We start from the raw sequence: 107,130 nt of genomic DNA, 5'->3' as shown, positions 1-107,130 counted from the left end.
GTCGAACGAGGCCTCGCTCACCCGCACCCGCCGTGTACCGAAAGCCAAGCTTTCACCTGGCTCCAGTGCTGCGGCATATAACCCAAATGGTTCTAAATGTCAAGCCGCATCGTCGTTTCAGGCTTGGTCCGAATCGACGATGCGGCAGAGTTCAGCCTCAGCGCGCCCGCTGCACATCGTCCTGGCTGACCGGCGTGATCTTCACCTCCACGCGGCGGTTCTTGGCGCGGCCTTCGGCGGTGGCGTTGTCGGCGACAGGATAGCTCTCGCCCATGCCCTGCGTCTGGATCCGCGCGGAGGAAACCCCGCGGCTGATCAGGTAGCGGGCGACCGCATCGGCGCGGCGCTTGGACAAGTCGAGGTTGTAGGCGTCCGAACCGGTCGAATCGGTGTGGCCGTACACGTCGATCAGGCTGTCCGGATACTGCACCATGCTCTGCGCCACACGGTCGAGCGCGGCCTGGAACGAGGGGCTGATCTCGGTCGAATCCACCGCGAAGGTCACGTCGGGCAGGTTGAGCAGGATGCCGTCGCCATTGTCGGTGACGTCGATGCCCGAGCCGGCGGTCGATTCGCGCAATTCGCGGATCTGCTTGTCCTTCTGGTAGCCGATCGCGCCGCCGGCGACGCCGCCGATGCCGGCGCCGAGGATGCGCGCGGTCTTGCCGCCGATCACGCTGCCCAGCAGATAGCCCAGGCCCGCGCCGCCGACGCCGCCGATCGCGGTGCGCGACACCTTGCGCTCGCCGGTGTTGGGATCGGTCACGCAGGCCGAAACGGAAACAAGCGCCAGCGCCGCAGCGGCGGAGGTGAACAGACGGGACTTCTTCATCTCAGGACCCTTCTTTTTTGGCGCCCTTTCATGGAAGCAGGGCGGTGTGTGCTGCTGTGCGCTCAACGGCGGTGAACGATAGCGCCGGAACGGATTGCCGCGCCTTCGGTTCCACATGGATGATCGCGCGCGCTTCGCTTCGTGATCTTTGTCTGCTAGCGCCGGATCATCGTGACCCCTTTCCCCTGGACCGACCTCTTCATCATCGCCGCACTGATCCTGGTGAACGGCCTTTTCTCCATGTCCGAACTGGCGATCGTGTCGGCCAAGCCGGCACGCCTGCGCGGCGCGGCCGACAAGGGCAGCAAGTCCGCCCGCACCGCGCTGGCGCTGGCCGAGGATCCGGGCCGGTTCCTCTCGACCGTGCAGATCGGCATCACCCTGATCGGCATCGTCGCCGGCGCCTATTCCGGCTCCAGTCTGGGCGGCCCTGTGGGAGAGCGGCTGGCCGCGCTGGGCGTGCCACCTCGCTATGCCCCGGAAGCGGGCTTCACCCTGGTGATCATGGCGACGACGTATGCCAGCGTCGTCATCGGCGAACTGGTGCCCAAGCAACTGGCGCTGCGCACCGCCGAGCCGGTTGCGCTGCTGATGGCGCTGCCGATGGCGTTGCTGGCGCGGATCATGGGGCCCTTCGTGTGGCTGCTCGATCGCTCTTCCGCGCTGATCCTGCGGCTGCTCTCGGTGCGCCGTGGCGGCGAGGACCAGCTCACCGCCGAGGAGCTGCACATGATCTTCGCCGAGGCGACTCGCTCCGGCGCGATCGAGGAGGGCGAGCGGGCGATGATGGCGGGCGTGCTGCGCCTGGCCGATCGCCCGATCCGCGAATTGATGACGCCCCGCCCGGAAGTGCACTGGATCGACGCTTCGGCCACCCAGGAACAGCTGCTGGCGCGCATCGCCGATACGCCGCACGCTCTGCTCCCGGTGGCCGAAGGTTCGCCCGACAACGTCGTGGGCGTGCTGCGGGTGCGCGAAGTGCTGGCCGCCATCGTCGAGGGGCGCGCCGCCGACATCACCGGCATGATGCGCCGGGCCGAGACGATCCCCGACCAGATCGACGCGATGGACGCATTGAAAGTCCTCCAGCGCGCCGAAGTGCCGATGGCAATGGTGCGCGACGAGTACGGGCACCTGGAAGGCCTCGTCACCCCCAGCGACGTGCTGGCGGCGATCGCCGGCGACTTCGTCAGCCACCAGGACGAAGGCGACCACCCGATGCTGGTCGAGCGCGAGGATGGCTCTCTGCTGATCTCGGGCGCGATGCCGGCCGACACGCTGGCGGACCGGCTGGGCATTGAACTGCCCGAAACCCGTGAGTTCGCGACCGCGGCGGGCTATGTGCTGGCGGTGCTCAAGCAGGTGCCGACGGAGGGCGAACACTTTTCCGAGCAGGGCTGGCGGTTCGAGGTGGTCGACATGGACGGCCTCAGGATCGACAAGCTGCTGGTCTCCAGCGAGCGCGTCGATGACGAGGGCGACGAGGTGACGGGGGATTGAGCGAGCCTGCGGGGGTTAGACACAGCTGAGCTATGTCATGCGAGCTTAGTTTCGTCGTCCCCGCGAAGGCGGTGATCCCGCGTCTTTCTACCTGATCCGCAAGGCCGCTCGACAAAGCGGGGCCCCCGCCTGCGCGGGGGCGACGGGGGATGAGGGCGTTGGTTCCGCAGGCAACATCTCCCACCCCCTATGCTCGTCATTCCCGCGAACGCGGGAATCCATCTCCGGTCCTTGCCGGAAACCCGAGCCGAGTGCGTCGCGTAAGCTCGATGCCTAACGCCATTGCGCACCCTCGTCCGAAATTCGAGCGCAGGAGATGGATTCCCGCCTTCGCGGGAATGACGAAGGAGAAGCGGAGAGGCCTACGCCCCGACCACCGCCTGCGCGCTCTGGCCGTCACCCTCGGGCGCGGAGAGGATCTGCTGGGTGACGCGGCCCTTGGCGACGGTGTGCGTCGCATTGTCGCCCACCGTCGAGCGGATCGATGGGTCGGACGTGCCGGCAAGGCCCAATGCGCTGGTCTCGACATCGCTGCGCGCGGAGGGGCCACCGAACAGTGCGTCGAGGGTCTGGCCCTGCAGTGTCTCGTCGGAAGGGCGGGGCACGCCCTGCTGCGGCGGCTTCAGCGCGAAATCGGGCGGGACCACCAGCGGCGACTGGCGCTGCACGGCGAACTCGTCCGGACGATCGCGGTTGAACAGGCCGGTGCTGCCGCAGCCCGAAAGCGCCAGGGCGCCGGTTGCCACGAGGATCAGTTTGGACACGGTCTTCATCAACGCAACTCTCCGGAGGCGGGCTCAACCTGCGCCACTTGTTCCGGCTTTTCGCGCGAAAGCAGGGAGCGGGCAAGGATTATCAGGACACCGATGCTGATCGCGGCATCGGCGAAATTGAAGATCAGGAACGGCCGGAAATCGCCGAAGTGCAAGTCGGCATAGTCGATCACGAAGCCATGATCCCAGCGATCGCGGATGTTGCCCAGCGCGCCGCCGAGCACCAGCGCCAGCGGCAGCACATCGGCCAGCAGGCGCTCGCGCAGCATCCACACGGCGACGAACAGGGCGATCGCTCCGGTCGCCGCGATCAGCAGGAAGCGCATCTCCACCGATCCGGCGGTCAGCAGGCCCAGCGAGATGCCGTAGTTCTCGGTCCAGCGGAAATCGAAGAAGGGCAGCACCTCCACCACGCGCACGTTGTAGAGGTTGAGGCCCTTGTCGACCCAGATCTTGATGGCCTGGTCGATGACGAAGACCGCCAGCGCCAGCACCACGCCGATCATCCGGTTGCGCCAGGCGTGCCTGTTCTCGATGCTCATGCGGCGGGTTCCAGCGTGCTCACGACATCGTCGCAGCGGGCGCAGAGGGCGCCATCGTCCTGCACTTCAGGCAGATGGCGCCAGCAACGGCCGCATTTGTTCATCTCGGTGGGCGCGACCGCCACTGCATCGCCCTGGCCGCGCGAGACTTTCGCGGTGATGAACAGTTCCGCGAGATCGGCGTCCGGCGCGGTTTCAGGCACGGTCACTTCGGCGGCGAGGCTGGAGCCGACGATCTTGTCACGCCGCAGCGGCTCGATCGCTTCGGTGACCTGCTGGCGCAGCGCGCGCAAGGTCGCCCAGCGGGCGAGGTCGGCTTGCGCTTCGGGCACCTCGGGCCATTCGAGCAAGTGGACGCTGTCGGCGCCGGGGTAGCGGCTCTGCCACACTTCCTCGGCGGTGAAGACCAGCACCGGCGCGGCGTAGCGGATCAGCGCCTGGAACAGCGTGTCGAGCACGGCACGATAGGCGCGGCGCTTCGGATCGCCGGGAGCGTCGCAGTAGAGGCTGTCCTTGCGGATATCGAAGAAGAACGCGGACAAGTCCTCGTTGCAGAAGTCGATCAGCGCGCGGACGTAAGTGTTGAAATCGAAGTCCGCGACCGCCTGCCTCAGCGTGGCGTCCAGCTGGCCCAGCAGCGTGAGCACGTACCGCTCAAGCTCGGGCATCTCCTCGACCGGCAGCGCCTCGGCGTCATCGTAGTCGGCCAGCGCGCCCAGCATGTAGCGGAAGGTGTTGCGCAGCTTGCGGTACTGGTCGGCAACGCCCTTCAGGATCTCGTCACCGATGCGGTGATCCTCGGTGTAGTCGACCGACAGCGCCCAGAGGCGAATGATGTCGGCGCCGTTGGTCTCCATGACCTTCAAGGGGCTGACCGTGTTGCCCAGCGACTTCGACATCTTGAGGCCCTTGGCGTCCATGGTGAAGCCATGGGTCAGGACCGCGTTGTACGGCGCACGGCCGCGAGTGGCGCAGCTTTCGAGCAGCGAGGACTGGAACCAGCCGCGATGTTGGTCCGAGCCTTCCAGGTAGAGGTCGGCCGGCCACGACAGCTCGGGCCAGCGGCCGCTTTCCAGCACGAAGGCGTGCGTGGAGCCGCTATCGAACCAGACGTCGAGGATGTCGGTCACGCGCTCGTAGTCGTCGGCCTGGTACTTGCTGCCGAGGTATTCCTGCGCGCGGGCATCGGACCAGGCGTCGACGCCGTCCTGCTTCACCGCGGCGACGATGCGGGCGTTGACTTCGGGGTCGACGAGGTACTGGCCGGACTTGGCGTGGACGAACAGCGTGATCGGCACGCCCCAGGCGCGCTGGCGGCTGAGCACCCAGTCGGGCCGCCCTTCCACCATCGCACCGATGCGGTTGCGGCCCTTTTCGGGGACGAAGCGGGTGTCGGCGATGGCCTGCAGCGCGGTTTGGCGCAGGGTGCGCTGCGGGGTCTCGACTTCGCTCGACCCGAACGGGGAAGAGGAACCCTCATTTTCAACTCCGTTCGTGTCGAGCGAAGTCGAGACACGCTGGCCTCCCACACGATCCATCGGCACGAACCACTGCGGCGTGCAGCGATAGATCACCTTGGCCTTCGAGCGCCACGAATGCGGGTACGAATGCTTGTAGTCCGCACTTGCCGCCAGCAGCCCGCCGGCCTCGCGCAAGTCGGAGCAGATCGGACCGTCGGGCGCGTTGAACTTGGGGTTGATGACCGAGCCCTGACCGCCGAGCCATGGCCAGTCGGCGCGGTACTTGCCGTCGGCCTCGACCACGAACTTGGGACCGATGCCGTGCGCCTTGCACAGCTCGAAGTCGTCCTCGCCATGGTCGGGCGACATGTGGACGAGGCCAGTGCCGCTGTCGGTGGTGACGAAGTCGCCGGGCAGCATCGGACGCAGTTCGGCGAAGAACCCGCCGAGGTGATGCATCGGGTGACGGGCAAGGGTGCCGGCGAGGTCGGAGCCTACAAAGGAGATAACTTTGCCGGTCTCGTCAGTGACCTGCCACCACTCGCCCGGGTATCGCTGCATGAACGCGGAGTAGAGTAAGGCGGCAACGACAAATTTCCGGTCACCTTGCTGCACCAGGAGGTACAGAACGTCAGGCCCATACGCGAGCGCCTGGTTCACCGGGATCGTCCACGGCGTCGTCGTCCAGATCACCGCATGCGCGCCGACCAGTTCGGGCACCGGGCTCTCGATGATCTCGAACGCAACGTCGATCTGGGTCGAGACGATGTCCTCGTACTCGACCTCGGCCTCGGCCAGCGCGGTCTTTTCGACCGGGGACCACATCACCGGCTTGGCGCCGCGATAGAGCTGGCCGCTCTCCGCGAACTTGAGCAGTTCGGCGACGATAGTGCCTTCGGCCTGCGGGTCCATCGTCAGGTAGGGATTGTCCCAATCGCCGTTGATGCCGAGGCGCTTGAGCTGCTCGCGCTGGACGTTCACCCACTCGGCGGCATAGGCGCGGCACTCGGCGCGGAACTCGATTGGATCGACCTGGTCCTTGTCCAGCTTCTTCTTGCGGTACTGCTCCTCGACCTTCCACTCGATGGGAAGGCCGTGGCAGTCCCAACCGGGCACGTAGGGCGCGTCCTTGCCCAGCAGCGTCTGGGTGCGCACCACCATGTCCTTGAGGATGTGGTTGAGCGCATGGCCGATGTGCATGTCGCCATTGGCATAGGGCGGGCCGTCGTGGAGGATGAACTTCTCGGCCCCGGCGCGGGCCTCGCGGGTCTTGGCGTAGAGGTCCTGTTCCTGCCAGCGCGCCAGGATCGCCGGCTCCTTCTGGGGGAGGCCGGCCTTCATCGGGAAGTCCGTCTTGGGCAGGAAGACGGTGGATCGGTAATCGCGCTCTTGGGTCATGACCTGCGGCCCTTAGCCGCGAGCGGGGCGCGGTGCAATTTATGGTTGGGGGGCTGCCCCTCCACCACTCGCTACGCGAGCGGTCCCCCTCCCCGAGACAAGCTCGGGGAGGATTGGCACCGTCGCTTTCAGATCCTCCTCGAGCTTGCTCGGGGAGGGGGACCGCCAGCCATCGGCTGGTGGTGGAGGGGCTTCTTACTTCGCCGCCGGCGCCGCCGCCGAGGCATTGGCCGGCAAGCCGCCCAGTTGGCTCACCAGCTTGGTGTAGGCGTCGAGATAGGCCAGCACGATGATCTGGCCGATCTGCGTGTTCTGGTAGCCGCCGCCACCCGCCGCGCCGAAGGTGCCGCCGAAGAACCCGCCGCCGGCGCCGCCGAAGCTGACGTCGCTCTTGCGGGCATAGCCCTCGGTCAGCGCTTCCTCGACCGTGGTGCGCGAATTGACGATCGAGAGGGTGACGTTCGCCTCTCCCTTCTTGACGTTGAGGCCGCCCGCGATCGCGCCCAGGCCACGGCCGAACATGCCGCCGAGACCGCCGAGCACCGCGCCCATGCCGCCGCCGCCCGAGTTGTTGTTGGTGGAAACGATGTCGGGCTGGAGGAAGTAATCTGCCGCCTTGACCTGGCCCTTGCCCAGGTTCGATCCGCCCTGCAACTCGCCATCGTCGGCCAGCGCGCGCTCCATCGAGCGGCTCTGCATCGAGCGCCCGCGGTTGACCAGGGTGAAGCAGCCGGACTTCTGCACGAAGATGCGCAGGATCGCCTCGGGGCTGCCCAGGCTGAGCTCGCGCCACCACTGGTTGTCCGGCTCGACGATGGCGACGGTGCCCAGGTTGCGCGAGCAGACGGGGATCGCCTGCGTGCCCTGCGCCTGCAGCTTGCGGCCAGACGACTGGTCCGCCAACGCGGCGTTGCTGGTGAATGCAATGGTCAGCGCAACCGCTGCACCGATGTACTTCATCATGATTTCGACCCTCCTGCTTTGCCGTCATTATGACGACAAACCGCGATGCCCTTCGCGGCCCCGCGCCTTACTTGCGCAACTTGCAGCTGCAAACAAGCTCTTCTGCACAGGGGTGTGAAAAGGGGCTTTCCAGGTCCTCCCCTGCAAGGGGAGGTGGCAGTCCGCAGGACTGACGGAGGGGTGTCACCGCCTGCGTAATGTGCGACCGAGAGGGCTACACCCCTCCACCACCCCCTGCGGCGGCGGTCCCCCTCCCCTTGCAGGGGAGGATCTGGGTCAAACCGGCATCACGGCCATGTTGTCGATCAGCCGTGCCTTGCCGATGCGCGCGGCGACCAGCAGGCGCATCGGCTTGGGGCCGCGCGCCATCAGCACCGACAGATCGGCCGCATCGCACAGCTCGGCATAGTCGACCGAGAGGAACCCGCTCGCCAGCAGAGTGCGCGCGAGGTGCGCCAGGGCATCGCCGACATCGACCCCGCTCTCGATCTCGACAATGGCGGCGCGCATGGCCTGGGGCAGGGCCACGGCAGCGGCACGCTGCTCGGGCGTGAGGTAGGCGTTGCGCGAGCTCATCGCCAGGCCATCGGCCTCGCGTACGGTGGACACGCCATGGATCGCGTCGGCGCGCGGCAACGTCAGGTCGAGGTCGCGCGCCATGCGGCGGATGACGGCGAGCTGCTGCCAGTCCTTCTCGCCGAACAGGGCCAGATCCGGCCGCACCTGGTTGAACAGCTTGGACACCACGGTGGCGACGCCATCGAAATGACCGGGCCGCGCAGCCCCGTCCAACCCTTCGCTCACGCCGGACACAGAGACGTTGGTGGCGAAGCGGGCAGGATACATGACCTCGACGCTCGGCGCCCAGACCAGGTCCACGCCCTCCGCCTCAAGAAGCGCGCAATCGCGTTCCAGCTGGCGAGGATAGGCGTCCAGATCCTCGTTCGCTCCGAACTGGAGCGGGTTCACGAATATCGAGACGACGACGCTTGCCGCCCGCCGTCTCGCCTCGCGCACCAGGGTGAGATGGCCCTCGTGCAGCGCGCCCATGGTGGGCACCAGGGCCACCGGGCCCTGGCTGCGCAAGGCGTCGACAGCGCTTCGCAGTGGATCAAGGGTGTGGATCAATTGCATTGCGGCGGCACGCTCCGATATGATGTCGGCAGGATCGGACTCAGGGTTGCGCGATGTGCCGCGCCAGCTGCGAGCCGGCAACGTTTTTAGATAGCCAGGGAAAAGACCGTGACAGCGCACCGCATCGTCTTCGCCAACGAGAAAGGCGGCACCGGCAAGTCCACCACCGCGGTCCACGTGGCCATCGCGCTCGCGTACCAGGGCGCACAGGTCGCGTGCATCGACCTCGACCATCGCCAGCGCACGCTGTTTCGCTACATGGAGAACCGCCTCGACACCGAGAAGCGGCGCGCCATCGCGCTGCCGGGCACGCGCTTCACCTACTACGACGGGCAGAGCGTCGAGGAGCTGGAGGAGATCGCGGCCGAGATCGGCGCCGGGCAGGACTTCCTGCTGTTCGACACGCCCGGCAAGGACGATCCGCTCGCCCGCCATGTCGCCACCACCGCCGACACGCTGGTGACGCCGCTGAACGACAGCTTCGTCGATTTCGACCTCATCGGCCAGGTCGAGGGCGAGACCTTCAAGGTGAAGAAGCTCTCCTTCTATGCGGAACTGATGTGGGAAGCGCGCAAGAAGCGCGCGCACTCGACCATCAACGAGGCGAAGCGCGATCTCGACTGGGTGGTGGTGCGCAACCGCACCCAGCAGCTCCAGGCGCGCAACATGAAGCGCCTCGACGGGGCACTGCAGGAGCTGTCCAAGCGCGTGGGCTTCCGCATCGCCGGTGGCCTGTCGGAGCGCGTGATCTTCCGCGAGCTGTTTCCCTCGGGCCTCACCTTGCTGGACAAGGGGCACCTGGGTGACCTTGGTACCAGCCACCTGGTCGCGCGGCAGGAACTGCGCGGCCTCGTCGCCGGGCTGAACCTGCCCGTACCCACCCGCCCGCCCGTTTCGGACGAGGCGGAACTGGCAGTCGCGGCGGAGTGAGCCTGCCCTTCGTCATCCCGCAGAGAGGTACCCGCGCGTGATCAAGCTCGTCATCCTGGTCGCGCTCGCGCTGGTCGCATGGAAGCTGGCGACGGGGCGCTGGCCCTGGCAGCCCAAGGCGGTGAGCGGCCCTTCGGTGCAGGATCGCGCCGGCCGCCAGCGCGCCAGCACGTTGCTGGGCGTGGCGCCGGGCGCCGGGCGGCAGGACATCATCGAGGCGCACCGCCGGCTCCTCGCGCAAGTCCACCCCGATCGGGGCGGCAGCAACGAGCTGGTGCACGAAGCCAATGCGGCGCGCGACACGCTGCTGGCCGCGCTGCCCCCGCACGCTACGGACTGATGCCGGCAGCCTGGACCGGTCCTGATCGAATGACATCGCTTCACAATCCCGTTCGTGTCGAGCGAAGTCGAGACACGAGAGCACTGCCCCAACGTGTCTCGACTTCTCTCGACACGAGCGGATCTGTCTATGTGGTTTCACGCAAACAGGACAGATCGTAGGTGGCCCACGCATTCGATCCCACGATCCTGCGCGAATACGACATCCGCGGCGTGTTCGGTACCACGCTGGGAGTCGAGGACGCGCAGGCGATCGGCCGCAGCTTCGGCACGCTGGTGGCGCGTGGCGGCCCAGGTCTCGGCAGCAAGGGTGCGCAAGCGTGGCCCAAGGTGGTGGTCGGCTACGACGGACGCCTGAGTTCGCCGATGCTGGAAAGCGCGCTGATCACCGGCCTCATCGCCAGCGGTGTCGATGTGGTCAGCGTCGGGCTCGGGCCGACGCCGATGCTGTACTACGCCGAAGCCTCAATGCAGGATGTGCAGGGCGGCATTCAGATAACTGGCAGCCACAATCCCGCCGATCACAATGGCTTCAAGATGGTACTTGGCGGGGCTCCGTTCTTCGGTGCGGATATCCAGACGCTCGGCGCGATGGCGGCCGAAGGCGACTGGGATGACGTTGTCGGGGAAGACGGGCGCGAAGCTGGCTGCGTCACCCGGGTCGATATCCTGGACGCCTATGTCACGCGCCTGCTGCAGGGCATCGACGGGTTGCCCGCCGACAGGCTTGCCGCCATGCGGATCGGCTGGGATGCGGGGAACGGCGCGGCCGGCCCCGCCCTCGAGCTGCTGACCAGCCGCATGCCAGGCGAGCATCACCTGCTCTTCACCCAAATCGACGGAACGTTTCCCAACCATCATCCTGACCCTACCGAAGAGTGCAACCTTGCAGACTTGCGGGCCCTGGTCGCGGCCAAGAACCTCGATTTCGGAGTCGCTTTCGATGGCGATGCCGACCGCCTGGGCGTGGTCGACGGGCAGGGGCGGGTGATCTGGGGGGACCAGCTGCTCGGCGTGTTTGCCGAGGACCTGCTCCGCGAGCTGCCCAACGCCACCGTGATCGCCGACATCAAGGCCAGCCGCGCGCTGTTCGACACCATCGCCGCGCATGGCGGCAAGCCGCTGATGTGGAAGACCGGGCACTCGCTGATCAAGGCCAAGATGCAGGAAACCGGCGCGCCGCTGGCCGGCGAGATGACCGGGCACGTGTTCTTCAAGCATGGATACTATGGCTTCGACGACGGGCTCTACGCCGCCGTGCGCCTGATCGCCGCCTCGCTACGGCTGGGCCGGACGGTGACCGAACTGCGCGGGGCGATGCCGGAAATGTTCAACACGCCCGAGCTGCGCTTCCGGGTGGACGAAAGCCGCAAGTTCGCCGCGGTCGAGGAAGTGCGGGAGCGGCTTGCCCGGACCGGCGCCGAGGTGGTCGACCTCGATGGCGTGCGGGTGACAACGTCCGACGGCTGGTGGTTGCTCCGGGCATCGAACACGCAGGACGTGCTGGTTGCCCGGGCCGAGAGCGGGACGGCAGAGGGGCTGGAGCGGCTGCTGGGACAGATCGACGAGCAGCTGGCTTTGTCGGGGCTGCGGCGGGGGTAGCGCCGTTGCGCTTCTCCCTCCACCAGCCCCAAGAAGAAAGGGGAGCCGCAAGGCCCCCCTCCCTCAATCGACGATGGGCTGAAGCTCAGCTCGTCTTGTCGCTCGTGCGCGAGGTGCTGCCGACGCCCGCCAAGGCGGTCGAGCCGACACCCTCGGTCGTGTTCGCGCCACCGGTGCTCGAGGTCGAGGACGAGCCGGTCGTCGACGAAGTGCCGGTCGACGAACTGCCGGTGCTGCCACCGAGGCTGAGGCTGGTCGACCCGGTGCCCTGGCTCGAGGTTCCGGTGCCGCCGCTCAGGCCAGAGCTACCCGACGTGCCCGAGCCAGGCCCGGTGCCGGCGCTGCTGCTGCCGGTGAACCCGGACCCGCTCGACCCGTAGCTGCTCGACCCATAGCTGCCGCCAAAACTACCGGCGCTCGAGCTGCGATCCTGGACGCGCAAGTTGTTCTGCACGTGCTTCACGCCGGAGATGTGCTCGACGCAATCCTCGGCCCGGCGCTTGGCGTCGCGGCTCTCGACGGTGCCGTCGAGCGTCAGCTCGCCGTCCTTGACGCTGACCGTGATGTGGCTGGCATCGATGTGGTGATCGTGCGTCAGGTGATCGTTGGCATCCTCGCGGATCCGCTCGTCGGAACGGGTGTAGTTCGAAGGTCCGCGTCCGCGATGGCTCTGCTGCTGGCCGTAGCTCCGGCCCTGCTGCTGATCCTGACGCTGATCCTGCTCCCGGCGGCGCGAGGCATCCTCGTCACCGAACCAGCTGGCGATCTCGTCACCCGCCTTGGCCAGGAAACCGCGGCTCTCGCCGTACTGGCGCCAGCTGCCGTAATCCTCGTGGCCGGAGCGGTTGCTGCTGCGGCTATGGCGATCGTCGTCGTCGCGGTTCAGCCAGGCGCCGACACCATAGCTGGGGCGATAGGATTCGCTCGACCGCGCACCGCCGGAGACGCCGCCGCCGCGGTTGTAGAAGTCACGCCCGCCGTAGTCCTCGCTGGTAAAGCTGCCGAAATCGTTGCCACCGCTGGCATCGTAGTTCCGGCCGGCATAGCCCCGCGTCGCCTGGTCCTGGCGTCCCTGCGAGCTCTGCCAACCGCGCCCGCCGCGATCGTGATCGGGGCCGTAGCCGCCGCGCGCCTGGTCGTAGTTGCGCGAAGCGTCGCGCTGATCGCGGCGCAAGTCATCGTCGTTCAGCTGGCCGCGATAGCTCGAGCCGCCACGGTAATCCTGCGAGGCGCCGCGGCTGAAATCCTGGCTGCGCCCATAGTTGCTGCTGCCGTAACCGCTGCTGCCATAGTCCTGGTCGCCGTAGCTGCCACCGAATTGGCTGCCCTGGCCCGAGAAGCGGTAGTCACGCGAGTTGTCGTCGCTGCCGCCGCGCTGGTTGCTGTCCTGCTGCCAGTCACCGCCTTGCTGGCGGAAGGTGTCGCCCTGCCACTGGCTGACCTGGCCGGATTGGCTCGAGTGGTTGGGCGAGCCGGACTCGCTGCGGTATCCGCCGCCTTGCTGCTCGCTGCGGCCATAGGGATTTTGACGATCGCGTTCGTTCATCGGATTTCTCCATTGCTTGGGTGCTCGGGAGCGGGACTGATGTGCTCGAAGGCGCACACGTTTCCCGATCCCTCCCAGTGAACCTAGAACGCGGCGCTCCGGCGCTTCGCTCCACCGCTGGGCGCACGATGTGCTCCGTCGAACGCAACATAAGTTGTTGTAACAGCGCGGTTACATCTCGCATGTGCAGCATGGTTGAGAGCGGCGCCTGTCGGGTGGCGCGAGGTGACAGGCGGCGGGTCGTTGCGCGGCATCGTGAGATGGATCTCTGCGTTCGGGGAATAGCGAGAGCATCCCAATCTTTTCGCGCCCTTGTTGCGATACGCCAGCATTGCTCGCGACGAGCACGCGGCGGCTGGCACCGACACCGACTGACCTCGCCTTGAAGCGGCCGCCAGGTGCCTCCTTGTTCACCCGCCTTGTCCCGGCGCCGGCTTGTCGCCACTTTGGTCCGATGCCCGCGACCGACCTGCCGCCCGAGATCGAAGCCTGGTTCGCCGGGCGAGGGTGGCGGGCGCGGCGGCATCAGGCGGAGATGCTGCAGGCCAGCGACGCCGGGCTGCACGCGCTGCTCGTCGCCGACACCGGCGCGGGCAAGACGCTCGCCGGGTTTCTGCCGACGCTGGCGGCGTTCTGCCCCTCGCGGCTGGACGGCGCGCCTGCGCCCGAGGGGCTGCACACGCTCTACGTCTCGCCGCTCAAGGCGCTCGCGCACGACGTGCAGCGCAACCTGCTCACGCCCGTGGAGGAGATGGGCCTGGGCCTGCGGATCGAGACTCGCAGCGGCGACACCCCGTCCGATCGCAAGGCGCGGCAGCGCGCACGTCCGCCTCATGTGCTGCTGACCACGCCCGAATCGTTGTCGCTGCTGCTGAGCTATCCCGAAGCGGCGACGCTGTTCGCTGGGCTCAAGCGCGTGGTGATCGACGAGATCCATGCCTTTGCGACCGGCAAGCGGGGGGATCTGCTCGCGCTGGCGCTGTCACGGCTGCAGGCGCTCGCGCCGCAGTTGCAGCGCGCCGGACTCTCGGCGACGGTCGCGGTGCCCGAGGAGTACCAGGGCTGGCTGGCGCCGTGGGGCGACATCGACAGCGTCGCGCTCGTCCAGGGCGAGAAGGGCGCCGACCCGCACGTCGCGATCCTGCTTCCCGAGGGGGAGCGCATCCCCTGGAGCGGGCACGCGGCAACCTGGGCGATCCCGCAGCTCTACGCCCAGATCAAGGCGCACCGCACCACGCTGATCTTTACCAACACGCGGTTCCTGGCCGAATACATCTTCGAGTGGCTGTGGGATGCCAACGACGACAACCTGCCGATCGGCATCCACCACGGCTCGCTGTCGAAAGAGGCGCGGCGCAAGGTGGAAGGCGCGATGGCGCGGGGCGAGCTGCGCGCCCTGGTCTGCACCGCCAGCCTCGATCTGGGGGTCGACTGGGGCGACATCGACCTGGTCGTCCAGATGGGCGCGCCCAAGGGCTCCTCGCGCCTGCTGCAGCGCATCGGGCGCGCGAATCACCGGCTCGATCAGCCCAGCAAGGCGCTGCTGGTTCCGGGCAACCGGTTCGAGTTCATCGAGGCGATGGCGGCGCAGGAGGCGGTCGAGCTCGGCATCCGCGATGGCGAGGATTTTCGCGCGGGCGGCCTCGACGTGCTCGCCCAGCACGTGATGGGCTGCGCCTGTGCCGGGCCGTTCCGCGAGGAGAACTTGCGCGCCGAAGTGCGCAGCTGCTTGGCCTATGCCTGGATCGACGAGGCGATCTTCACCCGTGTGCTCGATTTCGTCGCCACCGGCGGCTACGCGCTGCGCTCTTACGACCGGTTCAAGCGGATCGTGAAGGACCGTGACGGCACCTGGCGGCTGGCGCACCCCGAGCATGCCGCGCGGCACCGGCTCAATGCCGGGATCATCGTCGATTCCGAGATGCTGGAAGTGCGGTTCCGCAACGGCCGGTCGCTGGGCAAAGTGGAGGAAATGTTCGGCGCCAGCCTCAAGCCGGGGGACACCTTCCGCTTCGCCGGCATCGATCTCGAAGTCGAATCGATGAAGGATCTGGAGCTGGTGGTGCGCGCCGCCAGGAAGTCGGCGACGATCCCCAGCTATACCGGCCTGCGCCTGCCCATCACCGGGACGCTGTCGGAGCGCGTGCGCGAGATGCTGGCCGACCGGGCGGGCTGGGCGCGGTTTCCCGACGACGTGCGCGAGTGGCTGGAGGTGCAGGACTATCGCTCGCACCTGCCGGTCCCGGGGCGGCTGCTGGTGGAGAGCTTTCCGCATCGCGGGGTCGAGTACACGACGTACTACACGTTCGAGGGCTGGAACGCGAACCAGTCGCTGGGCATGTTGCTGACGCGGCGGATGGAGGATCGCGGTCTGGGCCCGCTCGGCTTCGTGGCCACGGACTACACGCTGGCGGTATGGGGCTTGCAGGCGGTGGAGGATCCGGTCGACCTCCTCTCGCCCGACATCCTGACGCACGAGTTCGTCGACTGGGTGCAGCAGTCGCACTTGCTGCGCCGCGCCTTTCGCGAGGTGGCGGTGATCTCCGGCCTCGTCGAGCGGCAGCAGCCGGGCAAGAAGAAGTCGGGCAGGCAGGTCACCTTCTCGACCGACCTGATCTACGACGTCCTGCGCAAGTACGAGCCCGACCACCTGCTGATCCAGGCCGCCTGGGCCGATGCCCGCGAGCGCATGACCGATGTCGGCCGGGTGGGCGACGTGCTCGACCGGGCAGCGACCCAGATCGACCATGTGCACCTCGATCGCATCAGCCCGCTGTCGGTCCCGGTGATCTCGATGATCGGGCGCGAGAACCTGCCGTCGGGCGCGGCGGACGACGACCTGCTGCTGGAGGCGGAGAGCCTGGCCTCGCTGGCTATGCGGACCGATCCGGTGGTCGAGGTCGAGGGGGATTAGGGTTCACGCGGAGGCGCGGAGACGCGGAGGAAGAAAGAAGAATAATTCGCGCAGAGGCGCAGAGAGGAGGAAGAAGGAGGGGGTTGGACGCCGCAGGCGCGATATGCCTGCCGACTTCTCAGTGCGGGTTAGAGGGCGGCTTCGCCGCGATTTTTCGGCCGCCAGCTTCCTCATGCTTTTTCGCGCCTCTGCGCCTCTGCGCGAAAAGTGGTTTCCCATCCTGATCTTCTCCGCGTCTTCGCGCCTCCGCGTGAAACTCCCTTCATCGCCTACAAAAGAAAAGGGGCGGATCGCTCCGCCCCTCCAGGACCCTCTCGGGTATGTACCCGTCAGCTTACTTGCTGAACTGGGAGAACTGCTCGTTGCCGACGAAGCCGAACTTGGTGATCTGCGAGGCCTTGATGATCTGCAGGACCTTGGCCGACAGATCGTAGCTGGCGCCGCCGTCCGGCTGGAACTGCAGCTCGGGCTCGACCTTGAAGGTGAGCGATTCGCGCAGGTTGTTCACCAGGATCGGACCGTCGATCTGGGTGCCGTTCCACAGGATCTTGTCGTCCGGCGTGATCACGACCTTGTTCTTGACCGGATCGACCGGCGGGGGCGTGCTCGTCGGCGGCGTGGCCACCGGCAGGTCGATGTCGATCGAGTGGGTGGCGACCGGGATGGTGATGATGAACATGATCAGCAGCACGAGCATGACGTCGATCAACGGCGTCGTGTTCATCTCCATCATCGGAGAGCCGTCGTCCTTGCCGCCTGACATTGCCATGGGGAAGTACTCCTAGTTTCTTGTTCTGAGCCGCGTCAGGCGTTCGGATCGACGGGGTTCGAGATGAAGCCCACCGTCGGATAGCCCGAGACCTGCACGTTGTAGATGGCACCGGCCACGCAGCGCCACGGAGCCTGCACGTCGCCGCGGATGTGGACCTGCGGGATCGCGTCGGGGTTGTTCTTCAGCGCCTCCGGGCCGCCCTCGCGCTTGACGATGTCATCGAGGCGCTTGAACGCACGGTCGCGGAGTTCTTCCGAAGTGACCGGGGTGACGTTGTTGAAGTACACGCGGCACTCGCCATTTCGCGAAGCGCCGGCGAAGCCCGGCTCGCCGGCCGCGCGACCGGCATCGTCGGTGGTCGAGACGGTGAGCAGCAGGTTCTCGACCTTGTCCTTGGATTCGGTCGATTCGATGATCGGAATGCGCAGCTTTTCGATCGTCTGGATCGCGACCGGAACCGCGATCAGGAAGATGATCAGGAGCACCAGCATCACGTCGACGAGCGGCGTGGTGTTGATGTCGGACATGGGTGTTTCTGCACCGCCTCCGCCCGTAGAAATCGCCATAGTGTTGTCCTAGTTCCTAGCCCTGGATCCGAGGGTCGACCTCGGGAACAGGTGCGAAGGGGCGCGCATGCCCGCCCTTCGCACCTGCAGCCGGTGTCTTACGACTTGACCGGAGTGGCGGCGGGCTTCGCCGGAGCGGCGACCGTCTTGGCCGGGGCAAGCGCAACGGCAGGCTTCACCGCACCACGCGAGGTGATGTTGGCGAGCACGTCGTTCGAGAAGCCGGTCAGCAGCTCGGCGATGCGCTTGTTGCGGGCCTGCAGGTAGTTGTAGGCGAGCACCGCGGGAACCGCGACGAGCAGGCCGAGCGCGGTCATGATCAGAGCTTCACCGACCGGGCCGGCGACCTTGTCGATCGAGGCCGAACCGGCGAGGCCGATGTTGATCAGCGCGCGGTAGATGCCGACCACGGTACCGAACAGACCGATGAACGGCGAGGTCGCACCCACGGTGGCGAGGAAGGGCAGACCCGAAGCGAGGCGGGCGTTGACCGAAGCTTCCGAGCGGGCGAGCGAGCTGTGCATCCAGTCGTGGGCTTCCAGCGCGTCGGTCATCTTGGCGTGCTGCTCTTCGGCCGAGAGGCCGTCGTCGACGATCTGGCGCCATGCGCTGTTCTTCTCGAGCTTGGTGGTGCCTTCGCGCAGCGTCGGCGCCTTCCAGAATGTCGAGCGGATGGTGTTGTACTGGCGCAGGATCTTGGCCTGTTCGAAGTACTTGGTGAACAGGATGTAGAACGAGCCGAAGGACATGATGCCCAGGATCACGACGGTCGCATAGGCGATGAAACCGCCCTGCTCGAGCGCTTCGGCGAAACCGAACTTGTTCTGCGGCGCGCCCTGGGCGCCGGCGGCGAGAAGGTCAACGATAAGCATGCGGTTTAGTCCTCTTGAAACAGAAACTTGCTAAGTGGATGTGCTTGGCAGGCGGCGCGTGCCGCCCGCGGATGTCACGAAAGCGGCTTACTCCGGGATGACCCAGCGAATGCGGTTCGAGTAGCTGCTCTGTACCGGCTGACCGTTCTGCAGTGCCGGCTTGAAGCGGGCGCGGCGCGTCACGTTCTTGCAGGTGGCGTCGTCAAGCTCGGGCGTGCCGCTGGAACTGGTGACGGTGCAGTCCACCACGCGGCCATCGGTGCCGACGGTGACGCGGAAGCCGGTGGTGCCCGTCTTTTCCTCACGCAAGGCGCGCTGCGGATAGTCGTCCGGGGTGGCCCAGGACGCGGGGTTGCCGCGCGGCTGGGCGGCAGAGGTCGGACCCGTTGGCGCCGGCGGCGCAGGCGGTGCCGGTGGAGCCACGATCGGCGGACCGGCCAGCACGACCGGCGGCGCCGGCGGCGGGGCGACCGTCACGGTCTGGATCTGCGGCGGCGTCGTCGCGACGTTGATCTTCACCGGAGGAGCGACCGGCGGCGGCGGAGCCTCCACCTTCTTCTCCGGAGGTGGTGGTGGCTCCTCCTCCTTCTTCGGTTCCTCTTCCTTGATGTCCACGGTCGTCACCTTCTGGACCGCCTTCTTGTACGCCTCATAGGCGAGACCGGTGACGAGCGCGTAACCAATGAAGATATGTATCAGCGCAACAATGACGATCGCGGTAACCTTGTTACCGCTCATCGATTGGTCAGCGTAAGCCATTCAGATACATCACTCCATCTAACAGGGCCCGGGCAAACCCGGGGGAGCCCACGAACGCCGCCCCTGTGGCGCCCGTGAAGAAACTATTATGTCCACCCTGACGACAAACGACCCGCTCTTCCAGAGCGCAATCGCTCCTGGAGCAAACCGCGGGGACGTTTTTTTGCTGTCATCCCCGATTTTGCGCAATTCTTAGCGGTGAAGGTCAACCCGTGCAACGCTCTTTCGGCCTGCCATCCGTTAACTTTCGATTCAGTAGCCACACGCAGGACTTCGCCTTATCCCGGTGTGATCGATCCCACCCGGTTTGGTGACGCGATGCGGCCGTGGCATGACAGGGGCCGGGAGAATCTTGGAGATTGCGCAGATGACCTTTCCCCGTCGGCCCCTGGCGGTGGCTCTACTGGCCCTCGCCGCCGGTGCGGTGCCGGTTGCATCGGTGACGGCACAAGTGCCAACCCTGGTGCCCGCGACCTCCGCGCCCACCGCGCTGACTTATGCGGACCTCGCCGCATTGGCCGATTCGGCGCCGCTGGTGGTGCGTGCCCGCCTGCGCAAGCTGGTGCGGGTCGAGGACGCGCGCATGCGCCCGGCCGCTCCGGGTACGGCACGCTTCTATATCCAGGCCGAGACGCGGGCGCTGATCACCGGCGGCAGTCCGATCGGGCAGGCCTTCGCCTACCTGGTAGACCTGCCGGTAACCGCGAAGGGCAAGCCGCTCGCGCGCAAGAAGGACGAGGTGATCCTGTTCGCCCGCACGGTGCCGAGCCGTCCCGGCGAGCTGCAGCTGGTGCGCCCCGGTGCGCAGATCGCCTGGAGCGAGGCGACGGAAGCGCGGCTGCGCACGATCATCACCGCCCTGCTGGCGCCCGACGCGCCGGCGCGGGTGACCGGCGTGCGTGAGATGATCCACGTGCCCGGAACTCTGGCCGGGGAGGGCGAGACCCAGATCTTCCTCAATACGGCCGACAACTCCGCCGCCAGCATCACCGTGCGTCGCCAGCCCGGCCGGCCGCCGCAATGGGGCGCCTCGTTCTCCGAACTGGTCGCCGAACTCGGCAGTCCGCCGGAGCGCGACACGCTGCAGTGGTATCGGCTCGCCTGCGCGCTCCCGGCCAGCCCGCCGCCCGAGGCGAACATGTCGGAAGGCGAAACCTCGCGCGCGATGGCCGAGGCCGACTATCGCTTCGTCCTCGATGCGCTCGGGCCGTGCCGCCGCGCGTCCTGACATCGTAGCGGCCGGCGGGGATTAGCCGCTGGCCATCGCGCGTCTGCTCGCTTAGGGCGCGCGTCCGAAAGGGAGCTCCATGGCTGAACCGCTGAACATCGCCCTCGCCGGGCTCGGCACCGTTGGTGCGGGCGTCGTGCGCCTGATCGAGACGAATGCCGAACTGATCGCCCGCCGCGCGCGTCGCCCGATCCGCATCAGCGCGGTGAGCGCGCGCGACCGCACCAAGGACCGCGGCGTCGACCTGTCGGGCTATCGCTGGCTCGACGATCCGGCGGACGTGGCCGGGCAATCCGACATCGACGTGGTCGTCGAGATGGTCGGCGGCTCGGACGGTCCGGCACTGGCATTGGCGAGGAAGGCGATCGCCGGGGGCAAGTCGTTCGTCACCGCCAACAAGGCGATGATCGCGCACCACGGCCTGGAACTGGCCGCAGCCGCAGAGGCCGCGGGCGTCGCGCTCAAGTTCGAAGCCGCGGTCGCGGGCGGGATTCCCGTCATCAAGGGGCTGAGCGAGGGCGCGGCTGCCAACGCGATCGAGCGGGTCTACGGCATCCTCAACGGCACCTGCAACTACATCCTCTCCACCATGGAGGACACCGGCCGCGACTTCGCCGACGTGCTCGCCGAAGCGCAGCGCCTGGGCTATGCCGAGGCCGACCCGACGTTCGATGTCGAGGGCATCGATGCGGCGCACAAGCTGGCGATCCTGGCCGGCATCGCCTTTGGCACCCGGCTGCGCTTCGATGCGGTGGAGACCACCGGCATCTCGGGCGTGATGGCTGCCGACATCGCCCAGGCCCGTGCGCTCGGCTACGTGATCCGCCTGATCGGCACGGCCGAGATCGATCGTCGCGGCGCTGCTCCCGGCCTGTTCCAGCGCGTGCGGCCGCACCTGATCCATTGCGACCATCCGCTCGCCAGCGTCGATGGCGCCACCAATGCCGTCGTCGCCGAGGGCAATTTCATGGGCCGGCTGCTGTTCCAGGGCGCCGGCGCGGGCGAGGGGCCGACGGCGAGCGCGGTCGTCGCCGACCTGATCGACATCGCCCGCGGCGAGAAGGGCGCGGCGTTCTCGATGCCCAGCCACGAGCTCGAATCACTGGAACCGGCGCAGTCGGGGCATCGCCTCGGGCGCTCGTACCTGCGCTTCATCGTGCCCGACCGGCCGGGCGTGCTCGCCGAGATCACCGCGGCGATGCGCGATGCCGGCGTCTCGATCGAAAGCTTCATCCAGAAGGGCCGCGGCGGCGAAGAGGGCGAGGTGATCGTCGCCCTGGTCACTCACGAGGGTCCGGAATCGGGCGTGAGCGAGGCACTGCGCATCCTCCAGGGCTCGGACAGCGTCGCCAAGCCGCCGCTGGTGATGCAGATCATCGGAGGGTAAACGCGCCAGGGTCGAGGGCCGGCGTCGTCCCGGGCTCGACCCGGGACCGGTTCCGCCATGTCCCAGGCTCTCGCATGCGCAGCGGGGCTCGTCGCGACCGCAACCGGTCCCGGGTCAAGCCCGGGACGACGCCAGGCTATGGCACCTTGATCTCGCCCTTGGCGATCCTGTCCGCGTCAGACCCGGCCGGCGCCTCGGGAATGCTCGACAAGTCGATCATGTAGGCCTTCGGGCCGGCGCAGGGCGGGATCAGGCACATTCCCCCCATCGTCGGCTTGCCCTTGAAGATGCCGTTGCCCGAGACGTCGGGAGGCGTCAGGCGGCCGTCGTCCGTGCCGGCCCTGCCGGTCGGATCCTCGGCGCTGCTCGACTGCGCGCGGAACTGCTCGTTGTCGCGCGCGCACACGATGATGTCGTCACCCTTGGGCGCCTCGCAGCGCGGGCGGACGGGCTTGGCATACTTGCCCACGCGCAGCATCAATCCGCGGGCCACTTCGCGGTCGGCCTCGGAAACATTCTGGGCGATCGCGGGCGATGTCGCCGCAAGTGCGAAGAACAACGCGAGGATGGGGGCGCTTCGTCTCGACAATCACAGTTCCTCTGTCTAAGCGCATCGTGCCTTTTAGCACGCCGTACCCGCTTAATCCGGAGTGAACATGCAGAACAAGTCGACGCCCGCAAGCAAAGTTCTCGATCGCGTTCTCGTTCTGGAGATGGTCCGCGTCACCGAAGCCGCCGCCATCGCCGCATCCGAGCTGATCGGCCGGGGCGACGAGAAGGCGGCGGACCATGCCGCCGTCGAGGCCATGCGCAAGGCGTTCGACGGGCTCTACATGGACGGCACCGTGGTCATCGGCGAGGGTGAGCGCGACGAAGCGCCGATGCTGTTCATCGGCGAGAAGGTCGGCGGCGCGCCGGGCAGCGGCCCCAAGATCGACATCGCGCTCGATCCGCTGGAAGGCACCACCATCTGCGCCAAGGCCGGACCGAACTCGCTGGCGGTGCTGGCAGCTGCGGAAGAAGGCGGCCTGTTGAACGCGCCGGACGTCTACATGGACAAGCTGGCGGTCGGTCCCGGTTACCCCGAGGGCATCATCTCGCTCGACAAATCACCGACCGAGAACGTCAAGGCCGTCGCCGCCGCGAAGGGCGTCGAGCCCGGCCAGATCAACGTCTGCGTGCTCGACCGGCCCCGTCACGAGGCGCTGATCGCCGAGCTGCGCGCTCTGGGCTGCGGCGTCGTGCTGATCGGCGACGGCGATGTCGCCGGCGTGATCGCGGTGACCGACGAGGATACCACGATCGACCTGTACATGGGTTCCGGCGGCGCGCCCGAGGGCGTGCTGGCGGCTGCGGCCCTGCGCTGCGTCGGCGGCCAGTTCAACGGCCGGCTGCTGTTCCGCAACGACGACGAGCGCGGCCGCGCCCGCAAGTGGGGCATCGAGGACCTCGACCGGATCTACAAGCTGGAAGACCTCGCCAAGGGCGACTGCATCTTTGCCGCCACGGGCGTCACCAGCGGTTCGCTGCTCGATGGCGTGAAGCGCCTGAAGGGTGGCAAGATGACCACCGAGAGCGTCGTCATGCGCGCGAGCTCGGGCACGGTGCGCTGGATCAAGGGCGAACATCGGACCCGGTGAGATGTGAGGGCCGCCATGCCAAGGCGGCAAACAACTCTCAATTCCGTCATCTCTGATCTCCGTCGTCCCCGCGCAGGCGGGGACCCCGCTTGTTCCTCTTGCACCGGGCGCGGAGAAAGAAGCGGGGCCCCCGCCTGCGCGGGGGCGACGATCGATCCGGCTCAGGGCAGATCCCCAGGGCGGAGGGCGCACGCGACCAGCGACCGAATCGCACGCGAAGCGGTATACGCCAGACTTTGCTGCATGATTTGACGGCCGGCCCTCCCCAGCCTCATCTTGCAATCGCGTGACGCTCGGTTAGAGGCGGGCGCGTCTCGGGTGGCCAAGGAACAGCTCGCAATGAAGATCATGTCCGGCAACAGCAATCTGCCGCTGGCGCGCGCAGTGGCGGCCTACCTCGAGCTGCCGCTGACCGATGCCAGCGTGCGCCGCTTCGCCGACGAGGAGGTCTTCGTCGAAATCCACGAGAACGTGCGCGGCGAGGACGTGTTCGTGGTCCAGCCGACCAGCTTCCCGTGCAACGACAACCTGATGGAACTGCTGATCTGCATCGATGCGCTGCGCCGCGCCTCGGCCAAGCGGATCACCGCGGTGGTGCCCTACTTCGGCTATGCCCGCCAGGATCGCAAGCCGGGCCCGCGCACGCCGATCTCGGCCAAGCTGGTCGCCAACCTGATCACCCAGGCCGGTGCCGACCGCGTGCTTTCGGTCGACCTGCATGCCGGGCAGATCCAGGGCTTCTTCGACATCCCCACCGACAACCTGTTCGCCGCTCCGGTGATGAGCGCCGATATCCAGGCTCGCTATGGCGAGCAGGAGCTGATGGTCGTCTCGCCCGACGTCGGCGGCGTGGTGCGCGCCCGTGCGCTCGCCAAGCGGCTCGACAACGCGCCGCTGGCGATCGTCGACAAGCGCCGCGACAAGCCCGGCCAGTCCGAAGTCATGAACATCATCGGCGACGTGAAGGGCCGCTGCTGCATCCTGATCGACGACATCATCGATTCGGGCGGCACCTTGTGCAACGCCGCCCAGGCGCTGCTCGATGCCGGCGCCAAGAGCGTCACCGCCTATATCACCCATGGCGTGCTCTCGGGCGGGGCGGTCGCGCGGGTCAACAACTCGGCCCTGACCGAGCTGGTGATCACCGATTCGATCCTGGCGACCGACGCCACGAAGGACTCGACCCGCATCCGCACCCTGACCATCGCGCCGCTGCTGGGCGAGGCGATCCGCCGCATCGCCGACGAAAGCTCCGTCTCCAGCCTGTTCGATTGATCGGGTCGCAAGGCAGCCATCCTCTCCCCACGCGGGAGAGGTGGCGCCGGCCATACCCTATTCCCAGGGCCGCTTGTCGCCCGGCGCAAGCCTGTTCATCATCTCGAGCCGGCGCGCCTGCCGCGCTTCCAGGGTCAGCGTCAGCAGGGGCTGGGGCAAAGCGGTGAACTGGCGCGGCGACATGCCGAACAGCTCCACGAATTCGCGGATCAGGTGGCTTTCGTCGTAGTAGCGCAGCGCCAGCGCCTCGCCCTCGTCGCCATCGGCCACACCGCGCAAGTGGCTCGCCATGTCGAGCGCGCGCGCGCGCTTCAGCACTTGCTTGGGCGGCATGCCGAAGTCGCGCAGCACCAGCCGCTCCAGCCGCCTGCGGTCGACCTCGAGCTCGCGGGCGGCCTGGGCGACCGACATGGCCGGATCGGTGAAGGCGATCTCCTCGAACCGCGCGGTGATCGGTTCGGGTCCGGCGTCCTTGTGCTCTACGATCGCCCTGCGCACCGCGTCTTCAAGGCTGGTCAGCCAACCTTCCGGAGAACCTGCGGGATCGAAGAGCGACAGCAGGTATTCGGGCGACCACTTGCGAGTTGGAACCACTCGGTCGACGTACTGGGGTAACACCGGTCCCATCAGCGCGGTGCAGGCGCTGGGTCGCAGCGATAGTCCGATCGAGATGAAGTCGCCACGCACGCGAACCGGCATCAGGCGGGAATGTGGTCCGCAAAACAAGGCGCCGCGCGTATGATCCTGCACTCCGTCGAGAGTTGCCAGCTCGAACGCGCCCGCAAGCTGGATGCGGATCCCGGCCGTGTCGGCGAAGAGTCCGCACGCCAGCGTATGGCCGGGCTGCAGGTGCAGCTTGGCCACGGAAAGCCGCGCGACCCATGCGGACAAGTCGGGCGACGGAGCGCGATTGTAGGACAGCGGCTGACCATCCCGCGTCACACCATAGGCGGGCGCGATGCGAGGGTCTACGGCCGGTCGCGAAGAACGGATCATGCCCCTCTCAAGTTGCGTTGGTGTCCAGCATAATGGTTAAAGCGTATCGGCCGAGTTACGCAATTGTTTCCCTTACACGGTGTTGCGAAAAAGACATGACATAAGTTGTTGGTCTCGCGTTATTGAGCGGCCGTCCAGTAGCGAGCGGTTACTTGCGGGCAGGGGACGCCGGTGGCACAGCAGGCGTCATGAAACTCGATGACGAACTCGCCCTTGCCATGCGCCTCGCCGATGCGGCAGGGGCGGCGATCCGCCCGCATTTCCGGTCCGGCCTCTTGTCCGAGCGCAAGCCCGATGCCTCGCCCGTGACGATCGCCGATCGCGCCGCGGAGGAGGCCATGCGCCGCATCCTCAAGGCCGAAGTGCCGCGTGACGGTGTGATCGGTGAGGAGTACGGCGAGGAACAGGGGGGCAGCAACCGCACCTGGGTGCTCGACCCGATCGACGGCACGGTGTCGTTCCTGGCCGGACGCCCGATCTTCGGCACGCTGATCGCGCTGCTGGTCGATGGCTGGCCGGTGCTGGGCGTAATCGACCAGCCGATCCTGGGCGAGCGCTGGGTCGGCGCCAGCGGTCGGGTGACGACCTTCAACGGAATGGAGGTGCGCACCCGCGCCTGCCCGACGCTCGACCAGGCGACGCTTGCCACCACCGGGCCGCAATACTTCGACGATCATGAGGGCGAGCACTTCATGTCGCTTGCCGCCAAGACCGATCACAAGCGCATGATGATGGGCGGCGACTGTTACAACTATGGCCTGCTGGCGAGCGGCAACCTCGACCTGATCTGCGAGGCGGGGCTGCAGCTTCATGACTGGGCCGCGCTGGTGCCGGTGGTCGAGGGCGCCGGCGGCACCATGTGCGACTGGAACGGCGAGCCGCTGCACCAGGGCTCGGATGGGCATGTCCTTGCGATCGGCGACCCGGCCCGTCTGGAGGACGTGGTCGAGGCGATGGCCTGCCACCACTGAGGCGGCGCTTGCGGCTGTTCCTCTACGGCACGCTGCAACCCGCGGCGGGCACTGCGATGGCGGACTGGCTGCGGCCGCGGATCGTCGAGGCCGAGCCGGCAAGCGTGGCAGGGCGCTTGATCGCCGTTCCGGACCCGCGCGGCTGGTATCCGGCGCTGCTGCCGGGCGCGGCGCGCTGCCGGGGCACGCTCGTGCGGGCGGAGCTGAGCCGGGCGGATGTGGCGCGGCTCGACCGCTACGAGGGCACGGATTATCGGCGCACCACCTTGCGGGCGCGAGCTGCGGGCCGAATGGTGACGTGCTCGGGCTACGTCTGGCGCAGCGCGCTTCCGGCTGGTGCTGTGTGGATGGCCGGTGGCGACTTTCTGTGGTGGCTTGCCCATGAGCGAAGGCGAGCGTTCGGCTCGTCCTCGGGCCATTGCCTTGTTTGAAACTGCTGTTTTCGGGAATGCTCTACTTCTCGTCGCCCCCGCGCAGGCGGGGGCCCCGCTTCTCGCTACTCTCCACTGGACGGAAGAATAAGCGGGGTCCCCGCCTTCGCGGGGACGACGGACGGCATAGAGGCTCGCAAGCGATCGCACCGTCTCTCCATTGACCCTGACCTCCCCTCCTGCCATCGCGCGCCCCCATGCCCGTGAAGATGCCATGACCGCGAACAAGCCCGGCGATCCGACCACGCTCAACCGCCTCTACGGCCGTGCCAAGGGCAAGGCCCTGCGCGCCGGCCAGCAAGGGCTGATCGACACGCTGCTGCCGCGCATCGCCGTGCCTGACGAAGGCCCGGTCACCGCCGAGCGCCTGTTCGGCTCGGCCCGGCCGCTGCATTTCGAGATCGGGTTCGGCGGCGGCGAGCACATGGCGGGTCGTGCCGACATGCTGCCCGACCACGGCTTCATCGGCTGCGAGCCCTTCATCAACGGCGTCGCCCAGGCGCTTATGCATGTCGACGGGGAATCACCGACGCATGGCGGGGCCGGGACCCCGCTGGGCAACGTGCGCATCCACCATGGCGACGCGCTCGATGTGCTCGCGCGCGTGCCCGACGGTGCGCTCTCGTTCGTCTACCTGCTGCACCCCGATCCCTGGCCCAAGGCGCGTCATGCCAAGCGGCGGATGATGAACGATGGGCCGGTGCGCATGATCGCCGCCAAGCTCAGGCCGGGCGGCGAGTTCCGCTTCGGCACGGACCATCCGGTCTACTTGCGCCACGCGCTGATGGTCATGCAGCGCCACACCGCCGAGTTCGACTGGCTGTGCGAGGGGCCGCAGGACTTCCTCAAGCGCCCGGGCGGCTGGCCCGAGACGCGCTACGAAGCGAAGGCGCGCAAGCTCGGGCACGAGGTCTGGTACTTCCGCTACCGCCGCACGTGAGTGGCAGCGCTCTGCACCATCAAAGGGACGGAGTTGGCCATGTGTGTGCCAAGTCAGCGTGGATGCGCTGCTGAACGGTATCACTCGCCGACTTCTGCAACCCTACCTTTCTTCGTCATTCCCGCGAAAGCGGCAATCCATCTCCAGGTGGTTCCTGTTGCGCGAGGTCAGGAGATGGATCCCCGCTTCTGCGGGGATGACGAGAGTTGGGGAAGCAACCTGTTTTCATCGCAATTGATTGCTGCTGCACATGCTGGGCACCTAGCTATGTGACTGATCCCCCTCACCTTCCTGCAGCTTACCTAGAAACCTGAAAAGATGATCCAGTTTTATCACGCTGTTTAGGTAAGCGTGATCGCCATAAACCTCCTCTCAGCCCGAGACGATCTCGCGGCGCCACATTCGAGAAGAGGAACACCACCATGTCGATCACCGCCACCGCCACCCCTGCCAAGTCGCTGCTCTCGCCCACCAACCACGCGCTTGTCCTGATCGACTTCCAGTCGCAGATGGCCTTCGCCACCAAGTCGATCGCGCCCGAGCTGCTGCGCAACAACGCCGCGCTGGTCAGCCAGGCTGCCGCGGGGTTCAAGGTGCCTACCATCCTGACGACCGTCGCCGAGAAAAGCTTCTCGGGCCCCATGTTCGACGAGATCGTCGAGGCCTTCGGCGGCCAAGCCATGCTCGACCGCACCAGCATGAACACCTGGGAAGACGAAGGCGTGATCCAGGAAGTGAACCGCATCGGCCAGGAGCGCATCGTCTTCGCCGGGCTGTGGACCAGCGTCTGCATCGTCGGGCCGGTGCTCTCCGCGATCGAGCAAGGCTTTGAGGCCTACGTCATCACCGATGCCAGCGGCGACATCTCCACCGAGGCGCACGAGCGTGCGGTGGAGCGGATGATCCAGGCCGGCGCCCGTCCGATCACCTCGCTCCAGTACCTGCTCGAACTGCAGCGCGACTGGGCCCGGACCGAGACCTACGACATGACCACCGGCATCGCCCGCAAGGTTGGCGGCGCCTACGGCCTGGGCATCACATACGCCAAGACCATGTTCAACGCCTCCGAGGGCGGACACTGAGCCTTCGGGCTGACATCGAAATTTGCGTAAACCATAGTTCGTCGCCCCCGCGCAGGCGGGGGCCCCGCTTCTCCTTCTGCGATGCCGACCGGGCATCGGAAGGAAGCGGGATCCCCGCCTTCGCGGGGACGACGAGGCGATTGAACCCGAACATCTGAAAGGACCGCATCATGAGCACCATCACCACCACCGACGGCGTCGAAATCTTCTACAAGGACTGGGGCAGCAAGAACGCCCAGCCGATCGTGTTCCACCATGGCTGGCCGCTCTCCTCGGACGATTGGGACGCGCAGATGCTGTTCTTCCTGTCCAAGGGCTTCCGCGTCGTCGCCCATGACCGCCGCGGCCACGGCCGCTCCGCCCAGGTCGATTTCGGCCACGACATGGACCACTATGCCGCCGATGCCGCAGCGGTCGCCGAGCACCTCGACCTCAAGAACGCCGTCCACATCGGCCACTCGACCGGTGGCGGCGAAGTCGCGGCCTATGTCGCCCGCCATGGCATCCCGCAGGGCCGCGTCGCCAAGGCGGTGCTGGTGAGCGCGGTGCCGCCGATCATGCTCAAGACCGAGCGCTACCCGGGCGGGTTGCCGATCGACGTGTTCAACGGCCTGCGCGATGCACTCGCCGCCAACCGGGCGCAGTTCTTCCGCGATCTGGCGGGCGGACCGTTCTACGGCTTCAACCGCGATGGCGCCGACGTGAAGCCGGCGGTGGTCGACAACTGGTGGCGCCAGGGCATGATGGGCAGCGCGCTGGCCCACTACCAGGGCATCAAGGCCTTCTCCGAGACCGACCAGACCGACGACCTGACGGCGATCAGCGTGCCCACCCTCGTCCTTCACGGCGATGATGACCAGATCGTCCCCTACAAGAACGCCGGCGTGCTCTCGGCCGAGATCCTGCCGAACGCCACCCTCAAGATCTACCAGGGCTATCCGCACGGCATGCTGACCACCAACGCCGACGTGCTGAACGCCGACATCCTCGCCTTCATCCAGGGCTGAGGCGAGAGGGAGGACGCAGACCATGAAGCCATATCTGATCTCGCTGGGCGCCGGTCTCTTGGTGGGGATCGTCTACCACTTGCTCGGTGTGCGTTCTCCCGCCCCGCCCGTGATCGCGCTGGTCGGCCTGATGGGCATCCTGCTCGGCGAGCAGGCAGTGCCGGTGGCCAGGTCGCTGCTGGAGCGCTCGCAGATCAGCGCATCGACGCACGACTGACCTCCTACATCGACATCCCGCTACCCAAAAAAACTTCGTCACCCCCGCGAAGGCGGGGGTCCATCTCCCGCCCTTTCCAAGCCGACGGACCTGGAGATGGATTCCCGCCTTCGTGGGAATGACGAAGGAAGGCGGCGTAAGCCGCGTACCTCTGAAGCCCTGGAGCCCCGGCATGACCCGTTCCGCCCCCGTTCTATCCCGTCGCCAGGCGCTTGCCGGAGCCGCCGGCACCGCCTTCCTCGCTTCCACGGAGATTTCCGCCATGACCTCCCTGAACACTTCTGGCGCCCCCGACCTGATCCTCGTCAACGCCAAGGTGACTACGCTCGACCGCGAGAATCCGAAGGCCGAGGCCGTGGCGATCCGGAACGGCAAGTTCCTCAGCGTAGGCTCCGAGCAGGAGGTCCGCGCCGCTGCCGCGCCCAACGCCAAGGTTATCGACGCCAGGGGTCGCCGCCTGATCCCGGGCCTGATCGACAGCCACATCCACGTCATTCGCGGTGGCCTCAACTACAACATGGAGCTGCGCTGGGAAGGCGTCCCCAGCCTCGCCGAAGCCATGGCGATGCTGAAGCGCCAGGCCGAGAATACCCCGCCGCCGCAGTGGGTGCGCGTGGTCGGCGGCTTCACCGAGCACCAGTTCGCCGAAAAGCGCCTGCCCACCATCGACGAGATCAACCAGGCCGCGCCCGAGACGCCGGTGTTCATCCTTCACCTCTACGACCGTGCGCTGCTGAACGCCGCGGCGCTGCGGGCGGTGGGCTATACCAAGGACACGCCCAATCCTCCGGGCGGCGAGATCGTGCGCGATGCGGCCGGCAACCCGACCGGGCTGCTGCTGGCCCAGCCCAACGCGACGATCCTCTATTCGACGCTGGCGAAGGGGCCCAAGCTGCCGCCCGAGTACCAGCTGAACTCCACCCGGCACTTCATGCGCGAGCTCAATTCGCTGGGCGTCACCAGCGTGATCGATGCGGGCGGCGGCTCGCAGAACTATCCCGACGACTACGAAGTGATCGACAAGCTCCACAAGGACGGCGAGCTGACGCTGCGCATCGCCTACAACCTGTTCACCCAGAAGCCCAAGGAAGAGCTGAAGGACTTCGCCAACTGGTCCACCCAGATCAAGCCGGGCGATGGCGACGACACTTACCGCCACAACGGCGCGGGCGAGATGCTGGTCTATTCCGCCGCCGACTTCGAGGACTTCCGCGTCGCCCGCCCCGACATGCCGCCCGAGATGGAAGGCGATCTGGAGCCGGTGATCCGGCTGCTGGCCGAGCGCCGCTGGCCTTGGCGGCTTCATGCCACGTATGACCAGACGATCGGCCGCGCGCTCGACGTGTTCGAGAAGGTGAACCGCGACATTCCGCTCGCCGGCCTCAACTGGTTCTTCGACCATGCCGAGACGATCAGCGAGCGTAACATCGACCGCATCGCGGCGCTGGGCGGCGGCATCGCCGTGCAGCACCGCATGGCCTTCCAGGGCGAGTACTTCGTCGAGCGTTACGGCGCCAAGGCGGCCGAGGCGACGCCGCCGATCAAGCGGATGATGGCCGCCGGCGTGCCGGTCGGCGCCGGCACCGATGCGACGCGGGTGGCGAGCTACAACCCGTGGGTCTCGCTCTCCTGGCTGGTCACCTCCAAGACGGTCGGCGGGCTGACGCTGTACCCGGCGCGCAACCGGCTCGACCGCGAGACCGCGCTGCGCCTGTGGACCGAGCGCAACACCTGGTTCTCCAACGAAGTGGGCAAGAAGGGCCAGATCAAGGCCGGGCAGCTGGCCGATCTGGCGGTGCTGTCGGACGACTACTTCTCCGTGCCCGAAAGCGAGATCGCGCACTTGCGCTCGGTGCTGACGGTGCTGGGCGGCAAGGTGGTCTACGGCGAAGGCGACTTCGGACCGCTTGCGCCCGAGGCTCCCAAGGCGATGCCCGACTGGTCGCCGGTGGCGACCTTCGGCGGCCACTATCGCCGGCCGCAGGACGCGCAGAAGCTGGCGTCGGCCTGCGGCTGTGCGGCGTCGTGCGGGGTGCATGGGCACGACCATGCGGCAGCACTGGGCGCCAGCGTGCCGGCGGCGGACGTGCAGAGCTTCTGGGGCGCGCTCGGGTGTGGCTGCTGGGCGGTTTGAGCCTGCTTGAGCCAATGATCCATCCTAACTCAACCTCGTCGCCGCCGCGGAGGCGGGGGCCCCGCTTCCTTGCCCATACAGTGACCTGACGAAGAAAGGCGGGGTCCCCGCCTTCGCGGGGACGACGATGGGAGAAGGCGGCGGGAGCGGTACTCATCTCGGTAAGGACCATCTCCATGTACTCGCCAACCCCCCGCCTCATCGCCGCCATTCTCGACCATCCCGCCACGTGGTTCGTCGCCCGCCTCGCGCTCACCGGCCCCTACATCCTGGGCGGCGTGGTCAAGCTGACCGACTGGCACGGCGCCGTCGCCGAACAGGCCCACTTCGGCCTCCAGCCCGCGGCGTTCTTCGCCGCGCTCACCATCGCGGTCGAGCTGATCGGACCCGCGCTGATCCTGGCCGACCGGCTCGCCTGGCTCGGTGCCGGCATGCTGGGTGTCTTCACCCTGCTGGCCGCCCTTGTCGCCAACGCCTTCTGGACCCTGCACGGGGCCGAGCGGTTCATGGCGACCAATGCCTTCTTCGAGCACCTGGGCCTCATCGGCGGCTTCGCGCTGGTGGCGGTCGTCTCGCGGCTGAGAGAGCGCCGTGCGTAACCTGCTGCTTCTGTCTGCGCTGCTGGCAAGTGCACCGGCCTTCGCGCAGTCGGGCGAGGCGTGGCAGCCGCCGACGCTGACCAACACCCGCTACGACGAGGACTGGAGCGAGCTCGCGGACCCTGCCAACCGCACCGGACATTGGACGGAGGACTTCAAGTACGTCCCCCTCACCGGCGACGGCGCGGTCTGGCTGAGCACCGGCGGCGAGCTGCGCGCGAGAGTCGAAAGCTTCGGCAACAACCTGTGGGGCGGGGCAGACGCGCCGGACGATGCCTACTTGTGGACCCGCGCCACGCCCTACGTCGACCTCCACGCCGACCCGGTCCGTGCGTTCGTGCAGCCCATCGCCGCCTATGCGGTCGGTGTCGCACCCTCTGCCGGTCCGATCGACCAGACCCGCACCGACTTGCTGCAAGGCTTCGTCGAAGTCGCGACCGGGCCGATCACCGTGCGAGGCGGACGGCAGATGCTGTCGCTCGGCACCGAGCGGCTGGTCGGCACCCGCTACGGCCCGAACGTGCCGCTCGCATTCGACGGCGTGCGCACCGATGTGGCTGCGGGCGACACCAAGGTGAGCGTGTTCTATGCTAGGCCGGTTCAGGCGAGGCTGGGCACTTTCGACGATCGTTCCTCGCCTGCCAAGGCCCTGTGGGGCGCCTATGCCGCAAGTCCGACGCTCGACGTCTACTACCTGGGCTATCGCAACCGCGCCGCCAGCTTCGGCGGGATCACCGCGCGCGAGGAGCGACACAGCCTGGGGCTGCGGAGCCATGGCGCTTCGGGCGAGTGGCGCTGGAACGTCGAGGGCGTGGTCCAGTTAGGCCGGTTCGAGGACCAGCGCATCCGTGCCTGGACCCTGGGCAGCGAAGTGTCCCGCGCGTTTCCCCGCGCGCCGCTGAAGCCGCGCGCGACCATGCGCTTCAACGTGATTAGCGGCGACCGGCACAAGGGCGGCACGCTGGGCACGTTCAATGCCCTGTTTCCCAAGGGCAAGTACTTCGGCGAGCTGTCGCCGATCGGGCCGACCAACATCGTCAACCTGCATCCGAGCGTCAGCCTGACGCTGCGCGACGACCTCACGCTCGGGCTCGCCGCCATGGCCTACTGGCGGTACAGCAAGGGCGACGGGATCTACGACATCCCCGGCAACCTGATCCGAGGGCCGGGCGAGGCTCGCTCGCAGTTCATCGGCAAGGAGGTGGAGGCCTCGCTCAGCTGGCAGGTGGTGCCCGAGCTGGAATTGTCCACCTCGCTTTCGGCGTTCTCCGCCGGCGCCTACTTGCGTGAGACAGGACCGGCGAGGACGATCACGATGCTGGGTCTGGAGGCCAACTTCCGCATCTGAGCTTTTCTGATCTGTCGAACGATCAGCCTCACTTTATGCGGCTGCATCGATGGTGCGGACCCGGGTAGCAGGGTGTCCGAGCATCAATCGCCAAGGACATCCGCATGACGCCCGCACCCGTACCCACGCCCACCGGCCTGCCGCCGCTCCACCGCTTGCTGTTGCTGCTGTCGGTGACGACCGGCCTCGTCGATGCGATCAGCGTCCTGGGCCTGGGCAAGGTCTTCACCGCCAACATGACGGGCAATGTCGTATTCCTCGGCTTTGCCGCGGCGGGCACGCCGGGTTTCAAGGTCGCACCCTATCTGACGGCGATCGCAGCCTTCATGATCGGCGCGCTGGTTGCAGGGCGCGTGGGCAAGCACCACGCCGGCCTGCCGCTGCGCCGTTGGCTGCTGGTCGCGGCTTCGGTCGAGGCGGTGCTGCTGTGGATCGCCGCCGCGGTGGCGACCGGCTTCGACGTGCCCCGCCAGTCGCCCGAATGGGGCGTCTACGCGATCATCGCGCTGACCGGCCTTGCCATGGGTTTCCGCAACGCGACGATCCGCCAGCTGAAGGTGCCCGACCTGACCACCACGGTGCTGACGTTGACCGTTACCGGGCTTGCCGCGGACTCCTCCGTCGCGGGTGGCAGCAATCCCAACTGGGGGCGCCGCATCGCCAGCGTCGCCGCGATCTTCGCGGGCGCGGCGCTGGGCGCGCTGCTGGTCACCCAGAGCGGGCTGACGCTGCCGCTGATCTTGGCCGGTGCGCTGATCCTGGGCGGCACGTTCGCCTGCATGGCGCACCCCTCGGCAGCCGAGCCGCACGCGGCGTGAGAAACCCATCCTCTCCCCGCCGGGGAGGGGAAATCACGCTCGCAACGCCCGTTCGATCCGCCGGTCCGGCACCAGCCATAGCAGCACGACCGCCGCATAGAGCGCCAGCGACACCGGCCGTGCATGGAAGGCGGCAGGCACCGCCACCACGTAGAACGCGATCGATGCCCAGCCCTTGAGGTCGCTGCCGATCGCGTCGGCCAGCGCGGAGTCCCGGCCGTTGCAGGCGATGATCGCGCGTTCGAGCAGGGTGTAGCCCACCGCCGCCATGCCCAGCACGACGCCGTACGACGCGGTCGCCATGGGGGAGAAGCCGCTCTCATCCAGCCAGCGGATGACGAAGGGCACCAGCGAGAGCCAGAACAGCAGGAACAGGTTGGCCCACAGCACCTTGCCGTCCACCCGATCGGTCGCATGCAGCAAGTGGTGGTGGTTGTTCCAGTACAAGCCGACGTTGATGAACGAGAGCACGTAGGCGAGCAGGATCGGCGCTGCGTCCGACAGCGCCGCCAGGCTGCCGTCGCGCGGCACCTTCAGCTCCAGGACCATGATGGTGATGATGATCGCCACCACGCCGTCGGTGAACGCCTCCATGCGGCCCGGCGTCATGGCCTTCGGTCGATGGGGACTCGGTCGCTCAGACATCGGCCATCCCCTCCAGCTCACGGTCCTTGCGCCCCAGCTCGACGAACTGCTCCAGCAGCCAGGTGGCGGCCGGCCCCGGCGGCTTGGCGCGACACCAGATCCCGGAGAAGCGATAGGTCCCGCCGACATGGTCGGGCATGGCCAGCCGCACCAGCGTGCCGGCAACCAGGTCCGGCTCGATCATCGGCAGCGGCATGTTGCCCCAGCCGATCCCCTCGCGCAGCAGCGCGTGCTTGGCACTCAGGTCCGACAGGCGCCAGGTCTTGGGGCTCATCACGGAGAAATCCTGGCCCTCGGTGAAGCGCGAGCGATCGGTGAGCACCAGCTGGATGTGCTCGCGCCCGGCGCCGGGTGGGATCTCCGACATGCGCCCCAGCGGATGATCGGGCGCGGCGACCGGCACCATCGGCACCGATCCGGCAAGCCGGCTTTCGATGCCTGGAACGCCCGTGGACAGCGGACCGGAAAGCCCGATGCCGGCGCCTCCGTCCAGCACCATCGCCGTCACCGCGCCCAGCGCCTCGACATGGAGGCGCAGTTGGACGGTCGGGAACTCCTCGCGGAAGCCGCGCAGGACCCGGCCGAGCCGCTCGGACGGCAGCATGACATCGACGGCGAGGTCGACTTCCGCCTCCAGGCCATCGAGCAGCCCTTTCACCTTGGCGCGCAGCCCGTCGATCACCAGCGCGGCCGCGCGCGCTTCCAGCAGGACGGCGCGGCCGGCATCGGTCAGCTTGGGCCGCCGGGTACCCTCGCGGTCGAACAGGGTGAGCCCCAGCTGCGCCTCCAGGTTGCTGATGCCGTAGCTGATGGCGGAAACCGCGCGGTTCATCTTGCGCGCGGCCGCGGCGAAGCTGCCGGTGTCGACTATGGCGAGCAGGATGTTGAGCTGGTCGAGAGTGGGCGTACCCGGATTGCTCACTTGACTATTTCCCTGAACGATCGGATCGACTTTATCCATCTGATCAGGCAAGCTGGCAAGCGCTAGATCCTGTCTCAAGACGCGAGGCGCTCCGCCCGCGGCACAGGAGACACGACCATGATCGAGCTGCGCCCCTTCGACAGCCTTGGCGGTGACAACCACGGCTGGCTGAACGCCAAGCACCACTTCTCGTTCGCCGGCTACCATGATCCCAAGCGCACCCACTGGGGCAACCTGCGGGTGTGGAACGACGACGTGATCCAGGCCGGCACCGGCTTTCCGCCGCACCCGCACCGCGACATGGAGATCATCACCTACGTGCGCGAAGGTGCGATCACGCACGAGGACAACCTGGGCAACAAGGGCCGCACCGAAGCGGGTGACGTCCAGGTGATGTCGGCCGGCACCGGCATCCGCCACTCCGAATACAACATGGAAGACGTGGAGACCCGCATCTTCCAGATCTGGATCATCCCGACGCGCCAGGGCGAAGCGCCGTCGTGGGGGGCCAAGCCATTCCCCAAGGGCGAGCGCTCGGGCAAGTTCGTGACGCTGGCGTCGGGCTATGCCAACGATGACGACGCGCTGCCGATCCGCACCGACGCCCGCGTCGTCGGGGCGACGCTGAAGGCGGGCGAGACGGCCGAGTACCCGCTGGGACGCGACCGCAAGGCCTACCTGGTGCCCGCGACTGGCGCGGTGCAGATCGACGAACACCGCGTCAACGCACGCGACGGCGCGGCGATCAGCGACCTCGACGTGCTGCGCATCACCGCGCTGGAAGACAGCGAGATCGTGATGGTGGATGCGGCTTGAACATCCTTGCCCTCTCCCCCCTCCCGGGAGAGGTAGCGCAGCTCGCCGCGTAAGTGGCTAGCGAAGCTGGGAGAGGGGTTTTCCGACGATTGAGAGTGCACAAACCCCTCTCCAACTGCGGCTAACCAGCCAAGCTGGCAAGCCTTCGTATCCTCTCCCCGACCGGGGAGAGGGCAAGGGTACGCTCCCGCAAAGCCCCGCTTGCATTGGGACAACATTTCAGGGGTAGCGCTCGCGTTCAGCATCTCTACCAGCAGGATCGACAATGCCGACGGAGTCGACCTGAATGGACCTTGGAAGTTTCGACTGGGCAGCACTGCTCCCCTTCATCGGGGTGGGTTTCGCAGCGCAGCTGGTCGACGGTGCGCTCGGCATGGCGTTCGGGGTCATCTCGAACACGCTGCTGGTGGGCGTGCTGGGAGTGCCGCCTGCACTCGCCTCGCAGCGCGTCCATCTGGTCGAGTGCTTCACCACCGCTACGTCCGGTATCAGCCATCTGCTTCATGGCAACATCGACAAGAAGCTGTTCTTCAGCCTGCTGATCCCCGGCATGGTCGGCGGCATCCTGGGCGCCTATGTGCTCTCCTCATTGGACGCGAGCGTGGTGAAGCCGTTCGTGCTGGTCTATCTGGCCCTGATCGGCGTGTGGCTGCTGGTGCGCGGGCTGCTCTATCCGCCCAAGATCAAGAAGGTGAAGATGATCGCCCCGCTTGGCCTCGTCGGCGGCTTCCTCGATGCCGCGGGAGGCGGGGGCTGGGGACCGGTGGTGACCTCCAACCTGCTGATCCAGGGCGGCGACCCGCGCCGGGTGGTGGGCACCGTCAGCGCGGTCGAGTTCTTCCTGACAGTGACGGTGTCGATCGCGTTCATCGTGCACATCGGCGTCGCGCAGGTTGCCGGCGGAACGCTGGGCCTCCTGATCGGCGGCGTCGCGGCCTCTCCGATCGGGGCCGTCGCTGCCAAGCGCATCCCGGTCAAGTCGATGCTGATCCTCGTCGGCGTGGTGCTGACGCTGACCAGCGGGTTCGGTATCTACAAGGCGTGGTTTTGAGCGCATGATCCTCTCCCCGCCGGGGAGAGGATATGGAGGCTTAGGCGCGTTAGCGACTTAGCCGGAGTTGGAGAGGGCAGAGTGCGCCCGCATCCCTCTCCAAGCTGCGCTAGTTCCTGACGGAACAAGCTTCGCTATCCTCTCCCCGCCGGGGAGAGGATAAGTTCAGCCCGCCACGCCGCTCGCCGCCAGCACGGCGCTGGTCAGCACGTCCGGCGCGATGGCGGTCATCGGCACCACCTGCACGGGCTTTTCCATGCCGATCAGCATCGGCCCGATCGTGGTCGCCCCGCCCAGTTCGCGCAGCAGCTTGGCCGAGATGTTGGCCGATTGCAGCCCCGGCATGATCAGCACGTTCGCCGGCGCCGAAAGGCGGGAGAACGGGTAGAGCTTCATGATGTTGGGGTTGAGCGCCGCATCGGGCGCAAGATCGCCCTCGTACTCGAAGTCCTGCGCCTCCTGGTCCAGCAGGTGCACCGCCGCGCGGATGTTTTCCAGCCAGCGACCGCCGGGATTGCCGAAGGTCGAGTAGGACAGGAACGCCACCCGCGGCTCATGGCCCAGTCGCCGTGCCACGGCCGCCGTCTCGCGCGCGATGACCGCCAGATCAGCAGGGGAGGGCCGCTCGTTGATCGTGGTGTCGGACATGAACACGGTGTGGTTCTTGGCCACCAGCATGTGGATGCCGAACGGCAGCGCGCCTTCCTTCGGGTCCAGCACCTGGCGCACTTCCTTGATGGATTGCGCGAAGGTGCGGGTCATGCCGGTGATCATGGCATCGCCGACGCCCAGCTTGAGCAGGCCCGAGGCGAAGACGTTGCGGTCCTGGTTGACCATGCGGCGCACATCGCGCTCCAGGAAGCCGCGGCGCTGCAGTCGCTCGTACAGCATCGCCACCATCGGCTCGACATGCTCGGACACCAGCGAGTTCTGGATCTCGTAGCTCTCGGGATTGCCGACGCCCAGCTCGACCATCTTGTCGATTACCGCCTGGGTGCGACCGACCAGCACCGGCTCGCCATAGCCGAACTCGCGATACTGAACCGCCGCGCGCAGCACCACGTCGTGCTCGGCTTCGGCGAAGATCATCCGCTTGGGCTCGGACTTCACCTTTGCATAGACGCTGGTGAGCACCGAAGTGGTCGGGTTCAGCCGGGCCTTCAACGAATGGCGATAGGCGTCGAAGTCCTCGATGGCCTTTTGCGCCACGCCCGAGTCCATCGCCGCCTTGGCGACGGCGGAGGACACGCGCTCCATCAGGCGCGGATCGAACGGTGCGGGGATGATGTAGTCGCGGCCGAACTGGTGGTTCTTGCCATAGGCGGCGGCGACTTCCTCGGGCACCTGCTCGCGCGCCAGCTCGGCGATGGCGCGGGCGGCGGCGATCTTCATCTCCTCGTTGATCGCGGTGGCCCGCACGTCCAGCGCGCCGCGGAAGATGAAGGGGAAGCCCAGGACGTTGTTGACCTGGTTGGGATAGTCAGAGCGGCCGGTAGCGACGATCGCGTCCGGACGCACTGCCATCGCGTCGGGCGGGGTGATCTCCGGGTCGGGGTTCGCCATGGCGAAGATGATCGGCTGATCGGCCATGGTCTTGACCATGTCCTGCGTCACCGCGCCCTTGGCCGAGAGGCCGAGGAAGATGTCCGCGCCCACCATCGCTTCGGCCAGGGTGCGCTTGTCGGTGCTGGCCGCGTGGGCCGACTTGAACTGATCGACATTGGCGCGGCCCTGGTAGATCACGCCCTTGGTGTCGCACACGATCACGTTCTCGTGGCGCACGCCCATCGACTTGATCAGAGCGGTGCAGGCCAGCGCCGACGCGCCGGCGCCGTTCACCGCGACCTTCACGTCCTCCAGCTTGCGGCCGGTGATGAAGCAGGCGTTGAGCACGCCGGCGGCGGCGATGATCGCGGTGCCGTGCTGGTCATCGTGCATGACCGGGATCTTCATCCGCTCACGCAGGGCCTGCTCGATGATGAAGCACTCGGGCGCCTTGATGTCTTCCAGGTTGATCCCGCCGAAGCTCGGCTCCATCAGCGCGACGGCCTCGATGAAGGCATCCGGGTCCTCGGTGGCGAGCTCGATGTCGATCGAATCGACGTCGGCGAAGCGCTTGAACAGCACCGCCTTGCCTTCCATCACCGGCTTGGAGGCGAGTGCGCCAAGGTTGCCCATGCCCAGGATCGCGGTGCCGTTGGAGATCACCGCGACGAGGTTGCCCTTGGCGGTGTACTCATACGCGTCTGCGGGATTGTCGGCGATCGCCTGCACCGGCACGGCGACGCCGGGCGAGTAGGCGAGCGACAGGTCGCGCTGCGTCGCCATCGGCTTCGACGCGATGATCTCGATCTTACCAGGGCGGATCGTCTGGTGGTAGAACAGCGCCTCGCGCTCGGTGAACTGGACCCTGGTTTCTTCGGACACGCTCTTGTCTCCCGCAATCGGGAGCGGCCCTAACCAATGTATGTCGGTCTTGGTAGGGGAAAGCTCACCTCGAACGCTTTCCGAATCGTCGTCGGTGGCGCTAACCGGTGGCGCAATGGCAGATGCCGCCCCCACTCCGATGATGGCCCAGTACCTCGCCTTGCGCGAGGAGGCGGGCGATTGCCTGCTGTTCTACCGCATGGGTGACTTCTTCGAGCTGTTCTTCGAGGACGCGAAGACGGCCGCGAGCATACTCGACATCTCGCTGACCAGCCGGGGCGAGCACAACGGCGCGCCGATCCCGATGTGCGGCGTGCCGGTGCATTCCTCCGAAGGCTACCTCGCCCGCCTGATCCGCGCCGGCTGCCGCGTCGCCATCGCCGAGCAGGTGGAGAGCCCGGCGGAGGCCAAGAAGCGCGGCGGCTCCAAGACCCTGGTGGCGCGCGATATCGTGCGGTTCGTAACGGCGGGCACGCTGACCGAGGAAGCGCTGCTGGAGCCGCGACGCGCCAACGTGCTCGCGGCAGTGTGCGAGGTGCGAGGGGTGGTCGGCATCGCTGCGGTCGACATCTCGACTGGGCGCATGGAGCTGGAGGAGTGCGCGCCCGATCGCATGGGCGCGGCGCTCGCTCGCCTCGGCGCGAGCGAAGTGGTGGCGCCGGAGGGCTGGGACCTGCCGCTCGACAGCATTCCGCGCCCGGCGCGCGACTTCGCAAGCGAGGGCGGCGAGGCGCGGCTGAAGGCGGTGCATGGCGTTGCCACGCTCGACGGGTTTGGCATGTTCGGCCGCGCGATGCTGGCGGCGGCGGGCGGGCTCGTCGCTTATCTGGAGCATGTCGGGCGCGGCAAGCTGCCGCTGCTGCTGCCGCCCGAGGCGCGCGGGTCCGATACGACGCTGGCGATGGACGAGGCGACCCGTGCCAGTCTGGAGATCCTCCAGTCGAGCCAGGGCCAGCGCAAGGGAAGCCTGATCGATGCGATCGACCGGTGCGTCACCGGCGCCGGGGCGCGACAACTGGCGGACGACTTGTCGGCGCCGCTGACCGACCGGCAGCAGATCGCCGAGCGGCTGGAGCTTGTCGCCTGGCTTCACGACGATGCCTTGCTGCGCGAGGATGTGCGTAGCGCGCTCCGAGCCTTGCCGGACATCGGCCGTGCGCTGGGCCGGGTGGTGGCGGGCCGTGGTAGCCCGCGCGACCTCGGCCAGTTGCGGGACGGGCTGAGCGGTGCGCGGAACTTGCACGAGCGGCTGGGGCGGCGAGAGGCAGTGCCGGTGCTGCTGACCCGGTTGTTGCCGGCGCTTTCGGGCCATGGCGAGCTGGTCGACTGGCTCAGCCGCGCACTCGTACCGGCACCGCCGACCGAACGCGGGCAGGGCGGGTTCATCGCCGAGGGTTATGACGCCGCGCTCGATGACTTGCGACGCACGTCGGGCAATGCCCGCCGCGCCATCGCTGCCCTCGAGGCCAAGTACCGCGACGAGACCGGTGTGGCGGCGCTGAAGATCAAGCACAACAATGTGCTCGGCTATTTCGTCGAAGTACCGCAGCGCCATGCCGACAGGCTGCTGCTGCCCGACAGCGGCTTCACCCACCGCCAGACCATGGCCGGCGCGATGCGCTTCAACGCGCTGGCCTTGCACGAGGAAGCCAGCCGCATCGCCGAGGCCGGTGGCCACGCGCTGGCGGCGGAGGAGTCGCACTTCGAGGAACTGGTCGCCGCCGTGGTCGAGGCCCGCAACGCCATTGCCGCGACCGCTGCCGCCCTCGCCCGCATCGACGTGGCCGCGGGACAGGCCGAGCGCGCGGCACAAGGCGGCTGGAGCGCGCCCGAGATCGTCGATGCCGCGTGCCTGGAGATCGAAGGGGGGCGCCATCCGGTGGTCGAGGCTGCCTTGGCTGCGCAGGGCGAGCGCTTCGTCGCCAACGACTGCAAGCTCGCGGTGTATGACCGGCTGTGGCTGATCGGCGGCCCCAACATGGGCGGCAAGTCCACGTTCCTGCGCCAGAACGCGCTGATCGTCCTGCTGGCGCAAGCGGGCGGCTTCGTCCCGGCGACCCGCGCGAAGATCGGTCTGGTCGACCGCCTGTTCAGCCGCGTTGGCGCCTCGGACAACCTGGCGCGCGGGCGCTCGACGTTCATGGTGGAGATGGTGGAGACCGCCGCCATCCTGGCGCAGGCGACGGAGCGCAGCTTCGTGATCCTGGACGAAGTCGGGCGCGGCACCTCGACCTACGACGGCCTCGCGCTCGCCTGGGCAGTGGCCGAGGCGGTGCATGAGACCAATCGCTGCCGCTGCCTGTTCGCCACGCACTACCATGAATTGGCGCGCCTCGCCGAAACGTGCGACGCGCTCTCGCTCCACCACGTCCGCGCGCGCGAGTGGAAGGGCGACTTGGTCCTGCTGCACGAACTGGCGGAAGGCCCGGCGGATCGCAGCTACGGCCTGGCGGTCGCGCGCCTCGCCGGCGTGCCGGCCAAGGTCGTCAGTCGCGCCAAGTCGGTGCTCGACAAGCTGGAGAAGGGCCGGGCGCAGACCGGCGGCCTTGCGGCGGGGTTGGGTGATCTTCCCCTGTTCGCCGCCGCCGAAGCCGCGCGCGAGGAGACGTGCGACACTCTTCGCGAGCGGCTGAAGGAGGTCGACGTCGACGCCCTGTCGCCGCGCGAGGCGCTGGAGCTGCTCTACCAGTTGAAGCGAGAGGCGGGCACGGAAACTTAACCGTGGCGGGCGCATGGCCGGGGCCATGATCTCGACCCTCGGCCCTTCGATGAAGACGGTGTTCCGCAGCCGCTGGCGCGCGCTGTGGTGGGCGGCCGGGGTGCTGGTCACTGCCTATTGCGCGGTGCCCTCACCGGACGACGATGCGGCGAAGCCGGCGGTTCATCAGCGGGTACAGGCGACGAACCCGTGGGCGAAGGACAGCGCGGACAAGTAGGCCTGAGTCCGGTCACGGATGGTGCGAGGCCCGATCTGAAGCACCACTCTCGTCATCCCCGCGAAGGCGGGGATCACGCTTGTTCTTTCGAGTTCTGAGAAGAAAGCGGGGCCCCCGCCTGCGCGGGGGCGACGGGTTTGATTGGTCTGATTCCGGCTCTTACCGCCTCAGCTGTCGTCCTCGGCGAAGTCCTCGTCCGCGGCGTTGCGCGAGCCGTACTTGTTCTCCAGGTCGTCCATGGTTTCCTCGCCGTCGAAGGCGCCCATGTCGATCCGGCCGCTGGAGTTCATCTGCTTCATGCGATCGACCAGATCGGGCGCGTCGAAGTCCTCCAGGCCGCTCTTGTCCTTCTCGCTGTCTTCGAGGCCATCGTCGACCGTCGTGCCGAACGCATCGTCGGTGACGGTCTGCGCCTGGGTATCCTCGTCCTCCTGCTCGGGAACGATATCCTGACGGTCGAGGTCGGGCTTGCGGTCGGCCATGGTAATCTCCTTTGCCCGGCTCAACGGACGGGCAAAGGAGTCGGTTCCGTCGGCTTCAGCGCGTGGGCACCGGCTTTTCGCCCGAGTAGTCGTAGAAGCCTTTGCCAGACTTGCGTCCGTACCAGCCCGCCTCGACATACTTCTGCAGCAGCGGGGCGGGGCGGTACTTGGGATCGCCGGTCGTGGCGTGGAACACCTTCATGATTTCGTAGAGGGTATCGAGGCCGACGAAGTCGCACAGCGTCAGCGGACCCATCGGATGGTTGAGGCCGATCTTGCAACCCGCGTCGATGTCCTCGACCGAGCCCAGCCCTTCGCCCAGCACGAAGATCGCCTCGTTCAGCATCGGGCACAGGATGCGGTTGACCACGAAGCCGGGGGCGTCGCCGGCGAGCACCACGGTCTTGCCCAGCGTCTCGCCGAACGCCTTCATGGTGTCGATGGTGGCTTGCGAGGTGGCGAGGCCGGGGATGACCTCGACCAGGCCCATGACCGGCACCGGGTTGAAGAAGTGCAGTCCGCAAAAGCGTGTCGGATCGGGGGACTGCGCGGCCATGCGGGTGATCGGGATCGAACTGGTGTTGGACGCCAGGATCGCGTTCGGCGCCAGCACTTCACCGGCGGCGGCGAAGATCCTGGCCTTGATGTCCTCCCGCTCGGTCGCGGCTTCAATGATGAGGTCTGCCTTGCCCATGCTGGAGTAGTCGCCGACCGGGGTGATGCGGGCGAGCAGCGCGTCGGCATCGGCTTGCGTCAGCTTCTCCTTGGCGACCAGCTTGGCCAGGCCCTTGGCGATGCCCGCCTTGCCCTTCTCGGCGAGTTCGACCGAGACATCGGACAGGATCACGTCCATGCCCTTGCCCGCCACGGTCTGCGCGATCCCCGCGCCCATGATCCCCGCACCGATGATCGCGACTGTCTGCATGGCCCAAGCCTCCCTGTGGGTGTCCGGGAGGGGTGACTAGCGGCAAAACGCCGGCGGGCAAACTGGAACAGCGGCTAGGGCGAACTTGTACCCTTGTCCTCCCCGATGCGGGGAGGGGGACCATGCGCAGCATGGTGGAGGGGAGTCTCGGCAGCGCGCGAGTTGTCCGGAAAGCTCGCTTGAGAACGCGAGTCCCCACCACCCCCGCCTGCGGCGGCGGTCCCCCTCCCCGTGCCGGGGAGGACAGGGACAATCACCGATTCTGCCCGGGCACCCAGAGCACGTCGCCACCCGCCTCGGCGTTGATCGCGCGGGCGAGGACGAAGAGGTAGTCGCTCAGCCGGTTGACGTAGGCGAGCGCGGCGGGGTTGACCGGATCGGTTGCGGCCAGCGCCACCGCCGCCCGCTCCGCACGGCGAGTGGCGGCCCGGGCGACATGGACTCGCGCGCCGGCTTCGGTGCCGCCGGGCAGGATGAAGCTGCGCAGCGGTTCGAGATGGTCGTTAAGGGCGTCGATCTGCCCCTCCAGCCACTCGGCCTGGGCGGACACGATGCGCAAGGTCATCTCGCCCGGCGTGAAATCGTCACCCGGCGTGGCGAGGTCGGCGCCGAGATCGAACAAGTCGTTCTGGATGCGCGTCAGGACTTCGGCGTGCGGCGAACCATCCAGCGCGCAGACCGAAAGGCCGATGGCGCTGTTCGCCTCGTCGACCGCGCCGATCGCCTCCATCCGCGCGGCATGCTTGGGCAGGCGCGAACCGTCGACGAGGCCGGTCGTGCCGTCGTCGCCGGTGCGCGTGTAGATCCTGTTGAGGCGGACCAAGGCCTTACTTCGACATCGCCATCAGCAATGCGACCACGACGACGGCGGCCGCCTGGTACTTGATGCGGTTAAACATCATCTTGTTCTGCATCAGCTGCGCAGGGGTCGCCCCCGTCGCGCCCGGATCGCTCTCGAGATCCATCTTGGTGCTCTGCAGGAACGCCACGATGCCGCGCACCAGGCTGACGACGACCATGATCATCAGCACGACGATAATGGGGATAAGGATGTAGCTCATGCCCCTGTATGTAGGCTTCGGGACAGCGAAATACCAGCAGGCAGGCGCCCGTCCCGAAGGGCAGCGGCAAGCGCCGGGCCGTCCTCTCCGCCGCGTCGACGATCGCCGAGTGAGGGCGAGCCGCGCCGCTTGGCGAGCTTGCGCCCGTCCGGCTCGACGAGCAGCGCATGGTGATGCCAGGTGGGCACCGGCAGATCGAGCAAGGCCTGGAGCAGCCGGTGCACATGGCTCGATGCGAACAGGTCGAGTCCGCGGGTGACGAGGGTCACGCCATCGGCGGCATCGTCGAGTGTCGCGGCGAGGTGATAGCTGGCGGGCAAGTCTTTCCTCAGCAGCACCACGTCGCCGAACACTTCGGGCATGGCGCGCTGCGATCCGGCGATCTCGTCCACCCACTCCAGCGGTCCGGAAAGCGCCACGGCCGCTGCCACGTCCAACCGCCACGCCGCGCCCTCGGGATCGACCTGCTTGTGCTTGCAGGTGCCCGGATAGATCGGCCCATCCGGTCCGAAGAGAGTCGCGGCAGCGGCGATCTCGGCGCGCGTGCAGCGGCAGGGATAGAGCAGGCCCATCGCCTTGAGCCGCTCGCCGGGGTGCACGTAGCTGCCGAGCCGGGCGGACTGGAACACCGGATCCCCGTCCCACTGCAGGCCGAGCCAGGCGAGGTCGGCGAAGAACTCGGCCACGTATTCGGGCCGGCTGCGTTCGCCGTCGATGTCCTCGATCCTGAGCGCGAACGTGCCCCCTCGTGCGCGCGCCAGATCGTGCGCGACGATCGCGGCGTAGGCATGGCCCAGGTGCAGCGGCCCGTTGGGGCTGGGGGCGAAGCGGGTGCGGGTCACAAGCCGGTGGTATGACGATAGCCCGACCGAAAAGGAAGAATGGGCTCGCGCAGAGGCGCAGAGGCGCGGAGGGATTGTTGCGCTTGCGGCGAAGCCGCTTCCTACTCAGCCCGCTCGCGGTTGGCGAAAGGCGTGAACAGCAAATGGCCTGGCGACCGGGAGCGACACCTCTCCGCGCCTCTGCGCCTCTGCGCGAGCCCAACCTTCCTTCTTCTCTTCCAACTGTGGATTTCGCCCGCCCTAGCCCTCACGCAAAACTTGACGCTTCCCCGCGCAAATGCTGGAATCGCGCCAATGCATTGCCATCAAACCGCAATAGCCGCCTGCGACAGGAGGCCATGCTCAAGTCGGAGCTGATCGAGCGCGCGGCCCGGTTCCGCAGCGCGGAGGGGGACCCCTCCCGAAGTCTTTCCGATTGCCCCGCGCTTGTGCTCAATGCGGACTACACGCCGCTCTCCTACTACCCGCTGAGTCTATGGCCGTGGCAGACGGCGGTGAAGGCGATCGTGCTGGAGCGGGTCGACGTCGTCAGCTCCTACGAACGGGCGGTGCACTCGCCCAGCTGGACGATGCAGCTGCCCTCGGTGATCGCGCTGCGCCAATACGTGAAGCCGTCGGAGTTCCCCGCGTTCACCCGGTTCAACGTGTTCCTGCGCGACCGATTCAGCTGCCAGTACTGCGGCAGCCCCGCGCACCTGACCTTCGACCATGTCGTTCCGCGCCGCCTGGGTGGGCGGACGAGCTGGGAGAACATCCTCACCGCCTGCGCGCCGTGCAACATGAAGAAGGGCGGGCGCACGCCCAAGCAGGCCAAGATGCCGCCGCTGATCCCGCCGATCCGGCCGACCAGCTGGCAGCTGCAGGAGCGCGGACGTGCCTTTCCGCCCAACTACCTGCACGAAACCTGGCGCGACTGGCTCTATTGGGACGTAGAGCTGGAGGCTTGAGGCCCCGGCCGGACGCCACGTCCCTCGTCATCCCCGCGCAGGCTCCGCCTCACCTTCCATCCGGTCCACCACGCTGGTGATCGCCACGTCCATCGTCACGTTGCCGACGGTGCGCATCAGGTCCGGCAGCATCTCTACCGCCACCAGCAGCGCCAGCGGCTCGACCGGCACGCCCATCGCGATCGCCACCGGTCCGCAGGAGGTGACGAAGCTGATCGCGCCGGGCAGCGACACCGCCCCAAGGCTGGTCGCAAAGGCCGTGAGCACGCCCGCGGCGATGACGGTCGGCGTCAGCACCACGCCCGTGAGATGCGCGGCGTAGACCGCCACGGCCATGTTCATGCCGGGACCGGTCGCGCGAAACAGCGCGACGGCAAGCGGCAGCACGAACTCTCCGGTCCGCTCGCGCACGCCCAGCTCCCGGCAGGCGCCGAGCATCGCGGGCAGGCTGGCAAGCGAGGACTGGGTGGACAGCGCCACCGTCTGCACCGGCAGCATCGCGCGCACGAAGGCGCCGGCCTTGCGCCTGCCGCCCAGGATCGCCAGCGGATAGGCGCCAAGGAGCATGACGCCACCGATGCTGGCGACGATCACCACATAGTGCGCCAGCGCGCCGATCGCCGCCGTCCCGCTGCCCGCCGCCACGCTGAAGGCAAGCCCGAACACGCCGATCGGGGCGATCGCCAGCACCCAGCCGATCACCACCATCATCGCCCCGGCAATCCCCTCGAACAAGGAAGCGAGCGTCCGGCGAGGGCCCTCTGCCAGGCGAGTGGAGGCCAGCGCGAACAGCGCGAAAAACACGATCACTGGCAGCATCGCATTGTCGCCCGCCGCCTTGACGATGTTGGACGGGATCAGCGAACCCAGGAAGTCGGCGACGCCCGGCACCGGACCGGGATCGGCGCTTTGCGCACCCATCGCGGCGGCGGCGTCGGGCGGCACGGGGAACAGGCGAAGCAGCAGCGGCGTCAGCACGCCTCCCAGGATGGCACTGATCGCCAGGAAGCCGAAGATCAGCCCCAGCGTGCGCCGCGCCATGGCTCCGGCGCGCGCGGCCGCCACGGTCTCGGTCACGCCGTTGAAGAGGAGCGCGGCGACGAGCGGCAGGATCGTCATCGTCAGGCCCTGCAGCCACAGCTTGCCGATCGGTCCCGCGATGGCGGCCAGACGCGGCGCGATCGCGCTGCCGCTAACCAGCCAGCCGAGGGCGATGCCGGCGATCAGTGCGGTAAAGGTGAGGCCCGCCGGCACGCGAATCGCCGGCATGCGGGTGGCGCTGCTCTCGCCACGGGTATCGGTTGGCGTCATAAGGCTCCTGAACGCACGAACCGCGACAGTAGCACCCGATGACGGCATGGCAATTTGCCGGCAATCGCGTGGTAACCCTGCTCGCGCTATGGGAGCTCGCATGAGCAAGCAATTCTTCGGTACCGACGGCATCCGCGGCCGCACCAACGCGGGTGTGATGACAGCGGCGATGGCCATGAAGGTCGGGCAGGCGGCCGGCACCCGCTTCCTGCGCGGCGACCACCGCCACCGTGTCGTGATCGGCAAGGACACGCGCCTGTCCGGCTACATGCTGGAAAACGCGATGGTGGCCGGCTTTACCAGCGTCGGCATGGACGTGGTGCTGCTGGGGCCGATGCCGACCCCGGCCGTGGCGCTGCTGACGCAGGAGCTGCGCGCCGACGTCGGCGTCATGATCTCCGCCAGCCACAACCCGTACGAGGACAACGGCATCAAGCTGTTCGGGCCGGATGGCTTCAAGCTCTCGGACGCGGACGAGCTGGCGATCGAGGCGATGCTGTCGCAGGAACTGGCGCTCGCACCGTCCGAAGAGATCGGCCGTGCCCGGCGCATCGAAGACGCACGCGGGCGGTATATCCACGCGGTGAAGGGATCGCTGGCCAAGGCGATCCGGCTCGATGGCCTGAAGATCGCGATCGATTGCGCCAACGGGGCCGCCTACCAGGTCGCGCCCTCGGCTTTCTGGGAGCTCGGGGCCGAAGTGGTCGCGCTCGGCGTCAACCCCAACGGCAAGAACATCAACGCCAACTGCGGCTCCACCCACGTCGGCGCGCTGCAGGATTCGGTCGTCTCCTCGGGCGCGGACATCGGCATCGCGCTCGATGGCGATGCCGACCGGCTGATCGTGGTCGACGAGAAGGGCCAGGTCGTCGACGGCGACCAGATCATGGCGCTGATCGGCAGCGAGTGGGCCAGCCAGGGCCGGCTCTGCGGCGGCGGCGTGGTGGCGACGATCATGTCGAACCTCGGTCTCGAGCGGTTCCTGCAAGGCCGCGGGCTGGAACTTGTTCGCACCGCGGTGGGTGACCGCCATGTGCTCGAAGCCATGCGCAAGGGCGGCTACAACGTCGGCGGCGAGCAGTCGGGGCACATGATCCTGCTGGACCATGCGACCACCGGCGATGGCACGGTGGCGGCGCTGCAGGTGCTCGCCGCGCTGGTGTCCTCGGGCAAGCGGGCGAGCGAGCTGCTGCATGTGTTCGATCCGGTGCCTCAGCTGCTGCGCAACGTGCGCTTCGCCGGGGGCAGGCCGCTTGAAGCGCAGAGCGTCAAGGCGGTGATCGCCGATGCCGAGGCGTCGCTGAACGGCAAGGGCCGGCTGGTGATCCGCCCCTCCGGCACCGAGCCGGTGATCCGCGTCATGGCCGAAGGCGACGACGCCGGCGAGGTCGAAGCCGCGGTCGCCGCGATCTGCGACGCGGTCGAGAAGGCGGCCGCCTGATGCTGGAGATGCGGCCCGATTGCGAGCGCTGCGGCGCGGACTTGCCCGCCGAAGCGCCCGGTGCCTTCATCTGCAGCTTCGAGTGCACCTACTGCGCCGAATGCGCAGAGGCGCTGGACGACTTGTGCCCGAACTGCGGCGGCGAGCTGGTGGATCGCCCGACGAGATCGCGCCAGGCACAGGCCAAGAGCCCGCCTTACAACGAGCGTCAGTTCAGGGGGTGAAAACAAGGGAGAGGGGATTGCCTTGTTCGGTCGCTCCCTTTTGCACCGTCGCCCCCGCGCAGGCGGGGGCCCGCTTCCTTCAACGTCGAAAGAACAAGCGGGGTCCCCGCCTGCGCCGGGACGACGAGGGATTAGCGCCCTGTCGCTCGCTTCCCCGCCTGCGAACGGATAGTGGAGCGGAATGATCACCGCCAAGCCTCCCCGCATCCTCTCCATCGCCGGTTCGGACAGCTCCGGCGGCGCGGGCATCCAGGCCGACATCAAGACGATCACCATGCTCGGTGGCTTCGCGATGACGGCGATCACCGCGATCACCGCGCAGAACTCGCTCGGCGTGACGGCCGTGGAGGCGCTTTCGCCCGCCATGGTGGCCGCGCAGATCGACGCCTGCGTATCGGACATCGGCGTCGATGCGGTGAAAATCGGCATGCTCGGCTCGGCTGATATCGCCAACATGGTGGCGGACCGGCTGGAGGCGCTGGACGTGCCGGTGGTGTTCGATCCGGTCATGATCTCCAGCAGCGGCTCGGTCCTTGCCGATCCGTCGACGGTGGCCGCGTTCGAGCGGCTGATGCGGCTGGCGACGCTCACCACGCCCAACGTGCCTGAGCTTGCGGCGCTGGGCGGGGCCGAAGCCATGGCGACGCGCCGCGTCGTCTACCTCGCCAAGGGTGGCGACGCGCCGGGCGACGTCGTGTTCGACCGGCTCGTCCGCCCCGACGAAGCCGATCTGGAATGGAGCGCGCCGCGCATCGACACGCGGCATAGCCACGGCACCGGCTGCACGCTCTCAAGCGCGATCGCGACGGAGTTGGGGCGAGGCGTAAGCTTGCCCGACGCGATCGAAACCGGGCGGGCATACGTGCGGGCTGCGCTAGAGGCAGCCCCCGGATTTGGCGCTGGGCACGGGCCGATGGGTCACCAAGCGGCCCGACAAAAGTATCTTTAAATCAATCTTTATACACAATAGCGCCTGCCTAGAAGCGCGCATCAAGATGCCACCTCAAATTGTTGAAGCGAAACCGCAACAATATCCTAATGAGTTGGTATCGATGACGACCCATATTCAAAACGCGCGAGTACGGCTCGTATTTTAGGCGGATTTAGGGCTAAAGCCTTTCCTTTGTCTAGGCATCGGGTGATAGCCGGAGTGAATTGTTCTACAGCCTTGTTCTCGGCCTTTGACTTGGGACTAGCTTTCAGGATGGCGGCTGCGGAGCGAGGGTCGCGTGTGTTGGCGCAGAACAGGGCTGCGACCAGTGGTGGCCATGCTTGCGTTCGCTCCAGAGTTCGTTCTGATACTCCTAAAGAGTCCATCTCTTGCGGATCGAAGCCTCTGAACCTTCGGCTAATCACAGTTCTGGATGTCTTCTTGAGCTCCCTCTCCGCTATAGCTCCGCCAAGGAGTAGAATGTCGTCGGACATCAAGGCAGCCTGGTCAGCGCAGCGGCTTAGATCATGTGACATCACATAAAGCATCTGCCTTTCCTCGTCCGATCCTGGAATCGATCGGGCAAATGCCTTGGCATTGGGTTCATTGGCACGAACAAGGCACTTGGCTTGCGCGGACGTACTTTCGCGACCGATCGCTGGTGCTGCCAGAAGTAATGCTAGCCACACGCATAGCCATCTAAACTTCATATACCATCCTGTGTCATTCTTAGTATTCTTAGAGTGTCGGAACGTCCAAGGCAAATGCGGCCAGACCTTCATGGGTTACCGCAACTCAATCCCTGATCAGGCCTTTCAAGGTCTCGATCCTGTCCGCCTCATGCGCGGGCTTGTCGGTGCGGATGCGGTTGATGCGGGGGAAGCGCATGGCGACGCCGGACTTGTGGCGCTTGCTCGCGTGGATCGAATCGAACGCGATTTCCAGCACCAGCGTGCGCTCGGTCTCGCGGACCGGGCCGAAGCGGTTGAGCGTGTGCTGGCGCACGTATTTGTCGAGGAACTTCAGCTCCTCGTCGGTGATGCCGGAGTAAGCCTTGCCGACCGGCAGCAGCTCCGCGCCTTGGTCGGGGTCGCCGTCCCAGCAGCCGAAGGTATAGTCCGAATAGAACGAGCTGCGCCGCCCGTTTCCGCGCTGCGCGTACATGATCACGCAGTCGACCAGCAGCGGATCGCGCTTCCACTTGTACCACAGGCCCGTGCGCCGCCCGGCGATATAGGGCGAGTCGCGCCGCTTGAGCATGACGCCTTCGATCGCATCGTCGCGCGTGCGCTCGCGGATCTTGGCGAGATCGTCGAGGGTCTTGGCCTCGATCACCTGGCTGAGATCGAAATCGCCCGGATCGAGGCGCGGCATCAGCGCTTCGAGACGCTGGCGGCGCTGCTCCCACGGCAGCTCGCGCAAGTCCTCGCCATCGACGATCAGCGCATCGTAGAGCCGCACGAACGCGGGATAATCGGCCAGCATCTTCTTGCTCACGACCTTGCGTCCGAGCCGCTGCTGCAGTGCGTTGAAGCTGGCCGCGCCGCCTTGAGTCTTATCGTTTTCCGGGCCGCCCTGATGGCTGCCGCGCACCAGCAGCTCACCATCGAGCACGGCGGGGAAGGGCAGTGAGGCCGCAACCTCGGGGAACGTGCCGGAGATATCGTCGCCGGAGCGTGAATACACCCGCGTCTCGTCCCCGGCGCGGACCAGCTGCACGCGGATGCCGTCCCATTTCCACTCGGCGGCATAGTCCGCCATGTCGACGATGGTCTCGTCGAGCGGGTGGGCGAGCATGAACGGGCGGAACAGCGGGATGCCCTCGGACGAGGGCGCCTCCTCGCCATGCGCGGCCCAGCCAAATAGCGGCTGGTAGGGTGGGGTCTGGCCGTGCCAGTGTTCCTCCACTTCCTCCACGGTGACGCCGAAGGCCTGCGCGAAAGCGGTCTTGGCGAGGCGCGAGGAAATGCCGATCCGCATCGCGCCGGTGGCCATCTTCAGCAGAGCGTAGCGGCCGTCGGAATCGAGCCGGTCGAGCAGTTTAGGCAGTTCGGACATGACGCTGGCGCGCGTCATGTGGGCGAGCGCATCGACCGCTTCGGTGACGGTCGGCGGGTCGGGCGCGGTCTCGGGTTCGGGCCAGAGCAGGCTGGCGGTCTCGGCCGAATCGCCGACGAAATCGCGGCTGAGGGCGTAGAGCACCGGGTCGACCCGCTCGCTCAGCAGGTTGCGGATGGTGGAGCTTTTGACGGCCGGGAAATCCAGCCCGTCGGTCAGCGCCGCGAGCGCCCAGCCGCGATCCGGATCGGGTGTTTCGCGCAAGTAGTCGGCCAGCAGCTTGAGCTTGGCATTGCGGCTGCGAGTGTAGACGAGCGCATCGAGGAGGGCGGCGAAGTGTTCCATGGCTAGTCCCTCTCCCCGGACGGGGAGAGGATACGCAGCCTTGCGAGCTTGCTCGCTAGGCGCAGTTGGAGAGGGGGTCGTGCCCTCTCGCCCGTCGAACCCCCTCTCCAAGCTGCGCTAGCCCGTGACCGGGCAAGCTTCGCTACCCTCTCCCCACTTGGGAGAGGGAAAAGAAAAGCAACCTCAATCATCCTCGTCCTCGTACCCCACCAGGGCCAGCGCCTTGGCGCGCCGCTGGTGGAGCTGGCACCAGCGCAGCATCGCCTCTTCGCGGCCGTGGGTGATCCAGGTCTCGAACGGGTTCACCTCCTCCACGGTGCGGGTGAGTTCGTCCCAGTCGGCATGGTCGGAGATCACCAGCGGCAGCTCGACCATGCGCTGGCGAGCGCGCTGGCGCACCCGCATCCAGCCGGACGCCATGGCGGTGATCGGCTCGGGCAGGCGGCGGCTCCAGCGGTCGTTGAGAGCCGAGGGCGGGCAGACGACGATGTGGCCGGCGATTGCGTCCTTCTTGGCCTCGCTCACCAGTTTCAGGTCGCCGAGGTCGACGCCGAATTCCTCGTAGAGCCGGCACATTCGCTCCATCGCGCCGTGCAGGTAGATGGTCTCGTGGTGCCCGGCGCGGCGGACTTCGGCGATCAGGCGCTGCGCCTTGCCGAGCGCGTATGCGCCGACCAGCACGCAACGGTCGGGGTTGTCCGCAAGCGCCTTCAGCAGTTTGGCGACTTCGTCCTCGATCGGCGGGTGCTTGAACACCGGCAGGCCGAAGGTCGCCTCGGTGATGAGCACGTCGCAGGGCGTGACCTGGAACGGCGGGCACGTCGGGTCCGGCCGGCGCTTGTAGTCGCCGGTGACGATGATCCGCTCGCCCGCATGTTCGAGCAGGATCTGCGCCGAGCCGAGAACGTGCCCGGCCGGCAGCCAGGTGGCATCGACACCGCCGCCCAGGCTGATCGTCTCGCCATAGACAGTCGCCTGCGCGCCCTCGTCGGTCTGGTAGCGCAGCTTCATGATCGCCAGCGTCTCTGGCGTGGCGAAGGTCTCGCCGTGGCCGCCCCGCGCGTGGTCGGCGTGGCCATGCGTCACCAGCGCGCGGTCGACCGGGCGGGAGGGATCGATCCAGCAATCGGCGGGGGTGACGTGAATTCCCCAGGGCTCGGGTCGGATCCAGGAGAAGTCGCGGGCCATGGATAGAAGAATGGGGCGGAACCGGTGTGGTTCCATCCCATGCTTGAGGGCAGGTGTCAGCGCTTTGGAGTTATCAGCCCCACCCCGTCGTCCCCGCGAAGGCGGGGACCCCGCTTCTTTCCTAAAGACAGCGATGGCCGCCAAGAAAGCGTCATCCCCGCCTGCGCGGGGATGAAGAGAAAGGTCGGGCGGGAAGGGGTTGGGGGCGGGGGAGCGGGGCCGAAGGTCACGCGTCCACGCTGGCGTGGGTACACCCACCTCCCAATCCCCTCCCTCAAGGGAGGAGGAGCGAGTTACTCGTCCGAACTGGCTTCCGGTTCGGAGCCCGTCTCGGGCGCCGCCGACTTCACGGCCTTTTTCTTCGACTTGGTCAGCTTAGGCGCCGCCGGTGTCAGCTCGAACGACAGGGCGTTCTCCTTGACCGAGACGTGCACCTCGCCACCCGTCGCCAGCTTGCCGAACAGCAGTTCCTCGGCGAGCGGCTGCTTGACCTTCTCCTGGATCAGGCGGCCCATCGGACGCGCGCCATAGAGCTTGTCGTAGCCGCGCTCACCCAGCCACTCGCGCGCATCGGAGTCGAACTGGATGTGCACGTTCTGGTCCGCCAGCTGCAGTTCCAGCTGGAGGATGAACTTGTCGACCACGCGGCTGATCGTCTCCTTGCCCAGGTAGGCGAAGGGCACGATCGCATCGAGGCGGTTGCGGAACTCCGGCGTGAACATCTGCTTCACCGCCTCGTCCTGCGCATCCTCGCGGCTGACATCGCCGAAGCCGATGCCCGAGCGCGCCATGTCCGAAGCGCCCGCGTTGGTGGTCATGATCAGGACCACGTTGCGGAAGTCGACGGTCTTGCCGTGGTGATCGGTGAGGCGTCCGTTGTCCATCACCTGCAGCAGGATGTTAAACAGGTCCGGGTGCGCCTTCTCGATCTCGTCGAGGAGGAGGACGCAGTGCGGATTCTGGTCGATCGCATCGGTCAGCAGGCCGCCCTGGTCGAAGCCGACATAGCCCGGAGGCGCGCCGATCAGGCGGCTGACCGAGTGACGCTCCATGTATTCGGACATGTCGAAGCGCTTCAGCTCGATGCCCATGATCGTCGCCAGCTGGCGCGCGACTTCGGTCTTGCCGACGCCGGTGGGGCCGGAGAACAGGAACGAGCCGATCGGCTTGTCCGGATCGCGCAGGCCCGCACGGCTCAGTTTCATCGCCGTCGAGAGGACGCCGATCGCCTTGTCCTGACCGAACACCACGCGCTTCAGATCGCGATCGAGCGACTCGAGCGCCTTCTTGTCGTCCGAGCTGACCGACTTGGGTGGGATGCGCGCCATCGTCGCGATCACCGCCTCGATCTCACGCGCGGTGATGGTCTTCTTGCGGCGGCTGGGCGGCACCAGCATCTGCATCGCGCCGACTTCGTCGATCACGTCGATCGCCTTGTCCGGCAGCTTGCGGTCGTTGATGTAGCGGGCCGACAATTCCACCGCGGTCTTGATCGCGTCGGGCGTGTACTTGACCTTGTGGTGCTCCTCGAACGCGGTGCGCAGGCCCTTGAGGATCTTGATCGTGTCCTCGATGGTCGGCTCGTTCACGTCGATCTTCTGGAAGCGCCGCAGCAGCGCACGGTCCTTCTCGAAGTGGTTGCGGAACTCCTTGTAGGTGGTCGAACCGACGCAGCGGATCGTCCCGCCCGAGAGCGCGGGCTTGAGCAGGTTGGACGCGTCCATCGCCCCGCCGCTGGTGGCGCCGGCGCCGATCACGGTGTGGATCTCGTCGATGAACAGGATCGCGTGCGGCATCTTTTCCAGCTCGGAGACGACCTGCTTCAGCCGCTCCTCGAAGTCGCCGCGATAGCGGGTGCCCGCCAGCAGCGAGCCCATGTCGAGCGAGTAGATGACGGCCTCTTCCAGCACCTCGGGGACGTCGCCCTCGACGATCTTGCGCGCCAGGCCCTCGGCGATGGCGGTCTTGCCCACGCCCGGATCGCCCACGTAGAGCGGGTTGTTCTTGGAGCGGCGACACAGGATCTGGATCGTGCGGTCCACTTCGGGGCCGCGGCCGATCAGCGGATCGACCTTGCCCGACAGCGCCTTCTCGTTGAGGTTGACGGTGAACTGGTCGAGCGCGGTTTCCTTCTTGTTGCCGCCCTTGCCTTCGGACTTCTCTTCCGAAGCCTTGGGTTCCTCGTCCGAGCCCTTGGGGCTCTTGTCCTCGATGCGGCGGCCGCCCTTGCCGATGCCGTGGCTGATGTAGCTGACGGCGTCGAGGCGGCTCATGTCCTGCTGCTGCAGGAAGTAGACGGCATAGCTGTCCCGCTCGGAGAACAAGGCGACCAGCACGTTGGCGCCGGTCACGGTGTCCTTGCCGCTGGACTGGACATGCAGGATCGCGCGCTGGATCACGCGCTGGAAGCCGGCGGTCGGGGCGGGATCGCCCTTCTCCTCGGTCTTCAAGGACTGGTATTCCTGGTCGAGGTACTGGCGGACGACATCGCCCAGATCGCCAAGGTCGACCCCGCATGCGGTCATGACCTGCGCCGCATCGGTATCGTCGATCAGCGCGAGCAACAAGTGCTCGAGCGTCGCGTATTCGTGGCTGCGGTCCGACGCATGCGACAGCGCGGAGTGCAGTGTCTTCTCAAGGCTTTGCGCGAAACTTGGCATTAGCGTTCTTTCGTTGGAATGCTTGCGCTCCTTGTCGGGCAGAGCAGTGAGGGAAGGCCCGAAGGTAAGCGATCGATTGCGACCGATATAGGAAGCGTGTTCCGCGTTTCGAGATAACGCGTCCTTGTAAAACTCCGGCCGCTCAAGGCTGTTTCGGCCTGAAGAGCGATTCCGCCGCAGCCATGTGTGCGGTCGTCCTGCTCCGGTGGTTCCCGATCCGGCCGATTTCGGCCTCGAGCAGCGCGACACGTGCGTCGAGTTCGTCCAGCGAATAGCTCTCTAGGCTCTCGCTGGCGAGGAGGCTGGCGGCACCGAAGTTGCCCTCGGTCGACCGTCGCCGCGGTCGCTCGTCATCGTCCATTGCAATGCAGCATCGGACTCGTTTTCGTGCCTGTCAACTGCCCCGATTTGTGTTCTCGCTTGCCGCCGCATTGTGGCAACACTTGCGGCATGACCCAGGTACTGCCCGAGCACATGACAGCCATCGCCATCGACGCTCCGGGAGGGCCAGAGGTGCTGGTTCCGCGGGAGGTGCCCGTGCCGCGGCCGGGTCCCGGCGAAGTGCTGATCAAGGTCGCCTACGCCGGGGTGAACCGGCCGGACGTGCTGCAACGTCAGGGTAATTACCCCGCGCCGGCAGATGCTTCGCCGCTGCCCGGACTCGAGGTGGCGGGCAGCGTGGCGCTGCTTGGCGAAGGCGTGACCACGCTGCTGCCCGGCGAGCGGGTCTGCGCGCTGGTGGCGGGCGGCGGCTATGCCGAGTACTGCATCGCCGACGCGGCGCAATGCCTCCCCGTGCCCGAATCGCTGCCGCTGGCGCAGGCGGCGGCGCTGCCCGAGGGCCTGTTCACCGTCTGGCACAACGTCTTCGAGCGCGGCTGGGCGAGCGAGGGCGAGACGATGCTGGTCCACGGCGGCACCAGCGGCATCGGCACCATGGCGATCCTGCTGGGCAAGCTGTTCGGGCTGACCGTGATCGTCACTTGCGGTTCGCCCGAGAAATGCGAGCGGGCGCGGGAGATCGGCGCCGACCATGCGATCGACTACAAGGCGCAGGATTTCGTGGAGGAGGTGGCACGGATCACCGGCGGCCGGGGTGTCGACCTGGTGCTCGACATGATCTCGGGCGACTATGTGCCGCGCAACCTGAAGTGCCTGGCCGAAGACGGGCGGCATGTGACGATCGCGGTGCTGGGCGGCGCGAAGGCCACGCTCAACATGGCGGTGGTGATGAGCCGCCGTTACACCCTGACCGGCTCGACCTTGCGGGCGCGCTCCAGGGAGTTCAAGCGGCTGTTGGCCCAGGAGATCGCGGCGCAAGTCTGGCCTCATGTCGAGCGCGGCGAGCTGCGCCCGGTCATGGACGCCTGCTTCCCGCTTGCGCAGGCGAGCGAAGCGCACCGGCGCATGGAAGCGGGCGACCACATCGGCAAGATCGTCCTGGAGGTATGACGCACAAGAAGCTGAACCTGCCGACCAAGACCTGCGCCGCCTGCCAGCGCCCCTTCGCCTGGCGCAAGAAGTGGGAACGCGACTGGGAGAACGTGAAGTTCTGCTCGGACCGGTGTCGGCGGGAAGGGGCGAAGGGGTGAACAGTTATGCCGGCTTGCGGACATTTGGCTTTGGCGCGACTGTCCAAGCATGACCGATCTGCCAACTCTCTTGTGGCCGCATCTGCGTGTTGAACTGACACAGTATCTGGCCGAACTAACCGCAGACGACCCTAAAGCTTTGTGGCAGGAAGCGCGTCAGCTTGGGCTGGTGTCCGGCATAGATCAAGTGTTCCATTTCTTCTTCGACGACCATGACTTCGACAGGTCGGCAGTAGGATACTCACTTGTCAGCAAAGCCGAAGTTCAGTCGATCGAGGCGGTGAAGCTGGCGTTGGAGGCCATTCTCGATCTGGTTGGCGACGCAGGAGACGATGACTTCGTGTGCCATCCATTATGGGGTGAGGTCAGGCGAGCGGCAGCAGTTGCGAGTGACCGTTTAAACGACGGGGATGATGTCCGCTGACCACCCTTACCGGACGTCGCCCCGGACTTGATCCGGGGCCCCGCTGTTTTTCTGCGCGGCCACCGAGGAAAAGCGGGATCCCGGGTCGAGCCCGGGATGACGAAGCGGATGTGGCGGAGGATGCTCCGCCTCGCGTGTCCGCCTCTTTTCGAACGCTCTGCAGCAGCACCTGTAAGCCTCTTCCGTCCGCCGCCATCCGCCGTATAGTCTGCGTTCAACGGAGGGGCTGGATGGACAAGCTGACGCTTCACGAGGACCCGCGCAGCGGCCATTGCTACAAGATCCGGCTGACGGCCGCGCTCCTCGGCCTGCCGCTGGAGCGGCGCATGTACGACATCATGCGCGGCGATACGCGCAAGCCCGAGTTCCTCCAGACCGTCAACGCCAACGGCCGCATCCCGGTGCTGCAGATCGGCAAGCGCTTCCTGCCCGAGAGCAACGCCGCGTGCTGGTACCTGGCCGAGGGCAGCAAGCTGATTCTGAGCGACCGCTTCGAGCGCGCGGACATGCTGCGCTGGATGTTTTTCGAGCAGTACAACCACGAGCCCAACGTCGCGACGCTGCGCTTCTGGCTGCTGTTCGTGGGCGAGGGCAACCTGTCCAAGTTCCAGCGCGACCAGATTCCGGCCAAGCGCGCCGGCGGCGAGGCGGCACTGGCGATGATGAACGATCATCTCGCCCAGCATGACTGGCTGGTGGGCGGCAAGGTCAGCCTCGCCGACATCGCGCTCTATCCCTACACCCATGTGTGCGAGGCGGGCGGCTTTCGCCTGCGCGACTATCCGGCGGTATGCGGCTGGTTGAAGCGGATCGAGAAGCTGAAAGGCTACGTGCCGATGGATTGAGCACGTGTTGGCACCCCAAACCTCGTCATTCCCGCGAAGGCGGGAATCCATCTCCAGTTAGCTCCTTTTACGAGAGGTCAGGCGATGGATCCCCGCGTTCGCGGGGATGACGAAGAAGTAGGGCCGGCGTAGTAGGGACCGGCGTCATGCAGCGCGTCGACGACACCGCGCTTGCCGAATCCGGCGCGATTGCCTAAATCAACCCAGTACGGCCGCTCCGCAAGGGGCGGCCCTTATCGTTTTTGCGCCGGGCGCTTGTGTTTCGTCCGGCTTCGATTGGGACCAAGAGACATGAGCCAGCCCACCCCGCTGATGCCGCACGCGACCGCCTCGTGGCTGGTCGATACCACGGGCCTCACCTTCGAGCAGATCGCCGAGTTCTGCGGCCTGCACATCCTGGAAGTCCAGGCGATGGCCGACGATCTCGCCTCCAGCAAGTACACCGGCCGTGATCCGCTGCGCTCGGGCGAGCTGACGCAGGAAGAGATCGAGAAGGGGCAGGCGGACCCCAACTACAAGCTCAAGATGCACAAGGCGCCGGTCAACGTCAGCCGCACCAAGGGCCCGCGCTACACCCCGGTGTCCAAGCGCCAGGACAAGCCCGACGGCATCGCCTGGATCCTGCGCCACCACCCCGAGGTTTCGGACGCGCAGATCGGCAAGCTGATCGGCACAACCCGCAACACCATCGCCGCGATCCGCGACCGCAGCCACTGGAACATCGGCAACATCACGCCGAAGGACCCGGTGACGTTGGGCCTGTGCTCGCAGCGCGAGCTCGACGGTATCGTCGCCAAGGCGGCCAAGAAGGCCGGCATCGAGGACGACGGCCGCGACGACGAGCGCCTGGGCGACGATCGCCAGGCCCTGCTCGAGGAGCTGCGCCAGGAGCGTGAGGACGCGCGCGTCGCCGCCAGCGAAGCCGCGCAGGAAGCCGAGGCGGCGGCCTGGCTCGAAGCCAAGCGGGCCGCCGAAGCGGAAGAACGCCGCGGGTAAGGTGGGCGCGGAGCGTTCCTGCCTTACATCTCCTCTCCCCGGCGGGGAGAGGTAGCGCAGCTTAGCGCATAGCGGTTAACGGAGCTGGGAGAGGGGGTTCTGCGGTCGAGAGGGCACGAACCCCTCTCCAACTGCGGCTAGGCTCTGCGAGCCAAGCCTTCGTATCCTCTCCCCGTCCGGGGAGAGGGCAACGTTCGAGACAGGGTGTTCAGGGCTCACGGTCCGGCTGGGATCAAGCCCAAACCCGTCGCCCCCGCGCAGGCGGGGGCCCCGCTTCTTGAAGCAGGCAGTGCGCAAGAAGGAACAAGCCTCACCCCCGCCTGCGCGGGCGTATTGAGGCTACAGGATCAGAGTCGATCGACGTGCGGCAGGCCGGCAGTCCCGGCCGCCGCCAAGCTCAGTCCTGCTCGAGCTTCTGCGCCGGCGCGGCCAGGACTAGGCGCTGCTCCAGGCTTTCGCCCGAACGCGAGACGGACGGGCCTTGTCCCGTGCGCGGGGTCAGGCGGCCGTCCAGCTGCGCGCCCTGCTCGATCGTCAGCGCATCGTAGACGATGTCGCCACGGATGCGCGCGGACTTGAGGATCACCACGTCGCGCGCCGTGACCGACCCGTCGACGTGGCCGGCGATGCGCGCCGATTCCGCCGTGATCGCGCCCACCACTTCGCTTCCTTCGCCCTGGATCAGGGCGGTGCAGGTGATGTCGCCCTCCACCCGGCCCTCGACATGGAGGTCGGCGGTCGCGCTGATGTTGCCCGAAATCGCGGTGTCGCCGCCCAGGATGCTGGTGGTGGATCCGTGGATCGGACGGTGGCTGCCGAGCGGCTTGGGCATCGTGGTGGGTGTCCTCGGTGTTATCATTTTCAAGCGCCTGACAGCTTATTTCTGAACTTCAGCTTGCGCTCTTCGCGCGGCATCCAGAAAGAGTCGCGGGTTCACCGGCTGGTCGTTGACCCGCACTTCGAAGTGGAGGTGCGGCCCCGTCGAGCGGCCGGTGCTCCCCATCGCGCCGATCCGGGTGCCGGGCTCCACCATCTGGCCGACCCGTGTGCCGAAGCCCGACAAGTGAGCATAGCGCGTCACCAGGCCGTTGCCATGCGTGATCTCGATGCAATTGCCATAGCCCTGCTTCTGGCCGACGAAGGTCACGCGCCCGCGTGCGGCGGCATAGATCGCCGATCCCATCGGGCCCGGGAAGTCGAGCCCGGCATGGAACGCGGCCCCACCGTTGAAGGGGTCCGCTCGGTAGCCGAAGCTGGAGGAAACGTAGGCGACGTGTGCGGGCTGAACCTGCGGCACGCTGGCGAGCCCGGTGACGAGCGCATCCATCCGCGCCAGGCTGGCACCCAGGCGCTTGAACTGCGGGTCCAGCGAACCGTCGCGCCCGGTGGCGAGGCGCAGCAGCGGACCACCCTCAGCCGCGTGGGGCGCCATCATCGCCCGCGGGTTCAGGCCCAGCGCGCGGATCGAATCGGCGGCACGGGTAGCGCGGCGATCGGCATAGCGGGTCAGGCGATCGACGAAGGCGAGCTGGTCGGATTCCAGCCGCGCCAGCGATGCGGCTTCGGGCAGGGCCATGCTGATCTTGCGCACGGCGGCTTCGGGCTTCGCATCGGTCCGGGCGGGGGTGCTGCCATCTGTGTCGCCGGCGTCCTCGGGCAAGTCGCCCAGGTGCGCCTCGACCATGCGCTGAATGAATTCCTGGCGGCGCGCGAGATCGGCAGCGACCGCGTGAACGTCGCGGCGATACGCTTCGACCCGGCTCTGCGCGCTGGCGACCCGCGCCTCGCGTGCCTGCAGTTCGCCTCGCTCGCGAGAGGCGGACCATTGCGACAGCGTGAGCCCGACCATGGTCACCAGCCATGCGGCCAGGACCACCACCACGCCCAGCGCCGCGAGTGCCTGGACCTTGGTCGACAGCTTGATAAATCGGACCTGCCCCTGCGACCGCATGAAGAACTCACGGTCGGGGAAGAGGGTCCGCAGGCGCGACTGGAGCGCGCCGGCGGTTGGCATTTTCAAATCGACCCCGCTTTTGGAAAGCTGTTTAGTTGGCGCCGCCCCTAGCCACACAGTGTCACAAAGGCGAATCCACCTGCCTTGTGCAAGTGCGAAACGGGGGTGAGTCGAACCCAGAGCGGGACGAGCGGAGTTTGGTGCGGGAACGGTTCGTGCGGTTCGCAGCGAATCGTTGCATCCATGTTGCTCCCGTCGCGTGCGATGCGGTGACAGGTTCGCTCCGCGGTGATACTCGGCGGCCATGAACATGGAGAGCCCCATCACGGAGTCGCCCGAGGTGCTGGTTGCACGCCTCGCCAAGGCCGGTCGCGAAGCCCAGCGCGGGCTTGCGCTGCTCCCGGATGCGCGCAAGGCCGAGGCCCTGCGCGCCGTCGCAGTCGCGTTGCGCGAGGACGAGGGGCCGATCCTGGAGGCGAACGCGCGGGATGTCGCGGCGGGTGAGGCCAAGGGGCTGACAGACGCGTTGCTCGATCGGCTGCGGCTCGATCCCAAGCGCCTGGCCGGGATCGCCGACGCCGTGGAGCAGGTCGCGGCGCTGCCCGATCCGGTGGGTCAGGTGATCGACCAGAGCGAGCGGCCCAACGGCCTCAAGCTTTCGCGCGTGCGGATCCCCATCGGGCTTATCGGCATCATCTACGAGAGCCGGCCCAATGTCACCGCCGACGCGGCCGCGCTGTGCCTGCGCTCGGGCAACGCCGTGCTGCTGCGTGGCGGCAGCGAAGCGCTGCATTCCAACCGCGCGATCCATGCCGCCTTCGCGCGCGGGCTGGAGAGCGTGGGCGTGCCCGCCGATGCGGTGCAGTTGGCGCCGACCCAGGACCGCGCGCTGGTGGGCGCCATGCTGACGGCGGCCGGCCTCATCGACATGATCGTGCCACGCGGGGGCAAGAGCCTGGTGGCGCGGGTGCAGGCCGACGCACGCGTCCCGGTGCTCGCCCACCTCGACGGCATCTGCCACACGTACGTCCATTCCTCGGCCGATGCGGCGATGGCGCGGGCCTTGGCCCTCAACGCCAAGATGCGTCGCACCGGCATTTGCGGGGCGATGGAGACGCTGTTGATCGACGCGCAGTTCCCCGATGCGGTGGCGCTGGCGGGCGATTTGCTCGACGCCGGCTGCGAACTGCGCGGCGATGCGCGGGCGCAGGCGCTCGATCCGCGGATCGTGACCGCGACGGAAGAGGACTGGGACACCGAGTACCTGGACGCGGTGCTGGCGGTGGCGGTCGTCGACGGGCTGGACGCGGCGATCGAGCACATCGCCCGGCACTCTTCGCACCACACTGACGCGATCGTTACCGGCGACCATGCGGCGGCCGAGCGCTTCCTGGCCGAAGTCGACAGCGCGATCGTGATGGTCAATGCCTCCAGCCAGTTCGCCGATGGGGGCGAGTTCGGCCTCGGCGCCGAGATCGGCATCGCCACCGGCCGCCTCCACGCGCGCGGCCCCGTCGCGCTGGAGGGTCTGACGACTTACAAGTGGCAAGTGCGTGGTACCGGACAGGTGCGGCCTTAACTTGGTTCACGCGGAGGCGCGGAGACGCGGAGGAGTAGCGCCTGTCCGTCAGGCCACTGTCATGCGCGCCTCGTCGCGCTTTCCGCACGCAGGCAGGAGAAAGCGGCTTCGCCGCGAAAGCTACCCCTTTGCGCCTCTGCGCCTTTGCGCGCGTTCCACTTGCTTCCTCTTCCTCCGCGTCTCCGCGCCTCCGCGTGAAACCTCATGAGCGGCATGCCGACCGCCCTGCTCGGCGGCAGCTTCAACCCAGCGCATGGCGCCCATCGCAAGATCTCGCTGGAGATCCTGCGCGCGCTGGAGCTGGCGGAGGTCTGGTGGCTCGTCTCGCCGGGCAACCCGATGAAGCCACGCACCGGCATGGCGCCGCTGTCCGCCCGCGTCGAATCGGCGCGGCGGCAGGCTCGCCGCGCGCCGATCCGGGTCACCGCGATCGAGCGCGAACTGCGCACGCGCTACACTGCGGACACCTTGCGCAAGCTCGTCCGCCGCTACCCCCGGCGGCGCTTCGTATGGGTCATGGGCGCGGACAATCTCGCCCAGTTCCACCGCTGGCGCGACTGGCGGAGGATCGCGCGGATGATGCCGATTGCGGTGGTGGCGCGTCCGGGCTATGATGACGCGGTCTTCGCGAGCCCCGCGATGGCCTGGTTGGGACGGTACCGGAAGCCGCCCGCCTGCTTGAAGTTCCGGGAAACGTGGAGCGCCCCGGCGCTGTTGACTTTGCGTTTCGATCCTGACTCGCGTTCGGCCACGGCGATCCGCCAAGCCGATCCGGACTGGGCCGACAGGCTGCCGCGCCGCGATGTGCGCGACCAGGTCACGCATCACATCATTCCCGGAGACGCGGCTTGAGCCGGCCGGTTGCTCTTCACCGATGCAGCCACCATTTCACTTCGATGATAACCGCTTACGCCCACCGGATCGGCCGCGCGCACTGTGCTCGTGGCCGGCGCATATCAGCAGAGAGGAGCTGACTAACCTTAAGATGCCCCAGGCACACCTAGAGCCGGTTCGCACCGGCACCGCGAACCCCGGACAGGCCTCAGCGGTCACCGGATCGGATGACCCGCTACTCGCGCTCGTCCTGCACTCGCTCGACGAAGACCAGGCCCAGGACGTGGTCGTCATCGACCTCGAGGGCAAGTCGAGCATCGCCGATCACATGGTGATCGCGTCCGGCCGCTCGAGCCGCCAGGTCACCGCGATCGCGCAGAAGCTTGCCGAGCGTCTCAAGCACGGCGGCCACGGCCATGCCCGCATCGAAGGCCTTCCCGCAGCCGATTGGGTGCTGGTCGACGGCGGCGGCGTGGTCGTGCACGTGTTTCGCCCCGAAGTGCGCAGCTTCTACAACCTGGAGCGCATGTGGGGCTTCGGCGAAGGCAGCGCCGGCGCGGCCTGATCGCTCGATCCTCTCCCGTCGGGTCCGCGCGGGCCAGAAAGGAGAGGATATTGAGCCTCGCCGGACGCGCATGGTAGCGCTACGAACGCGCGATGCTGTTGCACATCATCGCCCGGGGTAAGATCGCGCGCTCGCCGGAGGCCGAGTTGGTCGATCGCTATGCCAGGCGGTTGACCTGGCCCTTCCGACACACCGAATTGCCCGATGTCGGTGGCCGCGTGCCCCCACCGGCGCAGACGCCTTCGCGCGACGTGCTTCTGGACGAACGCGCCAAGCCGCTGTCCTCGGAAGACTTCGCCGCGCTGCTCGGACGCTGGCGCGACGAAGGCGTGCGCGAGGCGCGGTTCCTGATCGGCGCTGCCGATGGTCATGGCGACACGGCGCGCGGCGGGGCGGACCTGCTGCTCGGCTTCGGTGCGATGACCTGGCCGCACCTGATGGTCCGCGCCATGCTCGCCGAACAACTCTGGCGTGGGACCAGCATCCTGGCTGGCCATCCCTACCATCGGGCGGGGTGAGGGGTGCTTTGCGTTCGCAATCGTTTGAAGGACCGTCAGCCCCCCTCCCTGGCGGGGAGGGGACGGGGGTGGGGGAGCGAGGCCGCCAGGGCTCGCGTCGACGCTGGCGTGGGTACACCCCCCTTCCGACCTCTCCCCTCAAGGGGGGAGGAGCGAGTGCGCCGGACAAGATGGCGCTTTGCATTCGTGTTCGGCTTCCTGTTTGCCGCACTTACCACTGCCATCGCCGGTCTCCATGCCACTGCGCAGGAGAGCCCCGCTTCCGCACCCGCCGACGCCGCGCAGACGCGCCGCGAACTTGCCGCGGCACAGGCGCAGGGTTCCGCCGCGAGGGCCCGCGCCGAAGCGCTGGAGGCGCAGGCGCGCGCCGTGACGCTCCAGGCCGATCGCACCGCCCGCGAGGCGGCGGCGCTCGCTGCCCGCGTGCAGGAGACCGAGGCGCAGATCGCGGTGCAGGAAGCGCGGGTGGCGCTGATCGCCGCCGCTCGCGAGCGCCTGCGCGCGCGCATGGCCGAGCGCCAGGCTCCGCTCGTGCGGCTCACCGCCGCGCTGCAGCGCCTGTCGCGCCGCCCCCCGGTGCTCGCGCTGCTGCGGCCCGGCTCCTTGCGCGAACTGGTGACGATGCGCGCGCTGCTGCAGACCATGTTGCCCGAAGTCGAGCGCCGCACTGCGGCCTTGCGGACAGAGATCGCGCGCGCGCGCCAGCTCGAGCAGGTCGCCCAGGCTGCCTCGAACCAGCTGCGCGCGGGCGAGAACGCCCTGCGGGACAAGCGCCGCCAGCTCGCCGCCGTCGAAGCGCGCCAGCGCCTGGCCAGCCGCGCCGCAGCCGGCATCGCCAGCCGCGAATCGGACCGGGCGCTGATGCTGGCCGAGCGCGCGCGCGACCTTGGCGATCTCATCGGCGCGATCGGCCGCGAGGGCGAACTGCGCGCGGCGCTGGCACGCCTGCCGGGGCCGATCATGCGTCCGCCACGCCCGGAGGACTCGCGAGTGGTCGAAGCGGAGAGCTTCTCCGCGCCGCCGCAAGGCCTGCCGACCTGGATCCTGCCGCTTACCGGTCGCCTCGTCACCGGCTTCGGCGAGGAAGGCCCGGGCGGCGCCGGCCAGACCCGCTCGCGCGGAGTTGTGCTGGCGACGCGATCCAATGCGCAGGCCGTGGCGCCCGCGCCGGGCCGCATCGCCTATGCCGGGCCATACCGGGGCTACGGCCAGATCGTGATCGTCGAGCACGACGGCGGCTGGGTCACGCTCGTGACCGGCCTCGCGCGGCTGGATGTCGGTGTCGGCGAGCAAGTGGTCGCCGGCTCGCCGCTCGGCACCACCGGGCCGGGCCGCCCTCGCGTCGGGGTGGAACTGCGCCGCAATGGCGAGCCGGTGAACCCGTTGCAGTACTTGCGGTCGTTGTGACTGGATCCTCCCCGTACAGAGGAGGATCTGAGCTCACGGACTGGCTATCGTGTGGAACATTCACTATTATGTTGAAATGACCGGCGGCCAGTTCGACCGACCGGATTCACGACAAGAGGCTCACCGGCCCACATGCCCCTTTCCAAGACGCTCTCCCCCTTCCTGCGCGCCTCCATGCTGGTCAGCGCCGTCGCGCTGCTGCCAACCGCCACCGCCGGCCTTGCCGCGGTCGATGCGCGCAGCGGGCCGCAATTCGGCAAGCTGCTGGCGATCTACCAACTGGTGAAAGAGAACTACGTCGACCAGGTCAGCGACGACAAGCTGCTGAAGGGCGCGATCGATGGCATGCTCGCCAGCCTTGATCCCCACTCGACGTACCTAGACGGGCCCTCGCTCCAGCGGATCGAGACCATGATCGACGGCAACTACACCGGCCTCGGCCTCTCGGTGGTCGAGGAGGACGGCGCGGTGAAGGTGGTTTCACCGTTCAAGGGCTCGCCGGCGGAGAAGGCGGGCATCAAGGCGGGTGACTTCATCACCCACCTCGACGGCACGCTCTACTTCGAACGCGATCTCGACGAAGCCGTGGCCAAGATGCGCGGCGCGGCGGGTACGTCCATCCGCCTGACCATCTTCCGCACTGGCCGTGACGAGCCGTTCGACGTCACCGTGACGCGCGGCGTGATCGAGCTGGAGCCGGTGACGTCCGAGCTCAAGGGCGATGTCGGCGTGATCTCGGTCAACGAGTTCTCGCGCGATGTCGGCAAGGACGTGAACACCGCGATCAACTCGCTCAAGGCCCAAGCCGCGAAGACGCCGCAGGGCAAGCTCGCCGGGCTGGTGCTCGACTTGCGCTCGAATCCAGGGGGCTCGCTGGATGAGGCGGTGGCGCTGTCCGACCTCTTCCTCGACAAGGGCGACATCGTCTCGCAGCGCGGCCGCGTCGCGAGCGAGAACCAGTTCTATCGCGCCGAATCGATGTTCCGGGGCGATGCGATCAAGGGCATGCCGATGATCGTGCTGATCGACGCTGGGTCCGCCTCGGCGTCCGAGATCGTGGCGGGCGCGCTGCAGGACCAGCACCGCGCGGTGATCATGGGCGAGCGCAGCTTCGGCAAGGGCAGCGTGCAATCGCTGATCGGGCTGGACAAGACGAGCGCGGTCAAGCTGACCACGGCGCGCTATTTCACGCCGTCCGGCCACTCGGTGCAGGAGGGCGGCATCGATCCCGACATCCGCGTGCCCCAGCTGTCCGATCCCGACGCCAAGGCGCGGGCGGAGCGAGCGGTGCGCGAATCAGACTTGCGCGGCCACCTCATCAACGAGGCTTCGCTCGACGACAAGGAGCTGGAGACCGACAAGAAGGACGACCCGCGCTTCACCGCCACGCCCGAGGATTTGAAGAAGCAGGGCATCAAGGACTTCCAGCTGCATTACGCGATCCAGACGCTGGATCGCACGGCGGGGCGGCCCGCGCTTGCTGCCAGGAAGTGAGCGGTGGGATCAGCGATCCGTCTGGTTTCCGCTCGGACGGGAGTGTAGGTGACGAAGGGTGACCAGGCCGAATTCTGACGAGCCCTTCCGCGCCGCGCGCTGGCTGGCGCTGCTGACCCCCGCGGCCTTGCTCGCGGGGGCCTACATTAGCCAGTACGGCTTTGGGCTGCCGCCTTGCGAGATGTGCTGGTGGCAGCGTTATGCCCACTTCGTGGCGCTGCTCCTGGCGCTGCTGGCTTTCGCGCTGCCCAAGCGGGCGGTGGTAGCCCTGGCGGCGGCGGCGATCGCTGCTGCCGGGCTGATCGGGGGTTTTCACGCCGGTGTCGAATATGGCTGGTGGCAGGGCGTCACCGCCTGCACCGCCGGCACGTTCGCCAAGGGCGGCGACCCACTCGCCGCGATCCTGGCGGCTCCTGTGATCCGCTGCGACGTGGCGCCTTGGTCGCTGTTCGGGATATCCCTTGCAGGCTGGAACTTCCTGTTCTCCGGCGCGGCTGCGCTGGCGATCGCGTTCCTGCTTGCGCGTGGAAGGAAATCCGCATGATCAAGCCCGCCGGGACCAAGTCAGAGCGCATGCTGCGCGTCGACCAGGCGGGCGAGTACGGCGCCACGCGCATCTACGCCGGGCAGCTTGCGGTCATGGGCAGCCGCGCGCCCGGCGCCGGCGAGATCGCCGGAATGGCCGCGGCCGAGGCCGAGCATCGCCAGGTCTTCGATGCCATGATCGCCGAGCGCGGCGTGCGCCCGACGCTGCTGCAGCCGGTATGGTCTGCCGCGGGCTTCGCGCTGGGTGCCGCGACGGCGCTGCTCGGACCAGAGGCGGCGATGGCATGCACCGCCGCGGTCGAGACCGAGATCGAGCGGCACTACAGCCAGCAACTCGATGACCTGGGCGACGAGGATCCGGAACTCTCCGCGCATATCGCCAAGTTCCGCGACGACGAGCGCGAGCATCATGACGCCGCCATTGCCGGCGGCGCGGAAAAGGCGCCCGCCTATCCGCTGCTGTCCGGCGCGATCCGGCTGGGTTGTCGGCTCGCCATCCGGCTGTCCGAGCGCATCTGACCTGCGACTTCGAAGATCGTGCGGGAACCAAACGCAGCGCCTTCAGCTATCATTCAATAGGCGCCGGCCCTATATGGTCGGCACGGTGCCCTCGGCGAGAGGGATGGCCTGATGGAGCTCGATGCTATGCTGCGTACCTGGACCGCCACCGCTTCCGCCCTCGCGGTTCTGGCCTTCGCCACGCCGGCCCTGGCGCAAGGCTCGTCCAGCGACGCCTCGAACGGCAACGAGCGGGTCAATCAGGTCATCGTCTATGGCGACGATCCTTGCCCCGCCTCCGCCGGCGATGAGATCACCGTCTGCGCCCGCAAGCCCGAGAGCGAGCGCTATCGCATCCCCGAGCCGCTGCGCGGCATCGATCGGCCCACGTCCGAGGCGTGGAGCAACAAGGTCATGGCTTACGAGACGGTGGGTCGCTTCGGCACCGACAGCTGCTCGCCGGTCGGCGCGGGCGGGTTCACCGGCTGCACCCAGGCGATGATCCAGCGCGCGCGGGCCGAACGCGCCAACGGCACCGACGTGAAGTTCGGCGAACTGATCCAGAAGGAGCGCGAGAAGCGTCTTTCGACGATCGATGCCACCGCCGCCGATGAACAGGCCAGTGTCGAGGTCGAGGAGCGCGCCTACGAAGCACGCCGAAAGGCCCAGGACGCGGCGGCGCAGGGGACGACGAAAGCGCCGTGAGTCGCGACACGCCACCCAACTCTTAACTTCGTCATTCCCGCCTTCGCGGGAATGACGAAGTTGGGTTGGTGAGACGTAGTTGGGGTGGTTAGGAGTAGCTTGCCGCGGACCTGAGACGCGCCTGGCCCCTCAACTCAGCGCGATATCGGGCGCGTCTTCCTGCTTCATGCCGACGACGTGATAGCCTGCATCGACGTGGTGCACCTCTCCGGTTACGCCCGAAGCCAGGTCCGACAGGAAGTAGAGCCCGCTGCCGCCCACGTCCTCGATCGTCACGTTGCGGCGCAGCGGCGCGTTCAGCTCGTTCCACTTCAGGATGTAGCGGAAGTCGCCGATGCCGCTGGCGGCCAGGGTCTTGATCGGCCCCGCCGAGATCGCGTTCACCCGGATGTTGCGCGGGCCCAGATCGTTGGCGAGGTACTGGACCGAAGTCTCCAGTGCCGCCTTGGCCACGCCCATCACGTTGTAGTGCGGCACCACCTTTTCGGCGCCGTAATACGTCAGCGTCAGGATGGAGCCGCCGTCGGGCATCATCTCGGCCGCGCGCTTGGTCACCGCGACCAGGCTGTAGGCGGAGATGTTCATGGTCATCAGGAAGTTGTCGAGGCTCGTGTCGACATAGAGCCCGCGAAGCTCGTTCTTGTCGGAAAAGCCGATCGCGTGGACGACGAAGTCGATCGTCTCCCAGCGCGCCTTGAGCGTGTCGAACGCGGTGTCGAGCGCGTCCATGTTCGAGACGTCGCATTCCAGCAGGAAGTCGCTGCCCAGGCTTTCGGCCAGCGGCTTCACGCGCTTGGCGAGCGCCTCGCCCTGGTAGGAGAAGGCCAGCTCGGCGCCATGCTCGGCCAGCTTCTTCGCGATGCCCCAGGCCAGCGACTTGTCGTTCGCCAGACCCATGATGAGACCGCGCTTCCCCTGCATCAGACCTGTCATTCAATATCTTCCCGTGTCGTATTCGTCTTGCCGCTCAGCGCCCGTTCCTCGGGCGTTTGCGTCAGCGCCGCGTTCAGCTCGGCTCCCATGACCATCCCTAGTCCGACCAGCCAGAAAAAGAAAAGCGCGATCATCACCCCGGCCAGGCTGCCGTAGGTCAGATCGTAGCTGAAGAACGTGCGCAACACGCGTGGCAGGCCCAGCGCCACCATCACCCACCACGCGGTCACCAGCAGGGCGCCGGGCCAGCGCGGATAGATCGGCTTCTGATAGGCCGAGGGCGTCAGCGTGTAGAACAGCGTGTAGATCGATCCGTACAGCATCAGCGCGCTGAGGCCATGGGTGAACACCAGCGTGGCGACGGGCGTGGGAAGCCGGGGAAACAGGGTGAAGATCACCTCCTGGATCGAGGCGATCATGACCTGCCCCGACAGGGCCACCAGCAGCACCAGCACCGCGGCGAGGATGATGCCGGTCGATGTCAGGCGATAGCGCCAGAAGGCATGCGTGGGCTGCGTGCCGTAAGCGCGGTGGAGGATGTCGCGGATCGTCTCGATCAGGCTGGCGGCGGTCCAGATGCCGAACAGGCCGCCCACCCACAATAGCCAGCCCTGGCGCGCCGCCGCGGTGTTGTGCGCGACCGGCGCCAGCACTTCGGCGACGCGCGCGGGCAAGGCCGCCAGCAGCGAATCGATCGAAGCGTCGAGCTGGGTCTGCTCGCCGATGAGCGAGAAGACCGCCGCCACGACGATGAAGAACGGGAACAGCGCCAGCATCGTCATGTAGGCGAGATTGCCGGCATGGATGAAGCCGTCCTGGTAGGTCCCGCTGATCACCCGCCAGGTGACGTTGAAAAAGCTGGAGCCGGGCCCGGTCTTTTCGCGGATGCGCGCCTGCAAGCCGGACTTGCGGCGTTGCGCGTCCTCTCGCCGGGCCTCTGGCGTCAGCGCGGACTTGGATGGGGCGGGGCTGGCCTGGGTCACGCGCGTTTGAGCGCTCCGCGCGCGCTCAAACGCCGAGCTTCCCGCGCACGTCGCGCGTGTCGCGCCAGCCTTCGAGCCGCTGGGCGAGGTCCGCGTCGCCTTCGGGCAGCACGATCTCCAGCGTCACCAGCTGGTCGCCGCGCGTGCCGTCCTTGCGGGTGAAGCCGCGGCCCTTCAGCCGCAGCACTTTGCCCGACGAGCTCCCCGGCGGCACCGAGAGCATCACCGCGCCGCTCACCGTCGGCGCACGCACCTTCGCGCCGTTCACCGCCTCGTCCAGCGTGACCGGGAGATCGAGCCGCACATCGTCGCCGTCGCGCTTGAAGCAGGGGTGCGGCTGGATCTGGATGGTGACGATCGCATCGCCGGCCCCGCCCATGCCGGGCTCGCCCTTGCCGGCGAGGCGCATCTGGGTGCCGTCCTCGACGCCGGCGGGCAGCTTCAGGTCGATCGTCTTGCCATCGCCCAGCGTGATCCGCTGGGGCGAGAGGTTCGCGGCATCGGGCAGCGACACCGAGAGCCGGTACGAGACGTTCGCGCCCTTCGGCGCAGTGCGCCGCTGCTGGCGGGCCCCGAACGGATCGCCCCCCATGCCACCGCCTCGCGCGCCGGCCCGGCCGCCGAACATGTCCCCGAACAGGTCGCCCAGGTCTATGCCTTCGCTGGAGAATCCCTCGAAGCCCCCGCCGCCACCGCCAAAGCCGCGATGCGCGCCGCCGCCGAAGCCGCCGCCGCCCATGCCGCCAAAGCCCATCGGGTTGCCGTCCGCGTCGATCTCGCCCCGATCGAAGCGGGCGCGCTTGTCCTTGTCGGACAGCAGATCGTAAGCCGAGGTCACTTCGCTGAAGCGCTCGGACGCCTTGGGATTGTCCTTGTTGGCGTCGGGGTGGAGTTCCTTGGCCAGCTTGCGATAAGCGGACTTGATCTCCTTTTCGCCAGCGCCGCGGGACACACCTAGAGTGGAGTAAGGATCAGCTGCCATATCGGCGACATAGCTAGGATTGCGCGCGCCTTCCGGCAAGCGGCGGCTTTGCACCTTCGATCACAGGCGTTACCGATCGGGCACACGCGGGTTATGTCTCGCGACACCGTAAGCATTGAGGCCGAGATGGACCTGGACCGAACCCACGACGTGATCCCCGCGCGCGATCCGCTCGCCCTGTTCGACGCATGGTATGCCGAGGCGCGGGCGAGCGAAGTCAACGATTCCAACGCGGTCGCCCTCGCCACCGCGACGCCGGACGGACTGCCGTCGGTGCGCATGGTGCTGCTGAAAGGCCATGGACCCGACGGCTTCGTGTTCTACACCAACGCGCACAGCCGCAAGGGCGGCGAGCTGCTGGCCAATCCCAACGCCGCGCTGCTGTTCCACTGGAAGAGCCTGCGCCGCCAGATCCGCATCGAAGGCCCGGTGAGCGAAGTCGATCCCGCGATGGCGGACGACTATTTCCACTCACGCGCCCGCGATTCGCAGCTGGGTGCGGTGGCGTCCGATCAGTCGGCGCCGCTGGATTCGCGCGAGACGTTCGTTGCCCGCTTCCAGGAGGTCGAGGCTCGCTTCGGCGAGGGCGAGATCGCGCGGCCGCCGCACTGGACCGGGTTCCGGCTTCGCCCGCGCGCGATCGAGTTCTGGATCGATCGCCCCAACCGCCTGCATGAGCGCCGGCTGTTCACGGCCGCGAACGACGGTGAGGGCGGCGGCTGGTCGAGCACGCTGCTGTATCCATGAGTCCCTGGCAGTGAGCGGCAGCGCCACTCTCAACCGCAGCGCCGCGTTCGCGAGCATTGCCGCCGCCTTGCTGCTGCTGGGGCTGAAAGGCTGGGCGGCGTGGTCGACGGGTTCGACGGCGATGCTGGGTAGTCTCGCGGATACTGCGCTCGACCTCGTCGCCAGTTGCGCGACGCTGGCAGGCGTGTGGATCGCGGCGATGCCCGCGGACGACAAGCACCGCTTCGGCCACGGCAAGGCCGAGGCGATCGCGGCGTTGTTCCAGATCGTGCTGATCTCGATCTCGGCGCTGGGCATCGCCGCGCGCGCGATCGAGCAGCTTGTCGAGGGCGGGCGCACGCAGGCGGCGGCGGAGGGCATCGGCGTGTCGCTCGCGGCGATCGCCGTCACCCTGGCGCTGCTGGCCTGGCAGCGCCACGTCGTGCGGCGGACCGGCAGCCTCGCGATCCAGACCGACAGCGTCCACTACAGCTCAGACCTGCTGCTCAACCTGGCGGTGATCGCGGCGCTGGCGATCGACCAGCTTGCCGGCATCCCCGCCGCCGACCCGCTGTTCGGCCTGCTGATCGCCGGCTGGCTGGGCTGGAGCGCGTGGACGGCCTCCCAAGCGGCGCTCGACCAGTTGATGGATCACGAGTGGGCGCCCGAGAAGAAGGAGCGGTTCCTTGCCGTGCTGGCGCGCAACCCCGACATCACCGGCGTGCACGACTTGCGCACGCGTACCTCGGGCAACCAGGACTTCGTGCAGTTCCACGTCTGGGTCGATCCCGAGATGACCTTGCGCGACGTCCACATCGTCATGGACGACATGGAGGCACGGCTCCGGGCAGAGTTCCCGGACACCGAGATCATCATCCATCCCGAACCGACCGGTCACGTCGACGAGCAGGGACCTGCCGGCGAGGACGTGCTGCCGCATACATGCGACGTCGGGGATCACCTCGCCACCACTCGCGAACAAGGACGCGCCTGATGCCTGCCCCCGCCACGCAAACCGTTCCCTATTGGCATGTCGATGCCTTCGCCGACCGGCCGTTCGCCGGCAACCAGGCGGCGGTGATGATCTTGGAGGACTGGCCCGAGGACACGGTGCTGCAGGCGATCGGCGCGGAGAACATGTTCGCCGAAACCGCCTTCCTGGTGCGGGACGAGACCGGCGAGGCGGACTGGGAACTGCGCTGGTTCACGCCCACTAGCGAGATCCGCCTGTGCGGCCATGCCACGCTCGCCTCGGGGCATGTGCTGCTGGGGCTCGAACCAGAGCTTGAGCAAGTGACGTTCCGTACCCGTCAGGCCGGCGTGCTGGTGGTGCGCCGCGAGGGCGACGTGCTGAGCCTGGGCCTGCCGGCGATCGCCACCGAACCGGCCGAGGTCGCGGCGGCCGTTCCGCTGCTCGGGGCCGAGCCGGTGGAGACCTGGCGCTCGCCGCTGGGCTATAATGTGTTCCTCTACCCCGACGAAGCGGCGGTGCGCGCGCTCGTTCCCGACATGCGCGGGCTGGAGGCGCTCGGCGACGACCAGTTCATCGTCACCGCGCCGGGCAGCGAGACCGATGTGGTCAGCCGGGTGTTCGTGCCGGGCGGCGGGGTGGACGAGGACAGCGTCACCGGCTCCGCGCACGCGGTCCTCACCGCGTTCTGGACGCGCCGGCTGGGGCGCGAGAGCTTCACCGCGTACCAGGCCTCGCAGCGCGGCGGCTTGCTGACCTGCCGGATCGAGGGGGACGTCGCCTGGTTGGGCGGTCCTTGCGTGACGGTGGTGGAAGGCAGGTTTACGTTTTGAGAGCAGGGTGCGTAGCTCGCCATGCGTCTGCGTCACAATCACCCGTCGCCCCCGCGCAGGCGGGGGCCCCGCTTCTCGCGTTCAATGCCAGACCCGAGAAGAACAAGCGGGGTCCCCGCCTGCGCGGGGACGACGGTAAGCCACACTACCCCGGAAACAGCTCGATCAGCTCGCCCAATCGGTCGTGCAGCGTCGCCTCCTGCTCTGGCGTCGAGTGCCCCAGCCGCACCACTGTCAGCAGCTGGTCGGGCGAGCCGACGAGGTACTGCCCGTGCTCGCCCAGGCACGCGAACAGCCCCTTGCGCCCTTGTCCGGGCCAAAGCGGCGCCTTGCCGGATGGCGGCGTGCCGTTCAGCCACACGCCGGCGCCGTAGGCCGGATTGCGTGGGGACGCCGTGCGCATGAAGGTCACCCAGCGATGCGGCAGCACTTGCGCGCCCTTGACCGAGCCGGTGTGGCGCAGGAACTCGCCCAGCATCGCCCAGCTGCGCGCGGGGCTGAGCATCATGCTCGATCCCACCAGCGTGCCGGCGCGATCGAAGGTGACCTGCGTACCCTTCATGCCGACCGGGTCGAGCACGCGGGTGCGCAAGTAGTCGCTCACGGCGCGCCGTCGCAGGGCGGGATCGCGGCTGTCGGTCAGCACCCGTCCCGCCAGGTCGGCCAGGATCACGCCGGTCGCCGCGGAGGGCTCGAAGCGGCGACCGGCCGGTGCCTCCAGCGGCTGGGCTTCTGCATAGGCGGCCATGTCGTCGCGCCCGTCGAGGAACAGCATGCGGGTGCGATCGGACGGGCGCTCGGACCCATTCGCATTCTGGGCCGTCTCCGTGTGCCGCAGGCCCGATCGCATCTGCAGCAGCTGGCGCAAGGTGATCTCGCCCCGCGGATCGCCGGGGCGCTGCCAGTCGGGCACAGGCGCGGTTTCGTCCATGCGCAGGCGGCCGTCGCTGGCAAGCTGTCCGATCATCAGCGCGGTGACGCACTGCGCCATCGACCAGCCGGGCAGCGGGGTCTTGGCATCGATCCCGGAGCCATAGCGCTCGGCGATGACGCTGCCGCGCTTCATCACCACCAGGGCCTGAGTCGCGCCCACGGCATCGGCGTCGAAAAGTCCGTCGATCGCGCGCGCCAGCGGGATCCGCGCGGCGCCGCCATCGTCGCGCACGGCGGCCTGCGCCTCGGCGCTGGGCGGAGGCGGGCCGTCCTGTCCACCGCCGCATGCCGCCAGCGCGAGCAGGGGGGCTGGCAGCAGGGTGAGGGCGCGGATAAGAGGCAGGCGACGCGGCGACATTGGCGCGGGTGATGTGCGAGGCGTGACGCGATGGCAACAGGACAGAGGGCAGAAATGCAGTCCCGCCAGCCAGCGCGCTGGGGACGAAATCTGCTGCTGCTGATCGCGGCGGTGGCGCTGGGCCTGACCGCCTGGTTCTGGACCCGCATGCGCACCGACGCCGTGGCCCGCACGGCCTATGCGGCGCAGACCGCCTGCCTGTGCCGCTTCGCCGCCGGCAGGCCGCTGGCCTCGTGCCAGGCCGACCCCGCGATCAAGCAGGACTGGGTCGGCCTCCACGAGGATACGGCGGCGCGGACCCTGACGGCCAGCGTGCCGCTGCTGGCCGAGCAGACGTCCCGCTGGTCGCGCGATGCCGGCTGCGTGCAGGATGTGTGGAAGGATTGAGAGGCGGCATAGCCGAACGACCACAGACCTCGTCATGCTGAACTCGTTTCAGCATCCATCGTGCCGCTCGGCTCAAACGTCGCTGGCGTGAACCGGGCAGCCGGTTTTCGAGCAAGGCTCGGAGCTATCGGCTAAATGGACCCTGAAACGAGTTCAGGGTGACGGCGGGTTATGGTGGTTAGCTGCCGTTCCGGCGAATCGTTCTTTCGACCAGCCAGAGGTAAAGGATGTGAACCGCAACGAACGCACCGCCTAGGAAGAGGGCAGACGGTAGCAGCATGCCCTCTTGGCCGGGTCTCGGCGTCAGCGTCATCGCTGCGGCAGCGAGCAGCACCAACACAAAGCTTGCGAGGCTTGGAATAAAAGCGAGGGCGAAAACGCGGGGCGCAGACCGAGTGACAGTTTGAGATAATGGCATTGACCTAGCGATCATCCATTGCATTGGTAGTCTCTGCTCTTGCCGAAAGCGAGCATTCGCGCGGATAGACAATCCCGCCAATATCAGCGCGAACATGGCAGATACGAGTATCACGGCTAGGGCCACAAGCGTCTCCTTTCGTCTTAGGAGTAGCACACCGCATTATGACCGCAACTGGGCGTAAGCTGCCGTTGTCCCTAGAGCGTCCTCAAGCCGCGGCTTCAGTTCCCTCGATCCAGCCACCGCCAACTACCCGATCGCCCGCGTAGAGCACCGCCGCCTGCCCCGGCGCGACGCCGTACTCTGGCTCCGCGAAGCGGATCGTCGCCTCCGCGCCGTCTCCGATCGGCCCCTCCAGCGTGACCGGCACGGGCTTGGCCAGCGAGCGCACCTTGGCGGTCAGCGGTTCGTCGGGCAGCGGGCCGATGCGGTTGGTTTCGACCAGGCGCGCGGCGCTCACGCCCAGCAGGCGGCGCGGGCCGACGAGGACGCGGCGCGTCGGAGCGTCGATACCGGTGACGTAGAGCGGCTCGGGCTGGCCGCCGATCTCCAGGCCGCGGCGCTGGCCGACGGTGTAGTGGATGACGCCGCGGTGCTCGCCCAGAGTGGCGCCCGTCTCGGCATGGATGATCGCGCCGGGCGCCTCGCCTTCGGGTCGGATCGCGCGCACGACCTTGGCGTAGTCGCCGTCGGGGACGAAACAGATGTCCTGGCTGTCGGGCTTGGCGGCGTTGCGTAAGGCAGCCGCTTCGGCCAGGCGGCGCACTTCGGGCTTGGGTAGTCCGCCCAAGGGGAAGCGCAGGAAGTCGAGCTGTGCCTCGGTGGTCGCGTAGAGGAAGTAGCTCTGGTCGCGCGCGGGGTCTGCGGCGCGATGCAGTTCGGGACCGGCTGCTCCGATCGCGCGGCGCACGTAGTGGCCGGTCGCCAGGCAATCGGCGCCGAGGTCGCGCGCCATGGCGAACAAGTCGGTGAACTTGGGCCCCATGTTGCAGCGGATGCACGGGATCGGCGTGCGCCCGGCGAGGTAGTCGTCGGCGAAGCGCTCGACCACGTCCTCGCGAAAGGCGCTCTCGTGATCGAAGACGTAATGGGCGATGCCGAGCCGGTCGGCGACGGCGCGCGCGTCGCGGATGTCGTCGCCGGCGCAGCACGCGCCCTTGCGGCCCGTCGCCGCGCCATAGTCGTAGAGCTGGAGCGTCACGCCGATCGTCTCCGCCCCGCTCGCCGCCGCCAGTGCCGCCACGACCGAGCTGTCCACCCCGCCCGACATGGCGACGACGATGCGCCGGGAAGAGAGCGGCTGGGGCAGCTGGAACAGTTCGGCGAAGTCGAGCCGGGCAAGATCGGGGGCAAGAGTCATCGTGCCGCCCATAAACCCTTTCGGTCAGGCTGACCACGCGCGGCTGCGCGCCGCACGCGATTGGACCAAACGTCCTAAACAGCAAGTAAACCCGGTCTTTACCTCCTCTTGACCATGCCGGTGGTACTGCGTCGCCCATGGACATGGCGTTCGACCTCGATGGCGGTGGATTGGCCGCGGATGCCGGCGTGCAGGCTTTGCCCGTCGTTCACCCGCGTTGGCCCGACCTGCTCGCGCGGCTCGTCGCCTCGCGTGAGGCAAGTGCCTCGCTCGCCAAGGGAATTCGCACCGAAACGATCGCCATGCGCGGCAGTTTCGACGATTTTGCCGCGGCGTGCCTGGCCGCTTTTCCCGTTCGGCACAGGTCCGTTAACCCAAACGATTTAGGCAATCGCAAGTCAGGTGAGGCCATAGCCTCAGCCGTCGCCGGCCTAACCAGATCCGGTGGACGAGGGTAACAATGATCGAAAACCAGAAGATCCGTCCGGCGCAGGTGATCGGCCCGCTCGGCGAACCGCTCACTCTCGACAGCCTGCCGCCGCCCAGTACGACGCGGTGGGTCGTGCGTCGCAAGGCCGAGGTCGTCGCCGCCGTGAATGGCGGCCTGCTCTCGATCGACGAGGTGTGCGAGCGGTATCAGCTCACGCTGGAGGAGTTCGCCTCGTGGCAGCGCGCGGTGGATCGCTCGGGGATGCAGGGCCTGCGCGTCACCCGCATCCAGCACTACCGCGACTTGTACGAGCGCCAGCAGAAGTATTGACGCCGCGTTGTCCCGCGATTGCGGGACAGCCCAAGTGAAAAGGACGGCGGCCGCTGCGAAGCGGGCCGCCGTTTCTCTTTGGCGGCACTGTTCACGTGGCGCAAACAACACGCGTCCACGTCTTTGCGACGAGGGTCTGCGCGGCCGCAGACTTCCCGTTTGCCAGTGCAGGGCGCCGCGTATATGGCTGCCGACGAGGGAAGATGCCGATGTCGGCGGGCGCGAACACGCGCCTTTTGCATCGGCTTTGCGGCGTCCGGGACCAGCCCGGCCCGCGCAGGTGGCAGCGGATGAACTACGACGCCAAGATCGATACGGCGACCGGCATGATGGGCAACGGCAACTCGGGCACGGTCGACGTCTATGACGCCGGTGACGAGCACGACGCGCGTTCGGGCCGCCGCGTATGGCTGATCGTGGGGGCGGCGGTGATCGCCTTGATCGCCATCTGGTTCATCCTCCACGCGCGTGCCGAGAAGCCGGCCGATACTGCCGCGGCGACGCAAATCCCGGTGGTGAGCGTCGCCACGCCCGGCCGCGCGAGCATCGCGGGCGAGATTACCGGAACCGGGTCGATCGCCGCGCGTCGCGAGATGCCGGTGGGATCGGTGGGCGAAGGCGGCCAGGTGGTCAGCGTCCTCGTCGATGCCGGCGACTGGGTGCGCAAGGGCCAGCCGCTGGCGGTGATCGATCGGTCGGTGCAGGTGGAGCAGGCCGCCAGCCTCGCCGCGCAAGTCGACGTTGCCGCCGCCGACGCGCGGCTGGCGCAGGCCAACCTCGATCGCGCGCTGCGCCTGGTGGAACGCGGCTTCATTTCGAAGGCCGACATCGACCGGCTGACCGCCACCCGTGACGCCGCCAACGCGCGGGTCAAGGTCGCCCGCGCGCAGCTGGGCGAGACCCGCGCGCGCAACAACCGCCTGAACATCGTCGCGCCCGAAGCCGGCCTCGTGCTCACCCGCGCGGTGGAGCCCGGCCAGGTCGTCACCGGCGGCTCGGGCGTGCTGTTCCGCATCGCCAAGGGCGGCGAGATGGAGATGACCGCGCGGCTTTCCGAAGACGACCTGTCGAAGCTCTCTATCGGCGTGCGCGCCGAGGTGACGCCGGTCGGCACCGATCGCGCCTTCGCCGGCCAGATCTGGCAGCTTTCGCCCGTGGTCGACCAGCAGGACCGCCAGGGCGTCGCGCGCATCGCGCTCAACTACGCGCCCGGCCTGCGCCCCGGCGGGTTCGCCACCGCGCGCATCGCCGCAGGCACGCTGGTGGCGCCCCGCCTGCCGGAATCCGCCATCCTCAGCGACGAGAAGGGCAGCTTCGTCTACGTGGTCGGCAAGGACGGCAAGGTGGAGCGCCGCGGCGTGCGCACGGGTCTGGTGACGGCCGGTGGCATCGCCGTGACCGAAGGGTTGAGCGGCACCGAGCAGGTCGTGCTGCGCGCCGGCGGCTTCCTCAATCCGGGCGACAAGGTCACGCCGCGCCGCGTCGAACAGGGCGGCTGAGCCACACCCATGGGCCTCCAGAACCTCTCGGCATGGTCGATCCGCAATCCGATCATCCCGATCGTCTTCTTCATCGGGCTGGTGATCGCCGGGCTTGTCTCGTTCAGTCGCATGGACGTGAACAACATGCCGGACGTCGAGTTTCCGGGCGTCATCGTCCAGGTCTCGCAGCCTGGCGCCGCACCCAGCGAGATCGAGACACAGATCACCCAGGTGATCGAGGGTTCGGTCCGTTCGATCCCCGGCATCGACAACATCCAGTCGACCGCTTCGGAAGGCAGTTCGCAGACGCTGGTGTTCTTCAACGTCGGCACCAATCCCGACGTCGCGACCAACCAGGTCAAGAACGCGGTAGACCAGGTCCGCTCCGAACTGCCCGAGGGCATCCTCGAGCCTCAGGTCCAGAAGATCGAGGCGGGCGGCGGCGGCTCTATCGGCTACTTCGCCGTCAGTGCCGACGACATGACGATGGAGCAGCTCAGCTGGTTCATCGACGACACCGTCGCCAAGAGCCTGCTGAGCGTGCCCGGCCTCGCCAAGGTTGAGCGCAATGGCGGCGTCGATCGCGAGATCCGCGTGGTCATGGATCCGGACCGCATGCAGTCGCTCGGCGTCACCGCGCGCGACGTCAACAACGTGCTGCGCGCGGTCAACACCGATGCGGCCGGCGGCAAGGCCGAGATCGCCGGCTCGCGCCAGTCGGTGCGCGTGCTGGGCAACGCGGACGACGCCTATGCCCTCTCGCAGACGCAGGTGAACCTGGGCGGCGGCCGCTCGGTCAAGCTGGCCGACATCGCCCATGTCTACGACGGCTATTCCGAACAGACCCGCATCGCCAAGCTCCACGGGCGCGAGGTGGTGACCTTCGGTTTCGAGCGTGCGCTCGGGGCCTCGGAAGTCACCGTCTACGACGAGGCGATGAAGAAGCTGGACCAGATCAAGAAGGACAATCCCAACGTCCACTTCACCCAGCTGTTCACCACCGTCGACTATACCCGCGACCAGTACACCAGCTCGATGGAGGCGCTGGTCGAAGGCGCGGTGCTGGCGATCGTCATCGTCTACCTGTTCCTGCGTGACTGGCGCGCAACGGCGATCTCGGCGCTGGCGATTCCCCTGTCCGCGATCCCGACCTTCTGGTTCATGGACCTGCTCGGCTTCACGCTGAACTTCCTGTCTTTGCTGGCGCTGAGCCTGGTCGCCGGCGTGCTGGTCGACGACGCGATCGTGGAGATCGAGAACATCGTGCGCCACATGCGCATGGGCAAGAGCGCCTACCAGGCCTCGATCGACGCCGCCGACGAGATCGGCCTGGCAGTGGTGGCCACCACCTTCTCGATCGTCGCGGTGTTCCTGCCGGTCGGCCTGATGCCGGGTATTCCGGGCCAGTTCTTCAAGGCGTTCGGCCTCACCGTCGTCGCCGCGGTGCTGATGAGCCTGGCGGTCGCGCGCATCATCACGCCGATGGTCGCGGCCTACTTCCTCAAGGCGCAGGGCCATGCCGAGCACGGTGGCGGCCGCGCGATGGACGCGTACTTGCGGGTGCTCACCTGGACCCTCGACAGCCGGGAATCGCGCCGCTTGCGTGCGCTGGTGCAACGTGCGCCTTCACAAGCCTGGTTCTATCCGCTGGGACTGGTGCTGCTGCTCGTCATCCTCGCGGCCGGCATGGTCCTGGCCTATCTGACCTTCAAGGTGGTCGACCTGGGCCTGCGCTCGATCGGCTTCGATCGCACTGCCTTCATCCTTTCGGCCGTCATCGCGCCGGTGGCCGTGCCGTTCGTGGTGATCGTCGCCGGTAAGCTGTTCCGCGCCCTCTTCGGAGCGATGGGCAGCTTTGGCCGCTGGTACCGCTATCTGTCCGACCGCATCGCCGCGCGCATGCGCGACCACCGCTTCTTCGCCTTCTGCGCCGGGATCTATGCGCTGGTGGTGACGTTCGCGCTGCTCGCCGGTGCGCCGCAGCAGTTCCAGCCCAACACCAATTCCGACACCAGCCGCGTCAACATCGAGATGGTGCCCGGCACCACCATCCAGCAGACCTCCGCCGTGGCGGGCCGGGTCACGCGGCTGATCGAGGCACAGCCCGAAGTGTCCCTGGTCATGGAGGCCGCGCGCGAAGGCAACGGCACGCTCTACGTCGCCCTGAAGCCCGCGAAGGAGCGGGATGGCACCAGCATCGACTTCGAGCGCCGCCTGGCGCCGCAGCTGCAGCAGATCCCCGATGCGCGCGTGACCTTCGCCACCCAGTCGGGCGGCTTCGGCTCGGGCCGCGACATCTCCGTCATGCTCGCGGGCAGCGATTCGGTGAAGTTGCAGGCCGCCGCGCAGACCCTGGTCGAGCAGATGCGCGGCGTCGATGGCGTGGTCGCGCCGCGGATCGCCGCCGACCTGAAGCGCCCCGAACTGGTCGTCGTGCCCCGCCTGGACCTTGCCGCGCAGCTGGGCGTCACCACCGCCTCGCTCAGCCAGACGATCCGCATCGCCACCCTGGGCGAGATCGACCAGAACGCGGCCAAGTTCTCGCTCACCGATCGCCAGGTGCCGATCCGCGTCATCCTGCCGGCCAACTCGCGCCGCGATCTCTCGACGATCGAGAACCTGCCCGTGCCCACGGCCAGCGGCGGCTCGGTGCCCTTGAAGCGTGTCGCCGAGATCAAGTTCGGCGCCGGCCCGACCCAGATCCAGCGCTACAATCAGTCGCGCCGCATTTTCGTGGGCGCGGACCTCGGCCCGGGCCAGGTCAAGGGTCCGGTCATGGAGGCAATCGCCAAGCTGCCGATCATGCAGCACCTGCCCACCGGCGTGTCGAACGATCCCGTCGGCGAGGACAAGTGGCAGGGCGAGATGATCAACAGCTTCATCGTCGCCGTCGTCAGCGGCATCTTCCTGGTCTTCGCGGTGCTGGTGCTGCTCTACAAGCGGTTCGTCTCGCCGCTGGTGAACATGGCCTCACTGCTGCTGGCGCCGCTGGGCGGGCTGTTGGCGCTGACCATCGTCGGCCAGCCGGTGTCGATGCCGGTCTACATCGGCATCCTGATGCTGCTGGGCATCGTCGCCAAGAACTCGATCCTGCTGATCGACTTCGCGCTGGAGGAGATGGAAGCAGGCGTCGAAAAGGTCGAAGCGATCATCGACGCCGGCCGCAAGCGCGCGCAGCCGATCGTCATGACAACCGTGGCGATGACGGCGGGCATGATCCCCACCGCGTTCTCGCTCTCGGGCGACGGCGCGTTCCGCCAGCCGATGGGCCTGACGGTGATCGGCGGCCTGGTGCTCTCGACCCTGCTGACCCTGGTCATCGTGCCCGCCGCGTTCAGCCTGGCAGACGGGTTCGAGAAGCGTATCGGCCCCAAGCTGCGCCGTACCTTCCTGACCTACGATCCCACGCACTCGCATGGGCCGCATGGTGGCGCACCCGGAACGCCAGGGACCCTTCCTGCCGAATAGGCGTTGTGCGGCGGATGATCATGCAAAGCCGCAGAGTAATAGAGACTTCGTGTTCGCGGTTGCTGCCCACTCTTGGCCTCTCCCCGTACGGGGAGAGGATACGAAGCCTTGCGAGCTTGCTCGCTAGGCGCAGTTGGAGAGGGGTTTGTGACCTCGCGGGCGCCGGAAACCCCTCTCCAAGCTACGCTAGCCAGCAAGCTGGCAAGCTGCACTATCCTCTCCCCTCAAGGGGAGAGGGCGAGGACAGCGCTTGCGGAATATAGCTGTGCCCACGATCGACCGCGCCCGCACCATGCGCCGCACCGCCACCGCGCTGCTGCTGCTCATGGCGGCCGCCTTCGTGGCGCTGCAACTCGCCCGCGGGCCGCATCCGGCATGGGGCTACGCCATCGCCTTTACCGAAGCCGCCATGGTGGGAGGCCTCGCCGACTGGTTCGCCGTCACCGCGCTCTTCCGTCGCCCGCTCGGCCTGCCGATCCCCCACACGGCCATCATCCCGACCAACAAGGACCGCATCGCCGACACCATGGCGGTGTTCCTGCGCGACAACTTCCTGACGCCGCAGGTGGTCGCCCGCCGCGTCTCCGCCTTCAACCTGGCCGCCAGCGCGGGCACCTTCCTCGCCGACCCGGACCGCAGCGGGCAGTCCCGATTGCGCGCCGGCGCCGCGAACCTCCTCGCCGACGTGCTCGAATCGCTGGACCCCGAGCGGCTGGGCACCCAGGTCCGCGCCGGACTGGTCCACCAGCTGGAGAAGGTGGAGCTTGCCCCGCTGCTCGGCCAGATGCTCAGCGCCGCCATCGCCGACCGCCGCCACTTGCCCATGCTCGAAGGCGCGATCCGCTGGGCGGGCCATGCGCTGGAGGCGAACGAGGACATGGTGCGCACCATGATCAGCGAGCGCGCCAACTCGCTGATGCGCTTCGCGGGGCTCGATACGCGGCTGGCCAATGCCGTGCTCGACGGGCTCTACAAGCTCCTGGCCGAGATGATCGTGCAGCCGGACCACCCGCTCAAGCTCAAGGTGGAATCGATGCTGGAAGAGCTGGCGGGCAAGCTGGTCAACGATCCCGCCACCCGCCTCAAGGTAGAGCGCGCCAAGCTCGACCTGCTGAGCAATCCTGCCGTCAGCGCCTGGTGGCAAAGCGTGTGGGAACGCCTGCGCCATGCCATGATCCAGGCCGCGCGCAATCCGGACACGGCGCTGGGCGCGCGTATCTCGGGCATGCTGGGTGAACTGGGCGAGGCGCTGCGCAAGGACCCGGCGCTGCAGCTGCAGCTCAACCGCTTCGCGCGGCGCACGCTGGTGGGCGTGGTCTCGCGCTATGGCGACCAGATCGTGCGGATCGTCTCCGAAACGGTGAAGCGCTGGGACGCGCAGACCGTGACGGCACGGCTGGAAGGCGCCGTCGGGCGCGATCTGCAGTTCATTCGCATCAACGGCACACTGGTGGGTGGATTGTTCGGCCTGGTGATCCATGCCGTGGAGCGCTGGCTATGAGCACGCCATATCTCACCACCGAGCGCTTCGAGCTGTGGTGCCCACGCGGGCCTCAGGACGTCGAACCGCTCTGCCGCCTGATCGCCGACGACGAGACGCGGCGCTTCCTCGGACCCGCGCGCGCCGAGCCGCAGTCGCAGTGGGAGCGGCTGATGCGCAATGCCGGGTCCTGGAGCCTGTACGGCTACGGCGTCTTCTATGTCCGGCCGCATGGCAGCGACGAACTCATCGGCAGCATGGGCGTGTTCCACTCCTGGCGCGGCCTCGATCCGCGAATGGACGACCAGCCCGAAGCCGGCTGGATCGTGCGCTCCGACTGGGCCGGCCGGGGCGTCGCGGGCGAGGTGATGCAGGCGGCACTGGCCTGGTTCGATGCCGAACATGGCGTCCGCCGGATCGTGGCGATGATCGAGCATGAGAACGCCGCATCTCACCGGGTCGCGGCAAAGCTCGGCTTTTCGACTTACGCGAGCATTCCAGACAAAGAGGGCAGGACCATCGACCTTTACGAGCGGGTGATCGCCTGAAAACGGGATTGGTCCAGATCGCCCCCGCAGGAGCCCCGCTGCGCGTTCTTCTTTTTTCTTCGTCATTCCCGCGAAAGCGGGAATCCATCTCCAGCTGGTTCCTTTTACGCGACCTTAGGAGATGGATCCCCGCGTTCGCGGGGATGACGAAGGAAAGTTCACTCTAGCTCACGCCATTGCCCTTCACCTCGACCCTCACCCGCACTCCAGCCCGTAAAAGTCCACGATGTGCTGCCAGCCTTCCTCGGCCGTCTCGCACCAGCGGAACAGGTCGGTGTCGTTGGCGTTGATCACGCCTTCCTCGGCCAGCGCCTCGAAGTTCACCACTCGGTTCCAGTAGTCCTTGCCGAACAGCAGGATCGGAATCGGCTTCATCTTGCCGGTCTGGATCAGCGTCAGCAGCTCGAAGAACTCGTCGAAAGTGCCGAAGCCACCCGGGAACACCGCCACCGCCCGCGCACGCAGCAGGAAGTGCATCTTGCGCAGCGCGAAATAGTGGAACTGGAACGACAAGTGCGGTGTCACATAGGGGTTGGGCGCCTGCTCGTGCGGCAGGACGATGTTGAGCCCCAGGGACTCGGCGCCCGCCTCGCTCGCGCCGCGGTTCGCCGCCTCCATGATCGACGGGCCGCCGCCCGAGCACACGACGAACTGGCGCATGCCTTTCTCGACGATGGCGCATGTGCTGGCGGTGTGGGCGAGCTTACGCGCTTCCTCGTAGTACTTGGACTTCGCGATCAGCCGCTCGATCACCTTCCCGCGTTCGGGCGTCGTCGCGGTGGCGCGCACGGCATCGACATGCTCGGGCGAGGGGATGCGCGCCGAGCCGTAGATTACCAGGGTCGAGCCGATGTTGGCCTCTTCCAGCAGCATCTCGGGCTTCAGCAGCTCCAGCTGGAAGCGTACGGGGCGCAGTTCGTCGCGCAGCAGGAATTCGGAATCGAGGAAAGCCAGCTTGTAGGCCGGGTCCTGCGTCTGCGGCGTGCCCGCGCCCTGCGCGCCGGCAAAGCTGGCTTCCTGCTCGGCCTTGTAGAAACGACGGTGGGTGAGTTCTTTGTCTTCAGGTTCAGTCATCGCCGCCACATGGGGATTGGCGCGAGCGGCGTCGAGATGAAATCGGGCGCTCGGCCCCGGCCAGGCCGGCTCGACCGTGCTGCACTTGCGAGAATTGGTCCGCAATCGACCTAACGTTGCTACGAGGTCCGGGCGGGCTCACCTACAACTCGGTCCATGATCAGGGCGCTGCGTCGACATTGCCTGCACGGCATTCCAGGAGATGCGCGTTGACCCGGGCGGGCAGCGGCAAAGTGCTGGGCAGCGTCGTGTGGGGCATGGGCGGCGCGGCGGGCCAGGCGCTGTTCCAGCTGCTGGTCTTCGTGGTCCTCGCCCGCACCTTGAGCCCCGCCGCGTTCGGCGTGGTCGCCATCGCCACCGCCGTGATCGACCTGCTGAACTTCATCGGACGGGGTGGCATCACCGAAGTCCTGGTTCAGCGCCGCGACCTCGATCAGCGGACGATGAACGCCGGCTTCTTCGCCAGCCTGATTTCCGGCGCAGGGCTGACCGTGATCCTGGCGCTATCGGCACCGTGGATGGCGGAGGTGTTCGACACTCCCGACTTGCGCGAAGTCATGCTGCTGCTGGCTCCGATCTGCCTGCTCTATGCCTCAGGCGCGGTCTACGAAGGCATCCTGCGCCACAGCTTTCAATTCAAGCAGCTCGCGCTGCGCAACACCACGGCCACGGTGGTGAGCGGCCTGGTCGCGCTGGCGATGGCGCTGACCGGCTGGGGCGTCTACGCCCTCGTCGCGCAGCGCCTGATCGCCACCGTATGGAGCCTCCTCGCGATGATGGTGGCGACGCGCTGGCGGCCCACTCTCGACATCGATGCCGGGGACATGGCAGTGCAGCTGCGCCAAGGCTCCGCGATCGCGCTGTCCTCGGTGCTGGGCGCGGGCAACCAGCGCATCGTCGATCTGGTGGTCGGCTACTTCCTGGGGCCCGTGGCGCTCGGCTACTTGCGCATCGCCTGGCGCATGCTCGACCTGCTCTACGAACTGGTAGTACGGCCGATCGCCAACGTCGCCATGACCACGCTGCCCAAGGCACTCCACGCCGGCCGCAGCGTGGAAGACGAATACATCGCGCTGCTGCGGTATTCCTCCATTTTCGTGATGCCGGTGTTCGTCGGCCTGGCGGTGGTCGCGCCGGACGTGGTGCCGATGATCTTCGGCGAGCAGTGGGCCACCAGCGCCGGCCTGCTTTCGATGCTGTGCTTCGTGGGCGTGTTCATCCCGCTCACCAACTTCAAGGGCAGCGTGCTGATCGCGCATGGTGCGTATCGCCACGTGCTCTACCTCAATGCGCTGGAGTGCCTGCTCGCGCTGCTCTGCGCGGCGGCCTTCGCCCCGTTCGGCCTGGTGAGCGCGACCGTCGGCTACATCGTGCGCGCCGCGATCACGACGCCGCTGGGCTTCGTCTATCTCCAGCGCGTGGCCGGGGTGTCCGCCTCGCGCAGCGCGCGCGCGGCGGTGCCGGCGGTTGTTTCCGTGGGGGTGATGCTGGCGGCGACGTTCGCCTTGCGCCAGGTCCTCCCGCCCGATCTCGCCCCCATCTGGCGGGTGGTACTGCTCGTATGCCTCGGCGCAGTCACTTACGGCGCGGCGGTGTTGGCCACCGATCGCAAGCTCTTGGCGGATGCGGCGCGGCTTAGGGCCAGCCGCCGAGCTGCCGATCGGGAAGCCACGGGACAGGCCGTTGCTGGACAGGCCGTTGGGCACGCAGCCACCGGACAGGCCGCCACCGGACAGGAAGGAGCCGCGACATGACCTTCACGCCCACTGCGACCATCAAGTTGGTGATCTGGGATCTCGACGATACCTTCTGGCACGGAACCCTGTCCGAAGGTCCGATCGCCCTGATCGACGACAACATGGCGATCGTGCGCACCCTGCTCGATCGCGGCATCGTCTCCTCGATCGTGTCCAAGAACGACCCCGAACCCGTGCGCCGCGTGCTCGAGGAGGCGGGCATCTGGGACTGCTTCATCTTCCCGAAGGTTTCGTGGAACGCGAAAGGCAGCCAGATCGCGCAGATCATCGAGCAGGCGAACCTGCGCGCAGACAACGTGCTGTTCATAGATGACAATGCGATCAACATCGAGGAAGCGCGGTATCGCTTCCCCGCGATGATGGTCGCCTACCCGCAAGACGTGCTGCCGGTGCTCCTCACGCTCCCCGAAGCGCGCGGCAAGAGCGATCCCGAGCATACCCGCCTCCAGCAGTACAAGCAGCTCGAGCGCAAGGTCGTCGAACAGGCGGAGAGCGACCTCAGCAATGTCGAGTTCCTGCGCCAGTCGCAGGTGCGGCTGCGCTTCGACTTCGATGTGGAGCGCCACTTCGATCGCATCGTCGAACTGATCAACCGCTCCAACCAGCTCAACTACACCAAGGTCCGGCTGGAGAGCGACGCTGCCCTCGCCACTTTCCGCGAGCAGTTGCAGCGGCACGACGTGTTCGCCGCCGCCGTCTTCGCCAGCGACAAGTACGGCGCGCATGGCCTGATCGGCTTCTACATGCAGCGGCGTACGGAACGCGAGAACCGGCTGCTGCACTACGTCTGGTCGTGCCGCATGATGAACGCCGGGCTGGAGCAATATGTCTTCGAGCGGCTCGGCAGCCCGGTGATCGACGTGGTGCAGCCCGTCTCCAACCCCATCGTGGTGTTCGACCGGGTCGACTGGATCACCGAGCAAGTCGGCGAGGAGGAGGTCGCCCCCGGCAGCGCGCCCCGGCTGCTGCTGCTCGGCAGCTGCGATCTCACTGCGGTCGCCAGCTATTGCAGCGCCGATCGCGTGGAGTTCGTCAACGGCGTGAAACATGGCGTCATGACCCGCTACGACGATTTCGGCTTCATCCTCGGCGATCCCGCGGCAATCGCGCGATCCCGGGCTCTGCCGGCGCTCCCCGCGTGGGAGCCGCGCGACTTCGCCGCGTTCCAGCAGGAACTTGGCGGAGCCGAGATCCTGGTCCTTTCGCTTTCCGCCACGCTCAAGGGGCACCATCTGGTGACGCAGGACGGCGTCGTCGTACGCATCCACCCGGAAGGCCTGGGCCACGCGATCGACCATGACCCGGCCTCATCCTGGCTGACCGGCGCGGCGTTCTACGATCTGACCCTTGCGCAGAAGCTGACCCTGCTTGACCATGCCGTCGAGTGGATCGACCAGCGGGCCGTGAATGCCAGGCATGTGTTCCTGCTGGGTGCGAACACCCGCGATGCCGCAACGCCGATGAACGAGGCCGACCGCGATCTGGCGCAGCGCTACAACCAGGCAGCTCTGACCTTGTGCGCCGGGCGCCCCGGCTGGGAGTTCGTCTCGATCGACGAGGTCGTTCCGGCCAACCGCCTGCTCGACGATCGGCACTATACCCGGACCGGCTATCTCGACATCGCCAATCACCTGAACGCGCGCATGAAGGCGGGGAAGGGGGCGCAGACGCGGACCGTCCGCGTGTCGGACCCAGCGACGCACGTGCCGCTGGTCGATCTGATCCGCCAGGGGCGCCGGCTCAGCCGGCTCGCCATCTTCGGGAACCGACCCAAGAGCCAACTCGCGCCGATCAAGCAAGCGGTGAAGCTGACCCCTCTCTCCCGCATGTTGCGCAAGGCGCTGGCCTGAGAGTTGAGGCGCGCCTGCATCGCCTCGGAACTCGCCGGGAGGGCAAGCGCGACCACGCTCGAAAACCAGGACCCACCGACCCGTTAACCCGTCATGGTGCGAAGCCGAGCCACGGCCGATCGCGATAGAGCCTGCCTCAGCCAGCGTTTCCGTTGCCCACTGCACTGCGCCTCAGGCCTGATACAGCCAAGCCGTAGCAGGTGCGTACCGGCTCAGAGCCTCGCCCGATCTCCCGTCTACATACTTCCTGCAGAGCCACGTTGAAGTCGCGTCATGGTTCCCCGCCCATATGTGTCGATTAAACTAAACGTTACACTCTCCACACCGAGGCGCCGCGCAACCACTCGACCTCATCCCACATACCGCTAAGCATAGCCGCATGCCGACCCGTCGCTTCGTCACTGCAGGCCTGTGCACGCTCGCCGCGACCGCGCTCGCGCCGAGGCTGACGGCGCGCCCGGTCGCGCGCCCCGCTACCCGGCCCAGGCGCTTGCGAGAGGGCGACACCGTCGGCCTCGTCGCGCCGGCCGGGTTCATCGCCGATCGCTTCGGTGTCGAGGCGATCCTCGAATCGATCCGCGCCGTCGGCCTCGTGCCCAGGCCGGCCGCCCACCTCGCCGCGCGCGAGGGCTATCTCGCGGGCGACGACAAGACCCGCGCCGCCGAGTTCCAGTCCATGTTTGAGGACCCGAGCGTCGCTGCGGTGATGAGCGTGCGCGGGGGCTGGGGATCGGCGCGAATCCTGCCCTACCTCGATTTCGCCCGCATCGCCCGCAATCCCAAACTGTTCAGCGGTTTCAGCGACAACACCGCGCTGCACATGGCGCTGGCGGCGCGTTGCGGCTTTCCCACCTTACACGGGCCCAACGCCTCCGGGTCATGGCATGCCGGATCATGGGAGGCCTTCCGCGCGCTGGCATTCGACGGCGCGACGCCGACGATCTCCGTGCCGGTCGATCCGCTGGTTGCGCTCGATCGCGGGGCCGATCGCCTGCGCACCTTCCGCGGAGGCAAGGCGCGGGGGCGTCTGCTCGGCGGCAACCTGACGGTGCTCGCCGCGCTGGTCGGCACGCCTTACCTGCCCGATTTTGCCGGCGCGATCCTCTTCCTGGAGGACACCAACGAGTCGGAGTATCGCATCGACCGCATGCTCACCCAGCTGGCGCTGGCCGGCATTCTGGGCAAAGTCGCAGGGGTGGTGTTCGGCCAGTGCAGCAACTGCGTGGAGCGCCAGGCCGGCTACGGCAACTTCACCGTCTACCAGGTGATGGACCGCGCCTTCGGACCGCTTGGCGTGCCTGCGTTCCAGGGCCTGTCGTTCGGCCATGTGGCCGGGCAGGCCTGCATGCCGGAGGGCGTCCTGGCCGAGATCGACGCCGACGCCGGCACCGTGCGGCTGCTCGAGCCCGTGGTCGCCTGAGGGCCGATCAGAACCGCCGCGACACGCCGAGGTAGACCTGCGCATCGCGTGCACGGTGATCGAGGGCGAGGTTCGTGCCGAGATCCAGCTGCAAGTCGTCGGCCGGCTGCCACGCCAGCGAGAGCCCACCCACGTTTTCGGTGTGGTGGCTGGCGGGGTCGCGGTCGAGCGTGAACTCGTACTCCGCCGTCACGCTCACCGCTTCGGACAGCTTGAACTGGGCGCCCACCACTTCGTCGAACACGAAATGGCGACCCGATCCGTCCTCGTCCACCGCCGCATCGAAGCTGGTCGTCGCCACCACGCTCCACGCCTGTGATAGCTCATAGGAGGCCGGGATCTTGAGTCCTGCGCTCCAGTCCCCATCGCCGAACGGCTCGCGGCCGACCGGCAGCGTGGCATAGGGCATGACCGCCAGCGACAGGCCGGAGCCATCGGGATTCACGAGGTTGCGCCGAAGGGCCACACTGACATCGCCCGTGCCGCTGCGATGATCGACCGCGCCGGTCAGGTGGTCACGCGTGCGCGCGAAACCGAGCATGGTCCAGCCCAGCTGCACTTCGGCATGATCGGCGATCCCATAGCGCAACAAGGCGTCGCCGACGACGAACACGTCCTGCCGCTCGTCGGCAGTGGAGTCCACCGACCAGTCCCCGATGCCGACTTCGAGCGACACCCGGCCCGGCGCCGTGGTGCAAGCGGGCGTGCCGATGCCGGGCCGATCGGGGCAATACGCCCGCTCTTGCGCCCACGCGGTACCAGGCAGCAGGGCTAGGCACCCGCAGGCGCCGATCAGCTTGAGCATCGAAGACCCCTCTCGAACTTGCAGGCGAAGAGCGCCAGCACAGGGCCGGTTCCCGGCGTGGGCGATAGCAATGGGGAGCGCCGTTTGACAGCTCGCCCCGCCCTCAGGGCCAGAACGTCGCGCGGAGCTGACACACGCCAGTGCTGCAGCTTCCCGATCCCTGGCCCTTCTCAACGTGCGGAAGGGGCGACCGACTGTCGAAATGGCCCTGAGATGCCTCATGAGGATGAACCAGGGCAGGCTTTGGGGTTCGCGTTCGAGCTAGGCACTATCTCGACAGTATGGGGCCCCGGAACGGCCGAACTTGGTGGAAAGCGGTCAGGCGGCTTTCGGGAGATCGGTAGCACATTGCGGACTCACGCTATGGCGCTAAGCTCGTCCGATGCGCGAGCCAGACTTTGAGATCGACGGGTGGTGTCTTGAAGATGGGGAGGCTTATCACGCCGAAGCACCTGATACCTTCTGGATACCTGAGCGGCATAGGCGACAAGGCCTTGAAGCTGGCGATCTTGCAAAGCTCATTTTTCGCATCAGCGTCGACAACGCGGACGAGAATGTCTCAGTCGAGCGCATGTGGGTTCTTGTTCGAGAGCGAACACCAGACGGGTATCTTGGGGTCCTTGACAACGAACCCTCCGCGATTGCTGAGAACGACGAGTTCTGGCTTGGAACTGAGCTTCCCTTCTCGGCCAAGCACGTGATCGACATCGAAGAACGAGACGCGAAGACCATTGCGCTCGCCATAGCCGAGCCGCGCACGCGCTGGTCAGGCTGACGGCTACTTCTCGTCCGCTTTCAGGGCGAGGCAACTCCGCGTCGAACTTCCGCGTTTGGGCGTAAGCCGCCCGTCCGCCTTTGGGAACACCATCCGGCGAAGCTGACGACCGGAAAGGGTGGTTAGCTGCCGCAAGACATGCGAGTTTCAATAGAGGCAAAAAGAGCGGTGTGCTGTGATGAGCAAGACGATACTTCCGGCCATCCTACTGGTAGCCTTGGTAGGCGCGGGTCCACCGACGTTTCAGCTTCAACGTAGCGATTGGGTGAAACCCCGTCGTTGCGTGCTTTAACGGTGTGCGCGCCCCGCGCTACGGATCCAGACATCGGCGACGTCGCCTTAGTTTGCGGAGTGGACCGCACGGGCCAACTGATCCGATGCCGCGCAGAGGGGTGGCCTCCGGCTCTTCGTGAAGCGGTGATGTGCCTGTCTTCAAAGCTACGAGTGAAGCAGCGCCTTGCCGGGAAACAGGTAAAGTTCCCGATTCGATATTCCGTTACACAATGACCCGTTTTGGCCGTTGATGGTCTCTCGTCCGCGGCAATGCCAAGCATCTATCGAACAAACATCAGCCTTCGCCCATCGCCGCATGATCAGCTACCGTGCGCCCTCTACAGGCGGAGCAATGCGCTCGGCGTTGCCGTCGAAGTCGCGGTCCTCAAGGCTGATGAAGCCTTTGCGATTGGGCATTCTGATCCGCGTCAGTGACCCTGCATCCAGCCGGGCATCGGGTGCGACGATGCCATCGACCGACAGCAGGTACGCGACGAGGCCATAAACCTCGTCATCCTTGAGCGACTGCGGGGCCGTCAGCGGCATGGCCCGGCGGATGTAATCGAACAGCGGCGGTGCATAGGGCCAGTAGCTCGCCACTGTCTTGACCGGCTTGGCCGTCGCCAGCGAGCCGATCCCGCCGGTCAGAGGATCCGCGATGCCGCCGGTTCCGGCCTCGCCGTGACACATCTGGCACTTGGCCGCGTACGTCGCCCGGCCTTGTGCCACCGTTCCCGCGCCTGGGGGCAAGCCACCGCCGTCGGCGCCGACGCTGATATCCATCCGGCGGATCACGTCCGGCGACGCCGGACGTCCCAGTTGCGGGCTATCGACCCTTCGCGAGTTCAGATGCGCGTAGACGGCGGCGCAGGACAAGGCGAGCGCCGCGACACCGCCGAGGATCACCCGGTCAGGCGTAGACATGCGCGATCTTGCCATCGGCCTGGACGCGCCAACTCTGCACGACGTTGCTGTGATAGCCCTTGCTGGCGCCGGACTGCGCGAGCCAGGCTGCGCGCAGCGGCTGGACTGCGCCGGTCTCGTCCGTGGCGCGGCTCATGAGCGTCGCGGGTGCGCCGTTCCAGCGCCAGGGCATGCGGAACCGCGTCAGGGCCTTTGGCAGGACCGGGCCGCCAAGCGCTGCCTCGCCCCAGGTCGCGCCGCCGTCCGCGCTGACTTCCACCTTGCGGATGCTTCCGCGCCCGGACCAGGCCAGGCCGCTGATCTCCTGGTAGCCCGCGCCATGCAGATCGAGACCGTAGGACGGGTTCAGGATGATCGACTTGACCCCCATGCGCAGCGAGAACTGCTCGGCCTTTCCGTCCGGCAGCAGGTCCGTGTACTTCGAGGTCTCCTCGCGCGAGAAGGCAGGCGCGGCCATGACCTTGAGGCGGCGCAGCCACTTGACTGAGGCATTGCCCTCGATGCCCGGCAACAGCAGCCGCATCGGAAAACCCTGCTCGGGACGCAGCGGCTCGCCGTTCTGGAACAGGGCGACCATGGCATCGTCCAGGCAGATCGAAAGCGGGATGCTGCGCACCATACCGGCCGCGTCGGCGCCTTCGGCCTGCACCCATGCGGCCTCGCCGGTCAGCCCGGCCTCACCGAGCAGCCTGGAGAGCCGCACGCCGGTCCACTCGGCCCCCGACACCAGCCCGTTGAGCTGCCCCGCGCTGGCCTGCACGGGTTCGGGCGCGCCCAGCGCGCCGCTGTTGCCGGAGCACTCCAGGAACAGCACGCGGCTCTCACGCGGATAGCGCAGCAGGTCCTCGTAGCGGAACAGCAGCGGCTGGCGGACAAGGCCGTGGACCAGCAGCTCGTGCGTGGCCGGGTCGATCTGGGGTACACCATTATGATGCCGCTCGAAGTGCAGCCCGTTGGGCGTGATCGTGCCTTCCAGCAGCTGCAGCGGCGTGCGCGAAGATCCCGTGCCGGGGAACGGCAGTTCCGGCACGATCCGCTGGATCGCCGCGCCGGATCGTGACCTGGCGCCATAGCCGGACAACGCCGCGCCCGGCTGCAGCATCGAGGCAGGCGGCGGAGAACGGCCGGCGGCGAACACGCTTGTCGCCAGCCCGCCGCCCGTAATCGCGCCTGCCATCAGCAACGCGCGCCGATGCAGCAGCCCGCCGCCGGCGACCGGGACTTCCCGGTCGCGCCTGTCGTCCGTCATCTGCCCGTGTCTCGTCGGCTCGACCGCGGGTCCTGCTCAGGCCACTTCGCCAGGCTGCAGCACGCGCTCGGCGGCCGTGACCGGTTCGTCGCGCAGCAGCGGCAGCAGCTGGTCGCCCTGGCGCGCGATCTCGGACAAGTACGGCGTGTCCGAGAGAACGAAGTGGGTGATGCCCAGGTCGCGATACTTGCGCAGCGAGCGTGCGACATCCTCTGCCGATCCGACCAGCCAGGTCGTCCCCGCGCCGCCACCGCCGTAGCGGCCCGGCGCGGTGTAGAGGTTGTCGTCCAGCACGTCGCCACGCGTCTGAAGGTCGAGCAGCCGCTGCTGGCCGACGGCCGGCGCACCGCGATGTTGATCCAGGCCTTGCCGCGCGGCCATGGCGTCGACCTTGGCTTCCGCGTCGGCCCAGGCCTGCTCGGTCGTGTCACGCACCAGCGTGGTGATGCGCAGGCCGAATTCGAGCGGCGGCAGGTCCCGGTCGAGATCGCGGCTGAGCCGCTTCAGCCGGGCAATGCGATCGGCCACGCCGTCCAGCGGCTCACCCCAGAACAGCTGCACGTCCGCTTCTGTCGCGGCGACGCGTTCGGCCGCCTCCGAGGCGCCCCCGAAGTAGAGCCGGGGGTGGAGGCGCTCGCCCCGCGGAGCGATGCGCGGCGTGACGGTCGAGCCACTGACGCGAAAATGCTCGCTTTCGAACGTCACGTCGGTTTCGGTCCAGAGCCGGCGGACCAACCGCATGAAGTCCTTGGTGCGCCCGTAGCGGTGGGCCTGGTCGCCCTCGCTGTCGCCATAGGCGGCGAGGTTGTCCTGCCCGGAGACGATGTTGATCCTGACGCGCCCGCCGGTGAGCTGGTCGAGCGTCGCCGCTGCGGATGCGAAGTTCGCCGGACGCCAGTAGCCGGGACGGATCGCGATCAGGGGCTCGAACGTCCTGGTCCGCGCAGCGAGCGCGGCGGCCACGGTGAAGGTATCCGGCCGTCCCCAGCCGGTGCCGATCAGTGCGCCTTTCCAACCATGCTGCTCGAGCGCCTCGGCGTGCTCGGTGAGCGTCTCCAGGCTGGCCGGATCGCCGTCGCTGACGTCGCCGCGATGGCCGCCTTCGACCTGATTGGGGATGTACCAGAGGAATTCGGACGATGTCGCCATGGGAAGCTCCGAAGTTAGGCAGGAGAGTTGGTAAGGATCGCGGGGGTCAGTCGAGCCGGAAGCCGAGGCCGCTCAGGACCTGGCGCAGCACATCGCGCCCGGCGAGCGAGTCGGCCCCGCGCACGCGCTGGCTGGCCTGTTCGCTCCAGTCGCGCTCGATCATGCCCTGCTCGCGCTGAAAGCTGCGCAGACGCTGGTCGTATGCGGCGATGGCAGGGGCGTTCTCCGGGCTTCCGTACTGCTCGCGGAACAGCACGGCCTCCTGCGGCAGGCGCGGCTTGACCGATGCGGGTGCGTCCGGGTCGGGGTAACCGACGGTCAGGCCGAACAAGGCGAACGCGTGCGGCGGCAGGCCGAGTTCGGCCGCGACTTCGGCGGGATTGTTGCGGATGCCGCCGATGTAGCAACTGCCAAGGCCGATCGCTTCCAGCGCCACCACCGCGTTCTGCGCCGCCAGCGAAGTGTCCACCGCACCCAGCAGGAAGCTTTCCAGGAAGTGCAGCCCTTCGGCGGGTGTCGCGAGCCTTTCGCCGTTCCGATGAAGGCGATTGTGGTCGACGATCCACAGCAGGAACAATGGAGCCTGGAGGATCTGCTTCTGGTTGCCGGCGAGGGCGGCGAGGCGTGCCTTGCGTTCCGGATCTTCGACCGCGACGACGCTCCAGGGCTGGAGGTTGGACGAACTCGCCGCCGACTGCGCAGCCGCCACCAGCAGCTCGATCGTGCCGGCCGGCAAAGGGTCGGGCCGATAGGCGCGGACGGAGCGGTGCGAGACGATGGTGTCCAGGGTCTCGTTCCACGCAACCGGGAGGTCGAGCCTGTCCCGGTACCGGTCGTGCAGGCGCACTTCGCGCAGAGTGTCGCTGCGGTCCGCTGCCAGCGTGGTTTCGAATGTCATGATTGTCCTCGCAATGTGGTGACGACAGCCGCGTGGTCGCGGTGTTCCGCCGGCGCGTCCTCCACGCCGAGCAGGCGGTGGAGGTCGCGGCGCAGACCGGCGATGCGATCCTGCCGCGCGGGGCCGGCCGACGGCAGCTCGACCCGCAGGTCGGCGGCGAGCCGCCCTTGGTCGAGGAGGACGATCCGGTCGGCGAGGACGATGGCCTCGTCGATGTCATGCGTCACCAGCAGGACCGCCGGGTCGTGCAGGTCCGACAGGCGCCGGAGCAGAGTGTGCATCTGGATGCGGGTGAGCGCATCGAGCGCGCCGAACGGTTCGTCGGCCAGCAGCAGCTTGGGTTCGCGGACCAGCGCCCGGGCGAGCGCGACGCGCTGCTGTTCGCCACCGGACAGTTCGTGCGGCCAGGCCCGCTCGCGTCCGGAAAGGCCCACTTCGGCCAGCGCAGTCCGTCCGCGTTCGCGGACGTCGTTGCCTGCAAGGCCGAGCACGACGTTATCGAGCACGCGCATCCAGGGCAGGAGCCGCGCATCCTGGAAGATCACCGACTGCCGCTCCGGCAGGACGATCTCTCCGACGCCGTCCGCCTCGTGGTCGATCCCGGCAAGCGCGCGCAGCAGCGTGCTCTTGCCCGAACCGCTGCGGCCGAGCAGCGCCACGAACTCGCCCGGCGCGATATCCAGGTCGATGCCGTTGAGCACGCCCTTCAAGGTGAAGGTGCGCACCAGGCCGCGCACTTGCACGGCGGGCGGGGCGGACCGGGCGCTCACTTGCCCAACGTCCTGCGCCAGCCGAGCAGGCGCGTTTCGAGATGCCGGACCAGCGCGTCCGAGCCGAAGCCCAGCAGGGCATAGACCACCAGGCCCACCAGCATGATGTCGGTCTGCGCATAGTTGCGCGCCAGGGTGACCATGTAGCCGATGCCGCTGGTGGCGTTCAGCTGCTCCACCACCACCAGCGCCAGCCACGACGAGGTGACGCCGAAGCGAAGACCGGTGAGGAAGCCGGGCAGCGATCCGGGCACGACCACCCGGCGCAGGAATTGCCAGCGGCTGAGGCCCAGCGTCTCTGCCAGCTCGACATGGCGGATGTCGATCGCGCGCAGGGCATTGTGGGTGTTGATGTAGACCGGGAAGAACACGGCGGTGGCGATCAGCGTGATCTTCATGGCCTCGCCGATGCCCAGCCACAGGATCATGAACGGGATCAGCGCGAGTATGGGAATGCCGCGCTTGATCTGGACCAGGCCGTCGATGACGTAGCCGCCCAGCAGCGACAGCCCGGACAAGAGCGCCAGTCCGGCACCGACCAGTACCCCGATGCCGAGCCCGCTCATCGCCCGCCAGGTCGAGACGGCAAGGTTGGTCTGGAGCCGGCCCTCGCGGATCAGCTCGATCGATGTGCCTACCGCCGTCCACGGCGCGGGCAGGATACGTGGATCGAGGAAGCCGGTGATCGAGAGCACCGACCAGTACAGCAGCAGCAGCGCCGGCCCGAGCAGAATGCCGTAGCGCGCCGGCGTGCCTGGGCTCAGTCGCTGGCGCAAGATCAAGCGGCCCGTTTGCGTGATCGGCGCAAGCGGCGGCGGCGGCGTCCTTGCGTGCACTTCGACCGGCACCTGCAGGTCATGGGAATGCGCGTTCATGGCTGTTTTCCTTGCGCCGTTGCAGCGGCATCGCCGGCGATGGTTTCGAAGCGGCGGTCGAACAGAGTGGCGGCATCGAGCCGTGGGTGCTTCGTCTCGGGCCCGAGCGTGTCGACCGCCGCCTGTTCGTAGGCGATCGCGCCCTCCCAGTTGCGCGGGACGGAGATGTTGCTGGTGTACCCGGCCATGATCCGCGCGTCCTCGGGCGAGAGGCCCTGGTCCTTGACGTAGTAGCCTGCGGCCAGTTCGTCCGGGTGCGTGCGGATCCAGGCTTGCGCCAGGCCCCAGTAGCGCACGAACACGCGCAGGGCGGCCACCTTGCCGGGATCGGCCAGTACCGTCTCGGGCACGTAGATGCCGGCGCCATCGTCGCGGAACGGAGGATGGTCGAGCAGCCGCGCGCCCCGCGCTCCGAACTTGCGGATGTAGCGTTCGGCCACGAGGTCGCCGCGGATCGGAGCGGCATCGATCACGCCCGCCGCCAGCGCGTCGGAGTAGACATCGCCGCCGGTGCTGGAGGGCAGCTCCACCAGCGTCACGTCCTTGCGAGCGATGCCCTGGTACTTGAGCGTCTGGAGCACGATCTGCGCCTGCACCTGGCTGGGGCTGAAGGCGATCCGCTTGCCCCGCAGGTCGGCCAGCGTGCGGATCTGCGCCTTGGGCGAGATCCCGAACACGTAGGCGCGCCGGCGCGAGCGATCGGCATATTCGCGAAAGCCGACGATCCGCACCGGAATGCCCATCCACACCGCGTGGATCGGCGGCACGCTGGCGCCGAACCCTACGTCGAGCGCACCGGCGTGGAAGGCCTCGGTCACATCCGGGCCGCCGGTGATCTCCGCCCACTCGATCCGGAACGGCAGCTTCTTGTCCCAGCCGTTGTGCCGGAACACCCAGCGCGAAACCGGATCGCCGACCCGCAGCACCACGCCCTTGGGCACCCGGTCGGGCAGCGGCGCGGTGAGCGGCAGGCCGCCTTTCGCCTCCGCCGCGCGCCGGGCCGGTGCCAACGCGAACAGCGCCGCCACCGACGCAGCCACGAAGATGGCAAGCGCGGCCGAACCCTTCGGCCAGCGGGCGGCCGGCATCGGCATCAGGACAACGCGGGCTCGGCAGCGGGGACGAAAGCCATCTGCTCGGCGGGATAGCGGTCGCCCACGGTCGCGCCGCGCGGGAAGGCGGCTTCGAGCTCGGCGACCGTCTCGTCGTCGAGACTGATCGTGCCGGCTGCCCAGTTGTCTTCCAGGTGGCGGATGTGCCGCGTGCCCGGGATCGGCACCACGCCCTTGGACAGCACCCAGGCCAGGCTCACTTGCGCGGGCGTGACGCCGAGCCGTTCGGCCACGCCTTCGATCGTGACGCGGCGGCGTGCGTTGGCCGCCACCGCTTCGTCCTGGAAGCGCGGGTGGATTCGCCGGCGATCGTTGTCCTCGACGGGGCCGGCGCCGGCCAGGAAGCCGCGACCGAGCGGACTGTACGCGACGAACCCGATCCCGAGCTCGCGCGTGAGCGGCAGGATTTCGGCCTCCACGTCGCGGGTCCACAGCGAGTATTCGCTTTGCAGCGCGGTGATCGGTGTCTCGCCATGGGCGGCGCGGAGCTGCGATGCGCTCGCTTCCGAAAGGCCCACGCCGCCGATCTTGCCCTCGTCGCGCAGCTGCGCCAGCTGCCCGACGGACTCCGTCACCGGCACCTCCGGGTCGACGCGATGCAGGTAGTACAAGTCGATCCGATCGACGTTGAGGCGGCGCAGGCTGGCTTCCACCGCCTCGCGTGCCGAAACCTTGCGGCCTTCTCCACCTTGGCCATGCGTGAACTTGCTGGCGATCACCAGTTCGTCCCGCCGGCCCGCGATCGCACGGCCGAGCAGGTCCTCGTTATGGCCGTTGCCGTAGCCGGTGGCCGTATCGAAGAAGGTCACGCCCAGATCGATCGCGCGATGGAGCGTACGGATCGACTCCGCTTCATCGGCCTGACCATAGACGTGGGACAAGCCCATCGCGCCGAAGCCCTGCGCACTCACTTCCAAAGAACCGATCTTCGCCACGTTCATCCTTTCGTGTCGTCCAGCCCGCCGTCCGCGGACGTTGGCTCGGCCCCTGTGTGGATCGAGCTGCGCTTTGCCGCGATTCAGAAAATCTTTGGCGAGCGCTAGATTCTCTAGTTAGAGAGTAGAGAATCTTCAACCTAGTGACCCTACCGAATCAGTAGGAATTGTTAAAGCTGTGACGGGGAACGATCGGATGAAGCGTGTGGTTTTCGCGGGAGCGCTGCTGGCAAGCGCATCCACTCTGGTCGCGCCGGCACGGGCCTGGGCGGCGGATGGCACCGCAGCCGACGACGCGGATGCGGCTGCCCGCGAGGAAGTGGTCGTCACCGCGCGCCGCCGCACCGAGAACATCAAGGACGTGCCGATCTCCGTCCAGGCGATCAGCGGAGAGACGCTGCAGACCAAGGGCACGATCGACCTGCAGAGCCTGATCGACCAGGCGCCCGGCCTGAACGCCACCGGCGGCAACCCGCGCAACTTCTCGGTGACGATCCGCGGCATCGGCTACGCGCCGACGGCCGCAGACGGCCTCGACAACGCGATCGGCGTGTACTTCGACGGCGTCTATCAGGCGCGACCGGGCCAGGTTCTGCAAGACCTGGTGGACGTGCAGAGCTTCGAAGTGCTGCGCGGACCGCAAGGCACCCTGTTCGGCCGCAACGCAGCCGCAGGCGCACTGAACATCACCTTCAACAAGCCCAGCTTCACGCCCAGCCAGACCTTCGAAGCCACGTACGGCCGGTACAATTTCGCGCAGGGCAAGGCGATCATCACCGGCCCGCTGAGCGAGAACATCGCCTTCCGCACCGTCGGCTACATCACCCACTCCGACCCTTGGCTGGACACGCCGCTGCGCCGGGGCTTCAAGGAAGCGGCAGAGGCGAAGGGCATCTACGCGCCGACCGCGACCAGCGAAGACAAGACCGCCGGGACCTTCCGCTGGGGCGTGCGCCAGCAGTTCCTGCTCGAGACCGGCGACTTGCGCGTCAACCTGTCGGGAGACCTGAACGTAGAGAACGACAGCTCGTCCGGGTTCAGCTCCGGAGGCGGCATCACCGAGCTATTCGGACCCGGCAACTGGGGTATAAACACCACTGCGGCGCAGCGCGCGCGGGTCACCGCGGCGCGTTCCGCGCTGGCCCGCCTGGCCGACTTCGGCGGTGTCCAGAACTGGGTGCCGACCGTCGATCCCCGGTCCAGCATCACCAACAACTACAACCGCATGAAGACCAAGAACGCGGGTGTCTCGCTCACCGCCGACTACGACTTCGGCGGCGTGACCCTGACCTCCATAAGCGCCTGGCGGCATTGGAGCTTCGACCCGCCGCAGGACAGCGACCTGACGCCGATCGACATCTACCAGAACATGGCCATCAGCAAGAGCAACCAGTTCAGCCAGGAATTCCGCCTGGCATCGGACAGCCATGGCCCGATCGACTGGCAGGTGGGCGCGTTCCTCTATTATTCCAAGCTCAAGGACCACTACGTCGTGCACCAGTTCGGGGCCGACGTGATCCCGTGGTACAACGCCTACAACACGCTGGCCGGCAACGCCTTCACGCCGATCCCGCTCTCGTTCCGATCGCAACTGACCGGCAAGCAGATCATCGAGGACACGACGGTCGAGAACCGGAACGCGGCCGTCTATGGGCAAGCGACCTGGCACATCACCGACGCGCTCGATCTGACCGGAGGCCTGCGCTATACCTATGACCGCAAGAACGGCAGCAGCCCGGTCGACACCAGCCAGCTGCCCACTTCGCTGCCGCCCGGCATCACCAACGCGCAGCTGAACGCCTTCTACAACGCGATCGATGCCGTGCAGCGCAATCCGGGCGTGATCTATAACGTACCCGGCTACCCGACCGGCGCGGCGACCACCGGCTATCCGCTCGACATCCGCACGTCCAACGACAACCTGTCGGGCACGGCCAGCCTGTCGTACAAGATCACGCCCGACATCACGGCCTATGTGACGTATGCGACCGGCTTCCAGGCGGGCGGGCTGGATCTCAACAACCGCTCGCTCAATCCCGCCGCGCCGGCCGTTCAGCCGACCAAGACCAAGAACTATGAGGCCGGCATCAAGGCTTCGCTGCTCGACCGCCACCTGAACCTTGCGCTTGCGGTGTACCAGGAGAAGCTGAACGGCTTCCAGACCTCGATCTCCTATACCCTGCCCGACGGCACCGCGCAGCGCGGCGCCACTAACGTGGGCGACATTCGCGCTCGCGGGTTCGAGTGGAGCGTGGGCGCCGACTTCGGATCGGGCCTTCGCCTGACCTTCGACGGCAACTACAACGACGCCGTCTACACGCGCGCGCCGTCCCTGCCGGCTCCGGCGGAGCTCAGCTACAACGGGATCGCCAACATCGACGCGAAGGGCGAGCGAGCGCCTTACGCCCCCAAGTGGTCGCTGTCGGTCACGCCGTCATGGGACTACGAGATCGGACCCGGGACGCAATTCTACAGCTATGCGCAGTATTCCTATACCAGT

General features: G+C 67.4%; 98 protein-coding genes and 1 pseudogene (1 of these 99 cut by a window edge). 56 read left to right on the top strand and 43 right to left on the bottom strand.

Annotation, left to right across the window (positions count from 1 at the left end):
* Positions 1 to 157 precede the first annotated feature (157 nt).
* On the bottom strand, positions 158 to 832 hold the full coding sequence (locus tag HNO88_RS05555) for a YiaD family glycine zipper/OmpA-like lipoprotein (protein WP_184243075.1): 675 nt from the start codon (positions 830 to 832) through the stop codon (positions 158 to 160).
* A gap of 171 nt (positions 833 to 1,003) precedes the next feature.
* On the opposite strand from HNO88_RS05555, the gene HNO88_RS05550 reads away from it, so the two are divergent.
* The gene (locus HNO88_RS05550) at positions 1,004 to 2,332 is read left to right on the top strand and encodes a hemolysin family protein (RefSeq protein WP_184243074.1); all 1,329 of its coding nucleotides are present in this window, start codon (positions 1,004 to 1,006) and stop codon (positions 2,330 to 2,332) included.
* Between the two features lie 362 nt (positions 2,333 to 2,694).
* On the opposite strand, the gene HNO88_RS05545 is transcribed toward HNO88_RS05550, so the two are convergent.
* From HNO88_RS05545 to panC, 5 genes are all read right to left on the bottom strand, one after another.
* On the bottom strand, positions 2,695 to 3,105 hold the full coding sequence (locus HNO88_RS05545) for a DUF3035 domain-containing protein (protein ID WP_184243073.1): 411 nt from the start codon (positions 3,103 to 3,105) through the stop codon (positions 2,695 to 2,697).
* Positions 3,105 to 3,647 carry a signal peptidase II gene (lspA, locus tag HNO88_RS05540; RefSeq protein ID WP_184243072.1) on the bottom strand — a complete coding sequence of 181 codons (543 nt, stop codon included), beginning with the start codon at positions 3,645 to 3,647 and terminating at the stop codon, positions 3,105 to 3,107. The genes HNO88_RS05545 and lspA overlap by 1 nt, the downstream gene beginning before the upstream one ends.
* The gene (gene ileS, locus HNO88_RS05535; protein WP_184243071.1) at positions 3,644 to 6,505 is read right to left on the bottom strand and encodes an isoleucine--tRNA ligase; all 2,862 of its coding nucleotides are present in this window, start codon (positions 6,503 to 6,505) and stop codon (positions 3,644 to 3,646) included. The genes lspA and ileS overlap by 4 nt, the downstream gene beginning before the upstream one ends.
* 195 nt (positions 6,506 to 6,700) lie before the next feature.
* Positions 6,701 to 7,465: a CsgG/HfaB family protein gene (locus HNO88_RS05530; RefSeq protein ID WP_246381221.1), complete on the bottom strand. Its 765-nt coding sequence runs from the start codon at positions 7,463 to 7,465 to the stop codon at positions 6,701 to 6,703.
* Between the two features lie 279 nt (positions 7,466 to 7,744).
* Positions 7,745 to 8,602: a pantoate--beta-alanine ligase gene (gene panC / locus HNO88_RS05525; protein WP_184243069.1), complete on the bottom strand. Its 858-nt coding sequence runs from the start codon at positions 8,600 to 8,602 to the stop codon at positions 7,745 to 7,747.
* 108 nt (positions 8,603 to 8,710) lie between these two features.
* Between panC and HNO88_RS05520 the strand changes: the two genes are divergently transcribed.
* The 3 genes from HNO88_RS05520 (at position 8,711) to pgmG (ending at position 11,473) form a co-directional block, all read left to right on the top strand.
* Entirely contained in the window at positions 8,711 to 9,532 is an 822-nt protein-coding gene (locus HNO88_RS05520) for a division plane positioning ATPase MipZ (protein ID WP_184243068.1), read from the top strand.
* Positions 9,533 to 9,569: 37 nt separating this feature from the next.
* On the top strand, positions 9,570 to 9,872 hold the full coding sequence (locus tag HNO88_RS05515; protein WP_184243067.1) for a J domain-containing protein: 303 nt from the start codon (positions 9,570 to 9,572) through the stop codon (positions 9,870 to 9,872).
* Between the two features lie 161 nt (positions 9,873 to 10,033).
* Positions 10,034 to 11,473, top strand: coding sequence for a phosphoglucomutase/phosphomannomutase PgmG (gene pgmG, locus HNO88_RS05510; protein WP_184243066.1), 1,440 nt, complete (start codon positions 10,034 to 10,036; stop codon positions 11,471 to 11,473).
* Positions 11,474 to 11,558: 85 nt separating this feature from the next.
* On the opposite strand, the gene HNO88_RS05505 is transcribed toward pgmG, so the two are convergent.
* Positions 11,559 to 13,019, bottom strand: a complete 1,461-nt coding sequence (locus tag HNO88_RS05505; RefSeq protein WP_184243065.1) for a BON domain-containing protein — start codon at positions 13,017 to 13,019, stop codon at positions 11,559 to 11,561.
* 454 nt (positions 13,020 to 13,473) lie between these two features.
* On the opposite strand from HNO88_RS05505, the gene HNO88_RS05500 reads away from it, so the two are divergent.
* Entirely contained in the window at positions 13,474 to 15,933 is a 2,460-nt protein-coding gene (locus HNO88_RS05500; RefSeq protein WP_184243064.1) for a ligase-associated DNA damage response DEXH box helicase, read from the top strand.
* A 334-nt stretch (positions 15,934 to 16,267) separates the two neighbouring features.
* Here HNO88_RS05500 and HNO88_RS05495 read toward each other — a convergent pair whose 3' ends face one another.
* The 4 genes from HNO88_RS05495 to HNO88_RS05480 form a co-directional block, all read right to left on the bottom strand.
* Positions 16,268 to 16,702 (bottom strand): ExbD/TolR family protein, encoded by a 435-nt coding sequence (locus HNO88_RS05495; protein WP_184243063.1) that lies wholly within the window; start codon positions 16,700 to 16,702, stop codon positions 16,268 to 16,270.
* Positions 16,703 to 16,737: 35 nt separating this feature from the next.
* Positions 16,738 to 17,271, bottom strand: coding sequence for an ExbD/TolR family protein (locus tag HNO88_RS05490; protein WP_184243062.1), 534 nt, complete (start codon positions 17,269 to 17,271; stop codon positions 16,738 to 16,740).
* Between the two features lie 98 nt (positions 17,272 to 17,369).
* Positions 17,370 to 18,143: a MotA/TolQ/ExbB proton channel family protein gene (locus HNO88_RS05485; protein ID WP_184243061.1), complete on the bottom strand. Its 774-nt coding sequence runs from the start codon at positions 18,141 to 18,143 to the stop codon at positions 17,370 to 17,372.
* An 87-nt stretch (positions 18,144 to 18,230) separates the two neighbouring features.
* Positions 18,231 to 18,902: an energy transducer TonB gene (locus HNO88_RS05480; RefSeq protein ID WP_184243060.1), complete on the bottom strand. Its 672-nt coding sequence runs from the start codon at positions 18,900 to 18,902 to the stop codon at positions 18,231 to 18,233.
* Positions 18,903 to 19,269: 367 nt separating this feature from the next.
* On the opposite strand from HNO88_RS05480, the gene HNO88_RS05475 reads away from it, so the two are divergent.
* Both HNO88_RS05475 and HNO88_RS05470 read left to right on the top strand, forming a co-directional pair.
* On the top strand, positions 19,270 to 20,130 hold the full coding sequence (locus HNO88_RS05475; RefSeq protein WP_184243059.1) for a hypothetical protein: 861 nt from the start codon (positions 19,270 to 19,272) through the stop codon (positions 20,128 to 20,130).
* Positions 20,131 to 20,209: 79 nt separating this feature from the next.
* Positions 20,210 to 21,517 carry a homoserine dehydrogenase gene (locus HNO88_RS05470; protein ID WP_184243058.1) on the top strand — a complete coding sequence of 436 codons (1,308 nt, stop codon included), beginning with the start codon at positions 20,210 to 20,212 and terminating at the stop codon, positions 21,515 to 21,517.
* 136 nt (positions 21,518 to 21,653) lie between these two features.
* On the opposite strand, the gene HNO88_RS05465 is transcribed toward HNO88_RS05470, so the two are convergent.
* Positions 21,654 to 22,106: a hypothetical protein gene (locus HNO88_RS05465; protein WP_246381196.1), complete on the bottom strand. Its 453-nt coding sequence runs from the start codon at positions 22,104 to 22,106 to the stop codon at positions 21,654 to 21,656.
* 67 nt (positions 22,107 to 22,173) lie between these two features.
* Here HNO88_RS05465 and glpX point away from each other — a divergent pair, with 67 nt between their 5' ends.
* Positions 22,174 to 23,157: a class II fructose-bisphosphatase gene (gene glpX, locus HNO88_RS05460; protein WP_184243057.1), complete on the top strand. Its 984-nt coding sequence runs from the start codon at positions 22,174 to 22,176 to the stop codon at positions 23,155 to 23,157.
* A gap of 339 nt (positions 23,158 to 23,496) precedes the next feature.
* Positions 23,497 to 24,432, top strand: a complete 936-nt coding sequence (locus HNO88_RS05455) for a ribose-phosphate pyrophosphokinase (RefSeq protein WP_184243056.1) — start codon at positions 23,497 to 23,499, stop codon at positions 24,430 to 24,432.
* A gap of 57 nt (positions 24,433 to 24,489) precedes the next feature.
* Here the strand turns inward: HNO88_RS05455 and HNO88_RS05450 are convergent, their stop codons facing one another.
* Positions 24,490 to 25,428 carry a helix-turn-helix domain-containing protein gene (locus tag HNO88_RS05450; RefSeq protein ID WP_184243055.1) on the bottom strand — a complete coding sequence of 313 codons (939 nt, stop codon included), beginning with the start codon at positions 25,426 to 25,428 and terminating at the stop codon, positions 24,490 to 24,492.
* A gap of 188 nt (positions 25,429 to 25,616) precedes the next feature.
* Between HNO88_RS05450 and hisN the strand changes: the two genes are divergently transcribed.
* The 10 genes and pseudogenes from hisN (at position 25,617) to HNO88_RS05400 (ending at position 34,975) form a co-directional block, all read left to right on the top strand.
* On the top strand, positions 25,617 to 26,399 hold the full coding sequence (gene hisN / locus HNO88_RS05445) for a histidinol-phosphatase (RefSeq protein ID WP_184243054.1): 783 nt from the start codon (positions 25,617 to 25,619) through the stop codon (positions 26,397 to 26,399).
* An 8-nt stretch (positions 26,400 to 26,407) separates the two neighbouring features.
* Positions 26,408 to 26,830, top strand: coding sequence for a gamma-glutamylcyclotransferase family protein (locus HNO88_RS05440; RefSeq protein ID WP_246381195.1), 423 nt, complete (start codon positions 26,408 to 26,410; stop codon positions 26,828 to 26,830).
* A gap of 214 nt (positions 26,831 to 27,044) precedes the next feature.
* Complete coding sequence (gene trmB / locus HNO88_RS05435; RefSeq protein WP_184243053.1) at positions 27,045 to 27,770, top strand: tRNA (guanine(46)-N(7))-methyltransferase TrmB; 726 nt, start codon at positions 27,045 to 27,047, stop codon at positions 27,768 to 27,770.
* Between the two features lie 422 nt (positions 27,771 to 28,192).
* Positions 28,193 to 28,852 (top strand): hydrolase, encoded by a 660-nt coding sequence (locus HNO88_RS05430; protein ID WP_184243052.1) that lies wholly within the window; start codon positions 28,193 to 28,195, stop codon positions 28,850 to 28,852.
* A gap of 170 nt (positions 28,853 to 29,022) precedes the next feature.
* Positions 29,023 to 29,859 carry an alpha/beta fold hydrolase gene (locus tag HNO88_RS05425; protein WP_184243051.1) on the top strand — a complete coding sequence of 279 codons (837 nt, stop codon included), beginning with the start codon at positions 29,023 to 29,025 and terminating at the stop codon, positions 29,857 to 29,859.
* Positions 29,860 to 29,881: 22 nt separating this feature from the next.
* Positions 29,882 to 30,058 (top strand): annotated as a pseudogene (locus HNO88_RS05420) (DUF1427 family protein); the annotation flags it as partial.
* 190 nt (positions 30,059 to 30,248) lie between these two features.
* Positions 30,249 to 32,210 (top strand): amidohydrolase, encoded by a 1,962-nt coding sequence (locus HNO88_RS05415; protein WP_184243049.1) that lies wholly within the window; start codon positions 30,249 to 30,251, stop codon positions 32,208 to 32,210.
* Between the two features lie 176 nt (positions 32,211 to 32,386).
* Complete coding sequence (locus HNO88_RS05410) at positions 32,387 to 32,809, top strand: DoxX family protein (RefSeq protein ID WP_184243048.1); 423 nt, start codon at positions 32,387 to 32,389, stop codon at positions 32,807 to 32,809.
* Positions 32,802 to 34,157 carry an alginate export family protein gene (locus HNO88_RS05405; RefSeq protein ID WP_184243047.1) on the top strand — a complete coding sequence of 452 codons (1,356 nt, stop codon included), beginning with the start codon at positions 32,802 to 32,804 and terminating at the stop codon, positions 34,155 to 34,157. The genes HNO88_RS05410 and HNO88_RS05405 overlap by 8 nt, the downstream gene beginning before the upstream one ends.
* 104 nt (positions 34,158 to 34,261) lie before the next feature.
* Positions 34,262 to 34,975 (top strand): YoaK family protein, encoded by a 714-nt coding sequence (locus tag HNO88_RS05400; RefSeq protein ID WP_184243046.1) that lies wholly within the window; start codon positions 34,262 to 34,264, stop codon positions 34,973 to 34,975.
* A gap of 33 nt (positions 34,976 to 35,008) precedes the next feature.
* Here HNO88_RS05400 and HNO88_RS05395 read toward each other — a convergent pair whose 3' ends face one another.
* Both HNO88_RS05395 and HNO88_RS05390 read right to left on the bottom strand, forming a co-directional pair.
* Positions 35,009 to 35,584, bottom strand: coding sequence for a TMEM175 family protein (locus HNO88_RS05395; protein ID WP_184243109.1), 576 nt, complete (start codon positions 35,582 to 35,584; stop codon positions 35,009 to 35,011).
* A gap of 28 nt (positions 35,585 to 35,612) precedes the next feature.
* Positions 35,613 to 36,542 (bottom strand): LysR family transcriptional regulator, encoded by a 930-nt coding sequence (locus HNO88_RS05390; RefSeq protein WP_184243045.1) that lies wholly within the window; start codon positions 36,540 to 36,542, stop codon positions 35,613 to 35,615.
* 117 nt (positions 36,543 to 36,659) lie between these two features.
* On the opposite strand from HNO88_RS05390, the gene HNO88_RS05385 reads away from it, so the two are divergent.
* Positions 36,660 to 37,358 (top strand): pirin family protein, encoded by a 699-nt coding sequence (locus tag HNO88_RS05385; protein WP_184243044.1) that lies wholly within the window; start codon positions 36,660 to 36,662, stop codon positions 37,356 to 37,358.
* Positions 37,359 to 37,644: 286 nt separating this feature from the next.
* Entirely contained in the window at positions 37,645 to 38,409 is a 765-nt protein-coding gene (locus HNO88_RS05380; RefSeq protein ID WP_184243043.1) for a sulfite exporter TauE/SafE family protein, read from the top strand.
* 165 nt (positions 38,410 to 38,574) lie between these two features.
* On the opposite strand, the gene HNO88_RS05375 is transcribed toward HNO88_RS05380, so the two are convergent.
* The gene (locus HNO88_RS05375; RefSeq protein WP_184243042.1) at positions 38,575 to 40,836 is read right to left on the bottom strand and encodes an NADP-dependent malic enzyme; all 2,262 of its coding nucleotides are present in this window, start codon (positions 40,834 to 40,836) and stop codon (positions 38,575 to 38,577) included.
* Between the two features lie 115 nt (positions 40,837 to 40,951).
* On the opposite strand from HNO88_RS05375, the gene mutS reads away from it, so the two are divergent.
* Together mutS and HNO88_RS05365 are read left to right on the top strand one after the other, a co-directional pair.
* Positions 40,952 to 43,555, top strand: a complete 2,604-nt coding sequence (mutS, locus tag HNO88_RS05370; protein WP_246381194.1) for a DNA mismatch repair protein MutS — start codon at positions 40,952 to 40,954, stop codon at positions 43,553 to 43,555.
* 25 nt (positions 43,556 to 43,580) lie between these two features.
* Positions 43,581 to 43,772, top strand: a complete 192-nt coding sequence (locus tag HNO88_RS05365; RefSeq protein WP_184243041.1) for a hypothetical protein — start codon at positions 43,581 to 43,583, stop codon at positions 43,770 to 43,772.
* A gap of 167 nt (positions 43,773 to 43,939) precedes the next feature.
* Here HNO88_RS05365 and HNO88_RS05360 read toward each other — a convergent pair whose 3' ends face one another.
* The 5 genes from HNO88_RS05360 to gluQRS all read right to left on the bottom strand — a co-directional run bounded on the left by HNO88_RS05360 (position 43,940) and on the right by gluQRS (position 47,082).
* Entirely contained in the window at positions 43,940 to 44,254 is a 315-nt protein-coding gene (locus tag HNO88_RS05360) for a hypothetical protein (RefSeq protein WP_184243040.1), read from the bottom strand.
* 55 nt (positions 44,255 to 44,309) lie between these two features.
* Positions 44,310 to 45,179: a 3-hydroxyacyl-CoA dehydrogenase family protein gene (locus HNO88_RS05355; protein ID WP_184243039.1), complete on the bottom strand. Its 870-nt coding sequence runs from the start codon at positions 45,177 to 45,179 to the stop codon at positions 44,310 to 44,312.
* A gap of 253 nt (positions 45,180 to 45,432) precedes the next feature.
* Positions 45,433 to 46,002 carry a cob(I)yrinic acid a,c-diamide adenosyltransferase gene (locus tag HNO88_RS05350; protein WP_184243038.1) on the bottom strand — a complete coding sequence of 190 codons (570 nt, stop codon included), beginning with the start codon at positions 46,000 to 46,002 and terminating at the stop codon, positions 45,433 to 45,435.
* A 4-nt stretch (positions 46,003 to 46,006) separates the two neighbouring features.
* Positions 46,007 to 46,240, bottom strand: a complete 234-nt coding sequence (locus HNO88_RS05345; RefSeq protein ID WP_184243037.1) for an HIG1 domain-containing protein — start codon at positions 46,238 to 46,240, stop codon at positions 46,007 to 46,009.
* On the bottom strand, positions 46,237 to 47,082 hold the full coding sequence (gluQRS, locus tag HNO88_RS05340) for a tRNA glutamyl-Q(34) synthetase GluQRS (protein ID WP_184243036.1): 846 nt from the start codon (positions 47,080 to 47,082) through the stop codon (positions 46,237 to 46,239). Before gluQRS ends, HNO88_RS05345 begins: the two co-directional genes overlap by 4 nt.
* A gap of 338 nt (positions 47,083 to 47,420) precedes the next feature.
* Between gluQRS and HNO88_RS05335 the strand changes: the two genes are divergently transcribed.
* Entirely contained in the window at positions 47,421 to 48,029 is a 609-nt protein-coding gene (locus HNO88_RS05335) for an HNH endonuclease (protein WP_184243035.1), read from the top strand.
* Between the two features lie 27 nt (positions 48,030 to 48,056).
* Here the strand turns inward: HNO88_RS05335 and HNO88_RS05330 are convergent, their stop codons facing one another.
* Entirely contained in the window at positions 48,057 to 49,340 is a 1,284-nt protein-coding gene (locus tag HNO88_RS05330; protein ID WP_246381192.1) for a dicarboxylate/amino acid:cation symporter, read from the bottom strand.
* Positions 49,341 to 49,440: 100 nt separating this feature from the next.
* Here HNO88_RS05330 and glmM point away from each other — a divergent pair, with 100 nt between their 5' ends.
* The 3 genes from glmM (at position 49,441) to thiD (ending at position 51,954) form a co-directional block, all read left to right on the top strand.
* Complete coding sequence (glmM, locus tag HNO88_RS05325) at positions 49,441 to 50,781, top strand: phosphoglucosamine mutase (protein ID WP_184243034.1); 1,341 nt, start codon at positions 49,441 to 49,443, stop codon at positions 50,779 to 50,781.
* On the top strand, positions 50,781 to 51,005 hold the full coding sequence (locus HNO88_RS05320) for a DUF1272 domain-containing protein (protein WP_184243033.1): 225 nt from the start codon (positions 50,781 to 50,783) through the stop codon (positions 51,003 to 51,005). Before glmM ends, HNO88_RS05320 begins: the two co-directional genes overlap by 1 nt.
* A gap of 181 nt (positions 51,006 to 51,186) precedes the next feature.
* Entirely contained in the window at positions 51,187 to 51,954 is a 768-nt protein-coding gene (gene thiD / locus HNO88_RS05315) for a bifunctional hydroxymethylpyrimidine kinase/phosphomethylpyrimidine kinase (protein WP_184243032.1), read from the top strand.
* A 777-nt stretch (positions 51,955 to 52,731) separates the two neighbouring features.
* On the opposite strand, the gene HNO88_RS05310 is transcribed toward thiD, so the two are convergent.
* The 4 genes from HNO88_RS05310 to HNO88_RS05295 form a co-directional block, all read right to left on the bottom strand.
* Positions 52,732 to 54,339 (bottom strand): cisplatin damage response ATP-dependent DNA ligase, encoded by a 1,608-nt coding sequence (locus HNO88_RS05310; protein ID WP_184243031.1) that lies wholly within the window; start codon positions 54,337 to 54,339, stop codon positions 52,732 to 52,734.
* A gap of 183 nt (positions 54,340 to 54,522) precedes the next feature.
* Positions 54,523 to 55,527 carry a ligase-associated DNA damage response exonuclease gene (locus tag HNO88_RS05305; RefSeq protein WP_184243030.1) on the bottom strand — a complete coding sequence of 335 codons (1,005 nt, stop codon included), beginning with the start codon at positions 55,525 to 55,527 and terminating at the stop codon, positions 54,523 to 54,525.
* Positions 55,528 to 55,820: 293 nt separating this feature from the next.
* Positions 55,821 to 58,187, bottom strand: coding sequence for an ATP-dependent Clp protease ATP-binding subunit ClpA (gene clpA / locus HNO88_RS05300; RefSeq protein WP_184243029.1), 2,367 nt, complete (start codon positions 58,185 to 58,187; stop codon positions 55,821 to 55,823).
* A 142-nt stretch (positions 58,188 to 58,329) separates the two neighbouring features.
* Positions 58,330 to 58,548: a DUF1192 domain-containing protein gene (locus HNO88_RS05295; protein WP_184243028.1), complete on the bottom strand. Its 219-nt coding sequence runs from the start codon at positions 58,546 to 58,548 to the stop codon at positions 58,330 to 58,332.
* Between the two features lie 89 nt (positions 58,549 to 58,637).
* Between HNO88_RS05295 and HNO88_RS05290 the strand changes: the two genes are divergently transcribed.
* The 5 genes from HNO88_RS05290 (at position 58,638) to HNO88_RS05270 (ending at position 62,044) form a co-directional block, all read left to right on the top strand.
* On the top strand, positions 58,638 to 59,639 hold the full coding sequence (locus HNO88_RS05290) for an NAD(P)H-quinone oxidoreductase (RefSeq protein ID WP_184243027.1): 1,002 nt from the start codon (positions 58,638 to 58,640) through the stop codon (positions 59,637 to 59,639).
* On the top strand, positions 59,636 to 59,779 hold the full coding sequence (locus HNO88_RS05285; protein ID WP_184243026.1) for a DUF2256 domain-containing protein: 144 nt from the start codon (positions 59,636 to 59,638) through the stop codon (positions 59,777 to 59,779). Before HNO88_RS05290 ends, HNO88_RS05285 begins: the two co-directional genes overlap by 4 nt.
* Positions 59,780 to 59,828: 49 nt before the next feature.
* Positions 59,829 to 60,203, top strand: coding sequence for an SCO4402 family protein (locus tag HNO88_RS05280; protein ID WP_184243025.1), 375 nt, complete (start codon positions 59,829 to 59,831; stop codon positions 60,201 to 60,203).
* A 230-nt stretch (positions 60,204 to 60,433) separates the two neighbouring features.
* Complete coding sequence (locus tag HNO88_RS05275) at positions 60,434 to 61,048, top strand: glutathione S-transferase family protein (RefSeq protein WP_184243024.1); 615 nt, start codon at positions 60,434 to 60,436, stop codon at positions 61,046 to 61,048.
* 291 nt (positions 61,049 to 61,339) lie between these two features.
* The gene (locus tag HNO88_RS05270) at positions 61,340 to 62,044 is read left to right on the top strand and encodes a DUF1013 domain-containing protein (protein WP_184243023.1); all 705 of its coding nucleotides are present in this window, start codon (positions 61,340 to 61,342) and stop codon (positions 62,042 to 62,044) included.
* A 397-nt stretch (positions 62,045 to 62,441) separates the two neighbouring features.
* On the opposite strand, the gene HNO88_RS05265 is transcribed toward HNO88_RS05270, so the two are convergent.
* Together HNO88_RS05265 and HNO88_RS05260 are read right to left on the bottom strand one after the other, a co-directional pair.
* Positions 62,442 to 62,876, bottom strand: coding sequence for a bactofilin family protein (locus tag HNO88_RS05265; protein ID WP_184243022.1), 435 nt, complete (start codon positions 62,874 to 62,876; stop codon positions 62,442 to 62,444).
* A 45-nt stretch (positions 62,877 to 62,921) separates the two neighbouring features.
* Positions 62,922 to 64,058, bottom strand: coding sequence for a M23 family metallopeptidase (locus HNO88_RS05260; RefSeq protein WP_221419847.1), 1,137 nt, complete (start codon positions 64,056 to 64,058; stop codon positions 62,922 to 62,924).
* Positions 64,059 to 64,308: 250 nt separating this feature from the next.
* Between HNO88_RS05260 and HNO88_RS05255 the strand changes: the two genes are divergently transcribed.
* The 9 genes from HNO88_RS05255 (at position 64,309) to HNO88_RS05215 (ending at position 72,144) form a co-directional block, all read left to right on the top strand.
* Positions 64,309 to 65,577 (top strand): glutamate-5-semialdehyde dehydrogenase, encoded by a 1,269-nt coding sequence (locus tag HNO88_RS05255; RefSeq protein WP_376768750.1) that lies wholly within the window; start codon positions 64,309 to 64,311, stop codon positions 65,575 to 65,577.
* A gap of 204 nt (positions 65,578 to 65,781) precedes the next feature.
* Positions 65,782 to 66,429, top strand: a complete 648-nt coding sequence (locus tag HNO88_RS05250; protein ID WP_246381189.1) for a nicotinate-nucleotide adenylyltransferase — start codon at positions 65,782 to 65,784, stop codon at positions 66,427 to 66,429.
* 133 nt (positions 66,430 to 66,562) lie between these two features.
* A complete protein-coding gene (rsfS, locus tag HNO88_RS05245; RefSeq protein ID WP_184243020.1) occupies positions 66,563 to 66,976 on the top strand; it encodes a ribosome silencing factor in 414 nt (137 codons plus the stop codon).
* A 92-nt stretch (positions 66,977 to 67,068) separates the two neighbouring features.
* Positions 67,069 to 67,494, top strand: coding sequence for a 23S rRNA (pseudouridine(1915)-N(3))-methyltransferase RlmH (locus HNO88_RS05240; RefSeq protein WP_184243019.1), 426 nt, complete (start codon positions 67,069 to 67,071; stop codon positions 67,492 to 67,494).
* 156 nt (positions 67,495 to 67,650) lie between these two features.
* Complete coding sequence (locus HNO88_RS05235; protein ID WP_312856997.1) at positions 67,651 to 68,901, top strand: murein hydrolase activator EnvC family protein; 1,251 nt, start codon at positions 67,651 to 67,653, stop codon at positions 68,899 to 68,901.
* A 132-nt stretch (positions 68,902 to 69,033) separates the two neighbouring features.
* On the top strand, positions 69,034 to 70,395 hold the full coding sequence (locus HNO88_RS05230) for a S41 family peptidase (RefSeq protein ID WP_184243018.1): 1,362 nt from the start codon (positions 69,034 to 69,036) through the stop codon (positions 70,393 to 70,395).
* A 58-nt stretch (positions 70,396 to 70,453) separates the two neighbouring features.
* Positions 70,454 to 70,939, top strand: coding sequence for a disulfide bond formation protein B (locus HNO88_RS05225; protein ID WP_184243017.1), 486 nt, complete (start codon positions 70,454 to 70,456; stop codon positions 70,937 to 70,939).
* Entirely contained in the window at positions 70,936 to 71,460 is a 525-nt protein-coding gene (locus HNO88_RS05220; protein ID WP_184243016.1) for a demethoxyubiquinone hydroxylase family protein, read from the top strand. Before HNO88_RS05225 ends, HNO88_RS05220 begins: the two co-directional genes overlap by 4 nt.
* Before the next feature lie 111 nt (positions 71,461 to 71,571).
* On the top strand, positions 71,572 to 72,144 hold the full coding sequence (locus HNO88_RS05215; protein WP_246381188.1) for a hypothetical protein: 573 nt from the start codon (positions 71,572 to 71,574) through the stop codon (positions 72,142 to 72,144).
* A gap of 129 nt (positions 72,145 to 72,273) precedes the next feature.
* Here the strand turns inward: HNO88_RS05215 and fabI are convergent, their stop codons facing one another.
* From fabI to HNO88_RS05200, 3 genes are read right to left on the bottom strand one after another with little or no spacing between them, the layout of a single operon-like run.
* Positions 72,274 to 73,077 (bottom strand): enoyl-ACP reductase FabI, encoded by an 804-nt coding sequence (gene fabI / locus HNO88_RS05210; RefSeq protein WP_184243015.1) that lies wholly within the window; start codon positions 73,075 to 73,077, stop codon positions 72,274 to 72,276.
* Positions 73,074 to 74,060 carry a YihY/virulence factor BrkB family protein gene (locus tag HNO88_RS05205; RefSeq protein WP_184243014.1) on the bottom strand — a complete coding sequence of 329 codons (987 nt, stop codon included), beginning with the start codon at positions 74,058 to 74,060 and terminating at the stop codon, positions 73,074 to 73,076. The genes fabI and HNO88_RS05205 overlap by 4 nt, the downstream gene beginning before the upstream one ends.
* A gap of 25 nt (positions 74,061 to 74,085) precedes the next feature.
* Complete coding sequence (locus HNO88_RS05200) at positions 74,086 to 75,042, bottom strand: DnaJ C-terminal domain-containing protein (RefSeq protein ID WP_184243013.1); 957 nt, start codon at positions 75,040 to 75,042, stop codon at positions 74,086 to 74,088.
* Positions 75,043 to 75,168: 126 nt separating this feature from the next.
* Here HNO88_RS05200 and pdxH point away from each other — a divergent pair, with 126 nt between their 5' ends.
* The 3 genes from pdxH to HNO88_RS05185 are packed head-to-tail and all read left to right on the top strand — an operon-like array spanning position 75,169 to position 77,571.
* A complete protein-coding gene (pdxH, locus tag HNO88_RS05195; RefSeq protein WP_184243012.1) occupies positions 75,169 to 75,789 on the top strand; it encodes a pyridoxamine 5'-phosphate oxidase in 621 nt (206 codons plus the stop codon).
* Between the two features lie 10 nt (positions 75,790 to 75,799).
* Positions 75,800 to 76,762 (top strand): cation diffusion facilitator family transporter, encoded by a 963-nt coding sequence (locus tag HNO88_RS05190; protein WP_312856996.1) that lies wholly within the window; start codon positions 75,800 to 75,802, stop codon positions 76,760 to 76,762.
* A complete protein-coding gene (locus HNO88_RS05185) occupies positions 76,762 to 77,571 on the top strand; it encodes a PhzF family protein (RefSeq protein ID WP_184243010.1) in 810 nt (269 codons plus the stop codon). The genes HNO88_RS05190 and HNO88_RS05185 overlap by 1 nt, the downstream gene beginning before the upstream one ends.
* 145 nt (positions 77,572 to 77,716) lie before the next feature.
* On the opposite strand, the gene HNO88_RS05180 is transcribed toward HNO88_RS05185, so the two are convergent.
* The gene (locus tag HNO88_RS05180) at positions 77,717 to 78,862 is read right to left on the bottom strand and encodes a serine hydrolase domain-containing protein (protein WP_184243009.1); all 1,146 of its coding nucleotides are present in this window, start codon (positions 78,860 to 78,862) and stop codon (positions 77,717 to 77,719) included.
* Between the two features lie 54 nt (positions 78,863 to 78,916).
* Here HNO88_RS05180 and HNO88_RS05175 point away from each other — a divergent pair, with 54 nt between their 5' ends.
* The gene (locus HNO88_RS05175; protein ID WP_184243008.1) at positions 78,917 to 79,249 is read left to right on the top strand and encodes a hypothetical protein; all 333 of its coding nucleotides are present in this window, start codon (positions 78,917 to 78,919) and stop codon (positions 79,247 to 79,249) included.
* Positions 79,250 to 79,875: 626 nt separating this feature from the next.
* Here HNO88_RS05175 and mnmA read toward each other — a convergent pair.
* Positions 79,876 to 81,027 (bottom strand): tRNA 2-thiouridine(34) synthase MnmA, encoded by a 1,152-nt coding sequence (mnmA, locus tag HNO88_RS05170; RefSeq protein WP_184243007.1) that lies wholly within the window; start codon positions 81,025 to 81,027, stop codon positions 79,876 to 79,878.
* Between the two features lie 137 nt (positions 81,028 to 81,164).
* Here mnmA and HNO88_RS05165 point away from each other — a divergent pair, with 137 nt between their 5' ends.
* From HNO88_RS05165 to HNO88_RS05140, 6 genes are all read left to right on the top strand, one after another.
* Complete coding sequence (locus tag HNO88_RS05165; protein WP_184243006.1) at positions 81,165 to 81,485, top strand: hypothetical protein; 321 nt, start codon at positions 81,165 to 81,167, stop codon at positions 81,483 to 81,485.
* 2 nt (positions 81,486 to 81,487) lie between these two features.
* Positions 81,488 to 81,787, top strand: coding sequence for a CtrA inhibitor SciP (sciP, locus tag HNO88_RS05160; RefSeq protein WP_159868450.1), 300 nt, complete (start codon positions 81,488 to 81,490; stop codon positions 81,785 to 81,787).
* 290 nt (positions 81,788 to 82,077) lie between these two features.
* Positions 82,078 to 83,286, top strand: coding sequence for an efflux RND transporter periplasmic adaptor subunit (locus HNO88_RS05155; RefSeq protein ID WP_184243005.1), 1,209 nt, complete (start codon positions 82,078 to 82,080; stop codon positions 83,284 to 83,286).
* 9 nt (positions 83,287 to 83,295) lie between these two features.
* Positions 83,296 to 86,736, top strand: a complete 3,441-nt coding sequence (locus tag HNO88_RS05150; protein WP_184243004.1) for an efflux RND transporter permease subunit — start codon at positions 83,296 to 83,298, stop codon at positions 86,734 to 86,736.
* A 292-nt stretch (positions 86,737 to 87,028) separates the two neighbouring features.
* Positions 87,029 to 88,237, top strand: a complete 1,209-nt coding sequence (locus HNO88_RS05145; RefSeq protein ID WP_184243102.1) for a DUF445 domain-containing protein — start codon at positions 87,029 to 87,031, stop codon at positions 88,235 to 88,237.
* Positions 88,234 to 88,764 (top strand): GNAT family N-acetyltransferase, encoded by a 531-nt coding sequence (locus HNO88_RS05140; protein ID WP_184243003.1) that lies wholly within the window; start codon positions 88,234 to 88,236, stop codon positions 88,762 to 88,764. Before HNO88_RS05145 ends, HNO88_RS05140 begins: the two co-directional genes overlap by 4 nt.
* A gap of 195 nt (positions 88,765 to 88,959) precedes the next feature.
* Here the strand turns inward: HNO88_RS05140 and HNO88_RS05135 are convergent, their stop codons facing one another.
* Positions 88,960 to 89,838, bottom strand: coding sequence for an LOG family protein (locus HNO88_RS05135; RefSeq protein ID WP_184243002.1), 879 nt, complete (start codon positions 89,836 to 89,838; stop codon positions 88,960 to 88,962).
* A gap of 209 nt (positions 89,839 to 90,047) precedes the next feature.
* Between HNO88_RS05135 and HNO88_RS05130 the strand changes: the two genes are divergently transcribed.
* The 3 genes from HNO88_RS05130 to HNO88_RS05120 all read left to right on the top strand — a co-directional run bounded on the left by HNO88_RS05130 (position 90,048) and on the right by HNO88_RS05120 (position 94,865).
* Positions 90,048 to 91,592 (top strand): lipopolysaccharide biosynthesis protein, encoded by a 1,545-nt coding sequence (locus HNO88_RS05130; RefSeq protein ID WP_184243001.1) that lies wholly within the window; start codon positions 90,048 to 90,050, stop codon positions 91,590 to 91,592.
* Positions 91,589 to 93,445, top strand: a complete 1,857-nt coding sequence (locus HNO88_RS05125; RefSeq protein WP_184243000.1) for a hypothetical protein — start codon at positions 91,589 to 91,591, stop codon at positions 93,443 to 93,445. The genes HNO88_RS05130 and HNO88_RS05125 overlap by 4 nt, the downstream gene beginning before the upstream one ends.
* Before the next feature lie 379 nt (positions 93,446 to 93,824).
* Positions 93,825 to 94,865 carry a S66 peptidase family protein gene (locus HNO88_RS05120; protein WP_184242999.1) on the top strand — a complete coding sequence of 347 codons (1,041 nt, stop codon included), beginning with the start codon at positions 93,825 to 93,827 and terminating at the stop codon, positions 94,863 to 94,865.
* A gap of 7 nt (positions 94,866 to 94,872) precedes the next feature.
* Here the strand turns inward: HNO88_RS05120 and HNO88_RS05115 are convergent, their stop codons facing one another.
* Positions 94,873 to 95,670: a transporter gene (locus HNO88_RS05115; protein WP_184242998.1), complete on the bottom strand. Its 798-nt coding sequence runs from the start codon at positions 95,668 to 95,670 to the stop codon at positions 94,873 to 94,875.
* A 382-nt stretch (positions 95,671 to 96,052) separates the two neighbouring features.
* Between HNO88_RS05115 and HNO88_RS05110 the strand changes: the two genes are divergently transcribed.
* A complete protein-coding gene (locus HNO88_RS05110) occupies positions 96,053 to 96,445 on the top strand; it encodes a hypothetical protein (RefSeq protein WP_184242997.1) in 393 nt (130 codons plus the stop codon).
* 597 nt (positions 96,446 to 97,042) lie between these two features.
* On the opposite strand, the gene HNO88_RS05105 is transcribed toward HNO88_RS05110, so the two are convergent.
* From HNO88_RS05105 to HNO88_RS05070, 8 genes are read right to left on the bottom strand one after another with little or no spacing between them, the layout of a single operon-like run.
* Positions 97,043 to 97,642, bottom strand: a complete 600-nt coding sequence (locus HNO88_RS05105; protein ID WP_184242996.1) for a c-type cytochrome — start codon at positions 97,640 to 97,642, stop codon at positions 97,043 to 97,045.
* On the bottom strand, positions 97,629 to 98,891 hold the full coding sequence (gene soxC / locus HNO88_RS05100) for a sulfite dehydrogenase (protein WP_184242995.1): 1,263 nt from the start codon (positions 98,889 to 98,891) through the stop codon (positions 97,629 to 97,631). The genes HNO88_RS05105 and soxC overlap by 14 nt, the downstream gene beginning before the upstream one ends.
* Before the next feature lie 36 nt (positions 98,892 to 98,927).
* On the bottom strand, positions 98,928 to 100,040 hold the full coding sequence (locus HNO88_RS05095) for an LLM class flavin-dependent oxidoreductase (RefSeq protein ID WP_184242994.1): 1,113 nt from the start codon (positions 100,038 to 100,040) through the stop codon (positions 98,928 to 98,930).
* Positions 100,041 to 100,086: 46 nt separating this feature from the next.
* Positions 100,087 to 100,938: an NADPH-dependent oxidoreductase gene (locus HNO88_RS05090; protein ID WP_184242993.1), complete on the bottom strand. Its 852-nt coding sequence runs from the start codon at positions 100,936 to 100,938 to the stop codon at positions 100,087 to 100,089.
* On the bottom strand, positions 100,935 to 101,708 hold the full coding sequence (locus HNO88_RS05085) for an ABC transporter ATP-binding protein (protein ID WP_312856995.1): 774 nt from the start codon (positions 101,706 to 101,708) through the stop codon (positions 100,935 to 100,937). Before HNO88_RS05085 ends, HNO88_RS05090 begins: the two co-directional genes overlap by 4 nt.
* Positions 101,705 to 102,583: an ABC transporter permease gene (locus tag HNO88_RS05080; RefSeq protein WP_184242992.1), complete on the bottom strand. Its 879-nt coding sequence runs from the start codon at positions 102,581 to 102,583 to the stop codon at positions 101,705 to 101,707. Before HNO88_RS05080 ends, HNO88_RS05085 begins: the two co-directional genes overlap by 4 nt.
* Positions 102,580 to 103,677 carry an ABC transporter substrate-binding protein gene (locus HNO88_RS05075; protein WP_184242991.1) on the bottom strand — a complete coding sequence of 366 codons (1,098 nt, stop codon included), beginning with the start codon at positions 103,675 to 103,677 and terminating at the stop codon, positions 102,580 to 102,582. The genes HNO88_RS05080 and HNO88_RS05075 overlap by 4 nt, the downstream gene beginning before the upstream one ends.
* On the bottom strand, positions 103,677 to 104,636 hold the full coding sequence (locus tag HNO88_RS05070; protein WP_184242990.1) for an aldo/keto reductase: 960 nt from the start codon (positions 104,634 to 104,636) through the stop codon (positions 103,677 to 103,679). The genes HNO88_RS05075 and HNO88_RS05070 overlap by 1 nt, the downstream gene beginning before the upstream one ends.
* Before the next feature lie 190 nt (positions 104,637 to 104,826).
* On the opposite strand from HNO88_RS05070, the gene HNO88_RS05065 reads away from it, so the two are divergent.
* Positions 104,827 to 107,130, top strand: the 5' portion of a protein-coding gene (locus HNO88_RS05065) for a TonB-dependent receptor (RefSeq protein WP_184242989.1). It continues 261 nt past the right edge of the window; the window shows 2,304 of its 2,565 coding nt (coding positions 1-2,304); its start codon is at positions 104,827 to 104,829; the stop codon falls past the right edge of the window.

This window comes from Novosphingobium chloroacetimidivorans (genome assembly GCF_014204535.1).
Lineage (GTDB): Bacteria > Pseudomonadota > Alphaproteobacteria > Sphingomonadales > Sphingomonadaceae > Novosphingobium > Novosphingobium chloroacetimidivorans.
Note: the sequence above shows the minus strand (reverse complement) of the source record. Positions and strands in the feature narration are given on the sequence as shown.

Bases quoted from the DNA above. Each gene is read 5' to 3' on its own strand.
- HNO88_RS05555 (WP_184243075.1), bottom strand. From the start codon at position 832: ATGAAGAAGTCCCGTCTGTTCACCTCCGCCGCTGCGGCGCTGGCGCTT.
- HNO88_RS05545 (WP_184243073.1), bottom strand. From the start codon at position 3,105: ATGAAGACCGTGTCCAAACTGATCCTCGTGGCAACCGGCGCCCTGGCG.
- lspA (WP_184243072.1), bottom strand. From the start codon at position 3,647: ATGAGCATCGAGAACAGGCACGCCTGGCGCAACCGGATGATCGGCGTG.
- ileS (WP_184243071.1), bottom strand. From the start codon at position 6,505: ATGACCCAAGAGCGCGATTACCGATCCACCGTCTTCCTGCCCAAGACG.
- HNO88_RS05530 (WP_246381221.1), bottom strand. From the start codon at position 7,465: ATGAAGTACATCGGTGCAGCGGTTGCGCTGACCATTGCATTCACCAGC.
- panC (WP_184243069.1), bottom strand. From the start codon at position 8,602: ATGCAATTGATCCACACCCTTGATCCACTGCGAAGCGCTGTCGACGCC.
- HNO88_RS05505 (WP_184243065.1), bottom strand. From the start codon at position 13,019: ATGAACGAACGCGATCGTCAAAATCCCTATGGCCGCAGCGAGCAGCAA.
- HNO88_RS05500 (WP_184243064.1), top strand. From the start codon at position 13,474: ATGCCCGCGACCGACCTGCCGCCCGAGATCGAAGCCTGGTTCGCCGGG.
- HNO88_RS05495 (WP_184243063.1), bottom strand. From the start codon at position 16,702: ATGGCAATGTCAGGCGGCAAGGACGACGGCTCTCCGATGATGGAGATG.
- HNO88_RS05490 (WP_184243062.1), bottom strand. From the start codon at position 17,271: ATGGCGATTTCTACGGGCGGAGGCGGTGCAGAAACACCCATGTCCGAC.
- HNO88_RS05485 (WP_184243061.1), bottom strand. From the start codon at position 18,143: ATGCTTATCGTTGACCTTCTCGCCGCCGGCGCCCAGGGCGCGCCGCAG.
- HNO88_RS05480 (WP_184243060.1), bottom strand. From the start codon at position 18,902: ATGGCTTACGCTGACCAATCGATGAGCGGTAACAAGGTTACCGCGATC.
- HNO88_RS05475 (WP_184243059.1), top strand. From the start codon at position 19,270: ATGACCTTTCCCCGTCGGCCCCTGGCGGTGGCTCTACTGGCCCTCGCC.
- HNO88_RS05470 (WP_184243058.1), top strand. From the start codon at position 20,210: ATGGCTGAACCGCTGAACATCGCCCTCGCCGGGCTCGGCACCGTTGGT.
- glpX (WP_184243057.1), top strand. From the start codon at position 22,174: ATGCAGAACAAGTCGACGCCCGCAAGCAAAGTTCTCGATCGCGTTCTC.
- HNO88_RS05455 (WP_184243056.1), top strand. From the start codon at position 23,497: ATGAAGATCATGTCCGGCAACAGCAATCTGCCGCTGGCGCGCGCAGTG.
- HNO88_RS05450 (WP_184243055.1), bottom strand. From the start codon at position 25,428: ATGATCCGTTCTTCGCGACCGGCCGTAGACCCTCGCATCGCGCCCGCC.
- hisN (WP_184243054.1), top strand. From the start codon at position 25,617: ATGAAACTCGATGACGAACTCGCCCTTGCCATGCGCCTCGCCGATGCG.
- trmB (WP_184243053.1), top strand. From the start codon at position 27,045: ATGACCGCGAACAAGCCCGGCGATCCGACCACGCTCAACCGCCTCTAC.
- HNO88_RS05430 (WP_184243052.1), top strand. From the start codon at position 28,193: ATGTCGATCACCGCCACCGCCACCCCTGCCAAGTCGCTGCTCTCGCCC.
- HNO88_RS05425 (WP_184243051.1), top strand. From the start codon at position 29,023: ATGAGCACCATCACCACCACCGACGGCGTCGAAATCTTCTACAAGGAC.
- HNO88_RS05415 (WP_184243049.1), top strand. From the start codon at position 30,249: ATGACCCGTTCCGCCCCCGTTCTATCCCGTCGCCAGGCGCTTGCCGGA.
- HNO88_RS05410 (WP_184243048.1), top strand. From the start codon at position 32,387: ATGTACTCGCCAACCCCCCGCCTCATCGCCGCCATTCTCGACCATCCC.
- HNO88_RS05400 (WP_184243046.1), top strand. From the start codon at position 34,262: ATGACGCCCGCACCCGTACCCACGCCCACCGGCCTGCCGCCGCTCCAC.
- HNO88_RS05395 (WP_184243109.1), bottom strand. From the start codon at position 35,584: ATGACGCCGGGCCGCATGGAGGCGTTCACCGACGGCGTGGTGGCGATC.
- HNO88_RS05385 (WP_184243044.1), top strand. From the start codon at position 36,660: ATGATCGAGCTGCGCCCCTTCGACAGCCTTGGCGGTGACAACCACGGC.
- HNO88_RS05380 (WP_184243043.1), top strand. From the start codon at position 37,645: ATGGACCTTGGAAGTTTCGACTGGGCAGCACTGCTCCCCTTCATCGGG.
- mutS (WP_246381194.1), top strand. From the start codon at position 40,952: ATGGCAGATGCCGCCCCCACTCCGATGATGGCCCAGTACCTCGCCTTG.
- HNO88_RS05365 (WP_184243041.1), top strand. From the start codon at position 43,581: ATGATCTCGACCCTCGGCCCTTCGATGAAGACGGTGTTCCGCAGCCGC.
- HNO88_RS05360 (WP_184243040.1), bottom strand. From the start codon at position 44,254: ATGGCCGACCGCAAGCCCGACCTCGACCGTCAGGATATCGTTCCCGAG.
- HNO88_RS05355 (WP_184243039.1), bottom strand. From the start codon at position 45,179: ATGCAGACAGTCGCGATCATCGGTGCGGGGATCATGGGCGCGGGGATC.
- HNO88_RS05345 (WP_184243037.1), bottom strand. From the start codon at position 46,240: ATGAGCTACATCCTTATCCCCATTATCGTCGTGCTGATGATCATGGTC.
- HNO88_RS05335 (WP_184243035.1), top strand. From the start codon at position 47,421: ATGCTCAAGTCGGAGCTGATCGAGCGCGCGGCCCGGTTCCGCAGCGCG.
- HNO88_RS05330 (WP_246381192.1), bottom strand. From the start codon at position 49,340: ATGACGCCAACCGATACCCGTGGCGAGAGCAGCGCCACCCGCATGCCG.
- glmM (WP_184243034.1), top strand. From the start codon at position 49,441: ATGAGCAAGCAATTCTTCGGTACCGACGGCATCCGCGGCCGCACCAAC.
- HNO88_RS05320 (WP_184243033.1), top strand. From the start codon at position 50,781: ATGCTGGAGATGCGGCCCGATTGCGAGCGCTGCGGCGCGGACTTGCCC.
- thiD (WP_184243032.1), top strand. From the start codon at position 51,187: ATGATCACCGCCAAGCCTCCCCGCATCCTCTCCATCGCCGGTTCGGAC.
- HNO88_RS05310 (WP_184243031.1), bottom strand. From the start codon at position 54,339: ATGGAACACTTCGCCGCCCTCCTCGATGCGCTCGTCTACACTCGCAGC.
- HNO88_RS05305 (WP_184243030.1), bottom strand. From the start codon at position 55,527: ATGGCCCGCGACTTCTCCTGGATCCGACCCGAGCCCTGGGGAATTCAC.
- clpA (WP_184243029.1), bottom strand. From the start codon at position 58,187: ATGCCAAGTTTCGCGCAAAGCCTTGAGAAGACACTGCACTCCGCGCTG.
- HNO88_RS05295 (WP_184243028.1), bottom strand. From the start codon at position 58,548: ATGGACGATGACGAGCGACCGCGGCGACGGTCGACCGAGGGCAACTTC.
- HNO88_RS05290 (WP_184243027.1), top strand. From the start codon at position 58,638: ATGACCCAGGTACTGCCCGAGCACATGACAGCCATCGCCATCGACGCT.
- HNO88_RS05285 (WP_184243026.1), top strand. From the start codon at position 59,636: ATGACGCACAAGAAGCTGAACCTGCCGACCAAGACCTGCGCCGCCTGC.
- HNO88_RS05280 (WP_184243025.1), top strand. From the start codon at position 59,829: ATGACCGATCTGCCAACTCTCTTGTGGCCGCATCTGCGTGTTGAACTG.
- HNO88_RS05275 (WP_184243024.1), top strand. From the start codon at position 60,434: ATGGACAAGCTGACGCTTCACGAGGACCCGCGCAGCGGCCATTGCTAC.
- HNO88_RS05270 (WP_184243023.1), top strand. From the start codon at position 61,340: ATGAGCCAGCCCACCCCGCTGATGCCGCACGCGACCGCCTCGTGGCTG.
- HNO88_RS05265 (WP_184243022.1), bottom strand. From the start codon at position 62,876: ATGCCCAAGCCGCTCGGCAGCCACCGTCCGATCCACGGATCCACCACC.
- HNO88_RS05260 (WP_221419847.1), bottom strand. From the start codon at position 64,058: ATGCCAACCGCCGGCGCGCTCCAGTCGCGCCTGCGGACCCTCTTCCCC.
- HNO88_RS05255 (WP_376768750.1), top strand. From the start codon at position 64,309: ATGGAGAGCCCCATCACGGAGTCGCCCGAGGTGCTGGTTGCACGCCTC.
- HNO88_RS05250 (WP_246381189.1), top strand. From the start codon at position 65,782: ATGAGCGGCATGCCGACCGCCCTGCTCGGCGGCAGCTTCAACCCAGCG.
- rsfS (WP_184243020.1), top strand. From the start codon at position 66,563: ATGCCCCAGGCACACCTAGAGCCGGTTCGCACCGGCACCGCGAACCCC.
- HNO88_RS05240 (WP_184243019.1), top strand. From the start codon at position 67,069: ATGCTGTTGCACATCATCGCCCGGGGTAAGATCGCGCGCTCGCCGGAG.
- HNO88_RS05230 (WP_184243018.1), top strand. From the start codon at position 69,034: ATGCCCCTTTCCAAGACGCTCTCCCCCTTCCTGCGCGCCTCCATGCTG.
- HNO88_RS05220 (WP_184243016.1), top strand. From the start codon at position 70,936: ATGATCAAGCCCGCCGGGACCAAGTCAGAGCGCATGCTGCGCGTCGAC.
- HNO88_RS05215 (WP_246381188.1), top strand. From the start codon at position 71,572: ATGGAGCTCGATGCTATGCTGCGTACCTGGACCGCCACCGCTTCCGCC.
- fabI (WP_184243015.1), bottom strand. From the start codon at position 73,077: ATGACAGGTCTGATGCAGGGGAAGCGCGGTCTCATCATGGGTCTGGCG.
- HNO88_RS05200 (WP_184243013.1), bottom strand. From the start codon at position 75,042: ATGGCAGCTGATCCTTACTCCACTCTAGGTGTGTCCCGCGGCGCTGGC.
- pdxH (WP_184243012.1), top strand. From the start codon at position 75,169: ATGGACCTGGACCGAACCCACGACGTGATCCCCGCGCGCGATCCGCTC.
- HNO88_RS05185 (WP_184243010.1), top strand. From the start codon at position 76,762: ATGCCTGCCCCCGCCACGCAAACCGTTCCCTATTGGCATGTCGATGCC.
- HNO88_RS05180 (WP_184243009.1), bottom strand. From the start codon at position 78,862: ATGTCGCCGCGTCGCCTGCCTCTTATCCGCGCCCTCACCCTGCTGCCA.
- HNO88_RS05175 (WP_184243008.1), top strand. From the start codon at position 78,917: ATGCAGTCCCGCCAGCCAGCGCGCTGGGGACGAAATCTGCTGCTGCTG.
- mnmA (WP_184243007.1), bottom strand. From the start codon at position 81,027: ATGACTCTTGCCCCCGATCTTGCCCGGCTCGACTTCGCCGAACTGTTC.
- HNO88_RS05165 (WP_184243006.1), top strand. From the start codon at position 81,165: ATGGACATGGCGTTCGACCTCGATGGCGGTGGATTGGCCGCGGATGCC.
- sciP (WP_159868450.1), top strand. From the start codon at position 81,488: ATGATCGAAAACCAGAAGATCCGTCCGGCGCAGGTGATCGGCCCGCTC.
- HNO88_RS05155 (WP_184243005.1), top strand. From the start codon at position 82,078: ATGAACTACGACGCCAAGATCGATACGGCGACCGGCATGATGGGCAAC.
- HNO88_RS05150 (WP_184243004.1), top strand. From the start codon at position 83,296: ATGGGCCTCCAGAACCTCTCGGCATGGTCGATCCGCAATCCGATCATC.
- HNO88_RS05145 (WP_184243102.1), top strand. From the start codon at position 87,029: ATGCGCCGCACCGCCACCGCGCTGCTGCTGCTCATGGCGGCCGCCTTC.
- HNO88_RS05140 (WP_184243003.1), top strand. From the start codon at position 88,234: ATGAGCACGCCATATCTCACCACCGAGCGCTTCGAGCTGTGGTGCCCA.
- HNO88_RS05135 (WP_184243002.1), bottom strand. From the start codon at position 89,838: ATGACTGAACCTGAAGACAAAGAACTCACCCACCGTCGTTTCTACAAG.
- HNO88_RS05125 (WP_184243000.1), top strand. From the start codon at position 91,589: ATGACCTTCACGCCCACTGCGACCATCAAGTTGGTGATCTGGGATCTC.
- HNO88_RS05120 (WP_184242999.1), top strand. From the start codon at position 93,825: ATGCCGACCCGTCGCTTCGTCACTGCAGGCCTGTGCACGCTCGCCGCG.
- HNO88_RS05115 (WP_184242998.1), bottom strand. From the start codon at position 95,670: ATGCTCAAGCTGATCGGCGCCTGCGGGTGCCTAGCCCTGCTGCCTGGT.
- HNO88_RS05110 (WP_184242997.1), top strand. From the start codon at position 96,053: ATGCGCGAGCCAGACTTTGAGATCGACGGGTGGTGTCTTGAAGATGGG.
- HNO88_RS05105 (WP_184242996.1), bottom strand. From the start codon at position 97,642: ATGTCTACGCCTGACCGGGTGATCCTCGGCGGTGTCGCGGCGCTCGCC.
- soxC (WP_184242995.1), bottom strand. From the start codon at position 98,891: ATGACGGACGACAGGCGCGACCGGGAAGTCCCGGTCGCCGGCGGCGGG.
- HNO88_RS05095 (WP_184242994.1), bottom strand. From the start codon at position 100,040: ATGGCGACATCGTCCGAATTCCTCTGGTACATCCCCAATCAGGTCGAA.
- HNO88_RS05090 (WP_184242993.1), bottom strand. From the start codon at position 100,938: ATGACATTCGAAACCACGCTGGCAGCGGACCGCAGCGACACTCTGCGC.
- HNO88_RS05080 (WP_184242992.1), bottom strand. From the start codon at position 102,583: ATGAACGCGCATTCCCATGACCTGCAGGTGCCGGTCGAAGTGCACGCA.
- HNO88_RS05075 (WP_184242991.1), bottom strand. From the start codon at position 103,677: ATGCCGATGCCGGCCGCCCGCTGGCCGAAGGGTTCGGCCGCGCTTGCC.
- HNO88_RS05070 (WP_184242990.1), bottom strand. From the start codon at position 104,636: ATGAACGTGGCGAAGATCGGTTCTTTGGAAGTGAGTGCGCAGGGCTTC.